Consider the following 111,690-nt stretch of genomic DNA (forward strand, 5'->3'; position numbering starts at 1 on the left):
TTGGAAGCTGTCTCCGTTCCGCTTATTGCTGTAACAACTGTAAAAAATAACCATATTACAACAAGGCCTTCAACAAGCCCCAATATTACCCCGCCTGCTTTATTCGCCTGTTTTATGACAGGCAGCCTGCTTATAATTCCTGTTGCAGCAATAACAATCCTAAGTGCTATAAATACAATCACCATTATCATTATATATATGATTGCCGTCAGGACTATATTTGCAAGCCTTACCGAGATTATCCTTAAAGTAATTTCTTTAACCGATGTTGATGTATAATCAGTTATAACATTTGCCAATTCAGATTCTGGAATTGCTTTAACTGCATCAGTCAGACTCTCTGGAAGATTGATTCTGTTTCCAACCTCACCTATAACTTTATTGACTTCATCTGAATAGCTGCTTATATGATTAATATTTACATCTAATAAATTCCTCTGATTCGCAATAAAATAATCATCAATTTCTTTATTATTTGATAACAACTCATATATGGATTGTGATAAATTTTCATCCAGATTAGTTCCGCTTTTTACCGCTGATGTTGCCAATGGTGCAACAATTACCGCAGCTATTATTGTTATAAGTATTGACGCCAGCGAAAGAACTATTCTTATAACGCCCTTTCTCCATCCCACAACAGCAAATATTCCAAGAATTAATATCACTCCTATTAAAAGCATTTTGTTCCCCCTTATCACTTCAGTTTGATTGTCTGTATATATTTGGAATTCACAAGTGTATAATCTCCTCTGGTTCCCTTTGGCAACACATTAATAACCGGCATGTCAAATTCTATATCTGCCAGCTTTTTGCCTCTCAGATTCATCAGAACAAATGTTGATGCATTATTCATAATTATACTTTTTCCATCAAACTTAATATCTGTATATTGAACTGCAAATGTAGTGTTAAATATTTCTTTTCCAGCTATGTTGTAAACTACAAGTTTATATGGATCTCCCGAATCAGAATTATTCTCAACAACACCTATGTACTGGTCACTATAAAATATTTTTTCTATTTCATTATTAATTTCAATTGTGTGCTCAAGTGACGGATATTCTTTTATCTTATAAATGCTTATTACATTTTCTCCAACAGCAACAGCCATTGTATCATTTATAAATTTCACATCACCAACAATTATATCATCATAATTAAATCCACCGACAACTCGTTCCGTTTCATTTTTTCCAACATCAGAAAAATTGTAAAAAACAACATTTGTTTTTATCTCATCACCACTCACCTTTATAAATGACGCTATAAGCTTCTTGGCATCTGATGAAATACTAATATCTAACGGATAACCATCACCCGACAAAGTTGTCTTCACACTGTATATTTTATCTCCATTTGTATCATACATATTAATGTAATTGGCATGATTATCCTCTAGGACTGTCGCTATTTTACCAGTTGAGGAAACCTCAACCTGCAATATTGGCATAGAAGTATCGGCCTTTCCGACTTGTCCATCCTGATTAAATGAATATGCTGTACTTCCATTAATATCAGCAACAGCTATAGAATTTTCACATATGCTTACTGCCGGGTTCTGCATTGAATATGTCTGGTTCCATATAGCCTTGCCATTTCCCTTATAATATGAAATACCATCATTGCTATACCTTACATATCCATCTGCAAATGAAACATACCTGGAAGATTCTATATCATCCCTGTTAGTTGAATTAACAACTGAATATGATGTATAATCATAATTGTCCATAAATCTCAAAGCAATATATACACCAGCTGCAATTAACGCTATTATAAATACTGTTGCACATATAACCCTTATTTTATGTCTGCGTATCTTTCTTTTTACTGTTTCATCATCAAGAACATCCTCTGATTGTTCTAAAGACGCTGCCGCCTGTGAATTTATGCTGATTACTTTTCTGACCGGCGCATTTCTGTCACCATTAAATCTTGATTTTCCAGATATTATATCTGCCATATTAATCCCCTTTTTATTGCATCCTCTAACATAGCTAATTATACAATATTAGGGAATTTAATCAAGGAAGTTTTATCTGCTGTCCTATGTATAATACATTTTCATCTTTTATATCATTATATGCAGTTACCTCTTTACATTTTGATGTGTCACCATAATACTTTTTACATATTCCCATTATTGTATCCCCAGATTTCACCGTATATATCACAGGCTCCTTAACTGTTGCTGCAACCACCTGCTCCTCCGTCTGTACAACAGTTGTCACATCAAAACTTTCCGTTGCTGTCGCAATTATGCTTGTCCCTTCTGTTTCTGCTTCTGTAGGATATACACCGCCCTCTAATTTATTGACTGGTACAACCGTATCCGCTTTTGTCGAATCATTTCCTGACATCTGTACCATAAGACTGCTTATTGATTTGTCAAACTTTTTCATTTTCTGGTAATTATTCATCAGATTAATTCCAATAACAAGAATGACTACAACCATAAATGTGCTTACACCGTACATAAATCTTGTACTCTTTTTCTGTTCTCTCAGTTCCTCTTTTTCCTTAATTATATTACGTATAGATTTCATTACCTTGTCCGGTCCCTCTTCACTTGAACTCCGTTCTCTTCTCTCTAACATATATTCCTGCATCTCATAATTCCGCTCATAAAAACATACATATCCTTTTTGTTTTTTCAACTCACCATTTTCATAAAGATAAAAATTCTCTTCCTTCTCCACTGTATCAATAAGATAAAATGTTTTCATTGTCCCCGCAAAATTATCCAGATGTATTTTCTTTAATTTAAGCATTCTTTCAGGCGTAACTTCAGGAATAGCTGCAAACCAGCCTACAACTGAAAGATCCGGGAAATATTTTTCAACATCTGTATATATTACATTCCAGACATTTTCATTAAAATACACCCCTTTTTCTTCAACCTCTTTCCCAAGTTTTGCTTTTATTATACCTTTTATAAAAACACATTTTTCTTCTCCATCCACCTGATTGTCCCCAAGAAGAACTCCAGCCTGTATATCCGATGGATTATTGTATGCTATTGAATTTATATATGTAAAAGCATAATCTTCTATATATATTTTCTTATCAGAGTTCACTTCGCCTATCTGTTTAATATTTTTCGGTCTCCTTATGGCCGCACCTCTTGTACCTTTTTTTGACTTATCTGAATTTTCTTCATTACAAATTATTTCTATCATGGTGCCTCCTTTTACTCTTTTCATCAGAATAATATCACTGTAATAAAGAAAAAATTATCAGATTTTGTCAGCGCGAAAAAAATATTAAAAATAATTTTGTAATAATCATTAATTCTACAGCGTACACATTACTAAAGAGCCTGTCTCTGTCAGATAATAATCGGAGGTATATATGCTTTATTACTTTAATTCAACCAATTCTTCTTCTGGAGTAAAAATGGGAAAAATGCTCTGTGATATCGTATCCAAGAATATTCTCCCTAATCAGGAAATCATTATTTTATGTATAGGAAGTGACCGTTCTACCGGTGACAGTCTTGGCCCACTAATTGGTCACCAGTTCAGGGATTATATTTCTCCTGGTATGTATCTCATCGGAGATCTTAACCAGCCTGTTCATGCTGCCAATCTTAATTACTGTCTTAAAACTATAAGCAAAACATTTGATAATCCTTACATAATCGCAATAGATGCTTCTCTTGGCAAAGAAGATCATGTTGGTTATATGACTCTCGCAACTGGTCCTTTAAAGCCCGGACTGGGTGTTAAAAAAAAGTTGCCCGAAGTGGGAGATATTCACATTACAGGAATTGTTAACTCTTCCCGTGATATGGAATTCTCTACACTTCAGACAACCCGCCTGTCAATAATATTTCAGATAGCTGATGCAATTGTGCTTGCATTAAGAACATTTAATGACGATTATTATATACAGCAAGAGCCTGCGCTATCGTATCTGCTGCGCCAGACTTCATAATTGAATTCAATTCCGAAAGCCTGTCAACACTCATAAATTCTTTTCCTAGATACGCTTCATAATTAGATGATATATATATCCTCTGCTTCTTGACCAGATCATCCAGATCATCATATTCATCCTTTTTCTTTTTTAATTCTGCATCCATGCTGGTTATTTTATCGTCATAACGATTGTTTATTTCACTTATAATGTCAGCTTTGGTTGTATTTTCAAATTCCTCCAAAGCTGCATTTTTTTCTTCCTCAATGCCAGAAATTTCATCATGAAGCGCATTAATCTTTGAATCATAAGATTCAAGACCATACATATCCTCATTCCTGTCCTTGCGTATATTTCTCTCAATTTTCTTGATTCTCTTCTTGTTATCGCGTATCTGCATTCTGGTATTCTGAGCTGCAATTATCGTATCCTTATGTTTCAATAGCACACCCTTATATATTCCTTTAACAAGAATCAAACATAAAATTGGCATTAAAATACTATAAAGCAGAAGAATCCAATCTGGAATCACTGGCAGAAAATACAACAATACTGGTATCACCGCAAAAAGAACTAATAATAACGATACATCAATTACATAATCCAAAAATTTTCTGGCGTTAAAAGCCGCGATAAATATCTGACTGTTACACATTTTTGAAATATTCTCATGTATAAAAGCCTCATTTATCTGTTCTGCCAAATCACAATTTTCCGCTCTTAAAGACGCTGTTTCAGAATTAATCCGTTCCTTAACGCCTGCCATCTTAGCCTTATCTCTGGCAGCAGTAACATTTTTTATTTTATCTTTATCAGCATTGATTGATTTATCGTATCCATCACATATTGCGTCTATACTTGCTTTTATTTTAGAATCAGTTTCATTCTGCTTTTCTTTGTTTGTGTTATCTAACTCTCTTGAAATATCTTTTACGCTTTCAGAAAGCTTCTCAAGCCTTTCTTTTTTAGAGTTATGTTCTTTCATATCTCCAATTATCTGTTCCAGCTGTTTCTGATTCCCATTAAGTATATTCTGTTCTGCCATCTGCTCACCAACTTCCGTATACACTAATATTTCATCTTATTATTTGTTATCTCTATAATAATTAATAAGACATCCATCAAGAATTATCTGTCTTTCATCATCTGTAAGCTCATCAAGCTTAAGTTCGAACTCTTTCATATCTTTATTAACAACAAATGCCTTGATTGTAGACACTTTGTTCTTAATCGCATCCTGAATCTCCGGAATAAAGATATAATCTCCATTCTCAAAAGGAAGCTCTCCCTTATCAATTATGAATGGAAGCATACCCCAATTGATAAGATTTGAACGATATCTCTTAGTCGCATACTCATTAGCAATGTTAGCCCATCCGCCAAGTACCTTCTGACATGATGCTGCCTGCTCTCTTGCTGAACCATCGCCCGGCTTAACTGCAAATATAGTGCTTCCAACACCAACATTAGACTTATGAACATCATATGTTTCTTTAATCTTATGCATGATGTCTCTGAGCTCTGGTAAGGCTTCTCCCATGCACTGTCCAGCTTCTCTTGCCTTCTCTGCTTTCTGTACTTCCTTAGCACGTCCTACATATGCAGGATCCTTTCTTGAAAGCGCGAATTCAGCAAGACCAAGAGGATTAGATCTGAATGATGATGTCTCTCCTGATGGAATAAGTTCATCTGTTGTTGTAACCGGATCATGTATCTCAGATACAACCTTAATAATAAGGTTCTCTGGAAGTGCAACCATCTCTGGCCAATCTTTGATATTAGGTCCGAACTGGATTTCCTGTTCTGGATCTGCAACCCCCTTGCTGTCAAATACTCTGTTAGCATAGATTGAGCTGTCAAAATGGTATGCTGGTCCTGTAAACTCTACATCAACATCTGTAGCTGCTGTAAGGTATCCCTTATTAGCTGCTGTTGCTGCAATAGAACGTGCATCCATAAGTGCAACAGATGATATCTGACCATTCTGTAACTTAGAACCCTCTCTGTTAGGGAAGTTTCTTGTTGAATGTCTGATTGAGAATGCATTATTAGCAGGTGTATCTCCTGCACCAAAGCATGGTCCGCAGAATGCAGTCTTAACGATTGCGCCTGTCTCCATAAGATCTGCAAGTCTTCCATTTCTTGCAAGTTCAACATAAATCGGTGTACTTGCAGGATATACGCTAAGCGTAAACTCATCTGCACCAATAGACTTTCCTTTAAGAATGTCTGCAGCTGCACATATGTTTTCAAAACCACCACCGGCACATCCGGCGATAATTCCCTGATCAACATAAAGTCTGCCATTCTTAATCTTATCCGTGAGCTTATATTCAACCTGTCCATCAAGGCTTACAAGAGCCTTCTTCTCTACATCATGGAGAATATCTTCAAGATTAGCATTAAGCTCTTCAATTGTATAAGTATTGCTTGGATGGAATGGCATAGCAATCATTGGCTTGATTGTGCTTAAATCCACATATACAACACCATCGTAATAAGCCACATTTCCAGGATTAAGTTCCTTGTAGCTCTCACTTCTTCCGTGAATATCATAGAATTCCTTAACCTTATCATCTGTTCTCCAGATAGATGAAAGACATGTTGTCTCTGTAGTCATAACATCTACGCCAATTCTAAAATCAGCACTGAGTGATGAAACACCAGGTCCAACGAACTCCATAACTTTATTCTTAACATAACCGTTACCAAATACTGCACCTATAATAGCAAGTGCAACATCCTGAGGACCAACACCCTTTGCTGGTTCTCCTGTCATGTAGATAGCTACTACTCCCGGTCTGTTAATATCATATGTCTTATTAAGAAGCTGCTTAACAAGCTCTGGTCCACCTTCGCCCATAGCCATTGTTCCAAGAGCTCCATAACGTGTATGGCTGTCTGAACCAAGAATCATCTTTCCACCTTCAGCCAGCATTTCTCTTGCAAACTGGTGGATTACAGCCTGATGAGGTGGCACATATATTCCGCCATATTTCTTTGCACATGTAAGACCAAACATATGGTCATCTTCATTAATAGTTCCGCCAACTGCACAGAGACTGTTATGACAGTTAGTAAGTACATAAGGAATTGGGAATTTTTCAAGCCCTGACGCTCTTGCTGTCTGGATAATTCCAACAAATGTAATATCATGAGAAGTCATCTTATCAAACTTAATCTTTAACTTCTCCATGTTTCCAGATGTGTTATGGTTTTCAAGAATTCCATATGCAATAGTATTCTTAGCAGCCTCTTCCTTTGTTACTGAACATCCTGTCTTGGCAGCTACTTCATTCACAGCCGAAGCACTATCCTCAACAATATCGACACCGTTGATAAGATATGCTCCTCCATCACTTAATTTAATCATGCTTTCTCCTCTTTCTATATATCATTACGGTTTCCCGCTTAATATCCGTTATTCATATCCTCATTATATAACATATACAAACATTAAAGATAAGGTGTAACTTTTTCTACTATTGATGCTATGGTGTCATTATCTGCAGTTCCCGGAACCCATCCAACATTAACTGTATCACCTTTAATTCTAGGAATAATATGCATATGGAAATGAAATACTGTCTGCCCTGCTACTTCTCCATTGTTCTGAACAATATTAAGTCCATCAAAATCCAATGCTTTCTTATACGCTTTAGAAATCTTAGCTGCTACTTTAAATACATGTGCGGCAGTGTCATCATCAAGTTCATATATATTGTCAAAATGTTCCTTCGGCAATATAAGTACATGTCCTTTAGCGGCAGGACTTGCATCGAAAATAACTTTTACAATATCATCCTCATAAAGAGCATTTGTTGGAATCTCGCCGTTTGCCAGCTTGCAAAAAATACAATCATCCTTTTTCATACTATTTCCTCACTTTGCGCGAAATTTGTCGAAATACTTTTGTTTACATGTACTTCGAATATGTATATACTTTATTATATACTTTTATATGATAACTTAAAGAGTGTTCGATTACAACCTCATAGCAAAAAACTTATTAAATTAATGTCTGAAAGGATTTCTTATAATATGCTTAATAATGATGAATATAACCAACTATGTAACTTAGTAAAAAATACTCCTGATTTAAAACCTGTTATCGAAAAACTGTCTTTAATCTCTCCTTCAGAATTATCTATTAGTTCCCATAATATCAAAAATCATATTGCGTATCTGAAAACAAGCTTTCAGCTTCTAAAAAAGAAATCCCCCGAAATATCAGATAATATTTATTTCAAACGCATGGAAAAAGTACTATCTGAACTAATATGTCATATGGACCGCACTACTCTATATCGTTACAGCATGAAAGATTTAGATAGATATCCTGTATGCATTAAAGATATACTTTATGAACTTCCTGATATTATTGATGAAAATACAGACAACGACTGTAGCTTTAATTTCTCTCTTGCCGACTTGCCTGATATATCAATCAATCCTGAACATTTCAAAATGATGATGACAGAAATTGTATTAAACGCATGTGAAGCCTCTGATTATTCTGGTGAAATAACGCTCCAGTCCGATATTAATGACAATATAATTCGTATTAATATAGCAAATAACTGCACAACAGAAATTCCCAAAAATATATCCCTTGAACATATCAGCCAGCCTTTTTTCACTACAAAGAAAGGACACTGTGGTGTCGGTCTTGCAATCGTTCATCAGATATGTATGAAATATAACATTTCTGCTTCAATATATAATGCAGACAACCAGATTATATTCAGTATAATTATACCTTTATCAGACAATTAGCCTATTGAATATTCAGATTCAGATCTCGGATTAATTCTGAAATCTGAATATCTCATCTAACATTCTCAAAGTTTTAAGATTACCTCTTGCAGTCATTGCGCCTGTCATAAATGCCCTATGAAAAGTATCTCTGCCTTTCACTACATTGTCAAAGGTTTCTTTTGTCAGCTTACCAATTACATCTGCACCCTTGTTTTCCCCTAATTCAACTTTTATCTGACTTCCATCAACGTATATACTTATTAATTTTTCTTTATCACTTATTGATAACATATATGTACTCTTAAATCCTGCTGCCGGTTTAAAATTATCTTTAAATACATTAATATAATAATCATCTCCGCCATTCTCCTGATCACTAAGCAATTCTTTATATATACTTGCCAGTGATTCAATATCCTGCTTTTGTGTTTTTACAAAATCATCATCAGATGCATACTTTGATAACTGTTCACTTTCTTGTGGAGTAAGTTTAATCGTATCCTTAAGCATATTATTTTTTATTGTCTGACTGCTTGATGGAAGCTGTTTTATTTTCTGTGAAATTGTTCTATATACATTCTCAGCATATTTTTCTATTATGGTATTATATTCAGAATTAAACTCAAAATCAGTTGTATCATCAATATAAGCACTTAATGCCTGACCAATCTTTCCACCAATAATCTCCCATGAATTATTTAATGCCAGAGTAACTTCTCTTTCTCCATATGTCCTAGCCATTACAACTGGAAACATATATATACTTGCTGCCTGAGACTTATCTGAATACAACCAGCATGAATCTAAAAATGTCTGCATATATCCACCCATTCCAACCCATTCAACTGTAGTTGCAAGAATAAGTCCATCTGCCTCAGTAATTGTCTGCGACAATGTTGTTATAGTGTTTTTCATTTCATATAAATTATACCTTGTAACATTAACATTTAACTCTGTAAGTACTTCCTGTATCTTGTTAATCACAAAAACTGTAGGGTCATCAACAAGACCTCTTCCACCATAATATATATTAATATTCATTGCCATAATCCCCATATATGTTTAATTACATTCACTACTTATCTATAGTGATATATCAGTCAGAATATAGCATAAAATCTAGCTTATTTCAACCTTGAAGGCTATCGCCGCCAGTTTAAGTATATCTCCATTACATAATTGTTTTTTCTCATGATTATTAAGCCTTTCTCCATTAATGTATGTTCCATTAGTTGCATTAAGATCCTCTATGCTATATATATCCTCCTGATTGCTCTCATGATATACACAACAGTGCATACGACTTATAACTTGTGCATTCACAACTACATCTGACATTTTTTCAAGACTGCCGATAATATATGGATATTTGTTCATTGCTATTGACCTTATATTATGTTCATCTGATGTATGTATATCTAATTCACCTATCAGATTGTCATCCATAAGATGCAATTTTAATTTTTTCTTTTTTCTCGCTGAACCAATAAAATCTGATAACAGCATTGTTTCATTGCATAAATCATCATACATATCTGATACATTTTTTGTTTTATTAACCAGATTATTATCTTTTACTTCTTCTTTTATTGCGTAAGGGATTTCTTCCTTTTCAACAGACGTTACTGTATCAGCGTATGATTTCTTCTTTTTGAATGTATAAAATAATATTCCAGCGCCTGCGCCAGTACATGCAAAAGAAACCATAGCAGGTATATTTAACGGAATCATATCTGGCAGAAACATATTAATAAGTCCAAAAAACATAATTAACGCTCCTGCTATTGGAATTTGAGATAAAGACTTTTCCTGTCTTTCTTCTTTATCTACAAGAATCTGTTCCGGAAATACTGTTGGAATTTCCCTTTTTATTTCTCTTTTAATTTCTCTTTTTTCTTCACTAATTTCTTGTGATGCTATTTTTTCATCATCCCATTGTTTTTCTGACATTCCAAACATTTTTATTAAATTGAAAGGATCATAGTCACCTACCAATACCTTCTGATATATTTCATACAATTTAACAATACACTGTTTATCCAGACTATGATCAAAATGCTCAAGTATAAACTCAAACAGCATTTTTAAGCTTTCATTAAATGTATAAGAATTAAGATTTGTATGATATACAAAATACAATTTTTTAGTTCCAACATCCATATATATGTATTTAGGTTCAATTTTCACATGATCTATATCCAACATGTAATCATCAGCAATCCTGACTATCTCAGAAATATTTATGCATATTGATTTAACATCATCCATTGTCATTTTTCCATATTCATAGAATTTACTCACCTGCTGTTTCGATGTTATATCATAATATATCCCGTATTTATTATTTACCGAATACATAGACATCTTTAAAAAATGATCTGGCTTATTGCGTCTCAGCATTTTATACTGATAATCCTCATATTCTTTTTCATCCTCTATTACCAGATAATTACTGTTATTCTGATGCTCGTATCTTACATTTATATTATCACTCCCCAAATCTTTCCCTCCTCTAATTAACTGCCTCAATTATTGCCCTCATTATTCTTATACTTTTCTCCGGCTGACTTTTCTTTATTGCCGAATCATCCACTTTCACTTTATAGTTATGTGAAAATATACATCTTTCCTTTAAATATTCTTCTGCAATTTTCTCAAAATCATTTCTTCTGTCACTATTCATTTCACTTAATTCGTTCTCTATTCCAATCTGACTCATAACATTTTCTTTTATAATTTCATCATGAATATTACATGTAAATGATATTATTAAAATAATTATCATTGAAAACACAGGAACTATAACTGCATTTTCAACCGTATAAGAAGCTCTTATCCACACAATATCACCCCCACATAAGAAAAAAGAACAAATGGCAAAAATGCTATACTGTCATTAGTTTTAGCTTTTTTCAACAACAATAATATACCTGCAAATACGCTGACCAGAAACAACGATGTCAGAAGCACTCCTAATGCTATTCTCATACCATCTAAAAAGGCTATCAATCCTATTAAAATCATATCTGCAAGTCCGATCATTTTTCCATATATGCTAATCAGCATAGTTATACCCACAAATACGAAAAAATATATCAGATGAATACCCCCTATCGTCTGCTTCTCTCTTATAAGACATATTACTTTTATGATTATGGAAAATATAGAAAATATAATTAACATCCATAATGGAACTGCTTTTCTCTTTATATCCGTAATCCCCATAATTAACAATCCTGTCATAATAAATATATTAACCATATTCCCCCTCAGCCATTATTTTCAGCGCATTTAATACAACATCTCATTGTTTTTTCTGCAATTTCCCTTTTTATGCTTGTGACATTGCGTTGCAACACTTCACATGTAGAAGTTGTATGGTATCTGCGTCCGTATGGCGTATAATAAATTGTATCTGAATTTCCATCACATTTACTGCATTTATAATACTTTGCACCTGCATCATTTCTTAATTGTGAAACATCATTTATACTGGCAGTTCTTATCTGATGTAGTAAATATGTGCAATCAATATCAGTATGAAATACCTGTCCATTTTCTGTAACATAAACATACATATCCCCCTTATTGTATTCAGATGGCACATATGTGTTTCTGTCTTCCCCAAGCCAGGCATCTGTCAGACAATGTTCCTGAATATATATCCCCTGTTTCCCAAATATGTTAAATGGATTATATATTCTGTATGTAAGTTTTACTTCGATTGTGGAACTATTATCAAGTACTTTTGTTCCGGCAAAAACCCAGCCTGCATTACCACCTGTTATATAATTATCTTTGGCATAACTGCCACCTATTTCATCTATAAAAACAGTCACCAATTCAACATTGGTAATAACTTTTCTGCATATACCTGCATCATCTTCACTTTTCTTTAAACTGTTAAATATATCATTTTTATCTTCATCTGACAGTTCCTGCACCGATTCACTTATATACGCATATCTGTTTATTTTTCTTACTGTGTTATACAATGCATTATTTACCTGTGTTCTTACCATTAGTACATGCAGCATAAATATAACCGCTACTGTTGCATAGACAAATAATGGTATTACTAATGCTGCCTCCACAGTTGTCGACGCAGAAACTTGCCTATTTATGATGTATTTTATTTGGGTGAGTTGTTTAATCTAACCGCATCTCCTTTCCTGATGAGCATTCTTAATAAAAATTTTCTGCGTCAAACTGCTATTTAGAAGCTTTATGCTGCTAAATCTAATTATATATACGAACATTTCATATACTGCTTGTATATTTTCGGACGTTCCTTACATTTAAAAAAAGCTCTTGCCTGCGCCGAAACAATATAATCTTTCATTCTGAAATCTTCGTGTCCCATGCTTATCATTTTCAGTTCCATAGCTCCCATTGTCCTGTAATTCTTATGCTCCGCCTTCTCCATTACCAGCAGCATTCTTATGTATCCTTCATAATCAATACCTGAACCATCTTCATCACTGTCAGTTCCAAAATCCATTGCCAGAAGTTTTTCTAATGAAAGATTCCATGTATTTTTTGTCTTTACAAGTTCTACCTTTTTACCTGAATATAATTTCTGCAAGTCTGTAATTGCCTCTCCATATGCCCATACCGACAACACAAGATACTGTCCCGCCTTTATTATTGCCATATTACCAGTAAACCCTAATGCTCCAGATGCCAACGCATATGCCTGTGCTTTCTTTTCTTGATCCGTTATAAGATATGCCAGATTAATTCCTGTTCTTATCCCTGACAGCTTCAGCATAACCTGTTCCAGATTTTCTTTATCACTATCCCTGCCTTCAAGAATATATTCGAGTGTATAATCAAGACAATCATCCAAACTGTTTTCACTTTCTATGTAATCTGCATAACTATTGAATTTCATCATAAGATATTCATTCATAAGTAAAGCATCTTTCGTTTTATTAAATGCAGAATCTCCATTATCATATTTACCTGTCATAGAAGACGCTAATCCTGTATAGTTAATCTGTTTTTTTGATATCTTATCTGTATTAACAACTAATGCAAGAATACCTTCCGTAATCATTTGTTTTATCTTCTTTAATGCCTTCAGCCCTACTCCATTAGAAGAAAAATCTATTCCTGAATAATTAAATTCCATACCCTTTGCAGACAGACCTGATAACAGCCCCTGACATTTAACAACCTTCTGCCTTACTGATTTGCAATTATTCTGTAGTAACCCAACATCAAGTTCGTCAAGTACAGCACACGCTCCATCCAGAATAACCTGATTTCTCTTTAATGCATTTGTTAATGTGTATGTATCACACATCTTTAATTCTTCAGAACCCCCAGACTGCTTCATATCATTAAGATCCTGCATCATTCCGTTATATATCTCTTCTCCGATTATTTCCCTGCTTTTTTCCAGCTTATTAATGCATTCATATATGTTATCATCCACTCCCGACTTTGCAGATGTATAGCCATCCAACACATTTAATGCCTCTTTTGTTTTATTTCTGCTCGTCTCTAATGAATTTTTTAGTGCCTCGTAATTTCTCTTATAAAGCTGAGCATAAGAATTATTTCCAGATAATTCACTTTCCTCATCTCCCATTTCAAACAAACCATCAGTGTCATCTATCATATCCTGCAGTATCTGTGATACATCTACATATCCTAAAGCACTGCCCCTTACAGGATTATATATTCTAGAATCATTAACCCCTACTGTTGCCATTGTTATTTCACCATTGACCGCCATCTTTGCAAATCCCTCTGTGACAGCTTCTGCATGTTTGTTTTTTATAACCAATCCGGCTTCATTAGTCCTTACCCCATCGACTAACCGGACGAGTTCCAGAATTTTTTCATCTGCATCCGCCATTTTATTCTCACATGCCGAAATATCAGATACTAATTCATTAATTATTTCTGCCTTTTCTACCTGTCTCTGTGTATCCTTTAACATATCAACAACCTCAGAATATATTCCATAATTCATATATGCAGTAATTTCTTTCATTAAATAATCGCCACCATTAGAGGTCATATATCCAAAATCATTAAATTCAACTCCCGTAAGTTCAATGTTTTTGTTCTCTGATTCTATATTCTGTCTTATATAATCTTCCGTATGCCTTTTTATTTTATCTGTCTTTTTCATTACCAGAATATCGTATTCATTAAGCATATCATTATGGTAACATGAAAAAGCCCCTTCTATTGCCAGCATACAGGCTGACTTAATATATGTATTTCTCATGCTGTCTGATACTGACTTTATACATGTCAGTATCAGAGATAACACAATTGTCATGCTTAAAGCTGCCATTATTGTAATCTGGGCTTTTACATCTTTTTTTATCACTGAATCCCCCTATCAGATTTTATTCGCCTGATTAAACATCTTTGCAAGAATAGAATTAACCAGAGCTGTTATCTGACTTTTAAATAAAATAACCAATCCAACTAAAACTATAGTTATAAGTACCACCTCAACAACTCCCATACCATCTTCATCTTTCCAGAATTTTTTTATACCATAATATAATGTCCTCATAATTGTCTCCTTTCTTATTCACCCCGGTATTTACATATTAAATTTCATAACCGCTGGAATCATAATTATTGCCATTACAACTCCAAGCATTAAAAGCATCGGAAATAACAGCTTTGTAGTTGCTTCTTCCCCTTTAATCTTTGCTATATTTTTTCTTTTTTCAAATGATTCGTTAACCTCATGCTCCAGCAACACCCGGAGCTGGCTGGTTCCCTTTTTTATATTGGTCTGTAACAATGACGCCAGCTTCATATATTCTCTTGTATCACATTTTTTACCAAATCTCTCATATGCAGCAGCCTCAGATATTCCAGCCTGCATATTACAATCTGCCTCATACATTTCGTCATAAGCCGGTCTTACCCCAATACTCCCCGATTGTCTTTTCCGGTTATAATCTTCCACTATCTTGTGCCATGCCATTCTTGTAGTCATCCCAGCTCCTAACAACAAAGTAAGTTTAGATACTATTTCCGAATAATCATATATCAGCTCTTTTTTTCTTTTTTTTAACAAATCTTTATTCTTCTTTTTTTCGAGTAATACAATAAGAACTACTGACACCATTCCTAGAACAAGATACAATGAAGGCGGACTGGTACTGCCTGCTGGCTCATAATCAACAGCCTGCCCATCTATATATTCAGGAAGTTCTATATCAGATGCATAAGGACTGCTATCTGCTGCCTTCTTTATGCTTTCCTGGGCACTAACCTTAATCTTTGTCTTGGAGTCATACTCTGGTGCAACAACCTTTACCCCGATATCGTACTCATTTTTATATTCCCCATACCTGGTTATCAGCACAAGCTTAACTTCCTTTTCATCATTTTCGGAAAACCCCTGGTTATTTACCTTTCCATCGTATCCAACAAGCTCATAATCCGTTGAATACCACTCTAGTTCTATAATTCCGTTCTGGGCTGTGTCGCACATATTCAAATCCGAAGTTATGTGTCTGACGCTTTCATTGTTCCCAAGCATATTTATCAGCGTTTCCTGGTACGCTTTTTCAAAATATTCAAAAGCCTCTTCTTCTGATAATTGCCTCGGTTCAACATTAATATCAAGTTGAGCCAGCACCCCACCATCTTTATCAAGCACATTTATCTGTCTTATCTCATCAGCTTCTCCCGGCTGCGGGCGCGTCAATGCTGTTGTCTTTACTTTGTCTCTCTGATTCATAGCTGCACTTGCCCCGGCAAATATAATACTTATTACTATTGCAGCTATTATTTTCTTTTTCATATCTAACTTGTAACTTCTTTTTATTTCAAACTTCAATATTAACAATCCTCTTTGACCATACATTTGAAATAAGATATACCCCAAGACAGCAAGTCATAATAAGTACTCCAGACAAATTACCATACAAAGGCTCCACAAACTCTCTTGCCGTCACTTTAAGATATAAAATTATTAATGCTGGTATTGCACTCATAACTTTCTGCTCCATTCGTTTTCCACTTACAATAGTTTCTACTTCTGTGGCAACTTCTGTTTTTTGCTGAATAATATCCGCAGTATTCCTGATTATGGATATCAGATCACCTCCACTTCGTTTTGCATAACGAAACACCTCTGCAAAATACATGATGTCTTCAATCTTACATTCTTTAGCAAAATCATTAAGAATATCTTCAAGGTTTTCATTCTGATTAATACGGACAACTATATTTTTAAATTTCATTACTATATCCGCTTCCGATCCATAGAGAAGTATTAACTCATCTATAGCTTGTGAAAAAGCATTTTCAATCGAGTATCCAACATTCAGTGCAAATGAAACTGCCATTATTCCATCCTTAAACTGTTTTGTAAGAATACGCTTCTTCTTTGCCTCTGCTATTCTTCGGGATTCCTTAATATGCACAGCAACATACGGTATCAAAAGTACTGACATAAATATATTTTCATAAAAAATATATGCTGCAATTATTATTACTCCTACTCCTTCTGCAATATATTTTATGTCATTCAAGCCTGATTCCGGCGGCTTCAAGCTTTTCTGTCCTTTTAATACAGGCACTCTGCCTGACAAGCCCACCAAGTATCCTTCCATCTTTTGTCTCACCTTTTTCAACATATTTAAATAATGGCGTAAGTTCAATTTCTCCATTTTGGTAATTCCCAACTTCTGCAATCTGTACCACCTTTCTGCTTTTATCTCTCTGTCTTGCAAGATGAACAATAATATCTATTGCCGAAGCTATCTGTGTTCTGATTGCATCAACCGGCATACTCATTCCCATAAGTACCATTGTCTCAAGTCTGGTAAGCATGTCTTTCGGACTATTGCCGTGTCCTGTTGACAAACTTCCATCATGCCCTGTGTTCATTGCCTGCAACATGTCCAAAGCTTCCGCTCCTCTTACCTCACCTACGACAATTCGATCTGGTCTCATTCGAAGGCTTGATTTAATCAAATCTCTTATTGATACAGCATTTTCACCTTCTGCATTAGCCATCCTTGCTTCAAGTCTTACCATATTACTGATATTATGTAACTGAAGTTCTGCGGAATCTTCAATTGTTATAACCCTTTCATCACTTGGTATATAATCTGACAATACATTAAGAAATGTTGTTTTACCACTTCCTGTTCCGCCAGATATAAATATGTTATATCTGCTCTTAACAAGTTTTTCTAAAAAACAAGCTGCTTCCGGTGTTATTGAACCAAGCTCTATTAGCCGTTCTATTGTCAATGGTGTATCATAAAATTTTCTTATTGTTATAACCGGTCCATCAATCGCAACTGGCGGCAATACGATATTTACTCGTGAGCCATCATTTAACCTTGTATCAACAATTGGAGATGCTTCATTAACCATTCTGTTAGACATTGCAGCTATCCTTTGAGCAATATCAGCAAGCTTTTCCTCACTTTCAAACTGCCTGTCCCATTTTTTAATCCGTCCCTGCTTCTCATAAAAAATGCATTCTGTACCATTAACCATGATTTCTGTAATTTCGTCATCATCTAAAAGTTCCTGTAAAATATCCAGTTTTTTAATAGAATTATATAATCTGCTTCTTAATTCCTCCTTTTGCCTTATTGATATTATTTTTTCCCTGCTTTCCTCATATATGCATCTGTCTATGACCTGATATAATTCATCATCTGTAATATCATGCCCCACATCCAGATTCTGGTACACCTTATGACGTATAGTCTGATATAATCCCTCCATTAAATTCCACCTGCATTTATCATCCTCTGCAAATCTTCATAATATTCACTGAACGGTAACTTCCCCCATATGTCTTCTACAGGAATATCAGGCTGTACATTAACACTGACTTTATTTAATTTTTCTGATATGTTATCCATTCCCTGCTCAATCATATATTTTTCAAAGTTCCTGATACGACTGTTTTCTATGCTATTCTCACCGCATGTAATGTAATATTCATCACAGCATTCCAGTACAGCCCATGGCATTCTGATACAATCACCTATATCAATAACAATATATGAATATCCCAGTTCTCTACCAATTGCCTGTATAAATGTTCCTATCTCCTGCGACTTTATATCTGACACATCTTCCGCACAGTCAGCTTCAGGTATATAATCCAGCCTGTCATAATGGCTTATTGAATTAGCTATATTTTTATGAAACTGATTATGATTCTGTCTGAATGTGTATAATGCATCTGATAAATTTTCATTATTATCACATTTTAATATATTAGCCACACACGAAAACGACTCAAAACTGACAAACAATGCAGCCGCTCTTTCTGACAGTATTCTTGCAATAGCAAGCGACAACACAATTCTCTTGCCACTGTTAAAACCATACACTCCTATCACCTTCAGCCTGCCACTCCTTAATGCTTTTTCTTTCTTTTCATATTTCATGACAGACTGTAATATCTGATATGATGGCTGATACTTACATACTCCGACTAAATCCTCTCCTTTTCTGGTATTAATTTCATCTGCATCTTCATCTTCTTCACATAATACAACAGTTTTACTTCCAACCCTGTCCGAATCATACTCATATGCCTCTTCACTTATCATCAGCATATCAGCCTTTTTTTCTTTAAGATACCTGTCCAGATCATTCTCTTTTGTGAATACCTGTGCATTGTACGGAATATCATTATCATCATTAATTACAGACATCAGTCTTTTTGCATAACTTTCGTCCGAATCATATATTACACAGATATTATTTTTCCCCATACATCCACCCCCTTATTGATTTATTCACATCACAACAAATCTGTATCCAAACACAACAACATAAGCCATAAGTATTGCAACTGCATAATGAAATCCATGCATCTGCACATGACTCATTCCTAATTCAACCCTGCCAGTCTTCTTAATACACAACTCAACAACTCCTGTAATACCACCTGTTACAAGAGAAACAATCAACAACTGTGTTATCAGCGTCTTTCCAAGCAATAATCCAAGTACTGCAAAAAGCTTTACATCTCCCGCGCCAACCGCCTTTATAATATAAAAAATCAGCATTTCCGATAATCCCACCAGGGTTCCAGTTATGTGATTTCCTATATGCTCTCCGGAAAAGCCTCTTATAACAAGCATTATTACTCCCGCAATATATCCTGCAATAATCAGCCTGTTGGGTATTCTGAATGCTTTTACATCCTCTGATACTGCCCATACAATTAATATCAGCGCAATTCCTGCTGATATAACATCTGTCACTTATCCACCTCCTCAAAAAAAATGTATAGAATTACCATTTAATGCCTATACTTTTAATACAAGGCATTCAATGCCCCTAATCTCAAATATTAAGGAGTAATTCTATTGAAAATGTTTGGTAAAAAAAAGAATCCTGCTACATATGATGAAAAATATCTGTTACAGGAACTTATGATGACTAAAAAGGCTATGTACACTGCCTATTCTAATCTTGATAATGTTACTGATCCTGACCTGATTGACTGTTACATCTACCAGCTTAACTCGGAACAGAAACGGTATAACTACCTTCTTGCAAAGGCAAAAGAATCCCAGCTTTCTGCATCTGAATTCTGAGTTTCATAAGAATTGTTGTGTTGTACAGATACTATATATTCTATTCAATAAATTGTCAATACCTTTTCTATATTTTTATTTAAAAAATCATATGAATTCTAATTGACATTTTGCAAAAGCTAATATACCATTTATACAAGAAATACTTTTTATGAATAACTCATAATTAATTATTATAGAGGTGATGCACTATGAAATCGAAGAAAACCAATCCTTTTGTGATAACAACTTTAATATTCTTTATGACAACTGTAATGTTCGGTCTTCTGACCACCGGTGTCATTATTAAGTACCGAAAATCAACCGTTGCAACTAATACCGATAAGCTTAGCAATGACGAGATTGAGAAACTAAAGTCAGAAGAGAAAGAGGATCTTCTTTCTGATATGAAGTTAAGATTCACTAACGGTGAAGGTTCTCTTTCTATACTTAAGAGCTATTTCCCTGATAATATAGTCTATGTGAACAATAAGAATCAGTATGTATTTGCGCAGATACTTCCTGAACTTGCGAAGAATAATTATAAGGATGAGAATTTCAAGCAGGATGATAAAGGAATTATCACATACAATGAAGACGGTAAAGTTACAACACATATGGGTGTTGATGCTTCGAAGTTTCAGGGGAATATTGACTTTAAGAAATTAAAAGAACAGGGCGTTGAATTTGCCATGTTAAGATGTGGTTTCAGAAGCTATGGCAATGGAATCCTGAACACTGATTCTTCATTTGATACATTTGCAAAAGACGCAATAAAGAATAATATTAAGATTGGCGCATACTTCTTCTCATCTGCAATTACGAAACAGGAAGCTATAGAAGAGGCTGATTATGTTCTTGATATTATCAAGCCTTACAAGATTACATATCCTGTAGTTATTGACTTTGAGGAGATTTCAGGCGATTCATACAGACAGGAGAATCTGACTACTGAAGAACTTACAGATATCATAATCGCATTCTGCAACAAGATAGAAAAAGCAGGCTATAAGCCAATGATATATTCCAACCTCAAGGGATTCGTTGGAAGACTTGACCTTACCCGCTTAGAAAAATATGAGAAGTGGTTTGCCTACTATTCAGACACACCTTACTTCCCATATGAATTCTCTATATGGCAATACACTGAATCAGCTAAGTTAGACGGTGTCAGTGGTAATACCATAGATCTTAATATTAGTTTTAAAGATTACAATTAATTGTGACTCACATGCTCACTGCGGAATTTCTCAATCATTTCCCTTGTGAGACTGATATGGTCATCAATTACATCTATATCATCTGCCTTGACCCATGTGCCGACCGATAACTCATCTTCTTCAAGAGTTATTGTGTCGTCACCGTCAAGCTCACAGAAGTAACCAAGAAGCTGAGAACCGCTGAGTCCCCAAGGCTGGCTCTTATAATATGTGATATTTTTAACCTTCACACCTACTTCTTCCATAACTTCTCTGCTTACAGTTTCCTCTGTTGTTTCACCAATCTCAGTGAATCCGGCAATAAGCGCATAATTCCTGTAAGTTCTTCCCGCATATTTAGTAAGAAGAATTCTGTCCTTATCTGTAACTGCAACAATAACAGCCGGACATATCTTAGGAAATACCATATTCTTACAGCAGTCACAGCGTAACATTCTCTGCTTGTCATCATGCTTGAGTGGTTTTCCGCATCTTCCACAGAAATGATTATCCCTGTACCAGCCATACAGATGAAATGCAGTAATAGCCGCATAAGCATGCTCTCTTGGCTGTGCCTTACGGAAAGAATCGACTCCTATGAATTCATATCCTCTGACGAAAGAATACATATCCTTGTGTACAGCTGAATCAGCCATCTCTCCCAAGAATGTGCCTCTTTCGAGGCTTCCTGTCTTTCTTGCGAGGAAAAAATGTTCCTCATCAATTGACAACAGATATATGAATTCAAAGTTATCCACAGCTTTGTCTCCGTAAGAGGACTTTATCCCCTGAACGAACTCATCATACTGTGGATATATTAATACATTTTCTTCAGGATTCTGTGAGTTAAAATGTCCTGATGGTCTTGCAAGCAACGAGGAACCCTGAAAATAAAACACAGTGTCCTCATTGCCTGACTTAAGATTCTTATACTGATTGTCCAGATGTTTTGGCCATATATCCTGTATCATATCAGAAGAACACCATCTCTTCCTTAGGTGCACCTGTCTTTTCTACGCTTTCAACGTAAAGAACAGGACCTTTCTTCTTATACGCCATCTGGAATTCATACTTAATAGTAGCTGTAACCCATATCCATTCTCTGTTCTCAAGAGAAGCTATGTTGTTGTAGAAGCTGATATAACCAATAAACTGTGTATCTTCTGCACAGCATGTCATAACCTTTCTTCCCGGAACGAAATTCTTATCCTTAAAGTACTTATTCTTAAGAACCTGTCCCTTGAATCTTACCTTCTTACCTGCGTATACTTCCGGTCTTTCAGACACATCCATATACCAGATACCATAATCTTCGTCATCAACCTGAATAACATCAGCATTGATGTCGTATGGAAGCTGTTCAGATATAGCAACCTGGTCACCCTTCTCGTCCTCGAAGATAATCTGAAGTGCAGGATTTAATGCTCTCATGCTTCTTCTGTAGCTGCCAAGATCCATACCTGACTTGCATCTGTTAAAGATAACCATGTCCGCATATTTAACAGACTCTGCAATAATAGACTTCATGTTAGCCCACTGTAAGCCAAATGAATTAGCATCAACTAAAGTTATAGACTGGTATACCTGCCATCCTCTTGGCTTCTCACTTCCAAGAATAAGTGCTGGATCCCACATTCCGTTATATTCAACAATAACAATCCATGGATCATACTTCTTGTCCAGTTCATTAAGAGTCTTGATATTAAAATCTTCCTTCTCTACAACAACCATATCAACTCCGTTGTCCTTAAGAAGCTTCTCGCTATACTCCTCTTCACCTTCTTCACACACAATAAGAAGTTTATTCTTAGCGTCTGCAAACTGTCCCATTGCTATAGTATCGGAGATAAATCTTGTTTTACCACTGTCAAGCTGACCGTTAATCAAGAAAATCGGAATCTGATATTCCTCATTTGCCATATTTATCCTCATTTCCGCGCATTTGCGCTATCATTTCATTATAAATGCGTTGTAAAAATGTGTTCTTCTATTAAACACTGATTAAACTTCAAAAAGTTCCTTAAGTGCATCTTCCTTAAGTTCAGAACCGATTACACAGATTCTTCCTGTGAAATCAGCACTTCCCTCACGAATCTCATATTCTTCTGGTACAAGGTCGAAATACATCCATGTTCCATCTGTGCAAGGAAGCATACCCTTAGAACGGAGAACCTTACCATAATCTTCACTCTCAGAAAGCTTCTTTAATATGCTGTCAAGCTCTGCCTTCTCATACTTCTTAGGAGTCTCTGTTCCCCAGCTTGTAAATACGTCATCTGCATGGTGATGGTGATGATCATGCTCATGGTCATGATGATGTTCGTGCTCGTGGTCGTGGTCGTGATGATGCTCATGTTCCTCATCATGGTCATGATGATGCTCATGCTCGTGGTCGTGATGATGCTCATGCTCGTCATCATCATCATCATCATGTCCGCCGCAACAGCAGCACTCTCCATCTTCATGATGATGATGGTGGTGGTGCTCCTTCTCATGCTCCTCATAAGCCTTCTGCGCTGCCTCTGCAAGCATGTCTAATTCAAGGTTAGTAACATTCTCCATTGCACCAAGAATCTTAGTTCCGTCAATATCATCCCAAGGAGTTGTGATAATATGTGCATTAGGATTAACACTCTTAATAAGCTCAATAGCTGTCTTTAACTTCTCTTCAGAAACATTCTGTGTTCTGCTTAAAATAACAGTTCCTGCATGCTCAATCTGGTTATTAAAGAATTCACCAAAATTCTTCATATATACCTTAACCTTAGATGCATCTGCAACTGTTGAAGCACTGTTAAGAACGATTTCATTCTCAATGTGAAGGTCTTTAACCGCTTTGATAACATCTGAAAGCTTGCCTACTCCTGAAGGCTCAATAATAATTCTGTCTGGATGATACTTATCAACAACCTCCTTAAGAGAAGTTCCGAAATCACCAACAAGTGAACAGCAGATGCATCCTGAATTCATCTCTCTTATCTCAACACCAGAATCTTTAAGGAATCCTCCATCAATACCGATTTCACCGAACTCATTCTCAATAAGAACTACCTGCTCTCCCTTTAAGGCTTCCTTTAAAAGCTTACTTATAAGAGTTGTTTTACCTGCTCCCAAAAAGCCTGAAATTATATCTACTTTAGTCATCTTAATCAACCTTTCTGCAGTATATGACTGCTCTTTTATCTCATATTTTCAATTATACACTTCTTGTCAATCCCTATTTGAAAAGAAAATGTAAAATTTTATTAAAAATATTTAATCAGACAGAGATTCCCATGCTCTGTCTTAATTCATCTGCCTTCTCGCCAATCTTTCTTAGCCTGTGGTTTACACCCGATTTACCAACCTGAGGGTCTAACAGCTCACCTAATCCCTGAAGACTCATGTCAGGATTCTCGAGTCTTAAAAGAGCAACCTGCATCAGACTGTCACTTAAACTGTCAAGCCCGACAGTATCTCTTATAAGTTCAATATCCTTAATCTGCTTGACCGCCGCTTCAATTGTCTTGTTAAGATTAGCAGTCTCACAGTTTACCTTTCTGTTGACATCATTACTGATTCCCTTAAGAATCATGACATTGTAAAGATTCATCTGTGATACAACCGCTCCCATAAGATTAAGCGTATCAGTAATATTATTGCCTTCTTTCATATACACAACAAAACTGTTTTTTCTTACAATAACCTTGGCATCGAGTCCGAAAAAACGCAGCATATCCATAAGAATATCAGCGTCCTCCTCATATTTGCACACAATCTCATAGTGATAGAACTTGTTGGGGTCACTTATAGAACCTCGTTCCATAAAAGCTCCTCTTATAAATGCTTTCTTACAGCAGTCCATAGCTACAATTCTTGCGTCAACAAACACCGGTTCAATCTGTGTAAACCGGTCGTCGCACCATTTTAATGTCTGCAATATCTTAGCAACATCACTCTGTCTGGTTATCCTTATAATAGTTTCCTTGCCATTCTTAACCATTTCATTCGTATCAGCATCCATCTTAATGCTAAATATTCTCAATAACAGGTCACTGAATTTCTCAACTGACAATTCGTTCTCTGTAACGAATTCCAGACATAATTCTCCATTATCTGTCTCGCTTACATTGCCAGACATTCCCATAAACGCAGCAAATTCCGCAATCTGGCAATGCCTCGCGGAATCTGTTTTCTTAACTAACTCTTCTTTTACTTCTGATGAAAACGACATACTTAACCTTTTCTCTTAGAATCTTTCTCAATATCTCTATGCTCAACCTTGCATCCATACTCAGTCCTGCTTATAAGCTTATAGATTTCATTAGCAAGAGTAACTGAACGATGCTTTCCTCCTGTACAGCCAATTGCAATAACAAGGCTGTTCTTTCCTTCCTTAACATAATTAGGCAGAAGGAACTTCAATAAATCATCTATCTTTTCCAGAAATTCTGTTGTCTCCGGAGCTTTCTTCACATAATCCTGTACAGGCTTATCATTACCGGTAAGGTATTTAAGTTCTTCAATATAATATGGATTAGGCAGAAATCTCACATCAAACACAAGATCTGCGTCTGCAGGTATTCCATATTTGAAACCAAAAGAAAGAACTGTAACAAACAGATTCTTGAAATTCTTATCGTCAAAGAATATGCCCTCAAGCTCTGCCTTAAGTTCCCTTGTAAGCATCTGACTTGTGTCAATGATAACATCTGCTCTTTTCTTTAAGAACTTAAGCTCATCTCTTTCCAGCTTTATTACATTATCTATTCTGTCATGATCGTCCATTGCAAGCGGATGTGTTCTTCGCGTTTCCTTGTATCGTTTTACAAGTACCTCATCACTTGATTCAAGAAACAGAATTGTATAGTTAAAATGCTTATTAATCATATCATCAAGCACTGAATCCAGCTCAGCAAGTGCGTGACCACTTCTTATATCTACACCAATTGCTATGTTGCTATATCCGTCTTCTCCCGCATTGGCAAGCTCTGCAAACTTAGGAATCAGAGAGATTGGCATATTATCGACACAATAATATCCCTCATCTTCTAATACATTAAGTGCTGTAGATTTACCTGCACCTGACATACCTGTAACAATAATCATCTTCATCTTATCATCTTCTCTTTCTTATCTGCCTTTAATTACTGGTCTGTTTAATTATAACAAGCCTTAGAATCCAACCTTTACAACTTCCAGTTCCAGCCCGACACCGAACTTTCCCATAACTTCACTCTTAATATAATCCGTAAGCTCGCATACATCCTTCGCAGTTGCATCGCCCTTATTGACAACGAATCCGGCATGCTTCTCCGATACCTGTGCGCCACCTCTTGCACAACCCTTAAGACCTGCATCCTCAATAAGCTTTGCTGCAAAATATCCTTCCGGTCTTTTAAATGTGCTTCCGGCACTAGGATACTCAAGTGGCTGCTTCTGCCTTCTCTTAGCTGCCAGCTCTGAGATATTATTTCTTATTATATCCGGTTCACCTTTTCTTAATTTCAAAGTTGCTTCAAGAACAATCATATTGCTTTTCGCTACAATACTTGTTCTGTATCCAAGCTCAAGTTCATCTGCTGAAAGCTCCCTGATAACACCTTCATCATCAATAACCTTTGCACTGACAAGAATATCCTTGAACTCCCCGCCATAAGCACCTGCATTCATTCTTACAGCACCACCTATGCAGCCCGGAATACCTGTTGCAAATTCAAATCCAGCAATTCCATTAGCAGCAAGCTGGTTGCCAAGTCTTGTAAGCTTCATACCTGCACTTGCTTTGACAAGCACTTCATCTGAATTATCCTGTGAATCCTGCAGAAACTCATAATCTGAAAAACCATCGCCAAGCTCAACTACAACTCCCCTGAAGCCTTCATCACTCACAAGAATATTACTGCCATTTCCAATAACAATATATTTAATGTCCGATTTTTTCAAAAATGCGATAACATCTGCTATCTGCTTTTCTGCCTGTGGTGTTACATAATAATCTGCAGCACCTCCGATTCTGAATGTAGTATGTGTCTTCATTAGTTCACCTGTTCTTACATTCCCGGCACCAAGCATTGATATTAATGCTTCTGATAACATTTTATTATCCATATAATCTCACTATCCTTAATACTAATTTCCAAGAATAAGCTTTGCTGCTCCATACATTCCTGCATCATTACCAAGAGCAGCCTTAACTATCTTAGTCTGTCTGCTCGCATGGAACACACATTCCTTATAATACTTATCAATAAGATTGATAAAATATTCCCCTGCGGCAGAAACTCCGCCACCAATTACAAATACCTCCGGGTCAACCATTCCCGCTGCACATGCAAGTCCTTTTCCAAGATACCTGCATACATACTCTGTTACCTGTATAGCAAGGGCATCTCCTCCCTTAGCCTCGTCAAATATAACCTTTGCCGATATGTATGGCACACTTCTTAAAGATGAAGGCATGTCACTTTCTGCAAGCATACGGTTAGCCGTTCTTACAATTCCAGTTGCAGAAGCAACCTGCTCAAGACAGCCCTTCTTTCCACAGTTACAGCTCTCAGTCTCACCTTCAACAAGTGGAAGATGACCTATCTCACCTGCTGCACCGTTAAATCCATAAAGAGGCTTTCCATCAATAATAACTCCACCGCCTACACCGGTTCCAATCGTCACCATTACCATGCTGTTATATTCGCTTCCACCGCCTACCCAGAATTCTCCGAGTGCTGCCATATTTGCATCATTACCAATCTTAACAGGAATACCTGTAAGCTCAGACAGTGCATTGGCTGCATTAAATACTCCCCAGCCCAAGTTGATACATTTGTTGACAGTTCCATCCTCAAGACATGCACCAGGAAGTCCCATTCCGATTCCTGCCACATCCTCTGTTGTCATATTCATATCTGCAAGAACGCCCTTGATATACTCACTTATATCAGGCAGAATCAGGCTTCCACCCTCATCCTTTCTTGTAGGAATCTCTTCTTTTCTTAACAGCTCACCTTCTTTAGAAAATGTACCACATTTGCAGGTTGTTCCTCCAACATCAATTCCAAATATAATCTTACTCATCGTCATCTTCCCCTCCTCTCATAAGATTTTCCTGTACTCTTCTGTATAATTCCTTCGCTGCATTATATCCCATCATCTTCTGTCTGTGGTTGACCGCTGCTGACTCAACAATTACAGCAAGATTACGTCCTGGTCTTACCGGTAGCGTATGGCACACAACCTTATTGCCAAGATATTCTATGTATTCTTCCTCAAGTCCAAGTCGGTCATACTCTCTGTCCTTGTTCCAGTCCTCAAGCTTGATAACCATATCTATTTCCTGAGTTTCCTTAACACTTTCAACACCGAAAAGTGTCTTGACATCAATAATACCAATGCCTCTAAGCTCTATAAAATACTTGGTAACTCCCGGTGCGCTTCCAACCAGAGTCTCGTCACTGACCTTTCTGATTTCAACCGCATCGTCAGTTACAAGACGATGTCCTCTCTTTATAAGTTCAAGCGCGGCCTCGCTCTTACCAATACCAGACTCACCTGTGATAAGTACACCTACACCATATACATCAACTAAAACTCCATGGATTACGATACATGGTGCAAGCTGAACCTTCAGCCAGCGTATTACTTCTGCTGTAAATGAAGATGTTGCCTGGTCTGTCATAAGAAGAGGTATCTGATACTTAACCGCAAGTTCAATAATCTTAGGCTCTGGCTTTATACTCCTGCAGAATATAATACATGGAATATTACTTGACAAAAGCTGCATATATCTTTCATATCTCTCCTGCTCAGAAAGACTCGCAAGATAAGCATGCTCCACATTACCAATAATCTGTAATCTGTCATTATCAAACTGGTCATAAAAACCTGTAAGCTGCAAAGCCGGTCTGTTCACATCAGGCAGATTAAGCCAGATTCCTGACACATCTATCTGTGGTGTAAGATTAACAAGATTCATTTTCTGGATAACTTTAGATAACTTTACCCTCTCTTTACCATTATTCATATATTCTCTGCCTCCAAACTCATATTTACGATTTCATATATCCTAAGTTTATCACAGACAAGCTCTAAATGCTATTATAAAAGTATTATCAATGAAAGAATTTGTATATATTCTCTGCCACATTTTCAGTAATACCATCAGCCTTCATAAGCTCATCCACTGATGCCTGCCGTATCTTTTCTATATCAAGAAAATGCTTCATAAGTGCCTTTCTTCTTACAGGGCCGATTCCTTCAATCGAATCAAGTACAGAAGATACCTGTGCCTTATCTCTTAAGCTTCTGTGATAAGTTATTGCAAATCTGTGTGCCTCATCCTGCACCCTTGTAATCAGCTTAAAGCCCTCGCTGTGCTTATCTATCGGTATCTCAATATTGTTATAATACAGACCCCTTGTGCTGTGGGTATCATCTTTTACCATACCACACACAGGAATATTAAGTCCCAGTTCCTTAAGTACATCAAGTGCAATATTCACCTGGCCGCGTCCGCCATCCATCATAATAAGGTCTGGATATCTCGAAAATCCGTGACTATCCTCGAGTCCTTCCCGCTCACGCATACCCCTTGTAAAACGTCTTGTCAGAACCTCACGCATGCTCTTATAATCATCCGGCCCCTTTACTGTTCTTATCCTGAACTTGCGATAATCGTTCTTCTTTGGTTTTCCATCCTCAAAAACGACCATTGAGCCAACACTTTCAACGCCATTTGTATTAGATATATCGTAAGCCTCTGCTCTGTGAAGTGTCCCAAGTCCAAGCCAGCCGGCAATCTCTTTCATAGCTCCTGTTGTCCTGCTCTCCTCACGCTTAATCTTCTCCGCATCCTGTGTAAGAACAAGCTGGGCATTCTTATATGCAAGCTCAACCATCTTTTCCTTGTCGCCCTTCTTAGGTGTGACAATACTTACCTTGCGACTCTTTCTTGCACTAAGCCACTGTGCTATTGTATCCGCATCCTCTATCTCGTACTGCACCATAATAATATTAGGTATAAATGGAGTTCCGCCGTAATACTGTTTCATAAATTCAGAAATTATGTCGCTCTTAGAGTCACCTTCGGCAACCTTCATATGAAAATGATCTCTTCCAAGAAGCTTGCCCTGCCTGATAAAGAACACCTGCACAACTGCGTCCTGACCGTCACTTGCACACGCAATGACATCTCTGTCATTAACATCATCTGCTGTAATCTTCTGCTTCTGTGCAACCTGCTTGACACTCATTAACAAGTCTCTGTATCTTGCAGCTTCCTCGTATTCCATCTTCTCAGACGCTTCCTGCATCTGCGTTGTAAGCCTGTCCATAATCTTCTTGTAATCACCATTTAAGAAAGCTACAACCTCATCAATTCTTCTTCTGTATTCCTCACCGCTTACATATCCCTGACATGGTGCATCACACTGTCCGATATGATAATTAAGACACGGCCTGTCCCTGCCCTCATCTTTAGGCAGATTTCTGTTACAGGTTCTTACCTTATACAGCTTGCATAGAAGTTCAATAGTGTCCTTGACTGCTGCCGCAGAAGTGTAAGGACCGAAATACTTACCTGCTCCATGCTTCATCTTTCTTGCAAAAAGTACCCTTGGATACTCTTCACCAACGGTAATCTTAATAAAAGGATAACTCTTGTCATCCTTTAGCATGGTATTGTACTTAGGCCTGTGCTCCTTGATAAGATTGCACTCCAAAACAAGCGCCTCAAGTTCAGAATCTGTGATAATATACTCAAAGTACTGAATATGTGACACCATCTGCACAATCTTGGCAGACTTATTCCTGTTGCTCTGGAAATACTGTCTTACACGATTCTTTAAAACCTTCGCCTTACCTATATATATTATGTTGTCCCACTTATCATGCATAATATAAACTCCCGGTTTTGCCGGGAGTTTCTTAAGCTCTTCTTCTAAATTAAACATACTATAAGCTTCTTCAATCCTCTGGCTTTCTTAAGTGCGTATCTTCGCACCTGTCTTATAGTATTTATTATCCCAGTTATGTCAGCTTTGTCAACACATTTTACATTACCAAATCTGACCGCAAGGATTGTCTGCACTGCTTTCTCAAGTCCAATTCCCTGTAATTCTTTTTCAGATGCAACAATACCATATATATAATCCTGATAATCCATATCCTCATCTCTTCTGAAACCAGAGAAAGCAAGCAGTTTCTCAAGATATTCATACATTTTAATCAGTTTTTCACTATCAGCCGCATCACCGTCTAAAAGTCTCTGCCTTGAAACTATCCTGCTGACACATATTATAATTAATATAATAACTGCACACATAACAACAGCTATTATTATAAATGCTGCATACATTGTGCCGTTTTGTGAAAATTTCATTGAAATATTCTTTTTATCCGTTGTACTTTCCTGGATATTTCCATCAATTGATGAATCCACTGTTTCGCGCTCTGTCTCTGTGATATCAGTTTCTGTCTGTTTCTCTGATTCATTCACTCCACTATTCGTTGAAGGCTCTTTAACTATATCCTCTTCTCCATATCCCGGAGTCGGATCAACTACAGCCCAGCCATATCCATCAATATACACCTCTACCCATGCATGTGCTGAATTATCTGACACTTCAAATGTCTGATATTTTTCTTCATCAGTACTATCAAGTAGTCTTGTATCAACAACATATCCTGCACAATACCTTGTCGGAATTCCGGCACTTCTTAAAATAATTGCAGCTGATGTTGCAAAGTATGTACAGTACCCCTTCTTACTCTCTTTAAGAAAATAATCAACGACACTTCTTCCCTCCGGAACTTTCCCCGGCTTCATGGTATATTTGTAATTTTTTCTGAGATAACCGACAACATAATTAATATAATCAATCTTATCAGTCATGTCAGAAAGCTCTATCTTCCCAAATAAATCCTCTACAACCATTCTGTCCTCAGCCGGCACATCAAGATAGGACTGTTTCACAAAATTGTCATACGATTGAAATACAGCATTTGTCCTATACTTTTTCATCAGTTCTCCCATTTCCTGATATGCTGACAGATTACCATTTTTTATATAAAACTTATACGGACCATCAAATTGCGGATGTGCTCCATAATTATCTGTAAAAGATGGTGAATACATTTTAAATCTTCTGGCTAACTGCTGCTCATCTTCATCCAGAGAAATGCTTTTCTGTTTTATAAGTGCATTGGCAAATTCAAGTGTTGCTGATTCATAAGAATATTCTCTTTCTCTTGTATCCAGCCATCTTGTCCAGTTATTATCTTCATAATCCCTCGCCTTAAACAGACTTATATATTGTATGTTTCCATTGGCAATAGTAGTATACTTTCCAACAACTTTATCATTATAATATAATTCATCAACCTGACCGACTTTGCCTGTTCCTACTCCTACAGAAGCCTCCTGCCTCTGCGTCTCATCATCATCCGTACCTGAATTTCCATCAAGATCTATTCCCAGTATGTTATATGCCATATCATTTACCATGACTCTTGTTTCTTCAAAAAAAGCAATTCTTTTATAATTCGTCTGCGGATAAGCAAAAATCAAAACAAATGCAGCAATAAATGATAATATAATCATAAATCTGGCATTATTATTTCGTTTTGTTTTTTTTCCAAGTGCCATTGAATCAAATATAAACAACACACATGCTATTACACTTATTAAATCCGGTACTAAAGCTGCTGCAATAAATATACCTGGCAATGGCAGTATTATAATAAGCGCAAACAGCATATTAGGGCGTATATTCACTTCCCACGCTGCTAAGACAGCCATTATCATAGTTACCAATATTACTGCCGCTGCTATCCCACCGTTTCCAACTACACTATACTCATACTCTGGATCTGATGACATGCTCTGCATAAACAGATTAACTATATTTTCAAATCCATCTGTTATATTACTTAAATTAACAACAGAATATAACGCTATTACACCAACACTTCCGCATATTTTAATAATCCGGCTATGCTTGCCATAATATGAAAACAATATAGTATACAGCACAGAAAAAAGGGCTGACATTACAACAATAAGTCCCAGCCCTGCATATTTATCTGTAACATTAATCAGGACAGAAGCTGTTCCTCTTGTTCCAAGATATGTCACAATTATGCGTAATATTAAATTATTCCGGTCTATATTCCATGCTTTTTTTCATCTATATCCTCTGCAGTTATTCGTTTTCCTTGTATGTAATAATTATTGGTTCTGATGAAAGTTCAATTCCATCAAGATCATATAATTTCTGACATGCTTTATATGCCGCACTGACACTGCATTTTAGATTCATAATGCCCATAAGTGCTTTCATACAGGTTTCATTGTCATAAAAATTATACCTTACAATATTCCCGGCAGAATTATCCCAGCCAACATACTCACATATTATTCCCTGTTCAAGATAAGCAATCCCCTGTGAATACGCATCCTGATATATCCGGCTCATGACACTTAGTCTTTTGTCTTTACCTGTCTCTAATGTATCAACAACCAAAAATACAGTTTTATAAATATTATTATCATATTCCTTTATAATAAAGTCATCCTCAGCCAATATACTGCTCTTTTTCCAATGAATATAACGCGGGCTGTCTCCTTCCCTGTACTCCCTGAGTTCAGAAACTTCATCACCCGCAGATTTCAAATACAGCACTGCATCATCCATATCTTCGCTATATCCACCATCAGTCTGTATAATATCTGCCTGTGCATATTCCGGCACAATATAAACCTTGCTTAAACCTGTATATTTTTTCCGCTTATGAAACAATCCCAGATAATCACACATATCAATAGACTCAACCCACAAATATATATAGCCACAATAATCCACTGGAATATCTATTACTCCGGCTGACTTTCCCAGACCTGATTTTATATCAACTGTATAACTAAATTCATCACCTGTGTGATAGTACTTATATTTCACATGAATCTGTCCATTTACAAATGCAAGATTATACTTATTCTTTTTAATCAGCATCAGATGTACCTTACTGCCTTTTAGCACAACATTATTCTTAATCTGCATGCTTATTCCCATTCCCAATGCAGAAATAAAATATACAAACCATGAACATGCAGGAATCACCAGCATTAACACAAGCATTATAAAAATCTGATATTCAACATAAAATATATTAACACCCAATACTATCAGAAGACAGAAAATGTATAATATCCTTCTTCTTTTCATATAATTATTATCCTTTATTTCTCCTGCATCTTTGGTACAGGTATCATTCTTAATATATCTGTTATTTCTTTCTTGGCTGCTTCATTACCTGCTGCCCCGGCAACATTAGTAATAAGTCTGTGCGCAAGTGTCTCAACGGCTATATTCTTAATATCTGATGGCAGAACATATTCATTACCTCTTAGAAATGCCTCTGCTTTAGCCATAGAAATAATCGAAATGCTTCCTCTTGGCGATACACCCTGTATTATATTTTCTCTATGCCTTGTCTTGTCTACAATATTAGCAACATATTCATAAATTGAATCATCTACATATATGTCAGATACTGCTTCCTTAATTGCCTGAATATCGCCATTATCAAGTACACACTCTGACAATATCTTTCTTTTATCATTCTCAGACCTGCTTTTCATAATTGTAATTTCATCCTCAACTGAAGGATATCCCATAGAAAGTTTTACCATGAATCTGTCCATCTGCGATTCCGGCAATTTCTGTGTACCTATTGAACCTATCGGATTCTGTGTTGCAATAACCATAAACGGTTCCGGAAGATCATATGTTTCGCCATCAACCGTCACCCTGTACTCCTCCATTATCTGTAACAATGCAGATTGTGTCTTTGGTGATGTTCTGTTTATTTCATCAGCAAGAAGCAGGTTGCACATAGCTGCCCCCTGCTTGAATTCAAATTTTCCTGTCTGTCTGTTATACATTGAAAATCCTGTTATATCTGATGGCATTACATCCGGTGTAAACTGTACTCTGTTGCATTTAAGTCCTAATGCATTAGCAAATGCATGTGCCATTGTTGTTTTTCCAACTCCGGGAATATCATCTAACAGAACATGTCCTCCCACAATTATTGCCATATACACCTTGCATATGACATCATCTTTTCCTATAACTGATTTCCTTACTTCTCTTAAAACAGCTTTAGATTTCTTTAAGTAATAATTATTGTCGTTCATGTAATCCCCCAAAAGCTTATTTTATTCCTGTATTATGCCTGCGTAACCGTATTTACCATCATCAATATAAACGATAATATTATCTCCTGATAATTCACATCTCACAGTAACTTCATCTTTCCAGACCACATCAGTTGCATTAATATATTCTATAAGACTCTGATGTATTAATTCAGCAGCAATTTCATCTGCTCCTTCAACTAATTTCCCATCCTTTTTTATCTGATATGGAATATTAATCTTAAATGTCATTCCATTATCACATAAAACATTATCAACTCTTTCCTGATAAGAATATGGATCTGAATAGTTTCCATAATAGCTGCTCGTAACTCTGGAGATATTAATCCCTGCTATATCGCCATATATAATCTGCGAAGTGGTATCAGCCTCATTACCTGCATCAGAACTGCCTGCTTCTCTTGTATATACAGCATCCGGACCATCTGCACTTCCTGTAGCCAGAGGTATCTGGCTTTTTGTTCCTGATGTTTTTTTATTGACAACACTGTAATTCTTAACTGCAACAACAAATATCACAATTGCCGCAGCCGTAACTACAAACTGTATCACACGCATAACCGGAATTTTTTCTCTTACTGGCTTTAATTCTACTATTTTATTATCTGTATGTATAGTCTTATCCTGTGAATCATTAAACAAATCTGACTTATCCAAAATAATGTCTATCTGGTTTCTAATCTTTTCCCTATCTGGATATTTTACTTTACTCAAGATAATCCCACTCCTTTCTGACTCGTTTAAGCATTGAATAATATCTGCTCTTTACCGTACTAAGTTCAACCCCCTGACTGGCACTGATTTCCCCAAAAGTATATCCCTCGTACACTTTCAGTCTGAATGTCTCCCATTCACAATTCTTATGATGACCATACATTTTTTCCATCTCTTCATATGAAAGCTTATCAAGCACACTCGTCTCCGTACCTGCTCTTTCATCTGCTGTTTCTGGTAAAGTATCATCCATAATCTGGGTAACAATACTCTCATGATACTGCCTGCTCCTGAAATAATCTGTGACCTTGTTGTCAGCAATTCTTGTAAGCCATGTCTTAAATGAAGCTTTTGCATCATTAAAGGACCCCAACCCTCTTAATGCCGCAATAAATGTTTCCTGCGTGATATCCATCCCCGTCTCTTCATCTTTAACCTTAATATAAATGTGCTTATATACACATTTGTAATAACGGCTTACAAGTTCATCTGCCGCTTTTCTGTCATTATTATCAAGGATTCTTTTTATCAGTTCGACATCCTGACCTTTAGACAGCAAACCCATCTACTCACCCCCGGTTACTATGTATTACAGACTAAAAACAATTATCTTTTGTTCTTTCATTGATATATACGGAACAACTTTTAAAAAGGTTTAAAAAATTTAAAAAAATCCTTTATGCATAAAAATTTCTTACACATAAAGGATTATAACATACAAATATTACATTCAGCTTACAATTTAAGCCATTCCATTAACAGTCTTATATTTATAAAGCATTTCTGCATGATTCTGCTCCTCAATCTGGATATCAGCAAGAATCTTTCTGATGGCTGTATCAGCAAAATTAAACACATTCGTATTATACTCTCCCGATACAAGTTTTTCAGAGCCAATACTGTCTGTTGCTAAAAATGCGTCGCTTTCCTTATCATCTGACTTACTCATCACATCATATGTTGCCTCAGGCTCATACTCTTTTCCCTCACAGTCGTTGCAGTCACATTCAGGAACTTTTCCCTCAAGAATCTGTCCTAATGTGTCATAGTGCTTCTGCTCATTCCTCTCTAATGTAGAGAACAGCTCCTTTAACACAGGATCTTTAGCATCCTGTCCATACTTCTTGTACTTCTTGATACAGGTCTGCTCCTGAGTCTGTAAATCCTTAATCGTAGTCTTTTCTTTTTCATTCAATGCCATAATAAAAAGCCTCCTGATAATTAATACAACCGTATTATTACCAGAAGGCTTAACATTTATTCTTATATGTAATTATTAGAAGTCAACTTCTGTATCATAGTAGCAGCATGTAAGAAGCTTCTCCATCTCTTCCTGACTTGGCTGACGTGGATTAGAACCTGTACATGCATCAAGGATAGCATTGGCTGCGATGTCGTGTAACTTAGCCTTGAATTCTTCCTCTGATACAAATCCTGTCTCTGCTGGGAGACCACCCTCACCATAATTCTTGATGCAGTGAGGAATATTAAGTTCATCATTCATCTTTCTTAACATAGCGATAAGATTGTCAATCTTCTCATCCTGTGTATTGCCACCAAGATGTAAGAAATCAGCGATAAATGCATATCTCTTAGCTGCTGTCTCATCCTTGGCATTGAACTTGATAACCTTAGGAAGATACATAGCATTAGCTGCACCATGGATAATATGTCCACCTTTAAATGCTGCACCTGTCTTATGTGCCATTGAATGAACGATACCAAGTAATGCATTAGAGAATGCCATACCTGCAAGACATTGTGCGTTGTGCATTGAATCTCTTGCTGCCATATCTCCGTTGTATGATTTAACGAGATTAGCCTGAATCATCTCCATAGCATGAAGTGCCAGTGGATCTGTGTAATCACAGTTAGCAGTTGATACATAAGCCTCAATTGCATGTGTCATGGCGTCCATACCTGTATGTGCTACAAGCTTAACCGGCATAGTCTCTGCAAGCTCAGGATCAACAATAGCAACATCAGGAGTAATCTCGAAATCTGCTATAGGATACTTAATACCTTTCTCATAATCTGTAATAATAGAGAATGCTGTTACCTCTGTAGCTGTTCCTGATGTAGATGAAACTGCACAGAAATGAGCTTTCTTACGAAGCTTAGGAAGACCGAATACCTTGCACATATCTTCAAATGTTGTATCAGGATATTCATACTTAATCCACATTGCCTTAGCAGCATCAATAGGAGAACCTCCGCCGATAGCAACAATCCAGTCTGGCTCAAACTCTGTCATAACAGCAGCGCCCTTCATAACAGTCTCAACTGATGGATCAGACTCGATACCCTCGAAAAGCTTAACTTCCATTCCTGCTTCCTTGAGGTAATCCTCTGCTTTCTGAAGGAAACCGTTACGCTTCATAGATCCGCCACCAACGCAGATGATAGCTTTCTTTCCTTCAAGTGTCTTGAGGGCTTCCAAAGAACCCTTTCCATGATACAAATCTCTTGGTAAAGTAAATCGAACCATAATAAAACCTCCGTACATAAATATTTGATTGTTAAATTATAAACAAACCCTATGCTTTTATTATATGCTTGCCCGTATAATAATTCAAGTAAATTTTATTATAATTTTTTGTAAATATTCCATGAACAATTATATTTTTATTTCACGCTTTCCATCATGTTTATCAGTTCTTTTATCTGCTCATCAGATATTTGGGCATGACCTTTACAATTATATGTTGATTTATCAGATTCAGCCTCAAACAAATACAGTCTATTCTCGTTATATGAAATCTTGATTTTTATCTTATTATTAAAATCTACCACAATATCATAAGATTCTGCTGTATCAACAACAGGCACTGAATTCTGGTAAATGTTACTGACATACTCTGCTATTTTATGAATATTCTGCTTATCATCAATTGAATATGTTTTGTCATCATAGTCAACATTAATCGTCTTACAATACAGCTCAAATCTCGATATACCAACTTTAGGTTTATCCGAATTCAATTTTATAATTATGGCAGCTATTGCTGATATAAACAATATCAGACAAAATATAATTTTTATTATAATTCTTTTTTGCATATGTACCCCCTAAATATATACGAAAAGCATTTCTAAAAGTTTTCATTTACAACTACAAGTTTCTCTTAAACAACATATAACTATCTGCTATTCCAGTCTGAATCCTATAATAACAAGTCTCCTCTTTTCCATCATTATATATAACTTTTGCCTCTATAAGTATGGCATTAAGCATATCATTTCTTTCCCTAAGTACCGTATCTGATGATTGTTTATTCATATACCATGAATATGTACTTGTTGGAAATTCCATATACAATATTAAATCCAGTTCTTCCTGCTCTGCTCCCGATATCTTTTTACTTTGCGTTTTAATAACTTTTTTATCAAGGAATTCCTTAAGCTGCATATCTCTCTTTTCAAACTGTTTAAATCTCATACATTCCCCTCACATAATAATACATAATATAGCAGTATTAATAACTATAATCAGAGGTATTCCTTTCCCTGAATTCTTTTTAAAAATGTGCCTTGAAGCGAATACTGTTTCAAGTCCGACTGCTACTGCGAATAGTATCTCCTCTGCCATGAGAACAAGCATGTACTGGCTTATCGTTATATTCCTGAATACCTTTGCTGTATTCATATATGTAAGGCTTATAAGCGGTGCATTAATATATGGCATACCATATGCCTTATACATTATTATCATTTCGATTATATACAGTAAAAATGCACTTGCCCCCACCAATATGCAGACAGCAGCAGCCTTAACTGTATGTTCCCATCTTCTTCCTCTCTTAGACGAGCCAATAAGCATATTCATTCCGTTCTTATATTCCACTGAGCTTTCAGTCTCTGCAATAAGAACAACTCCAAATCCGAGTATAATATATATAAGCAGTTTTCTCGTTGCTCCTTTACTGCCAAATATCTGGTCGTATCCCCGTTGTGACATAACAAACGCATCTATTCCGTACTGCTCTTTTATCTGTGAAACATATTCTATCTGCTGCATATATTCGCTCATGTTATCAAGCAGTCTCGCAGCATCCATTAGGTTGTACACATATCTGCTTACATCATCCTCACTAAGTTCCCCCCGCTCATACTGTTCTCTTGCAGCATCCAGCTTTGCCTGTGCCTCATAAACATCATTTTGTCTCTGATCTATAAGACTGGTAAATCCACTGTAATCCCTGCCACCATACTGCTGATAATATTCATCACGCTTCTTTTCATCTTCAGAATATGCTATTTTCTGGTTATTACATATAAATATTGTTATAAACACAACAACACATATTACAATCCAGCCTCTTGCTGTTATTAAAAATTTGTACATTTCTTTCCAGAAATGCGGAAGTCTGGACAAAATCCTTTGAACTCCATGTCCGATTTTTTCAATCATTTTTCCTATAAAGCCAGCACTTCTTCCCGGACGGATAACCTTTCCAAGTAACGCAAGAAATATTGCTGATATTACAGCTATAATAATACACACCATGCACAGCACATTTACCATGCTCACAGGAACACCTGCTATCATGATATTATCATACTTCCTGAGTATATTGCTTACATCCATCACATTTATTATATTAATCTTCTTGAAAATTCTTAATCTGCCCTGCATTGATATATTCTGGTATGCAAATGCTTCCGCTCCGGCAATTATACCCACCAGCACAATTGAACTGATTCTTTTCCTGCATAATGCAAATACGAGTGATATAACAAGCACTATTGCAATAACTATCAAAGATATAATCATATATCTTATAAAAAGATATGTCATTACGCTTATCGGATAAGTGAAATTATTATACCCTGTCAGACACTGTACAGGTGCGATAAGGAAATCCCAGCCACCATACACCACAAGCATAGAGACAAGACCGCATAACTGCATAATCAGTGATACAAATAAAGCACCCAATCCGACTGCAGCAGTGTCCTTAACTGCAAGTCTTATTCTTCCATTGACAGCAGTATAGATAATCTGCCACATTCCATTATCCCTGTATTCATAAATGTTATAAATAATATATATCATCAACGCAAGAACGATATAGATAGAAATATCATTCTTCAGAAACTGTTCAACTGCCCTGCTGTTTAATTCCCTAACCTGTACATTTTCAATCCTTTTATAATCATTTTCCGTTTTATTGATATTAGCTATTGATTCTGATGTACCGAACACACTGAATTTTTTCATATTCGAGGCATTTGTAATAACTGCTTTGACACTTTCTGTATATCCATCAATATAATCAGACTTTTCCTTGTATTCCTTTGCAAGTCTCTTAAATATTCTTCTTTCATCCTGTGCCAGTTCGTCAGCATGCTCCTGTATCTGTTCATCTGTATGCCCATTAATCAGCCAGTTGTACTCTCTTACTTTAATCTTATAATTATCTATTCCACAGTCTGAAAAGTCCCCTGCAAAAACAGCCACGACACATATACATGCCGCAGCCAGAATTAGCAATATTGTTTTTCTATTAAGCAGTCTCCCCAGTTCCTTCATCTACCTAAGCTCCTTAATATCCCCTTTTTCAATGTTGCTCTTATCAATATATACAATTCTATTATTCACAGATGAGAACATAAACATCTTCCTGCTGTCCCCGTGCATAATTGAAAATATCTTTTCCTCGTCTGGAATCGTTCTCTTTGCTATAAGCTTTCCATCTAAGCCTAACTGATATATCGTATAATCAAGTGAACTGCTCTGTTTGTTAAAATACATTGCCATACTCTTATATCCTTCATCATCCATCCAGATATAATTTCCGTCAAATGTTATATAAAAATATCCTGTATCATTATCGCTTTTATATATGCTTTCTGACTTGCCGCTGCCAAGATCATATTCATATATCGTTCCATCTCCAAGCCCGCTGTAATACAGCTTGTTATTATCTGCATCTATACAGTAACTATACACATTCTTGTCAAGCAGACATTCAGTATTTTCCCCTGTAATTCTGAATATTCCTTTTCCTTCCAACGAATATAATCCCTTATCATCTTTTGAAACAGATGTCTTTAAAAAAAATGTGTCACTGCCATATGTTTTAAGCGAATTAATTCCTATACCATATCCCGTTTCTTCGTATATTTTATCGCTCGAACCCGTATCAAGATTAAATCTGTACAGCCTTACTGTTACATTACCTTCTATATCTCCCGTTATCTCTTGAGATACATATGCATATCCATCATTGAAGCACATTGACACACTATCCTGTCCACTCAGGACGCATATGCTTCCAAGGTCTGTTCTCTGTGTTCCGTCAGCACTTATCTGTACAAGATTTCCCTTGGAACTTATCATATATATGTACGAATTATAGTAATACAACTCACTTTTAAACTCACTTCCTGAAATATATGCCATGCACTCTTCTCCATCATGCCCACATTGTGGTTTATTACATAACACAATGCTTTCCTCTGACTTATCATCATAAAACATAAGATTATCATCTGATGCGCTGCATTTATCAAGATAATAATATCCTGTATCACATCTTGCCACCATATGCATGCTTTCAGAAAAATATGACTGCGTATTATCAAGCTTATCACTTCCTACTGTTATCGTATTCCCTGTTTTCCCCTTACATGACACAAGCAAAACTGACATTATAACAATTAATCCTGCTGCTATTCTTCTCATTGTAATCCCCCTTAAAGTTACTACATCTATAGTTAGTTTAATTAACTATAGATATTATGTCAAGCGTAAACAACCAAACCGGACACTATTAATCATGGTCTTGGAACACGAAGCATTAAAAGAATTGTTGACAGTTACGATGGCATCATGCAATAGTTTTGGCATATTCTGCAATATATGGCATATTCGGTAATATACGTCACATTTGTATCGGGTAGTTTTGGCACATTCGGTAATATATGGCACATTCTGCACTTGACAACATAAAAAAATCAGGGATTCCAGTTATATTTAATAACCGAAATCCCTGATTTTTTATATTAATTTTCTTATTATTCTATCATCTTAGAAAAGACTCTTAACAGTGTTAACTACATTCTCTACAGTGAATCCGAAATGCTCGAATAACTGGTTAGCCGGACCTGAAGCTCCGAATGTCTTCATGCAGATTACCTTTCCGTCAAGACCTACATATCTGTACCATCCAAAGTCTGAAAGTGCTTCAACTGCAACTCTCTTTCTTACACTCTTAGGAAGTACTGATTCCTTGTATTCATCTGACTGCTTCTCGAATACGTCCATAGATGGCATACTTACTACTCTTACATCTATTCCTGCATTCTTAAGCTCTGCCTTTGCAGATACAGCTAAGTTCACTTCTGAACCACTTGCAATGATGATTCCATCTGGAGTCTCTTTATCTGAATCCTCAAGAATATATGCACCCTTGAGTGCTTCCTTAGATGAACCTGCCATCTGTGGAAGATTCTGTCTTGTAAGAACTAATGCTGTTGGCTCATCCTTAGACTCAATAGCATATTCCCATGCAAGTGCTGTCTCTGTTCTGTCACATGGTCTGAATACTGTGAAGTCAGGCATTGAACGGAATGCTGCAAGCTGCTCGATTGGCTCATGTGTAGGTCCGTCCTCACCAACTCCGATACTGTCATGTGTGAATACATATACAACTGGTAACTTCATAAGTGATGTAAGTCTTGCCATTGGCTTTGTGTAATCACTGAATACGAAGAATGTTGCAACGAATGGTCTTAATCCACCATGAAGTGCAAGTCCATTACCAATTGCTGCCATAGCCTGTTCTCTTACACCAAAGTGAAGGTTAGTTCCTGCATAATTCTCCTTAGAGAAATCTCCTGCATCCTTCATGTTAGTCTTATTAGATGGTGCTAAATCTGCTGAACCACCAATAAGGTTAGGCATGAGATTCTTAATCATGTTAAGAATTGTTCCACTTGAACTTCTTGTTGCTTCTGCCTTCTCTGGCTTCGCAAGGTATTCCTCAGAATTGAATAAATCGGACATATCACATCCATTGTAATATTTATCCCAGAGTTCCTTCATCTCAGGGAACTTCTCACAGTATTCAGCAAAGAGCTTATTCCATTCTTTCTCTGGCTCAGCCATTCTTGCTGCTATCTCTTTATAATGGTCATATACTTCCTGTGGTACTTCAAAATCACCCTTGCATGGCCAGTTAAGATTTTCCTTAAGTGCTGCAACATTATCAATACCAAGAGGCTCACCGTGTGCGCTTGCCTTACCCTGCTTTGCAGGACAACCGTATCCGATAAGTGTATTAACCTTGATAAGTGAAGGTCTTTCCTTATCAGCCTTAGCTTCTTCAATAGCCTTGCCTATAGCTTCGATATCATTGCCATCAGCAACCTCGATTGTCTGGAAGCCAAATGCTTCAAATCTCTTCATTACATTTTCTGTAAATGCAATATCTGTGCTTCCTTCGATTGATATATTGTTAGAATCATAGAATACAATAAGCTTTGAAAGACCTAATGTTCCTGCAAGTGAGAAACACTCTGATGAAATACCTTCCATCATACAGCCGTCTCCACCAAGTACATATGTGTAATGGTCTACTACATTGTATCCATCCTTATTAAATACTGATGCAAGATGTGCTTCTGCCATAGCCATACCTACTGCCATAGCCATACCCTGTCCAAGAGGTCCAGTTGTTGCTTCAACACCAACTGTATGACCATACTCTGGATGTCCTGGTGTCTTTGAGCCCATCTGTCTGAAATTCTTTACATCATCTAAAGAAAGATTGCCAATTCCAAGTAAATGGAACAATGAGTAAAGAAGCATTGAACCATGTCCGCCAGAAAGAACGAATCTGTCTCTATTCTCCCACTTAGGATCAGCAGGATTGTAATTCATATGGTTAGTCCATAATTCATAAGCTGTTGGTGCAGTTCCAAGTGGAAGTCCAGGATGTCCTGAATTCGCCTTCTGAATTGCATCTGCTGACAATACTCTGATTGCATTAATTGACATTTCATCGATATTAGTCATAGTTTCCTCCCTGTGTAAGCACATTTGTGCATATAGTTTTATCTGTCTTTAAAGTCTGCCTCTGTCAAGAATATAACATCACCATTCTCGCTTCTCTTCTTCTTAAGTCCGCCAAAGAATCTTCTTGATGCTCTTCTTTCAGAATTGACAATTGCCTGATTGATAATTTCCTTGATATCATCAAGTTTAATATTATCATTCACGTTATGGAGTTTGTCAATCTTAAGATACAGTTCTAGTAATGCATCATCATCAACCTCATACTGTCTCTTTCTTGCAAATCTCTTCGCCATCTCAACAAGTTCATTGACTGTATACTGCTTAAGAATAATTCTGTGATTAAATGTGTTAGTTAATTCAGGATTGAAGTTAATAAGTACATTCATATCTGTATCTGAATCTTCGAATATAACTATCATTCTGTCAGTATCCTGCTCAAGACAGTTAAGAAGCTCGTTAATTCTCTTAGGCTGAATTGTTCCTGCGCCTTCTACAATAAGTGCAGTACCTTTAAGTCTTCCCATAGCCTTTGCAATTCCGCGCTGGTTTATACTCTCTCCTGATGTCTTTGCAATCTTTTTCTGTTTATCAGGATATAATGTATTGATTGCTCTAATAATTGTTCTTGCCAGATCTGTCTTATCTGAACTTGAATTACCAGAAATGAGAATATTGCCCACTTTAGATGTATTAATCTGCATCTCATCATCGATTGTATCGAATAAATCAACAAGCTGCTCCTCAAGTCCCGGCATATCCCTGTACTTTCTGAATATCTTGGCAAGCTCTCCTGTAAGCTTCTTATCTTTTTCTTCTTCGACTTCATCGTTGTCTGTATTATATTCTTCCATACTCTCCGGCTGTCTGTTCTGTCTAGTAAATGGAACTGTTTCTTCTGGCTCAACGCCCGCAGCTGCCTCTTGCTGGGCAACAGCCTCATCACCTTCTTCTTTATTATTATCATCATTCATAATTGAATTGATATCTGATATCATAGATTCTGAAACTGTTGGAATCTGTGCTGTAACTAAAGGAATTTCTTCACTTGGTTCCTCTGCATTAACTGGTGCCTTCTTAGTTACTGCTGCCGCAGCCTTTGCCGCTTCCTGCTCTAATCTTGCAGCAGCCTTACCTGTTCTGATAGCTAAATCCATTCTTGCTGAATCAACCGCCATCTGTGCAAGAGCAACCTGTTTTGCTTCCTCTTTGTCAATCTCTTTGCCTGCTACCAGAGCTTCTGCTTTTTTACGTTCAACCATTTTCTCATAGGCAGCGCTTTTTTCTTCTTTTTCGTCAAGATACCTCTCAAGCTCCGACTTAGAAAATTCTCTCGTATCCTGCTTACCGTATTTCTCTTCCCTGACAGACTGCATCCATTCTGTTATATCCATCTGGCCTTCAATCTGGTCATCATCTGATGTCTCTGTTCCTTCAGTTTCATCAACTGTATCAGTGTTCACAGATACTGCCATAGCATTTTCCTTAACAGGCTCTTTCTCTTCCTGCTTTTCATCCTGATGCTTTGAAGCTGGTACAAATGTCTTAACATCCTCATCTTCTTCGTCAGCTCTAAACAAATCACTCATATTAGCTGCAAGCTCTTCCTGAAGATTTCTTGTATCATAAAGGCTGTAATCCGGAACCGGAACATTAATATCAATATTCTTTGCCTTTTCATTAATACGAGCCTCTGTCTCTCTTCTCTGCTCTGCCTCATCTTCTTTATTAATCTTATCATAATTATTATCAAGCTTCTGCTTTGCATTTGCGATAAGCTCTTTTAATGAAAGATTTGCCTTATTAATTTCATTAGAAAATGCTTTTTCTCCAGCTTCACTTAAGGCTTCTGCAACCTCCGGCTTCTCAACCTGTGGAGTCTCAATCTTTCTTACACTGGCCTCCTGCTCCGACAGCTGACTTTTACTGTTATCACTGTTCTTGCTCAGTGCTTTCATAATAAACTCTTTAATATCATTATTCTGGTCATTCTGGACAAGATCCATTGAAAGAGGACCTTCCTCCTGCTGCCTGTCGTACTCTGGAACATTAAGATGTACTTCCTTAGGTGTCTGTGCTGCCTTCTTAGGTAATTCAGATATCTTCTCATCTTCTTCCCTGAAAACATCCTCAACATCATCTCTCTTAAGATCTATTAACTCTTTCTGTTTAGCAAAAAGCTCTTCCTTAGCAGCCTCGATGTCATCCTTTCTCTTCTTCACATCCTCTAAGATACCCTTCTGTGTCTTCGTAAGCGTAACACCCAGCTGCTCCTTTAACTGTACTGCCTTTTCAACATATCTTCCATCCTGAAACCACAGAACAATATTATCACAAGTCTTGACACACTCTTCTTTTCTTCCCGTCTTATAATAAAGAGTTGCAAGCTCATACATGTATTTCTCATCAATCTCATGATCCCTGTAGTCCTCTAAGATTCCTACTAGTTCATTATCAGATGCATTCTGCGCTTTCTTCAAATCATATAAAAGAATGAATCTGCTCACATCATGCTGTGATGTTCTGCTATATTCTTCATAAAGTTCATTGGCATTTTCAAAATCTCCAACTTTAATAAAGAATTCTGTAAGCTTATAAACAAGCTTTCTTCCTCCAAGATTTCTATTATAAGCAAGAATTGCCATATCTCTTGCTTCTTCATAATCACCAACTGCTTCCTGCACATTAATTGCGGTAGCAAGTGACTGCCAGTCCTTTACCTTTGACCAGTTAAGCTCTTTTGCAATAGCTGCAGCCTCGGCATAATCCTTCTTGGCAGCCAGTTTCTTAATCTGGTCTATCTTAATTCCTAATTCATATTTATTCATGGTTATATATTCCTCATTCCTGTGCTTACTGAATGTTAAAATTGATTCAATTGTCGCATTTTACAACTCATTAAAGTTTAGCACAGCCTAAGTTTGTTGTAAACCGAGTTCACAGAATTGTTACAAATATGTTACAAAAAATCAAATGTTGCCTGTTCGTAATCCATTCTCGTGTATTCCAATTCTGATTCCTTCGTGCTGCTGTAATAATCAACAACCACAGTCTGCTGCCTTGAATCAACCAGCTTCTGGCCAAGTATGTAATTAACATCGAATCTTCCTGTAATAGCAGGAGTTGCACCTCTTGCAGGAACAATAAGCTGGACATGGTTAGTTGCAAGCAGCTTGAATATTGGCTCCCATATGTATATATCCTTTGCCGCACCGAATGGGTTATCTATGAATATTGTCTTACCCTCAACACCTTCATTACCTGAAGAATTCATATTAGATATGTAGTTGATAATCGCAATAAGGAACTGGATATATATACCCTGTGACTGTCCTGTTGAGCCAACCGCTTCCTCATATCTTAAATAACGGCTCTGATCCTTGATTCTCTCTCTCTTATACAGATTAATTCTGATTGAATTCATATCTGTGACAATAACTGAGAAAAGTCTCTTCCATGACAGTCTGTTTCTTATATACTTGAGTCTTTCCGCAGGCTCTTTAAAACTTTCCGCCATAAAAACAGTTTCATCAATATATTCAGACATCTTTTCCTTATATAATTCTTCCTTTATATAAGGAATCTGCAGACTGATTATTGCAATCTGTTCTCCGTCAAGATTGATATTAGACAACTGTGGCAGACGGTCAAGCTCAGTCTTAATGTTACTGCATGTCTGGATACAACGATTTTCGAAGTTATCCTTAATCATCTGCATATCCTCTATACCCTTGGCAATGCGGTCTTTTTCTAACTGTATAAATGTGTTCGTCTCATTTAACGATTCAATCATACTTCTGGTCTTAACCACATTTTCAGGAACATTAAGCGATATCCTTACTTCATCTGCAAGCTCGACTGCATTAAATCCGTTAAGCAGGTCAATAAGTTTAGATTTATTCTTATTAAATTCATCAACCTTCTTATACTCTAATCTGGTAATTGAAGCATATTCTTTATGAACAGCCTCATATTCTGTAAGATTAGCTGTAATTCCCTGTGCATCCTCCGGACGGAATTCTTCTGGAACATGCATGCCCGCATCTGACACAATTCTTTCAAGGTCTTTTCTGCATACAAGTATGTCTTTTAATGAATCAGACATCTGTCTGCGTGTCTTTTCCTGAACCTTGGTGTTATCCTCTAACTTCTTAATAAGTACCTTGTGCTGTGTAATGAATCCATCCGGGTCATCGCATGGGAATTCATTAAAGCTTCCATAATTATTCTCAATCTGGTTAATACCATGCGCGATACTTCCCTCAAGTCTGTTAAGAAGTGCTTCCTGTGACTCAAGTTCTTCCCTTACAGCATCACTGCTCTTCACAAGATTATTAAGAGCATCCTTGGCATTCCTTAACTGCTGTGAACCTGCTGCCATAATCTCACCGGCTTCATACTTTGCCTTAATATCGTCAAATGTATAACCTCTGTACTCTATTGCATCACGACATTTGTTCATAGATGCAGACAGATGGTTCATCAGCGCCTGCTTATCTGCAAAGTCACTGTTCTTCTGTGAAAGTGCTGTCTTTAATCCGGTGAATCTGCTCTCAATTTCATCCTTATCAAGACGGTATGTATCATCATCGATTTCTATCGAAACATTTTCATCATAATAAGGTGCATACTGCTCCTCCCATGACTTAATGATTTCCTCATATTCCTTTCTTGTACTGTCCTCAAAATCTCTTGCAGTATCATACTCAGAATTAGCAGAAGCTGCTGCCTCCTCGCACTCATATATGCGGTTTCTTGCAGCTTCACTGTCTGCCTTAAGTGACTTTAACTTCTCATACTTCTTGTCTATAGAAGAATTCATATCAATAATCTGTGAAAGAATCCTGCATGAATTTTCTTTTTCTTCAATGTAAGCCCTTGTCTGTGAAAGCTGACCTGCAAGCTGTTCCTTTGCAACATTTAATGCACTTCTCTTCTTCTCAGCCTCAATAATTGCAGCCTCGCTGTCAGCAATCTTTAATCTGATTGCTTCTGCCTCGGACGCATCCACCTTTCCAGACGCAGCATTATATACAAGTGCAAATGTATAATCATTCCACACAAGCCCCATTCTGTCGGCCAGCTTTCCTGCCTGCGCCTTATGCGAATCAAGCTCCTCCTGTGCAAGCTTAATCTGTGTCTCAAGCTTTGCCTCATCACGAAGGAATGACATATCCTTTAATGCGAATACAATCAGGTCTTTGTTAATCTCTAACTTAGTATCAATAAGCACCTGCTCGCTTATAACAGGATAAGCAGCCGCACCCTTGCCGAAATCCTTAAGCATCTCATCTGCTTTGATTCTCTCGAAATCGTTCTTTATTATAAATGCGTACTCAACGAAAGGCGTTCTCTTTAATACATCTCTTTTCTGTCCTGCATTCAGGGCTGCGAACCACTCATGACCCTCAACAACATCTGAACCATACTGGCTCTCAAGGTATTCCTTAAGCCTGTCTCTTTCAGGACTCTTACAGATATATGTTCCCTTTCTTGCATTGTCAATAAAGCTATCAAGTTCCTGGGCTGCCTTACACTCTTCTGTATATTCACTGCGCATCTTCTGGTAAGTCTCAAGAATAACCGAAAGCATTGCCTCGTCATTATCTGCACTATATATTTCACGGATTTTGCCCATGCGCTCGTTATCAGCATTTCCAGCCTCATCAGCCTTTTCTAGCTTTTCTGACTGCTCTGTGAATATATCAATAAGTGCTTTATTGGCAGATATTGTCTCATTAAGTGACATTAACTGCTGCTGCACATCATTGAATTTTTCGGACATTCTTGTCTCTTCATTCTTTAACAGTTCTTTATCGCTGAATGACTTGTCATATTCTTCAGACGCATTTTCACATACGACAGTTCCTGCATCTGATAAAGCTGCTCCAAGCTGTGTCTGTAATTCCTGTATCTCATTCTCAAGATTATCCGAAAGACTGCCAAGACCTGCCGCCTCTTTGTCAGCATTTCTAAGGTTATCCTTAGCCTCTGATAATCTGACTTCAAGCGCCTTAACACGGTTAGCTGCTATATCAAGCTTTTCCTTAAGTCTTTTGGTCTCTGTCTCATAGAATTTTCTGTAACCTGCAACAAGTATCTTTAACTCTGCTGTTATATCCGTATCTTCTCTTAATCTGTTATCTATCGCAATCTGAAGTCCTTTATAAGACTTCTCGTACTCTGCATAATCTTTATAATCACCCGCAGACTCCATCAAAGAAAGCTTTCCTCTTGCCTCTTCAATTGCAGTATTCTTAAGTTCAAGTGCCTTTCTTGTCTCATTAACAAGGCTCTCAACTCCTGCCATCGAATTCTTTTCAGACATAACCTCTGCAACTGCTATAGCTTCCTTCTCTTGGGCAAGCTCATCATACATCTTAGTGATAAGATCGTCCTGACTCTTAAGTTCCTTATCCTTCTTATCACTTTCCCGCATAGCAACAAGAAGCAGGTCATAAAGCTGCTTCTCTATCTCTTCTTTTCTGTTGTAAAATGCTTCATATGTCGACAGATATTCTTTAAAACTGTCGATAGCTGCAATCTGGCTGTCGTATGCTCCAAGCTGTGAGTGTTTCTTTGAAAGCTCCACTAACTTGTCCTTAATATCCATAAGAGTCTTAGCCATCATGCCCTCATCATTATCAACTGACAGCTTGTTATTGAAGGATTTCTGGATAATCTCCTCTATAAGCAGATCCTCAACAACCTTACGGCTTGTCTTATAATTTGACTCGAAATATGTTCTTACATGTCCCTCTGTCTTGTTAATTCCACGCACAATTTCCCATGCACTCTCATATATTCCGTAGTTACTTATAAAGCTCTGGTAATCACCTTTTCTGTCAAATATCTTAACAACATATTTGTACCCGCCCTTCTCAAGGTCACGAAGATAAGCCTTAAGTCCGTTATATGTAATTCTCTCTCCATTACTTACAAGTGGAAGATTCTTAATATCGTTATCGCCAAACTCCCTGTAGAATATGCAGTAATTAAAGTATTCAACACTTGCTGTCGGTGCAGCTGTCTGTTCCTGTCCATCCTGATTCTCATCGTCTGTGCCTCTTCCCTTTCTTGCACAGAAACCAGTTGTCATGAACCTGAAACCATCCTTCTGATAACATGGATCTAACTTCCACTCAACCAAAGAATGAATACATGTATTACCGCTTCCCTGTCTGAAAAGCTTCTCAATAGGCTGCTTGTCATCAAGTGTGCAGTTAGGAAGCATATTCTGCATAAGAAGCAGCATAAGCAGACTCTTACCACCGCCATTGGCAAGGTCATATATAGTATTCTGGCAGTTGAAGCGCATCACGAAATCGTCGTACACCTGTGTACCGAAATTATATTTAACATTATTAACTCTGATTCTGTTAATCTGTGGCATCGCGTCCTCCATTCATAAGTTCGGCAAATCGTCCTCTGTAATCATCAAAATAATTCTCTATAAGACTTCTGAATCTGTCTGTCGGATAATATCTGTCCTGACTCTCAACTAAAAGTTCCTGCGCAACGCAGAAATTAAGCACAAGCTTTACCATACCCGACTTGGAATTTCTTGCTGCTCTCGCTCCTGTCTGATCCTCTACTGTTGTCACCGGAAGCTCGTCCCATGTAAGTGCTATCTGCTTAAAGCTGTTCTCCTCAACCTCATCAAGCACAAGCCCTGCGCTCTTATCGACAATACCACCTGTTGTCTTATCAACATTTTTAATGATGTCCTCAAGTCTTATGAACTCAGCATAAGTTGAACTCATTGTATCTGAATAAAACTCTGTTATTATGTTGTAGATTATGAAATACGCAAGATATAATTCTTTGTTAACTCTTAATCCAAGTACATTTCTTAATTCCTCATTAGAATATCCAAACACCCTGTTATTATCACCTGCACTCACATACAGACCATTGTTATATTCATATATGTTAAGATTAAGTTTCTTAAGTGACATATGAACGATGTCATACACTTCTGCATTATTATTGTATTCCTGATAAAGAGCTGCATTCTCGCCCCTCTCAGACACATTTTCCCCTGTGATAAGCTTGGAAACTATGTCCAGCGCCTTATCTAGATTTCTATTCTCCATGTGCTTCCTTTCGTACCAATTCAACATCTGCCATCATACAGTTATCCGACAATATAACCTGCCCGCCAAGCCCTTTTCTTATTGCAAATGTAAAGCTTTCTGTATCTTTAAAACCTTCCCCTAAGTATGCATCAAGAAATGTATCTTCTCCCGCATCACCGCCAAGCTGGTACTCATCCTTCTGGCACAGATTAACAAAGAAAGAGAAGAAATCTGCATTTCTTAAAATCTGCTCACCATACGCCCTCTTCATTGCATCTGCAAACTGACCGAGTGTTATAATGTCCGATTTTTTCAAACACACAATGAGATTTTTCATAAGGAATACATAATTATCCTTAATTCTCTTTTCTTCAATCTCATCTTCGAATTCAATATCTTCCGGTCTTTCATTGCTTATAAGCTCTTTCTCCTCATATCTTGGAGGCTTCACCATAAGCGCATCATCAATGCTTATCAGGTCAAATGTCTTTCTTATGTTCGGCTTTAGAAGCGGACTTAACATTGTGACTAATATATCTGCATTGTCCCTCTTAATCATATCTGAAAGTGCCGATGTGAAATCCATATGGCTTCTTAATCTGCCAAGCTTGGCGCGTCTTACTGCGTCATCGGTCATCTTCTGCATTTCTGTACAATCCTTTAACAGCTCGCTGTGCCTGTTCATTGCCTGCTTAAGCTGAGTCTCAAGACTGTATATTTCGTTCATCGTCCTGTAATAGCCTTCGCCTGTGCTGCCCGATGCATTAAGCTTCTCGATTGATTTTGCAATAAGGTCACGGTTCTTCTTAAAAAGCTTTTCTTCATCATCAAACCATTTCATTCCTGTCTTGACGAATTCCTCATAAGCCTCTATTCCTGCAAATACATCGCCCGACAATATTGTCAGCACTTCATTCTTCTTTAACTTAAGGCGGTTGACCTCTTCGTTAATTCTTTCAACCACTTCAACTCCGCCACGGAAGTTCTGTGAATTAATCATTTTTTCAAGAAGAAGCTGGGATACGCTTATCCTGCTCTCGTCCTTGATTTCCTTGGTATCAAGATAGAATTCAATAGCATCAGGGCTTATCGAATACCACACGGTATTGTCTCTTATTGAACTCTCGATTATCTTCATCCTTGAAACTCTCTTTTTCCTGTCCACCGGATCAAAATACGAGAATTCAAATGGCCTGCCATCATTCTTTATCTTGTCAAATATATAATCAGCAATCTCCTTGCTGTCCTGTTCATTCAAATCAAGCCCGAAATCTCTCTTAAGTATCAGCCTTAAGAAATCGAGATATTCGGGATATGTAACATCCTTTTCCTTAAAATTATTCTCCTCTATAAAGAAACGGAGAACCGCCATAACTATATAGCCCATATCAAGGATTTCGTATTTGCCATCCTTGAAATTAGAAAATGATGTGTCTATCAGTCTGAAGAAAGGATAATATTTCTTCAGATTAAGCATTCGTTCACGGTGATCCGATATGATATCACCTGTCATATTCTCTGCCATAGTATTCTTCATTTCTGCGCACGCATTTTACACATATTGTCTTAACGCCCGGTGCGCCAGGGCATTAAGCTTAAAGCTTGGTTCTTCACCAAATTTAAAGCTCGGTTCTTCCGTCTAATGCTCTTAAAAGTGTAACCTCATCGATATATTCAAGATCGCCGCCGACAGGAACTCCGCTTGCAATTCTTGTCACCTTAATTCCTGTTGGCTTTATCATTTTGCTTATGTACATTGCTGTTGTCTCACCCTCCAGATTGGAATTAGTTGCGATAATAACCTCGTCAACATCTCCCTGAAGCCTTACCATAAGCTCCTTTAATCTGATATCAGCCGGTCCGATTCCAAGCATCGGGCTTATTGCTCCATGAAGAACATGATATACGCCCTCGTACTTTCCTGTCTTTTCATATGCCGCCATATCTCTTGTATGTTCAACTACCATAATTGTCTTATGGTCTCTTTTCTGGTCGCGGCATATCGGACACAGTTCTTCATCTGTAAGTGTAAAACACTCCTTACAGTAGTGAATATGCTGCTTTGCATCAATCATTGTGTCTGCAAGGCTCTTAACCTCAGACTCAGGCATGTTTATAATGTGAAATGCCAGGCGCTGGGCACTCTTCGCCCCAACCCCTGGTAATCTCGACAATTCTTCAATTAATCTGTTAATATGACCACTGTAGATGTCCATTAGAATAAGCCTCCGCCTAATCCTCCAAGTCCTCCAGTAATCTTAGCCATCTGTGCCTGTGACTCTTCTTCGCATTTTCTTAAAGCTTCATTAGTAGCTGCTACGATTAAGTCCTCAAGCATCTCTACATCATCTGGATCAACTGCTTCAGGGTCAATCTTAACCTTAGATACTTCTCTCTTACCTGTAACAGTTACCTCAACTACTCCGCCGCCTGCTGTCGCACTGAATTCCTTATTCTCAAGCTCTGCCTGCTGCTCCTCCATCTGACGCTGCATTCTCTGTGCCTGCTTCATCAGATTATTCATATTACCAGGCATTCCTCCTGGAAAACCACCTCTTTTAGCCATTATATAAGTTCCTCCTTATCATCTACTTCTATATCTATGCCTACGAGTTCCTTAAGATCCACGAATCTGCTGTGGAAATCTTCATCATCGTTAAGCTTAGTCACTTTAATTGAAACCCTTACTCCTGTTCTCTCCTCAATTACATTCTCTATGCTTTCCATAACTTCCTGTCTGCTGAGTGAATTATAGGCACTAAGTGATTCTACCATAATTTCAAGACTAATTCCATCTTCTGCTAATGTAACATGTGCAGCCTGTAAAAATGTCTGATTAACAGGGTCATCTATCGTTGCTATGATATCCTTCCAGCCTGCCGCTATTGCCTTAACATCTTCTGGAACTGCATCATATACACGCTTAACTACAGGCTTCTTTGAGGTCTGCTGCTGTACTGCTGCCTGACTGCCCGCAGCGCCACCAGCCATACCTGCTGTGCTTACAAGTTTACCGCTTTTAATATCATCAAGTACTTTCTGTAACTGCCCTTCAAGCATTGTCACACGGCTTACAACATCGCCGATATCCTGACTGTTATCCATTGCCGGACGCATCAGCTTTATAAATGTTATCTCTGTCTTAACTCTTTTCTGTGTAGAAAACTTCAGGTCATTCGATAATTCTGACAACACTCTTATATAATACATAAGTGTATCTATATCTACATTCTGTGCATCTTTCTTCAGGTCTTCAAGATTATCTGCTGATACTTCTATTACGTCCTCAATTCTTTCTGCATCTTTGGTTGTCTTAATAAGAAGCAGATTTCTAAGATACCATATAAAGTCTGTAACAAATTGTGAAAGGTCTCTTCCCTGCATTATCAGGTCTTCCATAAGTGACATGCACACAGCAACATCTCCTGACAGGATTGTTGAAAGCATTTTACTAAATACCGCCGTGTCAACTGCCCCAAGAACATCTAATACATTTTCATACTTAAGGTCTTTCCCCAGATAGAATGCCAGACACTGGTCTAACAGACTTAACGCATCTCGCATAGAACCATCTGCAGCTTTGGCAACATATTTTATTGCCTTATCCTCTACATTCAGTCCCTCCGCCTTCATAAGTTCTGACAGCCTGCCTGCAATTGTCTCTATTGTTATCCTGTGGAAGTCATATCTCTGACATCTTGAAAGGATTGTAATAGGAATCTTCGCCACTTCTGTAGTAGCCAGTATAAATATTACATATGCCGGAGGTTCTTCCAATGTCTTTAACAATGCATTGAACGCTCCTATTGAAAGCATATGAACCTCATCAATTATATAGACTTTGAATCTTCCTTCTGTCGGTGAGTACTGTACTTCTTCTCTTATCTGTCTTATATTATCGACACCATTGTTAGATGCCGCATCTATCTCTATTACATTCATGCTTGTTCCAGCCGCAATCGCCTTGCATGTCGGGCACTCTCCACAAGGGTTGCCGTCAACCGGATGCTCACAATTAACTGCCTTCGCAAATATCTTGGCAACTGATGTCTTACCAGTTCCTCTTGTTCCGCAGAACAGATATGCATGGCCTATTCTGTCTGCATTAATCTGATTTCGCAGAGTTGTTACTATTGTATCCTGTCCTTTTACATCATTGAAATTGTCTGGACGCCATTTTCTGTATAAAGCCTGATATGACATGGTTACCTCCCTCTGCGCTGTCTTTACTTTCGCAGCCCTTAACCTCATGCGTAAAACCATCCGCCTCCGGCGTCTGCCGCTGCTTCGCAGCTTATGTTTTACTTATGTCGGTTAAGTTCCTGCTTCGCAGGATAATTTAGGAATATCATACAGTTTCTTACATGCAAGCATGACGAATCTGCCTGACATTCCTAAATTAGCTGCGACGAGTAACATTTTAATAACAAAAGCCGTGCGTCCGGCTTCGAACTGATATCCACAGACGTTACCGATGCAGTTAGCTCGATCCAGGCACCCTTTCAACACCCGGAAGATTCCACTTAATGCTGCTTCATTCCTGACCTGACATGGTTCGTGGATTTCCGTCGTGAAAGACCCAAATGTCAACACCACTTACACCGGGCTGCTCCATAAATATCAGCCCTCTGCCGAACATCACCCCTGCTATAGCGGATTGCAGGTTCAAGGTGCCGCTACTACCCCGGCTGCACGGTATTTCAATTATACTTGTTACATATGCCTGTTGTCAAGGTGTGAAGCACTTCCCAATTTCACTTCCCAATTGTTGTTTGTGGAGTCTTTGGACTTTCTCTTGCCTTCACACTGCTTTAACGTCCAATTTCGCGTGCCGACTTCCCGGGATTGGACTTCCACACGGCTTACCACTGCTTCAACGTCCAATCCGTCATGCTTTGGCGCTCTTTTTGGACTTTCTCTGTGACTCACACTGCTTTAACGTCCAATTTCGCGTGCCGACTTCCCGGGATTGGACTTCCACACGGCTTACCACTGCTTCAACATCCAATCCGTCATGCTTTGGCGCTCTTTTTGGACTTCCTCTGTGACTCTCTCTGCTCTAATGTCCAATTTCGCGTACCGGCTTCCCGGGATTGGACTTCTACACAGCTTACCATCGGTTCTTACTCAGATATATCATACCTCGGCAGCTCAACTATCACCGCCTCATGATGAACAGCCGGAAGGAATTTCTCCATCACTTCCTTAGTCTTTAATTTAAGACTTGATGTATTAATGCAAGGATGACATCCGAGAGATTCACCCTCAAGCACTTCCTTATCCATCAGTAACTGCACATGGTTATCCGTATCATTCATAAGTCCCATTATGGATACTGAACCCGGTGTTATATCTAGGAATTCCTCCATATATGATTCATCTGCAAATGAAAGTCTCGCTGAATTAATCTGCTTACTCAGATCCTTTGTCTTAAATGGCTTGTCACCCGGCATCATAAGCATATAAAAATTCGTCTTCTGTCTGTTACATAAGAAAAGATTCTTACATATAAGTGTGTCCAGAATCTTATCTATGTCATTACACACTTCCATTGTTGTAGCAGGCTCATGGTCTGTTCTGTAATATTCCATTCCAAGCTTATCCAACAAATCATATACTCTGATTTCTTTTTCTAGTCTTCCTGTTTCATCGGCAGGTCTTCCTTTAATAAGTTCCATGATATTTCTCCCTGACAATCTGATATTCCAATATTCTACTCAAAATAATACAGATATACATCCTCAAGGTCAATATTATCTCCAACTTTTACTGCTTCTTCTGGCAGCTCATCACCTACAACTCTTAACGCAAGACCGTTCTTTCTCTGTCTGATATTGCCAATCTTGTATTCCTTCTGCAGCTCGCCGACCTCATCAAGCGTACATGTTATCTCACCAACTTTTCCAGCCATGCTTTCAATAAGCTCAACAGGTGTTCCTGTCGCAATTATTTCTCCGCTCTTTAGAAGAAGTACTTTATCAGCAATACATTCAATATCACTTACAACATGAGTTGCAAAAAGAATTATCTTGTCCTTAGACAGCTCTGCAATATAGTTTCTTATTGAGATTCTCTCTTTAGGGTCAAGTCCTGCTGTCGGCTCATCAAGTATAAGAATCTTAGGATTACCAAGAAGTGCCTGTGCAAGCAGCACTCTCTGCTTCATTCCTCCTGAAAATCCTCCAATTTTCTTATATGCAACCTTAGTAAGATTAACTACCTCTAGCAGCTCGTCTATCTGCTGGTTGACAGTCTTAACAACCTCATTGCCATTGTCATCAGTCGTCTTAATCTTCTTAACTCCCTTAATCTCTGCCATATATTTAAGAAATGCTTTAGGCGAAAAATCCTCATAAAATCCCTGCTGCTGCGGCATGTAGCCAACCAATCCCCTGAACTGTTTGCCAAGCTTTAATATATCTTCCTCTGCACTATCCTCGCCAAAAAGAATACTTCCACCATTCATCTTATCTCTCGATACATTATCAGTGATAAGATTAATCATAGTACTCTTGCCGGCTCCATTAGCACCAAGAATACCATATACTCCTGGTGTAAATGTATAATTAATCCCCTTCAGTGCCTGAACTGTACCATAAGTTTTCTTTAAATTCCTTACCTCTAATTTCATACCCTGTACCTTCTCTTTCCTAATGATTTTCCGAACTACATCATAACCAGCATAATAATAAGCTCAGCCACTAACTCTGTCACATAACGCATAGTCATGAATTATCCTACCGATGCATGAAGTATAAGACTTTTGATAGCTCCGATACTGCCTACTGATATAATCATTATACTACTAATCTGTGCCAGTGCAATCATAATTCTGCGCACGTTCCCTCCTTTTATTATTAATACGAAAAATGTTCCAGATAAGTTGACGCATTTTCACAAAAAAGTTAAAATTTTTATAATATTTTGTGGAGGATAATTTAGTGGATAATACTCAGGTGGATTTTGAAAAAGATGATTACAGATATATGAAACAGGCAATCACACAGGCTAAGAAGGCTTATAAACTCAATGAAGTGCCTATCGGCTGTGTGATTGTGTATGAAGGAAAGGTTATAGGAAGAGGCTACAACCGCCGTAACACTGATAAAACCTCTCTCGGCCATGCCGAGATTACTGCAATTAAGAAAGCCAGCCGCTACATGAACGACTGGCGGCTTGAGAACTGCACTTTATATGTTACGCTTGAACCTTGTCAGATGTGTGCAGGTGCTATTGTTCAGGCAAGAATTCCAAGAGTTGTTATCGGTTCCATGAATCCCAAAGCAGGATGTGCCGGTTCTATACTTAATATACTGCAGATTCCGACATTTAATCACCAGTGCGAAATTACTAAAGGTGTATGTGAAGAAGAATGTTCAGAAATGCTCACAACATTTTTCAAGGAACTGCGTAAAAGCAAGAAAAAGAATACTACTGTCACTACTGATGGAGAATGATTATGAAATTTGAATACGATTTTGAAGGCATGAAGCTTAAAGTACTTGATGAAACATTTGCAGGAAAAGTACTTGAATTCTACAGCCGTAACCGTGAAGAATTCGACAGATACGAAGCTGCCAAGCCCGATAATTTCTATACAACAGAATATATTACAGCCACACTTAAAGCCGAATATGCTGCTTTGCTAAAGGGTGAATTCGGCAGATTTTTTCTTTTCTCTGACGACATGCCAGGTGAAATTCTCGGCTCTGTATCTTTTTTTGGTGTTACAAGCATTAACCGTTCTTGCCGCATAGGATATAAGATTGATAAGAATTACCGCCAGTTAGGACTTGGAAGCCTTATGGTTAAACATATGCTTGAGATTCTTACACACGAAAAGGAGATGCACAGGATTGAAGCTTACATTCACCCTCAAAACATCTCCTCTATTAATCTTGTCAAATCTCTTGGCTTTATATCCGAAGGAACCGCCTACTCCTATGTAAAGCTTAACGGCTCATGGCAGGATCATTTAAGATTCGTCTATATTTCCTGATACCAGTATCCAAAATATGGATTGGCATAGTCACTCCTGTGACTCTTCTTAAAATTATTAAAGCCAAACATTGAAGCCATGTAACGTTCACGGTTGCAGTACATTCCCGGAACGCCAACGAAATATTTAGTATTATCAAGGTTATCGCGCACTCTTCCAAAAAGTATGTGCCTGAAATTATAATAACCATGCAGCAGGAAGCTGTTTCCCGTGATATCAATTTCATTCTGGTTAAGACACTTTAACTTCTCTGGCGACACTTCTATACAATCATAGAAGTAATCATCGTCAAATGCATCTATATAATCAGCCCGCACAAAAAGCTTTTCAAAAGGATCCGTCTGCGTTGCATTAGCTCTGTGTGCTTTTTGCTGCAAATGTTGTGTTTCCGCAGGTATTTTAGCTGCTGCTCCGGCAGCCTTTATATCTTCTGTGGCTGTGTCACTTACGCTTTCCGCAGTCACGCCTGTCTGCGGTCTGTATGCTTCGGCCTGCTTTGACTGAACTGCCTGCGGTCTGCCCGCTGACACAGCAGGTTCTGCCTGAGCCATCTGCGATTCTAATGTCTGCGATTCTGACAACTCTGGTCTGACCGGTTCTGACCTTAACGATTCTGCCAGAACAGACTCTGACATTTGCTGCCCCCGCTCTTTCTCCTCACTCTGTCTCATACGCTCTTTTATAACAATTCCGGCCTCAGCCTGCTTCTTTGCGTCCATTCCTGAGAACACAAGCATATCAGGAGTTACATCTTCATCTTTCCACATTGAAAGCATGCAGTCATATCTTGCGTCCTCCATTGCAACCGCAAGTCCGCATATATCCCTGAAGCTGTAGCCTGTGTCATTTATATTATCAGGGTTAAATACGCCACTGTATTCCATCTGTCCCATTTTTACAAGACATTCCCCTAACTTTATAAGCCTGTAGCCGCTGTCAGTAACCATCATATATATTCCAAACATTTCCGGACTGTCTGTTTTAACGCCTCTTAAACTGATGCTTAACTTGAACTGCCCCTGATGAACTAATGCCTTTGCAAAGCCTGCATTTCTGCCCTTTACTCCCTCCGGATATGAATATATGTATGAAACAAGACGCTGATAATCCACAATAAACCTCCGCCATAATTAATTCTCTTATGCACCTTATGCCATGCATTAAGAAAATATTCCATCAGGGAGGTTTTATCTTAATCTACCACCATATTCTTTCCGTTATTTTTTCCGTAATAAAGCCTGTCATCTGCACTCTTTATCCATTCTTCTATATCACCATCGGCATTTCTCTGCGCCACTCCTATTGTTAGTGATATATTTATCTTCTGCTGTTTATAAATACATTCAGAGTTTTCTATTTCTCTCCTCAATTTTTCTAATACTTCATGTGTGCTGTCGTGTGTTCCATTATGTATAAGAAATTCTTCTCCGCCCCACCTTGAAATCACACAGTTACTGCATATATTTTTCATCTTCTGTGCAATGAAATTTAACACATAATCACCACAGTTATGTCCATATGTATCATTTATTTTCTTGAAATCATCTACATCTGCCATTGCAAGCCAGCCTTCATCGTCCGCATCATATTCTTCAAGATAATTAATCATATATCTTCTGCTGTAAAGGTCTGTCAGAAGATCAATGTTGGCAATTGAATTAAGCTTCTTCTCAGACTCAATAACAAGATCGACTATCACCTTAGTATAATATATTAAAAATGCTGATACACTTATTGCATTACATGCAAGCATCACAGATATAATTGTTTTATTAATTTCATACAATGGTCCGTTAATTATAGCTATTGCTGATGATATTATACTTACAGCAACTATTGCTATCGACACAGCCAGTGGATTCGGGTCTTTTGTATCGGTCTTGGTTGATATGTATTGTGAATAAAATATTATAGGTATTAATGACATGCTATACAGATGAAATCCACATTTATACCCAAGACATATTGTTGCAATAGCCATATAAATTATAATTGTTGCATACACACACCACATATATGCACACACTTTCTGCCTTTTTAACAGCATAAAATATAACACATAACCAATCAGTGCTATTACACTGTAATAAATCATTGGTGTTATATTAAAATATACAAATAATGTCAGCATAAATGCAACAAATAAAAACAACGATATGTTAACAACCACGCATAGTTTAACAACCTGCTCCAGATTAAATTCTTTTTTATTAATGCTCATGATATCTCCTGATAATATGTTCTCGATTGTAAGTAGTACTATAGTATCATACAAAAGTTACTTTTGCACTACATTTTTATTGCAGCTTGACATTTTTTATTAAGTTTCATAACATTATTCTTATAGATTGGAGGCAATATGAGCGATAATAAATATAATAATGTTATGCACCTTGGCAACCCAACTAACACGATTGCCGTGCTTAACAGATATGGTTTTGATTTCAAGAAAAAGTTCGGGCAGAACTTTCTTATAGATGAAAATGTTGTTGAGAAAATCGTCCGTGAAGCAGGCGTTACCAAAGATGATTTTGTTGTTGAAGTTGGTCCGGGAATCGGAACAATGACCCAGATTCTTTGTGAGAATGCCAGAGAAGTTGTTGCCGTTGAGATTGATAAGAAGCTTATTCCTATTCTTACAGAAGATACTCTTTCTTATTATGACAATGTGACAGTAATCAATGAAGATATCTTAAAGCTTGATATTAAGAAGCTTGCTGATGAGAAGAATGAAGGCAGACCAATCAAGGTTGTTGCCAACCTTCCATACTATATAACAACACCTATTATTATGGGACTTTTTGAGAGCCATGTACCATTAGACAGTATAACTATCATGGTTCAGAAAGAGGTAGCTGACCGCATGCAATGTGGTCCTGGAACTAAAGATTATGGCGCACTTTCACTTGCTGTACAGTTCTACGCCAAGCCTAAGGTTGTGCTTAATGTGCCTGCTAGCTGCTTCATGCCTCGTCCTAATGTTGATTCAGCGGTTATCCGTCTTGAGCGCTTCAAAACCCCACCTGTTGATGTTAAGAATGAACATCTTATGTTCAAGATAATAAGAGCATCATTTAACCAGCGCCGAAAGACTATGCTTAACAGTGTCGGCAATTCCGGCATCGGCATCACGAAAGAAGCTCTTACCAACGCATTAGAAACTATGGGACTTCCGCTTACTATCCGCGGCGAAGCCCTTACACTTGAGCAGTTTGCACAATTAAGCAATCTGCTGTGCTAAATAACATGATACCTATAAGTAGTCGCATTTTCACTGCTTTAGTAGGTTTTTTTGCAGCAAAATTCACGTAAATCAGGTTACTTCCAGACTAAAGACCTATACAACAACAAAAAAACTGCTATTTAGTAGGTGTTTTCATGGCTTTATCAATAAAAACCACGTTAAAAGACCTACTAAATAGCAGTTTTATTATAATTTATATGTTTCAGCCCAGTTTACACAAGAAAAGGGCTGTCCTGCCGGCAAAGTCCTCGAAACCTTACTCCCCAAAAAGCAGCCTTCTCGCATTCTGGTTAGTAACATCAATAACCTCCTGCGTATCAAGCCCTTTAATCTGCGCCAGCTTTTCTGCAACATATTTTATATTGCGGCTGTCGTTTCTTTTACCTCGGTTAGGCTCAGGTGCCATATATGGACTGTCTGTCTCAAGAACAATTCTATCCATCGGTATATACGCGGCTGCTTCCACAAGCTTCTTAGCATTCTTAAATGTAAGAACACCGCCGATTCCTATAGAGAAGCCCATATTAAGAAAGTCTCTTGCTGCTTCCTTACTGTATGAATAACAGTGGATTATTCCGCCTGTATCCTGTCCGTGATTACTCTTTAATATGTCGATTGTATCCTGACATGCATCTCTTGAATGAATCATTACCGGCATGTGTGTACGGTACGCTATATTCATCTGTGCTGCAAACCATTCACGCTGCTGCTTCTTCTCAGCCGCCGCCATATCTGCATCATCTGACACATAGTAGTAATCAAGTCCGATTTCTCCAAGCGCAACAATCTTTCTTGCCTTAGATTCACCAAGCATGTTTTCCAGCCATTCAATGTCCGATTCTTTCAATCTGACAATATCCTCCGGGTGGAAACCAATCGCTGCATATACCTTTTCATATTGTGCAGCAAGTGCAAGGGAAGCCTCACAGCCCTGACGGCTTGCACCTACATTAACAATGTAATCAAGCTCCCCTGTATCACTAAGCATGCTGCTTATAAGTTCATCTCTGTCCTCATCAAATCTTTCATCATCATAATGAGCATGAGTTTCAAATATCTTCATATCTATCAGCCAATCTCTGCACCTTCAATAATATCTTTCTCAAGTGTAAGAACTGATAAGTTATCCTTATCATCCCATGCTGAGATAATCATTCCCTGTGACTCAATACCACAGATCTTTCTTGGTTTTAAATTAGTACATACAACTAACTTCTTACCAATAAGCTCCTCTGGCTTATAGTACTTCTGGATACCTGATACGATAGTTCTCTTCTCATCACCAATCTGAAGCTCGAACTTAAGAAGCTTTGTCTTCTTAACAGCTTCACATGTAAGAACCTTGGCAACTCTGAACTGAACCTTTTCAAAATCATCAAATGTAATCTCAGGCTTAACTTCAACCTGTGGATATTCTGTAACACCATTAGCCTTCTTCTGAGCTTCCTGAATAGCATCAACCTTTTCCTTAAGGTCCTTCTCAAAGTCAAGTCTTGCGAAAAGAATCTCTGGTGTCTCAGTAACCTTAAGTCCTGTTTCTCTTAAGCCAAATGTAGCAAGGTCATCAAAATCTCTTACTCCTGCCTCTGGATTAGCTGGGTAAAGCTGTGCAAGAATCTTATCTGTAGTCTCTGGCATGAAAGACTTAAGAAGATTAGCACCGATTGTAATACTCTCAACAAGGTTATAGAGCACTTCTGCTAATCTGTCCTGCTGTGCCTCATCCTTTGCAAGAGCCCAAGGCATTGTCTCGTCAATATATTTGTTACATCTCTTAAAGAGTGTGAATACTTCTGTGATAGCATCTGCTACATGAAGTGTAGCCATCTTTGCCTGAACCTTATCTCTTGTTGCTGTTACAACAGCCTTAAGGTCACCGTCAATTGCAGCATCCTCTACGCCAGTCTTATTAACAACTCCACCAAAGTACTTGTTAGACATTGCAATTGTTCTGTTTACAAGGTTACCAAGTGTGTTGGCAAGGTCTGAGTTCATACGCTCAACCATAAGCTCCCATGAAATAACACCATCATTCTCAAATGGCATCTCGTGAAGAACAAAGTAACGTACAGCATCAACGCCGAAAAGGTCTACAAGATCATCTGCATAGATAACATTTCCCTTAGACTTACTCATCTTACCATCATTCTGTAATAACCAAGGATGTCCAAACACCTGCTTAGGAAGTGGCTCACCAAGTGCCATAAGGAATATTGGCCAGTAAATTGTATGGAATCTGATGATATCCTTACCGATAAGGTGAAGGTCTGCTGGCCAGAACTTCTTGTACTGCTCTGAAGAATTGCCATCAGCATCATATCCGATACCTGTGATATAGTTAGTAAGGGCATCAAGCCATACATAAACTACATGCTTGTCATCAAAGTCAACTGGAATACCCCATTTGAAAGATGTTCTTGATACACATAAATCCTGAAGTCCAGGAAGAAGGAAGTTGTTCATCATCTCATTCTTTCTTGAAACAGGCTGGATGAATTCCGGATGTGTATTGATATGCTCAATAAGCTTGTTGGCATATTTGCTCATCTTGAAGAAATAAGCTTCTTCCTTAGCTGGCTTAACTTCACGTCCACAATCAGGACACTTTCCATCAACAAGCTGGCTCTCTGTCCAGAAAGACTCACATGGAGTACAGTACATGCCTTCATATGAACCCTTATAAATGTCTCCCTGATCATAAAGTTTCTTAAAAATCTTCTGAACCTGCTTCTCATGGTAATCATCTGTTGTTCTGATGAACTTATCATATGAAGTATTCATAAGATCCCATATTCTCTTAATCTCTGTTGAAACATTATCAACGAATTCCTTAGGTGTAATTCCAGCTTCTTCAGCCTTAAGCTCAATCTTCTGACCATGCTCGTCAGTTCCTGTCTGGAAAAATACATCATAGCCTTCCTGTCTTCTGAATCTTGCAATACTGTCTGCAAGAACGATTTCATAAGTATTACCGATATGTGGCTTGCCTGATGTATAGGCAATAGCTGTTGTCATATAAAATGGACCTTTACTCTGTGGCATATCATTTCCTCCATAATCTATTATTTTAATTCATCGCTATAACGCAAATGTAGTGTGAATCATTTATCCGTAAACTTTATCATAGAAAAATTTACAATAAGTGTCAAGTCTGTATTAAGTATGATACAATATGTGAATAATAAATCAATATTTCTTATAATATTAATTAAGACAGAAATGAGGATTAGTATGCGTAATAAACAACTTTGCTTTTTACATCAATTTCTTAACAAGGCTGTGAGCCTGCTGATAGTTTTTATAATGGTAATTACCCTGTCTGGCTGCAGCCTGCCCTGGAATCAGAAGCAGATATCAGAAACTACTATATCTGCCACAGAGGATAACGCTGATTTCACGGATTATGTAAACAACCTGTTTGCTGACCTGTTAAGTGCCGACATGGTATCTTTGCATGCCTATGTCGAACACCCCAAGGATTTCGGAATTAACGATTATGAGATTACTCTTGGCCGCTACGACCTTGACAATCCCGATGACTCCTCAGATTACACCGACATAATATCAACGCTTAAATCATTTGACAGAAGCACACTTTCAGCAAAACAACAGATAACGCTTGACGAGCTTCTTATGTACATGGAAAATGCGCTGGAGTACAGTGATTTGTACATGTTTAACACACAGCTTCAGACAACTACAGGTATTCATGTCCAGCTGCCGCTGCTTTTTGCTGAATACACATTTGAAGAAAAGAAGGATATTGACGAATATATTGAGCTTCTATGTGATGTTGATGGATACTTTGAAAATATGGCTGCATTTGAGAAGCTTCGTGCTGATAACGGATATTTTATGGAAGATACCCTTGCCGATGAGGTAATTGAAAGCTGTAACTCATTTATTGAGACTGCCGGTTTAGAAGATGGTGCAATGATATCAACCTTTGACGAAAAGCTTGCTTCTGTTGACGGACTTTCTTCACAGGATATTGCAGATTATAAAGCTAAAAATGTGTCCGCAGTCAATGAACATGTAATCCCAGGATACCAGTCCCTTGTAAATGCACTTACTTCATTAAAAGGCTCTAACAGATATTCAGGCGGTTTATGCAATTATCCTGAGGGTTCTCGGTATTTTGAATATATACTCTCTTCAACACTTGGCTGGAGCAAATCTGTTGACGAATACGATAAGCTGGTTGATTCTTATATCAAGAAATATATGCTTAAAATGCAGTCGCTTGCGCTTAAAGACTCCTCTATTCTTGATAAATTTGACACATTTTCATTCAATATGACAGACCCGGTTGGTATTCTTACCGACCTTAAGAAAAGAATAACCGATGATTTTCCTGAGATTCCAGATGTGAATTATAATATCAAATATGTGTCAAAGGCGCTTGAGGACTACACCAGTCCGGCTATGTACTTTATTCCGCAGCTTGATAACCTTGATATCAATTCAATATACATCAATTCTTCTGGCACTTCTGCGAGTGAATTATATCCTACACTTGCACATGAAGGGTATCCGGGACACATGTACCAGACACAGTATTTTGCCGCAACCAATCCTGACTGGATAAGATACATTCTTGCACCAGGCGGATATGTTGAAGGCTGGGCATCATATGTTGAAGTTCTTTCTTATAATTATGCACAGACCGGCAACGATGCACTTAACAAAATGTATGCTGCTAATTATGCCACCGTCCTGTGCCTTTATGCAAAAGGGGATATTGGCGTTAATTACTATGGATGGAGTGAAGATGATGTTTACCGATTCATCAGCCAGTATGGTTTTGATGATAAATCAGTCGCTCACGAAATGTATTACGCATTTGTCTCTGACCCGGGCAATTATTGCAAATATGTTCTTGGAATGTTAGGATTTGAGCAGTTAAAGACTAAGGCACAAAGTGAACTTTCTGATAAATTCAATCTTAAAAATTTCCATCAGTATATACTCGACATGGGTCCTGTGCAGTTTGATATATTATTTAACAACCTTGATGCATGGATTAAAAAAGAAAAATAACATTAAAAATGGGATGTTACCTTAACACAATAGTCTGGTAACATCCCTTATTAATTGATTATTATATGCTTCCACCCGGATAATAGCCGCCTGAACCATAGCCACAGCACATAGGCATACATATATTTGAACACAGGCAGAGTGCAACCCACGGAGCACAGCCTGTACAATATGTTGTAGATGACGGTCCCTGATACTGTGTCCTTCTTCCTGCATACCAGCTTCCACCGCTTGCAATACGCTGATACAGCAACTGATACTGCATATTGTCAGGATCAGAATCCAAAGCACGCTTGGCATCTTCCAAAGCTGTAGCTTCTTCCCCTTTTCCAAGATGTGCCAACGCACTGTAGTAGTACCATCTTCCATCACGGTCAGTTATGTTGTTAAGCACATTAATAGCTTCATCATAACTAGAGTTATTAATATAATTAGCTGCTGCCCTCAGATGCACTGTTGTAGGATCATTGCCATTGAGATTATCACTGCCATATCCATTGCCACCATAGCTTCCTGTATATCCACCAAATCCAAATGGACCAAATCCCCAGAAGCTTCCGAAATCTCCATATCCGCCCTGTGACTGGTTCTGATAATCACCATCATAACCATAATGATCTGAACGGCCTGTACCATAACGCGTCTGGCTGTATGACTGACTACTGTATCCGCCCTCACGCTCACGCATTATCTGATTATAAGCCTGCTGTACAAGCTTAAACATCTCTTCTGCCTGATCCTTATTAGGATTATTAATGTTAGCATCAGGATGATACTTTCGGCTCAGTGTTCTGTATGCTTTTTTCACTTCATCATCGGAAGCATCTCTTGATACTCCCAACACTTTATATGGATCTGTCATTATGTTCCTCCAACTGCTTACCGGCAGTATTATTTTTCTTCCTTCTGGCGGCGTAGAACTTTGTCCATACACCTGAATATATGATATTTCTTAACAGTTCTGCATTAGCAAGAATCGGCAGTCTCTCAAAAGCCCTTGCACATCCTGCCATATACGCTTTAAGTATGTTTTCTGCAAATGTATCAAAATCCTCTACATCATTATGATACTTAAATACATTATAATTGTTCTTTTTCTCGTCTTTTTCCAAATCATCATATGCATCTAACAGATATATAAATCTGCCAAGATTATTGCCAAGCACCCTTAACTCATCACTCCACTCATCATTTTTCATGGCAGCAACTTCACCTAACAGTATACCAAACTGCTCTGCCGGCTTGTCAATATTCGTTTCCTGTGCTTTTTCATATTCTGACAACTTAGAAAGGCTTTTCCTTATAATCTCTGCCTTATGCGGATATTTCTTCTCAAGCTTTTTAATATCTTTTTTCAATACTCCGGCATAAGTTCTTTTCAAGACCTTTTTCTCATCGTACCAGTCGTCCATACATTTGTAATATGTCAGAAGGACATTCATGTCCGCAACATAATCTGAAACAACGTTACGCCTCACAGGATGCTTTCTTAATGGATGTGTGACGCAACGTTCCTCAGAGTATATAGTTTCCGGTTCATACAACCCTGTAAGAAGTATAACCAGAAATGTCATATCATAGCTTAAGGAAATCTGCCCCTTCAATCCATGCGCTTCTGCCAGCGAATCGCACAGACCACAATAGTATGAGCGGTATTTATCAAATTCTCTGAATTTAAGTTCTGGCTGATCAACAACTATATACCCATACATACTAAACTCATACCTCCATTTTCGCTTATCATATAACATTGAAAATATTCAGTCAATCAGCCTTTCAAAGATTAATAAATTATTAATACTATTTTTAGATATTATTCTTGTCATCAAAATCAGTTCCCCACAAAAGGAAACTTGTATAATCATCTAGCGAATTGACTGGACGCATTACATCACTCTCGTCAAGATTGCTGGCAAATTCATTCTCACCGTCATCATAACCTTTATCGCCCTGCCCATTATCGTATCCGTTTCTGTACTCATCTTTTTCATGATTATAGTCAAATGCTGGAAACATTATGCCACCTCCTTTCGAAGGTAGTATGTTAAGTTTCACCTGGTTTTATCCGATATAATATTTAGCTGATAAATGTGTATTCAATCACACTTGATATATAAGGAGGAAACTTATGCGGATTACATCACAGATGCTGGCAGCTAACCAGCTTAAAGCAGGCATTGAGCCTTCATCAAAGACTTTGCTTGATTACATTCAGAATGATGACAATGACAGCCTTACAAGCCTGCTTTCCAAAAAAACTGATACTTCAACATCTTCACTTACTAAGAAATTACAGAAAGACGCTTACAAGAATATTAAAGATGATGCTGATTCTGTTACAGAGAATGCAGCTAAATTCACAGATGAGAAATCTACTCTTTTTGCTGATGCAGAAAGGACCGGTGATTATTCTGCAATATATGCGGATATCAAATCTGTAGTTGATTCTTATAATAAGCTCTACAACACCCTTGGTAAAACATCAAGTTCTATCAATACTATGTGTTCTAACCTTTTAAAGGAAGCAGTTAAAGAGAACTCTGAAACATTATCTGCAGTAGGAATTGCGCTTAAAGACGATGGTTCTCTTTCAATTGATGAAAATAAACTTAAAGCAGCTGATACAGATACTTTAAAGAAAGCATTTGGAACATCATCAGAATTTGCAAAGAGGCTTGGAATTATTGGCTCTAATGTATCATCACTTGCAAAGGCTAACATTAATTATGTTACTAACTCATATACATCATCAGGTGCCGCCTCTAACTCATCAGATGATTTATATTCACTTATGACAAGTAAGTTTAATTCTCGCGGTTAGAATTTCTGATAACGGATATGCATATATGATGTCCGATTTATTCAATATTGTATATTTTAAAAACCTCTCCATACCAGCATTTATAATGTCGGTATGGGGAGGTTTTAATATATAATAGTTATATATTTATTTTTTGTTAATTCTACCTGATATCTAACTCTGGTGGAACATCCAGCTCGTGTGGAACTGGCGCACCGTTCTTCTTTCTCTGTCGTACACACTCGGTCAGCAGGTACTCTATCTGTCCATTAACAGACCTGAAATCGTCCTCTGCCCACGCTGCAATGGCATCATAGAGTTTAGCTGATAACCGGAGAGGAACCTGTTTCTTACCTGAATCTGCCATTAGTAAAGACTTCCTGAATTAACTACTGGCTGGGCATCTTTGTTTCCACAAAGGACGACTAAAAGGTTGGATACCATAGCTGCTTTTCTCTCTTCATCAAGCTCTATAACCTGTTTTTCTGATAATCTCTCAAGCGCCATCTCTACCATTCCTACAGCACCATCAACTATCATCTTTCTTGCATCTACTATTGCTGATGCCTGCTGTCTCTGAAGCATTACTGCTGCTATCTCAGGTGCATACGCAAGATATGTAATTCGTGCTTCTATTATCTCAAGTCCGGCATCTGCTACTTTGCCCTGGATTTCTTTTCTTATTCTTTCTGCTACAACTTCACTTGAACCACGAAGGCTTCCCTCATCTGCAATTCCATCTCCCGTTGTATCTACATTTTCTGCAACATCATATGGATACATGCGGACAATATTACGGAGTGCGCTGTCACACTGTAATGAAAGATATTCCTTATAATTATCTACATTAAACACTGCCTTAGCTGTATCTGTCACTTTCCACATAACCGCAATACCAATCTCAACAGGATTACCAAGGCAATCATTAATCTTCTGTCTACTGTTGCTCAGTGTCATTATCTTAAGTGAAATCTTCTTATTAGCTGACTGTGAATTATTTCCTGCTGCAATTGCCATTCCTGCAACACCTGCCATGCTAGCCAGATCAAGCTTATTTCCATCTCCTGTCACATCACCGCTCTGATTAAGCTTAGTTGACGCTGCCGGGTTAACAGCCACACAAAAAGGATTCACAAAGTAAAATCCCGCTTCTTTAATAGTTCCAACATACTTGCCAAAAAGTGTAAGCACAAGTGCTTCCTGTGGCTTTAATACCTTAAGACCGATAAAGAATATCCAGCCTATTGCTGCGTATACACCGCCTGCAACGATAAGTACTATCCATCCTGCTTTAGTCTCTGCCTGTTCAACCATAACCGAACCGACAATAATTGCTGCTATAGCTGCTGCGTAAAATAATATAAACAGTGTAACCATTGCAAGACCATTCTTGCTTTTCTTCAAAACCTTTTCTTCCATATAAAAATACCTCCTAGACACTCTGATTATTCATCTTGTTATCGATTATTCTTTTAAAGGTGTCTTTGTTGATATTTGTATGATATCATTTTGATATCATCTTGTCAAGATATTAACATTTAGAAAGGAGGTGATAGGTGTGACTTGTTGTTATTCTTTCTGATAAAAAGACAAAAAAATAACTGCCCCAGCCTGGACAGTTTGGGCAGTTATTTTTTAACTCTCTAATCTACAAAGGCTATCCGTCTATCGGTAAGTTCCTTTGTATTATCATAATACTCTATTCATATATTTATGTCAAACATTTGTCTTAACATAAAAATAAAAGCCTTACAACCTAGGATTCCCTAAATCATAAGACCTTCCAGTGCACCGCCAGGGGTTCGAACCCTGGACACCCTGATTAAGAGTCAGGTGCTCTACCAACTGAGCTAGCGGTGCGTAACTTATTTTGTTCTGTGCTTTTGTGTTGTCTCAAGCACAAGTGATATTCTATAGCATGGTTTAATAAAATGCAAGCACTTTTTTGTATTTATTTAAGAACAATTTATCTTTTTTTATAATTTTCTTGTTTTTTCATCATTTTACCATGTTTTTTATATTGATATGTGCCTTTATACCCCTTATAATTCTATTATATTCCCAATTTCAAGAGAAAATATTTATATTTAATATACATTTATTAAGAAAAGAGAGTTGATATGAAGTTAAAAAAATTCGAACAACAGCCAAAACACGTTGACAATATTCCAATTGAGGCTATTAATCTTGATTCTGAACATGAACAGCCGCCAAAACCTGACAAAGCTGTTGGCAAGAATGTATTCCAGCCTAACAGCAAATACTTTACAATTGTTATATATGGTCTGCTTTTTGTGCTAGGTGCAATTCTTATATATAAGTTCATTGGTAACTGGCCTGCAACCGTCAAGTCATTGGGCAATATATTCCATATACTGTCACCATTTCTTATTGGTGCCATGATTGCGCTTGTTCTTTATCCGTTTATCAAGACCCTTTATAACAGGTTCTTCATGGGGGTATGCCATATCAAGTCCAGGAAAGCCGCCAAAATGCTTTCAATTCTTGTTGCTTACCTGATAGCAGTTGGCGCATTTGCAATATTAATAGGCTTTGTTGTGCCTCAGATATACAAAAGTATTACAGAGATTGCCAATCAGGCTCCTGTATGGTACGAGAATATCCGCAACTGGTTTACTGAGTTTGAAGATAAGCACGCCAATTCTTCTATTGATTACAATTTCATTAATCAGAAGATTGAAGATGCTCTTCCTAAACTTGTTGACTACATGACTGATGCACTTACCAATATGGTTCCTTACATTCTTAATACATCCATGGCCATTCTTTCGGGTGTGTTAAACCTTGTTATTGCAATTATCGTGTCCATCTACATGATTTCTGATAATAAGAATATCTTTTATCATTTTAAGAGATTTTTATATGCCGTGCTTCCTAAGAAAACAGCAGACAATACACGCATCATCTGTAAGAATTGTGCAAGCATTTTTATTAATTATATTATCGGCAAATCATTTGACTCAATTATTGTCATGATTATCTGCTTTATTATCATGCTGATTCTCAAGCTGCCTTATGCAGTGCTTATAAGTGTGATTGTCGGAATAACTAACATGATTCCGTATTTCGGACCATATATCGGTGGCGTGATTGGCGGTGTGATTATTGTTATCGCAAGCCCTATCAAACTTATCATATTTGTAATCATGATTGTCTGCATCCAGCAGGTTGACGGTCTGCTTATCGGTCCTCGTATCATCGGCAGCACTACAGGTCTTAAGCCTGTATGGGTTGTGTTCTCAATAACCGTAGGTGGTGCGTTGTTTGGCGTAATCGGAATGTTCCTCGGAGTTCCTGTATTTGCCGTATTAAGCTACCTGTTAAACATCACAGTGCAGCATTTTCTGGACAAAAGAAAAGTCACCGTGCAGCCTTATGACTCGCCCGATGACCTCTAGATTATTTCTTGGTATTAAGGATTCTCACGACATCGTCGAGGGAATTCTTAAACCTTACCACTCTGTAATTCGCACCTTTATGCACATACATCACTTCTGATACTTTCCTTGCAAATGCTTTATTCTTCACAACATTTCTCCCAAAGCCTTTATATAGTATATGCATTTATTATTAATGATTTCTTACCGCAACAAGTTTACATATAGGATTGCCCATCTGTGAAAATCTTGTCTCATACTCTGTCATTACATTACCCTCGTTAAGTACAGAGTCATTATGTAAGTCAAATGTTACAACAGGAAGCTCCCAGCCTGCCTCTTTAATCTCTTCTAATGAAAAATCAAATAAATCTTTATTATCTGTTTTGAATTCCACCTGTCCGTCCGGCTTTAATATAACATCATATCTCGCCATGAACTGTCTTGAGGTAAGTCTTCTCTTCGCATGTCTGTCTTTTGGCCATGGATCTGAAAAATTAAGGTATATCCTGTCTACCTCTCCCTCTCCAAACACCTCACATATAGCCTCTGCATCCATTCTGATGAATCTTAAATTAGGAAGCTGAAGTTCGTCCTGTTTCTCTACAGCTCTTAAAAGCACGCTTGAATACTTTTCAATACCCACATAATTAATATCAGGATTATTCGCTGCCAGTGTTGTTATAAATGTGCCTTTACCCATACCAATCTCAATACGGATTGGATTATCGTTACCGAAAACCTGTGACCATGTGCCTTTCATCCCCTCTGGCTCTGTAAACACATATTCATTCTCTATCATTACTTCCCTTGCTCCGGGTACATTTCTAAGTCTCATACGTTACTCCTATCTTTTATTTACTCAATCTCCCTGAAAGCATATGCCGCACACAGACATAGCCGAAATCTGAGTTTTCTATATATTATTTACCATAAATATCACTTTTTGCCAAGCAGGGTTTACTTATGGACAATCCTAAGCTAAAATATAATGGTATATTATATTAATCGGAGGAATTATCCATATAATGAAAAAACATTTTCTTAAAGGATTACTTATAAAGATAACCAGCGCAGTATCTGCCACGGTATTAGCATGTTCTGTATTTACCACAGATGCACACGCTGCCGCATATAACATAAACTATTCTGAAACAGGCACTGCTAATACTGAAGTTTCATGGCCTGATGCCCCGGAAGTTAATTCCAGCAGTTGTATTCTTGTTGATGCTGACACAGGCTCTATTCTATTCGAAAGAAACTCACATGAAAAATGTTATCCTGCCAGCACAACCAAAATTCTTACCGGTCTTCTTACCATTGAGAACTGCAATATGGATGATGTAGTAACATTTTCACAGGCCGCAGCCACTTCCATCAATATATATGAGGATGCTAATTTAGGTTGTAAGGTTGGAGAACAGTTTACTGTAAACCAGCTTCTCCATGGACTATTATTATACTCTGCCAATGAAATGGCCTATGCTCTCGGTGAGCATGTAGCCGGCTCCATAGACGCATTTGTTGATATGATGAATGCCAAGGCAAAAGAACTTGGTGCTTTGAATACACATTTTGCCAATGCAAGCGGATTATATAATACCAACCACTACACAACAGCATATGATATGGCAATGATTGCAAGAGGCTGTTATAATAATGCTTCTTTCGTAAGCATTGATTCTACTGCTGACGCATATGTAATTCCTGCAACTAACATGTCTGCACAGCGTACAATCAGACACAGACATAAGATGTTGAAAGGCCGTTCTTACTATTATGAATACTGTAAGGGTGGAAAGACAGGATATACTGATGAATCCCAGAACACACTTGTAACATTTGCAGAAAAAGATGGCATGCGTCTCATATGTGTTGTATTTAAGGAAGCAACAGATGATTTAAGATATACTGATACAAAAACGCTTTTTGACTGGGGCTTCTCTAATTTTCAGAAATCAACAACTACAGGAAGTCAGCTCGGAGCTATGTTTTCCAATGATAATTATTATAATTCAGCTGTTTTCTCGACACTTTCACTAAACTTCGGACTGAATGCTTCATTTATCACAATACCTAATAAAAGTTCATTATCAAATGTAACTATGACGGTTGATGATAATTATGACATGACCAATGAAAATGGTGTTATGACAACACATCTTAAGTTCCTGTACAATGATAATACTGTAGGCACAACTACACTTAATATATCTGCTGCCGGCACGGACACCGGAAGCCTGCTTCCTTATGTCAGTACAGATGTTTCTTCATCATATAAGCCTAAGACATGCATTAAAATCAATATCTGGGTAGTTGTTGGCATCGGTGCTGTTATATTATTCATTATTTATATAATTGAAGAACGTGCCAGAAGAAAACGTCAGAGAAGACATTACAACAGAAGAAGACGCAGATTATAACAAACAGAGGATTCGGAGCTATACCCTGAATCCTCTGTTTTCTATATTATCTGTCTGTGTCTCATTACTGATTCCGCCCCTAGAATATGTAAGACCTGAATATACTGTCTGTGTATTCTTCATCAGTGGTTCTGATGTATCCTGTTTACTGACTTCATAGAAAGATTCCCTTAAATTCTTCAGCAATCCCCTGACGCGTTTTAATTCTGCTTTGTTAAGATTTACTGATACAGATATAAGAGTTCTTTTTATATGATTATATATCACAAAAAGATTAGCAGACACTTCATATTGCATATCCAATCCACTTATCAGCTGGTCAATAACCTTACCAGACATATATATGTTATCCCTTATCTGCACTTCTTCATCCGATTCGCATGCATCTTCAAGATACCGGTCTGCTAAATCATACAGAATTACAACAAGCTGTGATGCAGTGGCTTGCGTAATCCTATATTGAAATGTTTTTATCAATTCCTTAGTCATACATTTCCTTTCCAATACGACTACTACAGCATTATTACTACATTTACTGTAATAACTGCAATACCTGTGAAGGTCTTTCATTAGCCTGTGCAAGTATTGATGTTGCAGCCTGTGTAAGAACCGTTTCTGATGTATATGTTGTCATTTCCTCTGCCATATCAGTATCTATCATAGTTGATAAAGACTTGGTGAGATTCTCGTTAGAAACATCAAGGTTATTAGTTGTATGATCAAATCTGTTCTCATATGCACCAAGCTTCGAACGTATTTCATTAGTCCTGGTAATAGCCTGGTCTACAGTTGATATAGCCTGTGATGCTGTATAATGAGTCATAACATTAAGATTATCTGTTCCTAATGTATATGTTGTAATTGCCGGTATATCAATAACAATAACCTGATCCTGATTAGCTCCTACATGTATGCTCATTGTACCAACATCTGTAACTTCCTGATTGATCGTTTTTGCTGTTCCTGCACCAGCAACAGACGAACCATTATTGTTGCTGTCATCAAAAATAGTTCCCACTGTATTCCCCGGAACATCCAAAGAAAAATTCTTATTATTAACATCTGTTACTGTTATAACAGTTCCTTTTGTAGAAACAATTGCTGAATTGGCAAATCCTACTCTGTCTCCATTATTATCAGTAGCAATCTCTGCCTTAACATCACTTCCTTCTACGAGAATTCCATCCTTTGCAGCAGCCTGTGGTATTCCAAGCATATTTGCAAGACTTGCATTATCACATGTTATATTCATTCTCTGGTCACTTCCGTACTGATTAGTCATAATAACAAGTGTCGAACCCGCATAACTGGCTGTTGGCTCATAGCCTGCATATTCTGTTCCATTAGCTGCTGTATCATTATTAAGGCTTGCTGTTGCAAATGCAGAGCCACCTGTAATATTAACACCATCAATTATTTTTCCCATTACTACATCCAGAGTATCCCCCTCTGTAATGTTAATACTGTAACCGTTAATCTTTATTACACCTGCCTCATCAGCTGCAATAGGAGTTGTAGCTGACATGCTGATAGTACCTGTACCTACTGCGATAGCCTGTCTGGCATCCTCTGTAACTGTAATTCCATATATGCCTGCTGTATAATTATCAGATACTGAAAGCTGATTAACTCCCTGCAGGTCTGAATATACTCTTCTTGAAAGATTACCGTTAATAAGAGACTGTGTATTAAATTCTGTCTGTTCTGATATTCTGTCTATCTCTTTATTAATCTGGTTTATCTCTTTCTGGATAGCTTCTCTTTCATCATCTGAATTAACATCATTAGCTGCCTGTACACTAAGCTCCTTTAATCTTGTAAGCATACTCTGGATTTCATTGATTGCACCTTCTGCTGTACTTATAACAGAAACTCCATCCTTAGCATTATTCCCAGCCTGATCAAGACCTTTTATCTGAGCTCTCATTTTCTCAGATATTGCACAGCCTGCGGCATCATCCTTAGAACCGTTTATCTTGTATCCTGATGATAATCTCTGTATTGATGTTGACAGATTATTCTGTGATTTCTGTAATGCATTATTGGCAACAATCGCTGCCACATTAGTTCCTATTCTCATATCTTAACCTTTCTGTCTGTCTAATTTACCTGTTCATGCTCTATATATCGGATTTTCTGTGCAAATCTTTAGCCTGCAAGCTGTTTTACAATCTGTGCTGCAATTTCATACAGCTTATCTGTTGCCACACTATCCGCCGCTGCCTCATAAGTCACATATGGCACATCTGACGATTTTGTAGTGTTTACAGACACATTTGTAAAGCCAAATACTTCTTTTAAGGATTCTTCCATATCATCAAGAAGCTGGATTCCTTCATCTGAAACTGCTGTGTCACTGACAATGTACATACCAAGACTTTCTCTGTCAGCCTTAGCCTCAACAGAAACTTTTCCTAATACGCTGCTTAGCATGTTTACAGATATACGACCTTTATTGTCGTCATCCTGAACCAATGTAAGCTTCAGCATGCCTGTACTTCCTGAGTCTGTTATATATGGTATTCTGTAATCATGCCTTAATGCCAGATTCTTAATATATCCGATTGTTCTGTCTTTAAGTCTTAAATCCAGAAATCCCTCGTAATTGACATCTATCTGTGTATCAAGGTCTCCTGCTTTGGAAAGAACCTCCTGAAGTTCTTCCTCTGTCTCATCTTTCATTTCTTCATACATAAGTGACAGTTTTTCTTTATGTCCGATTTTTTCAATCGAATCCCTTGCATAATCACGTGTTGTCTTAACACCTCTGATATCCGGGAACTGTCCGGATTCTAAAAATGCTTTCACAGCCTGTATGTTACCACTGTTTATTTCTGTATCTGCATTTCTTATCTGCCTCAATATATCAGCTCCTGCCTGCACTGCTGCCTGCTGTTCCTTAAGATATTCCTCATAATATTGTTCCTCGGCTGCCGCATCGAAGTTATCCTCTAACTGTTCAATAAACATTTCAACTGACTGCTCTCCGATTCCGGATGAGTTATCCACATTCTTTAATGTATTCGGGGTAACTAATCCACCATTTGCCATAAATAATGCACTGTAATAGTTAGCAATTCCGCTTACCTCTGCCATTCCTGTATTCTCATCAATAACAGCGTCCATGTCATAATGCTTTCTTGAATTATATGCAGTCATAAGATTATTCATAGTGACCTCAGCTCCCTGCTTAATCAGCGCACCTGCTGCCACTCCGGCATCTCTGGTGAATATATTCATCATCTGGTATATTCCTATAAACTGCTTTCTCTGCTCTTTAGTAATACCATTGGTACGGTCAAGCTTATAAAGAAACTTTGAAAACTTCTCCTCATTATCTTTAGATGCTTTATCATTAGCCTCTGTAAGATATTCGTTTACTTCCTCAATTGAAGCATTCATTGGATTTACTCCGTCTTTTATCATATTAAGAACTGTCTCTGGTTTCATATTCTTAATAAGATTATTAATCATTGCATTAACAGATTTGACTGTCTCTACATTTTCCTTTGTCATATCCATGTTATTAGCAGCCAGTATCTTTATTGCTTCCTTGTCCTCATCAGTTCCCTCAAGTCCAAGCTCCTTAATAATATCATCCGCACTTCCCTGTACTGCCTTCTTTAATGAATCACCCAAATCGCCTCTTATCTGAGTTCCGACTGCCTCATAAGTTTCATTCATCTTGTCAAACATACTGGCAAATACACGCGCAGGATTTCTTACTATCTCATTCAATGTCTTTCTTGCTTCAAGAACATCTGTATATGCAATCTGCGCTTCTTCATACATTCCATCCGCCTGTTCATATTCCATAAGCATTAAATTAAGCTCATCTATCGGAGTTGTAAGAATAGAAATGTTATTCTTGACTAGATATACAGACGCATTCGCACTCATAAGAACTCTTGCTGTTACAAGCGTGTCATACGCCTTATCTGCTGCCTGCTGTACATCAGATGCCTGATTTCTAACTTCACTATTTCCTGTGCTTACTGATGCTGCACTGTATTCAATTCTGAAGCTTCTTGCATCCATCTCCAGCTTAAGGCTTGCTATTGTAAATGTTTCTCCTTTTGATACCACATTTGCAACATCTGAATACTCTGCCCTGTTAATAGTATCAAGAGCTGTCCTTATATCATCAATTGGCGAACCTGTAACGAGCGTATTCTCTGCCTTGCCTCCAAGCTTCATGTTATCAAGTATCTTATTAAGCATTTCATCAGGGTCAGCCTGAATCTTTTCAATATCTATCGCATCAAGCTGTGCCTTATATTCAAGATTTTCTTTAGTAACAGGAATCTGTGCATCAATAAATGCTCTTGCATCCGCAAGTGTATTATCATTAACCTCAAGTCCTGACGAAGCAATTATCTTCTCAATTCCCGGCCTTAACGCTTCAAAATCAGCGTCAGATATTGCATTTACACACCTTCCTATTGTAACGCCATCTGCACTGATACTTGATGAGGTTGCCGCCTGTGCCTGATATATTCCAGCAATTGAAGGCTCAATGCCATTAGCAACCATGTAATTCTTTGTGTTCTCTGATAATGGCTTTAACTCTTTACTCTTTTCAAGTGTGCTTTTAACCTCAGCAACACTTTCATCATTGACAGCTATATCTGCTCCCTGCATACGGCTCTCGACACTTGCCGCTGTTGCTGCACTTCCAGTCACACTCTCAATCTTATCCTTAGAAACTGCTGTTCCATAATTAACATAATCATCAGAGTGCATCGCAAGTTCAATCTTAATTTTCTCAATAATATTAACCATATCATCTGGTGTAGCATCTGTAAGATTAAAGCCGTCCTCATCTAGCTTTACCGCATCAGCACCTGATAACTTCATCATCAATGCCTTAAGGCTTATCTTTGCACTGGAAGCACTCGCCATAATCTGGCTCTTTACATCATCTGCCTCCTTAAGAAGTCCCTCATATGTATTGTCAGTTGCAGCTGTCACACTGCCAGAGATTACCACTCCTGCAAATGAGCCTGCCACACCTTCACTTTTAACCGCCTTATTTTCTTTATAATTAATAGATGTTCCCTGTGCCGCAACATCTTTATTAAAATTCGCGCCTGAAACTGTATATGTCATATTCTGCTGCCTTTCTTATTTACTGTCTGAAACAATCACTCATTGTCATATAATAAATATTTCGGCAGATATGGTGGGATAATTGAGAGATATATTATAGCAAATAAAAAGGAAGCTAATTCAGAATTAATAAAAATCCAAACCAGCTCCCTTTCTCTATATTATTCTCCTATATCTTCGTAGCATGAACCTTAGAAACATCACCGTTAAACTCATACACAGCTATTCCATACTTATGTAAGTCAATAAGCAATGACTGCGGATATCCATCACAATCTCCCTTAACGGCTGTAAGAGTCTTCTTCTGGTCAGCTTCATTATCTCCAAGAACCAGCTTATACTTAGTCTTGAACGGAACTCCTATTCTGAAGCTGTCTCTTTCAACTGGTGTAAAATTAAGTACAAAGAGAAGATTCTTCTTTCCATCCGGACTGATTCTCATAAACGATAAAACGCTATTATCTTTATCATTGGCATTAATCCATCTGAATCCTTCACTGCTGTAATCAGTAGCATACAGACATGGATAATTCTTATTAAGCTTCAGACACTTCTTCGTAAAATCCTTAAGTTCTGTATGACTTTCATCCTCTAACAGATACCAGTCAAGAGCACGCTTCTCACTCCACTCATTCCACTGACCAAATTCCTGTCCCATGAATAAAAGCTTCTTGCCAGGATGTCCACACATATATGCATATGCCAGCTTAAGATTCTTGAACTTGTCCTCCCTGTCACCAGGCATTTTACCAAGCATAGAACACTTAAGATGTACAACCTCATCATGTGAAAGCACAAGAATGAAATTCTCGCTGTAAGCATACATCAATGAAAATGTCATCTTGCTATGATTAAACTTTCTGAAATATGGATCGAGTTTCATATATTCAAGGAAATCATGCATCCAGCCCATATTCCACTTAAATGTAAAGCCAAGACATTCCCCATTGTCAGGATCACCACTTACCATAGGCCATGCTGTTGACTCCTCAGCTATAGTTATTGCCTGTGGGAATCTCTTCTTTAACATGCTGTTAAAATGCTTTAAAAAGCTGATTGCTTCGAGATTACCGTTGTCACCATATTTGTTAGGAACCCAGTTTCCTTCTGTCCTTCCGTAATCCAAATACAGCATTGAAGCAACAGCATCAACTCTTAAACCATCAATATGGAACTTGTCCACCCAGAACATTCCATTAGCAATAAGGAAGTTAGACACTTCATTCTTGGAATAATCAAATACCTTCGTTCCCCAGTCAGGATGCTCTCCCTTTCTAGGGTCTGCATACTCATATACACAGCTTCCATCGAAATTAGCAAGTCCATGTGCATCCTTTGGAAAATGTGCCGGTACCCAGTCAAGAATTACACCAATTCCTTTTTCATGCATATAATCTACAAAATACATGAAATCCTTAGGTGTTCCATATCTTGCTGTAGGTGCATAATAACCAGTTACCTGATATCCCCATGAGCCATCATATGGATACTCTGCAATTCCCATAAGTTCAATATGTGTGTATCCCATATCTGAAACATATTTTGCAAGCTCAGGTGCCAATTCTCTATATGTATAAAATCCGTCCTCTGTTCCATCATCTTTCTTCTTCCATGAGCCAAGATGACATTCATATATAGAAAGAGGAGCTTTAAGATGATTCTCCGTCTTCTTCTTCTCAACCCATTCAGAATCTTTCCATTCATAACCTGAAAGATCAGCAACTATTGATGCTGTCTCTGGTCTTAACTGTGCCTGATTAGCATATGGATCTGCCTTGTAAAGTGCCTCTCCACTCTGTGAAATAATAAGGTACTTATACATATCCCCTGCTTTAGCTCCCGGTATGAACAAATCATATATTCCACCATCTGAAATCTTCTTCATATCATAACCATATGCATTCCAGTTATTAAACTCACCTATAACATAGACTTCTCTTGCAGCAGGTGCCCACACAGCAAAATACACACCTTCTTTTCCGTCTTTTACTCCAACATGCGCACCCATTTTGTTATATATCTCATAATGAGTTCCCTGTCCAAAAAGATATGCATCCAGTTCTGTGATTGCCAGCTGCTCGTATTTTTGCATATTCTTCATAAAATCCTCCATTATATTATTATTATCCTACACGATACTCATGGGTCCCCTCAGATTATCCCACTAATTAATAGTATATTACCACATTAGCAAATTAATTACTACATTTCATATGCAAAAAAAATGTTCATTTCACATATATTATGTTATACTGTAAATCGCATTGAAATAAATGCTTTATATAAGTTAGAAAGATGAAAAGGAGTATTAAATTCTTATGATATACTATATTGTTAACGAAAGTTTCACCAACATCATAGCATTTGTAAGCATTTTATTTGCCTTCGCATTTACAATAGCTGCAATTGCTCTTGGCAAGAATCTTCTTCCAAGAGATGCCGGAAGAGCTTATGCCATTAACGGAAGTAAATCAGTTGGAAAGCCAAGAGGTGCCGGCATGATTTTCATTCTTACATTCACAGTCACATGTGCATTATTCGTAAACTTAAGCGCCGAGCTTATCATTTATCTTATACTTGTGCTTGCCGCAATGCTCAGCGGATACCTTGATGACAGTGCTTCATCACCATGGGGTAATTTAAAGAAAGGTCTTATTGACCTTGCAATATCAGTTATGGCAGCTGTCACTTACCTGCATTACAACCCTAACACATTTGACCTTGCATTCTTTGGAAAGACAGTAACTCTTAATCCAATCATATATGCAATACTTATTATTATACTTATATGGGTAAGTATCAATGTTACTAACTGTTCAGATGGTGTTGACGGCTTATGCGGTACACTCTCTGTTGTAACACTTGCCTCAGTGTATGTACTTTTTAAGTCATTTAATATTGAATCAGCTTACAGACACACCGTTCTTATTATGATTGTGTGTATCCTCGGCTACCTGTGGTTCAACGCATCACCAAGCAAGTTGCTTATGGGTGACGCCGGTTCGAGAGCAATAGGAATATTTATAGCATTTACATTCCTCAAGCTCCATGCACCGCTGCTTTATATTCCAATGGCACTTGTAATTATTCTCGATGGCGGACTTGGTCTTATCAAGGTTTCTTTCATGAGATTTCTTCACATCAACTTAATGAAGAACCTTCGTACACCAATCCACGACCATATGAGAAAGAATAAAGACTGGTCAGATACGCAGGTTGTTTTCAGATTCACAATTATCCAGGTGATTCTTGGTCTTGCAGTAATATATGGATTAATGTTCTGATATTAAATATATTAAAATGGCATGTCAGTTGGATTTCTGACATGCCATTATTTCTGTTCTGAGAGTTTCTCAGCCTGACGCCGCCTGCGTCTGTGTTCCCTCTCTTTTATCTGCTTTTCATATATCTTAAGTGCGCCCTTTTCATCCGTGTGCTTCATAATTCTGACTGCATAATATCTGCCTTCTTCGGTCTGTTTAACTCTGAAACGCCCCTTTATAAGCCCATGTTCATCACACGTAAACAAGCCGTAATAGCATTTCGAATTAGTAGCAAACCACTTAACCGTTCTTGTCATAGTCCTGCCACATAAAAAACATTTGCAGGAACGTACAGTTCTGTCGCTTGCAGCCTTGTCCCTTGTAGCAAATCCCTTTGAAATATACTTCTCATAAGTTCCAAAGTTAAGATATACCTCGTCCTTTCTTGACTCTGGAATTGTAAATGTGTCTATACTGCAGAACTTCTTAACTCTGTCGAAATCCAGCTTCTTCATTATCTTAGCTGTGTACCTTGCATCACTCATTGCTGAATGATAATGCTCATCACCCTTGATTCCCTGCTCATCGATTGCAGATTTAAGATTCATGCGTGTCTTGCCATCTGAAAAATTAATACTGTAAAGTTTCTGAAGATCAAGATACAGAAGCGGCTTTGGAAAATTCTCCGGAACATCATAGAACTTCATATTCCTTCTTAATTCAGTAATATCCATGCTTCCCCATGTAACAAATGTATAATCATCACCGCACCATTCAAGAAATTCAGTTACACCCGATACGAAATCCGTTCCGTTAGCAAGGTCATTTTCTGTTATTCCTAGTATCTTCCTGACTGTATTCTGCAGCTTTGTATACACCTGTGGCTTAATGGTACACTGCCACTCATCTACAATATCAAGCTTCTCATTAACCTTCGCCGCGCCTATCTGTATAATCTCAAAAGGAAAATGATCCTCAGAAAATTGTTTTCCCTTGGCACTCTGATTCCACTCAAGATCCATAACAATATAATTCATAAACATTTTCCTCTGTTACTTATTCTAATCTCGTGATATCTACATATAAAAGCAAACATATTATAGCGTGTATGCGGGCGTATGTCGATAATAATTTATAAGATATTAATTTTTGAGTTATTAATCACATTTTCATTTCTTTTTTTCGCTGATACATCTCCTCATCTGCACGCTCTCGGACTCTTTCCAGTTCCATATCATCAACTGTAAAAACAGCATAACCACAGGCAATTCCCACTTCTGTTGGAATAATTCTCTTATTGTTCAAAACATCTACATCATGATAAAGCTTTCTTATTACACGCTCTATGTCTACACTCTTTCCCTTTGGTATTATACAACAAAACTCATCGCCGCCAATGCGGTAACACTTACCATAACGCTCAAATATATAGTAATATATAATCCTACCAATAAAATAACTACGCTTATAATAAATGCTGGCATAGCTTTTCGAAGCAATCTCATATATATATCATTGCCTCCACCGATATAGAATTCCTGTTTCTGGCCTTCAACCTCCTTATAACAAGGTGAAATCTCTATTTGAAGTCTGTCCACATCAGATGGAAGCTTTACAAAATTCCATGTCCATCCCGGGGTATTTCCCCATATACTTCGTTTATTACTAAGTCTGTAAATTTCTTCTCCTTGTGCATATACATTTATTCTCTGATGTGAAGAATAAAATACTATTGAACCTATATCCTGTCCATATGATTGTAAATTAAAATCATATTGTGTTTTTCCATCCTCTGTTATACTTACTGCTTCTGGAATGCAAGTTGTCAAAGTTTTTTCAGAAACTGCATCACTAAATGTGAAAACACTACATAAAAACATCATAATAATCGCAGCTATTACTGTGCCAATTAATATCCCCTGTTCCCTTTTCATGTTATACCCCTTACCCTATATCTCCATCTTTTTAATTTTATCATGTACAATGATTTTTTTCCATATATTGATTTCTTTAAGCAATAATTCTTTATAATACACTGTAATCACACACTAAAATATGTAATATAAAAAAGCAGCAACAATTCTCATCGCCACTGCTTGTCACTTCTTAATATAAATGTTCCCACCCAGAGTCGAACTGGGGATTGAGACTTAGGAGGTCCCCGTTATATCCACTTAACTATGAGAACAACTTGGCTAAACACCAAAAGAGATTTTATCACAAAACATCAGCAAGGTCAATGATACCCTGAGATTAAAAAGAAGCTGCCACCTGGCGATTACAATCGCCGAGTGGCAGCTTCCATAAACACATTTATCGGATTAGTTTAATTATTGCAACTTGAACTTATCAATAGCTTCCTTAAGAGCCTCTGCGATATTATCAAGTTCAACTGTAAATTCATTAAGGTCGTGCATTGTCTGCTCAACATCAACGGCTGATGCTGTAACCTCTTCAGAAGCTGCTGCGGTCTCAGTTGCTACTGCTGCAACATCTTCCATCTTGCTTACAACATTACTTCTATTAGTATCCATAGCTTCATTGAGCTGTGTAATGTTATCAAGACCTTCCTTAAGTCCGTTAACTGAATCAGAAATTGTATTAAACAGTTCCTTAGCATCCTTAATAGAAACATTCTGTTCCTCTATAATACCAACTGACTCATCCATTGTCTGCTCAACCTGCTGTGACTTAATAGTAATCTCATTAACAATCTCCTTAATCTCATCTGTTGACTGCTGTGACTGTTCAGCAAGCTTTCTTATCTCATCAGCAACGACTGCGAATCCTTTACCGCTCTCTCCTGCTCTTGCTGCCTCGATAGAAGCATTAAGTGATAACAGGTTAGTCTGCTCTGTAATTTCTGTAATGGCATCTGATATGAAATTAATCTTCTCTATACTGCTTACCATCTCAGATACAACTGCTTTAGAAATCTTAGAGTTATCAATTGAACGCTGTCCCTTAGTAATAAGTTCATCAACAATTGTAAGTCCCTTATTACTTAACTTCTGTGTTTCAACAGACATATCACTGATATCAGTTACATAAGCCTTAGTTTCCTTTAATCTGTCTGCAAGATTTTCTACTTCCTGTGTTGCTGTCTGTGTACTGTCTGCCTGACCTGATGCACCAACTGCAACACTCTGTATAGCCTCTGAAACCTGACCTACTGTCTCTGTAGTAGACTTAGATACTCCTGCAATCTTAGCAGATGCATCTACTATAACTCCACTCTTTTCCTCAACACCCTTAATAAGAACTGCCATGTTCTCAACCATGTTGTTAAAGTTATTCTCAAGGTCTCCAAACTCATTCTTCTTCTTTACATCAATTCTATCTGTTAAATCACCACCCGCAACATCCTTCATATGTCCAGAAACCTTCTTAATCTCCTTAGTCATAGAAGCTGTAACTGCAAGTGCAATACCAATTCCAATAACAAATGCGATAATACTGAATATAACAGTATTGCTAATCATCTTATTAGTTGTAGCAGATGTTTCTTTAGAACTGATAAAACCAACAAGTGTCCATCCTGTAACAGCATCCTTAGATGTTACTACATGTACCTTTTCACCATTAATGTTTTCATCAAATGAAAATGCTTTATCATAATCATTCTCTGTAAGACCTTTAACTGTACTCCAGCAATTCAGTCCTGATACTGAATCTGTTACATACTTGTTATTATCATTATTAACAAGTATATTACCATCTTCATCTGCAAGGACAACAAATCCTGTATTAAGAAGTCCGATACCCTGTACAAAATCTGTAATCTCAGAAAAATCAATATGCATACCCACAATACCATAATTCGTTCCGTCTGAATGCTTAATTTCCTGTGAAACAGTAATTATTGTCTTATCAAAATCCTTGCTGTAATATGGCTTTGAAAAATAAGCATAAATGCTGTTTCTTGCCTTAAGACCTTTACAATCTGTGTACCATACTTCCTTAGTTCTGTCTACACCTTTCTCAAGGCCACCCTTACTAAGTGTTTTTCCGGTCTCAGGGTTATATTCTCCCCAACCTGTAATCTCAAGATTAGTATTAGTAGCAAAGAAAGCTCTTTCTGCACCATTAGTAACCTTTACTGATGCAATAAGAGAATCTCTTACTGCCTTAACATTATCATCTAAAGTTCCCTGATCCTCAAGATGCTTTACTTCATTCTTTCTTGTAAGCAGGTCTACCGGCTGCGACAGAGTCTTAAGATATGTAGTAAACTGATTCTGTGCTTCATTCAAAGTCTGCTCACTTGTTACCTTCATGTTATTTTCCATTGAAGACGAAGTTGTTGTAATTGAACTTACCATAAGCATTACAATAGGAATTGTAATGGCAACAACGAAAAATAAAACAAGCTGAAAGCCTAATTTTCTGAAAAACTTCATAGCTTTCCCTCCTCGTTTATAATTAATAATATTTAGTTGACATTTCCGATTTCTTACATGCCTTGTATTATAATACCACATTTGTAAAAAAATGTAAATTTCTATATTAAATACAATTTATTATGAAAGCATATATTTAACAACAATATCAGTCAGTAAATCTTACATTTCCCTGAAGCCATATCTGTCCTTTGAATCTGCGGCCTACGGCTGGTTCTCCAAGCAGATGTTCCTTATTAACTGCTGTAGTTATAATAAGACTGTTACATTCAAGAACCATAATATATATCTTCTCACCAGTGTATATATTCTCCTCTTCACGCAGTTCAAGAATCTCTCCTATGACGGAATACTGGTCACATTCTACACCGCATGGCATAAATGTTGAGTCTACTATAGTAAATATATCTTCCTTCATGACACGGTTAGAAAGTTCATTGTATGTATCAATATCTTCAATTGTAAGGCTCTCAATTGCATCCTCATCTCCATTCTTTGCAGCCTGAATTAGATTCTTTCTTGCAATTTCATCCTGTCTGCTTTTCTTAGAATTTCTTTCTTTTCTCACTGGAAGCATAATAATTCCACCAAGAGAAAGCCCTGTAAGTGCAACCTTTTTGTTCTTAATCGGAACCTTTGTTATATCATTCTTAATATCAGGATCAAAATCAGGTATCTTAAAATCTTTTCCACTATATAGATACTCAAGATAATCCATAACATTCTGAAGATAGAATATAAGCGTAACTCCTGTCTTTAATTCATCACATATTACTGCATATGACTCCTTATCAAGATGTCTTTCAATTGTCATTTCCTCATTTTCACTTAAATTCTTTCCCACTACAAATGGAAAATAATACTCATATTTAAAAGTATTCTTTTCATATCTTCCATACACATACAAACCCGTTGAATTGCTAAGGCGCAAGATAATAACGCCACGATCTAATTTCTCGTGGCGTATCACAAATCCTTCTTTTATACTTTCTTTAATTCCTGTTTTAATAAATTTTTCTTCAGCCCTGGATGTCATATTATTAAATCCAAGCGCTCTTATATATAAATTCATATATTACTCCGATACTCTATTCTGTATCAACTATAAATATAGTAAGTTTCTTTAATAAATTATGCTCTACATTATCTGTATAAGGTGTTCCATCAGCATGCTGAGTCATTCTTATAACCGGTCTGTCAGCAGCTTCCTTATTCTGCCTGATAACAATACCTTTACCGCCATCACTTGTATAAACAGTACATCCAACAGGATATGCTGCCACAGAATCCAGAAACTTCGCTGCGATTGTAGAATCATACTTAATTCCCGCATGAACCTTTATGTACTCAATTGCTTCATAAATCTTCATTCTTTCACTTCCGATACCACTTATCATGCTATCGAAATCATCACAGATAGAAACAAGCTTAACTTCCGGCTTAAGTCTTTCTCCTTTATGCTGGAATGGATATCCTGAACCATCTATTCTTTCATGATGAAAAAGGACTATTTCCTTAGCCACATCCGGAAGCCATGCTTCATCCTGTAATGAGCTATAGCCAAATATTGTATGCTTCTTATACTCAACAACATCCTTAGGTGTCATATTTTCTTCATTAACATTAACATAAGGAACATTGATATATCTTAACCCAATATCATGAAGTATTGCACCCATTGATACATTATGAACCTGCTTGTCACTCATCTTAAGCCTTAGTGCCATAATTGTAGATAATGCACATACATTTATACAATGAGTGTACATATCCGTGCTTACATTCCTGATTTCTGTTATATTATTAACCACTTCCGGCTCAGCAAGCACAGAATCCAGTATTCTCTGTGCTTCCTCAACAATGACCTTTAGTTCTTCGTTATGTTTATAAATGTGTTTTTCTAGTATTCTCTTAACTACCTGCCTTGAATTCTTTGCAGTTTCTTCCAGCTTATATGGATATTCCTCTTCTACATTACCGGACGATGTGTTTTCTGTTAAAATTCCTTCTTGTTCATCCTTTATATATACAGTTCTTGTTCCAAGATTCCTGATTCTGCTAATAAGTTCTGTTGTCATAGGAACATCAGCATGAATAAGTACCGCGTCAGCCTGCGATAATATAGGAAGGGCTAATATATCATTTTCTCTAAGATTATCAACACTTACCTGCTTCATAATGCGCTCCATTCTTAATTAAACATTATTCAACCCCTGTTACTATAGGTAAAAGATAGCATATTTTAATTAATATTACAATGAATATTGACTTATAATTATATTAGTGTTATATTGACATTGTTAAATTATTATCAATCAATATTACACGAATCAATTTATGGAGGAAATGTTATGTCAAAGAATTTAACTGAGAATTACCCAATTGTTGACACAGTCGAAGCTCTTGAAGAAAGACTTGCAGGTGTACGTGAGGCACAGCGCATCTTTGCAACCTATACACAGGAGCAGGTAGATAAGATATTTACTGCTGCTGCACTTGCTGCCAATAAAGCAAGAATCCCTCTTGCAAAGCTTGCAGTTGAAGAAACTGGTATGGGAATTGTAGAAGATAAGGTTATCAAGAATCATTATGCTTCAGAATACATTTATAATGCTTACAGAAATACTAAGACATGTGGTGTTATTGAAGAGGATAAGGCATATGGAATTAAAAAAGTTGCTGAACCTATTGGCGTTGTTGCAGCCGTAATCCCTACAACTAATCCAACTTCAACAGCTATTTTCAAAACTCTTATTTCACTTAAGACTAGAAATGGTATTATCATAAGCCCACATCCACGAGCTAAGAAATCAACAATTGCAGCGGCTAAGATTGTTCTTGAAGCTGCTGTTGCAGCAGGTGCCCCAGCGGGAATCATTGGCTGGATAGATGTTCCTTCACTTGAACTTACAGATACACTTATGAAGGAAGCTGACATTATCCTGGCTACCGGAGGACCTGGAATGGTTAAGGCTGCTTACTCTTCTGGAAAGCCTGCACTTGGTGTAGGTGCCGGTAATACTCCTGCTATCATTGATGAATCAGCAGATGTAATACTTGCTGTTAACTCAATTATTCATTCTAAGACATTTGACAATGGTATGATATGTGCTTCTGAACAGTCTGTAATTGTTGACAAGAAGGTTTACAAGGCTGTTAAAGAAGAATTTGCATACAGAGGCTGTTACTTCCTTAATAAGAGCGAGACAGAAAAGGTAAGAAAGACCATTATTATCAATGGTGCCCTTAATGCAAAGATTGTTGGTCAGAAGGCTCACACTATCGCTGCTTTAGCAGGTGTTACTGTTCCTGAAGAAACTAAGATTCTTATCGGTGAGGTAACATCTGTAGACCTTTCAGAAGAATTTGCACATGAAAAGTTATCACCTGTTCTTGCAATGTATAAGGCAGAGGATTTTGAAGATGCTCTTTCAAAAGCTGAACACCTTATTGCTGATGGTGGATTTGGTCATACATCTTCTCTTTATATTAATGTTGAAACACAGGCAGACAAGATTGCTGAATTCTCTGAAAGAATGAAGACATGCCGCTGCCTTATCAATACACCTTCATCTCACGGTGGAATCGGTGACCTCTACAACTTTAAGATGGCTCCTTCTCTTACACTTGGATGCGGCTCATGGGGCGGCAACTCAGTATCTGAGAACGTTGGAGTAAAACATCTGCTTAATGTAAAGACTGTCGCTGAGAGGAGAGAGAATATGCTTTGGTTTAGAGCACCTGAGAAGGTTTACTTTAAGAAGGGCTGCTTACCTGTTGCCCTTGATGAACTTGGAACTGTAATGGGTAAGAAGAAAGCATTTATCGTTACTGACCAGTTCCTTTATAAGAATGGTTATACCAAATGTGTCACAGATAAGTTAGATTCTTTAGGAATTATGCATACTACTTTCTATAATGTAGCACCAGATCCAACACTTGCATGCGCTAAAGAAGGCACCGCAGCCATGAGACTTTTTGAACCTGATGTAATCATTGCAATCGGTGGTGGTTCTGCAATGGATGCTGCCAAGATTATGTGGGTTATGTATGAACATCCTGAGGCAGACTTCCTTGATATGGCTATGCGTTTCATGGATATCAGAAAGAGAATATACACATTCCCTAAGATGGGCGAGAAAGCTTACTTTGTCGCTATCTCAACATCTTCTGGAACAGGTTCAGAGGTAACTCCTTTTGCAGTTATTACTGATGAAACAACCGGTCAGAAATATCCACTTGCTGACTATGAATTACTTCCTAAGATGGCTATTATCGATGCTGACATGCATATGAATCAGCCTAAGGGACTTACAGCAGCTTCTGGTATTGATGCACTTACACATGCACTTGAAGCATACGCTTCCATTATGGCAACAGAATATACAGATGGTCTTGCATTACAGGCTATGAAGAATATATTTGAATATCTTCCAGCAGCTTATGAATTAGGTGCACATGATGCAGTTGCAAGAGAAAAGATGGCAACAGCTTCTACTATGGCTGGTATGGCTTTTGCTAATGCTTTCCTTGGAGTGTGCCACTCACTTGCACATAAACTTGGTGCATATCACCACCTTCCACACGGAATTGCTAATGCCCTTCTTATCACTGATGTAATGAGATTCAATGCTGCAGAGGTTCCAACAAAAATGGGAACATTCTCACAGTATCAGTATCCACATTGCAAAGCACGTTATGTTGAGTGTGCTGACTTCCTCGGAATTCAGGGTAAAGATGATGATGAGAAATTTGAAAACCTCATCAAGGCTATTGAAGAATTAAAGGCAAAGGTAGGAATTAAGAAAACTATTGCAGATTATGGTGTTAAAGAGGAAGACTTCCTTGCAACTCTTGATGAGATGACAGAAGCCGCATTTGATGACCAGTGTACTGGTGCTAACCCAAGATATCCTCTTATGAGTGAAATGAAAGCCATGTACTTAAAGGCTTACTATGGTAAATAATCATCATTATTATTTTAAGAAAGGAAGACATGTCGTATGAAAAAATATTTAGCAAAATCCAAGTTAAAATCAGTATATGTAGAGAACAACAAAGCGATTAAGGTCTTTGATAAGAACTACAACAAGTCAGATGTATTATATGAAGCTCTTAATACTGCAAGAGTTGAGGATGCAGGTGTTAATATTCCAAAACTCTTAGAGGTTGCTGTTACTGACGGTAAATGGTCTATCACAAGTGAATATGTTGAAGGTCCTACTCTTACACAGTTAATTGAAAAATACCCTGACAAGGCAGATGATTATATTAAGAAAATGGTTGAATACCAGATATCTTTCCAGAAGAAGTCTAACCCACTTCTTCTGGTATTAAAGGATAAGATGAACCGCCAGATTAACTCAATTGAACAACTTGATAACAGTGTTAAGTATGAACTTCTTACAAGACTCAATTCCATGAAGAATCATACTAAGCTTTGTCACGGAGACTATTGTCCTGACAATATTATTGTATCTGCAGATGCCAAGGGTAATATCGAAGAAATTACAGCAGTTGACTGGGTACATGCAACACAGGGTAATGCATCTGCCGATATTGCGAATACATTTTTACTTCTTAAATTACAGTTTGGTGACAAGAGTGATATTCCTGAAAAATACATAAGTACTTTCTGTGAATTGACTAATACAAAACGTTCATATGTTAATGAATGGCTTCCATTAGTTGCTGCAGCAAGACTTACTAAGAATAAAGAAGAAGAAAAAGAACTTCTTGAGCAGTGGATAAATGTTGTAGATTTCCAGTAGAGTTTTCAACAGTTTTTAACTTAATTCCCCACAGTTTTCACACAGTTATCCACAAAATTTGTGGATAATATAAAATAAATGTGGATAAAGCATATTCATTTAATATGTTTTATCCACATTTTTTATAATATTATATAATATTCCTATTACTTAACTGGAACTAATTCTGTCTTTCCACCCATGTACATACGGAGTGCTTCTGGAATAAGTACTCTTCCATCTGCCTGAAGGTTGTTCTCAAGAAATGCAATAAGCATTCTTGGAGGTGCAACACATGTGTTGTTAAGAGTATGTGCAAAGTACTTATTCTTGTCCTTACCCTGAACTCTTATCTTAAGTCTTCTAGCCTGAGCATCTCCTAAGTTAGAGCATGAACCAACCTCGAAGTACTTCTTCTGTCTTGGTGACCATGCTTCAACATCGATTGATTTAACCTTAAGATCAGCTAAATCTCCTGAACAGCACTCAAGTGTTCTTACCGGAATATCCATTGTTCTGAAGAAATCTACTGTATTCTTCCATAATTTATCAAACCACATTTTGCTTTCTTCTGGCTTGCAGACAACAATCATTTCCTGTTTCTCGAACTGATGGATTCTATATACACCTCTTTCCTCGATACCGTGAGCACCCTTCTCTTTTCTGAAACATGGAGAATAGCTTGTAAGTGTCTTAGGAAGCTCTTCCTCTGGTGTAATTGTGTCAATAAACTTACCAATCATTGAATGTTCACTTGTTCCGATAAGATAAAGATCTTCACCTTCTATCTTATACATCATGGCATCCATTTCATCAAAGCTCATAACACCAGTAACTACATTACTTCTTATCATATAAGGAGGAATACAATATGTGAATCCTCTGTCAATCATGAAATCTCTTGCATATGAAATAATTGCTGAATGAAGTCTTGCAATATCACCCATAAGGTAATAAAAACCGTTACCAGCAACCTTACCAGCTGCATCCATATCAATTCCGTTGAATCTTTCCATAATATCTGTATGATATGGAACCTCAAAATCAGGAACTACAGGCTCACCAAACTTCTCGATTTCAACATTCTCACTGTCATCTTTACCAATTGGCACACTAGGATCAATGATGTTAGGAATAGTCATCATTATCTTAGTTATTTTCTCATTAAGTTCCTTCTCATCAGCTTCTAATTCAGCAAGCTTTGCAGCATCTGCACTTACCTGTGCCTTAACTGCCTCAGCCTCTTCCTTCTTGCCCTGTGCCATAAGAGCACCTATCTGCTTAGAAAGCTTATTTCTGTTTGCTCTTAATTCATCAGCTTCTGTCTGTGTTGCACGAGCCTTAGCATCAAGCTCAATAACTTCATCTACAAGTGGAAGCTTTCTGTCCTGAAATTTATTCTTAATATTCTGTTTAACAATATCCGGGTTTTCTCTGACAAATTTTAAATCTAACATTACTCCTCATTTCCGTGTCCTATAATTGACACTATTTTATCAAATTTACCAAATGCTATTATGCACCTTTTTTAGTATATTTTCAATTACATTTTATCTTTCTGTACTAAATCATTAACTTCTTTGCTTAATTCTTCGTCTCCCATACGACCTGCCAGTGCCTGATTAACAGCTTTCTCTTCTTCTTTTCCAAGCTCAATATAAGACTTTCCATTAACTATTTCCTTAATATAAGCAAAACAGCCATCATTGCTGTGCATTACATTTACAACATATCCATTGTCTTTCTTATCAAGCATACATAGCGCAAAGCTTAATTTTCCACCCATTTCATGGAATGCATCATACTTATTAACACCAACCTTCTGGAATGTAAGCTGCATCTTTTCATATATATCCTTAATTGCTTCTGTATTAGCCTCACTTGTCTTCTGAAGATTGATAATGTCATCGGTATATTTTCTTACCATTTTCTCCATGCTCTTTCCATCAGAGCCTTCCATCATCATCTCGTATTTTTTCATCATGGATACTGACTTACATATCGCAACAATTGCAAGTACTATAGCAACAACAGTAAGTACCAGAAGTCCTATAACTACATACAGTGTATCCACTTTAAACAAACCAAATACATCTAACATTTTTTTGTAACCTCGTATTTCACAATATTTATTTGATTAATCCTTTAATTTTATTATTCATTAACTTTCTTTAACAGATCGTATATTCTTTCCAGTTCTGCCTGTGAATAATACTGTATTTCTATTTTTCCTTTGTTATTATTTTTGTTCTTAATAACAACCTGTGTTCCCATAATTTTCTTTAACTTTTCTTCGAAATCTCTATAAACAAAATCATTTTCTGGTTTTTTCTTTTCCACAGTTTTATCTAATTTATCAATATTCTTAACAAGCTTTTCAACATCTCTTACACTTAGTTTTTCATCAAATATTTTCAATGCAACCATGTACTGTTTTTCTTTATCTTCAATACCTATTATTGCTCGTGCATGACCGCTGCTTAATTTTCCTTCAATCACCATTTCCTGTACTCTGTCATCAAGTTTTAACAATCTTAATGAATTAGTAATTGCTGTTCTTGACTTAGCTACTTTTTCTGCAACTTCATCCTGCTTCAATCTGTAATCTTTAATGAGCTGTCTGTATGCAAGTGCTTCTTCAATTGGATTCAGGTCTTCTCTCTGAATATTCTCTATAAGAGCTATTTCCATTACTTCCTGCGATGAATAATCTTTTATTATAACTGGAACTTCCTTTACCCCAGCCAGTCTTGCTGCCCTGAATCTTCTTTCACCCGCTATAATCTGATAATTCTTATCCATCTTTTGTACAAGAAGTGGTTGCAAGACACCATACTGCTTTATTGATTCCGAAAGCTCTATAAGAGCATCTTCATCAAATGCTTTTCTTGGCTGATTCTTATTAGGCTCAATCTGTGAAATCTTTAATTTAGTTTCTGTTGGCACGGGAACTTCCTTAACTACTTCCTTTACAACCTCTTTAACTACTACTTTATCCTCATTACCATCATCTTCTGGAATTAAAGCTGCTATTCCCTTTCCTAAACCTCTTGATTTTGATATTTTACTGGTTTTCTTTTCTGTTACCATGCTATCCTCCACTATTATTATTCTTCTCTTCCCATAACTTCTTCAGCTAATAATCTGTAACTTTCTGCTCCTGTTGATTTAGTATCATACAGATTAATTGGTAAACCATGACTTGGTGCTTCAGCTAATCGTATATTTCTTGGTATTATTGTTTTATAAATATTCTGCTTAAGATTATCTTTTACATTTTCTACAACCTGTAATGACAGATTTGTTCTTGAATCATACATTGTAAATACAACACCTTCGAGTTCTAGTTCTGGATTTAATTTCTTTTTAACAAGATTAATTGTATGTATAAGCTGTGTTAATCCTTCCAATGCATAATATTCACACTGAATTGGCACAAGAACCGTATCTGCTGCTGTCATTGCATTAACTGTAAGCATACTGAGTGATGGTGGACAATCAAGTATTATATATTCATATTTTTCTCTTATTTCTGATATACTTTCTTTTAAAGTATATTCACGATTTTCAACATCTATTAAATCAATCTCTGCACCTGCAAGATTCACATTAGATGGTAAAATATCAAGATTTTCAATAACATCTTCTACTATTGCTTCTTTAATATCACATTCTCTTAATATAACTTCATAAACTGTTTTTTCTATTTCTGTCTTAGATAATCCAAATCCACTTGTTGTATTACCCTGCGGATCAATATCTATAACAAGAACTTTTTGTCCAGCTTCAGCCAGACATGCTGAAAGGTTAATTGCTGTTGTAGTTTTACCTACTCCACCTTTTTGATTTGCAATTGCTATTATTCTTCCCACATTACCCTCTTCTTTCACAAAGACAAATGTTTCATGTGAAACATTTATTTATATTATTTTAGTGCTTGTTAATTACTTTTTTATTATAACACACATTTTTAAGTTATGTTAAAAAATTTGAATTTTTTTAATGTTTCATGTGAAACATTATAGATACGATTTAAAATAAAAAAGAGTATAAACTCATCAATTTATACTCTTAATAATTCATTTATTTTATACTTATTATATTATTTTTAATTGCAAATACTGCAGCTTGCGTTCTATCAGATACTCCAATTTTTTTGAAAATATTTGAAACATGATTTTTTACTGTTCTTTCACTTATGTTAAGTGTTGATGCAATTTCTTTATTAAATGCTCCAGATGCAATCATTTTTAAAACCTCCAGTTCTCTTCTTGTTAGCTCTGATACTTTATCCTTTAATACATCTCTCTCTGCAAGACTAGCATTAAGAAGTGGCATAAGACTGGGTTCAATATATGTTTCTCCAGCATAAACAGAAAATATAGCTTTCTTTAATGTATCAAAATTAGAGTCCTTTAGGATATATCCATCACAACCGATATCGATTGCTTTTATTAAATATTCAATTTCATTATGTATTGTCAACACTATAATTTTACATAACATTTTTTGTTGTTTCATTATACTAAGAACCTGAAGTCCATCAAGATTAGGCATATTCAAATCAAGTAAAACAATATTAGGTTTCGTCTTGTTAGTAATATTAAGACACTCATAACCATCTCCTGCCTCGCCAACAACCTTAATCTCAGAATCTATTTCCAATAATTGTTTTAATCCTTCTCTGACCATCTTATGGTCATCGGCCAGTAAAACATTAATTGCCATTGTTAAGTCCTCCTCACCACACTGGAATATTAATTAAAAACTGTGAGCCATTATTATTAGAATATTGTATTGTTCCTTTTAACAATGAAACTCTTTCTTTTAACATAGCCATTCCAAATCCAGAATGTTTATCCCTGTCATATAGTATATTTTCAAAATCAAAGCCACATCCATCATCTTTAAAATTTACTATGATGCAATTGTTTTTCATATCTAATTCTACATTAACATATATATTGGTACATCCTGAATACTTAATTGCATTACTGTTTAACTCATTAATAATTCTAAGTATTGAAATTGTAATTGTTGAATTAATAGTAATATCATCATTATAATTTATAGAATAATCATATATTACATTATCACTTTCTCGGTCAAATTTATCTAACATGTGTGTTAATGCATTTTTAAAGCCTAAATCATCTATACTCATCGGCCGCAGCTGATATATAATATTTCTCAATTCATTTATTGAATCTTTTATTAAATTAATAGAGTTGTTAATTTCTAATTTTCCTCTATTAATATCTTTATCAGCTATTTGATATATAAATTCCTGTTTATGTATTAATGCTGTTAAATTTTGAACAACACTATCATGTATATCTCTTGATATTCTTTGTCTGTCCATTTCAATAATATCAATTAATTTAACAGAATCATTCTGATTTATGTTTAATGTTTCATGTGAAACATTATCTGATACATCTTCCTGTAAAATGTTGTTTAACATTTCAATTTTTTCTGTTACTATTTGTTTTTCTGTAGATAAATCTGATATAAGTTGTAATAAATCAGTTTTCCTGTTTTGAAATGTTTTAATTGTTACATTTGAATTTTCTTTTAAAGAAGTAACTGAATGAAATACATCTTCGGTCCAGTCTTTTTCTTTATTAAATTTTTTAATATTATTATCTATTGTCTTCAATTCAATATTATATGACCGAATTTTACTTTCAATATCATTTAACTTATCTTTTAATAATTTATATTCACTATCAACATATTTTTTACACGAATCAGACATTTTTACCCCATCAATATTTATATACTAGTTTTATATAATAATCATTATACATATAGATATTATTATATAAAACTATGACTAATTAAAACTATTACTTAAAATAATACTCTATTATTTTCAAGAAATAAAGTACTTTTTTACTATTATTTTTTGAAAATAATAAAATTCCCCCAAAAAGTACTAATATTAACTTTAAAAATTAGCATTGCCACACATTAAATAATGACATATAATTATTATAAATATAAGTATGCGAAATTCTTTCAATAAGGAAACGGAGGAATACTATGAATAAATGGCAGAAAATAGGACTGGCAGTAGGTATGGGAGCTGCTGTTGTTACTACAACACATCTGATTAACAGTATAATATTTAAATCATCTACTGCTAATAATTATACCGGTAAAAGAATAAGAAGCAATTATCAGTGGAAGTTCGGCAATATTGCATATGTAACTGCTGGCTCAGGATCTCCACTTTTACTTATACATGACCTTAATTCTTACAGTTCAAGTTATGAATGGGAACAGACTATTAATAGTTTTGCTAAGAATCACAAGGTTTACGCTATTGATTTATTGGGCTGTGGACATTCTGATAAACCTAATCTTACTTATACAACATTTATGTATACACAGCTTATCAATGATTTCGTACTCAATGTTATCCGTTCCAAGACGGATGTTGTTGCTACTGCAGCTTCAACACCAATTGTGATAATGGCTGCATTTAATAATCATGCACTGTTTAATAAGATTATTCTTGTTTCTCCTTTATCAGTTGAAGATGCTCTTAAAGGACCTGATAACTTAAGCGGAATAAGAAGACACATTTTAAATGTTCCAGTTATTGGAACTACTGTATACAACATTCTGTTCAACAGACCATCTCTTAGAAAGCTTCTTTCAAGAACTTTCATGGATGGAAAAATTCCTGCTGATTATATCAACGCATGCCATGAGAATGCACATCTTGGTGATACTTCAGCCAAATATCTTTTTATCAGCACTGAATGTAACTTTACTACTGTTACTATCTCAAAAGCACTTGCTGAGCTTGATAACTGCATATACATGATTAATGGTATGCACAATAATAATGATGTTATTGATGAGTATATACATATTAATCCAGCAATTGAAAATGTTATGATTCAGGATGCGAAGAAGCTTCCACAGGTTGAACAGCCGGCTGAATTCGTAAGACAGGCTGAGATATTCCTTAATTAGTTATCCATTATCAGATATTTTTATGCTATCATGATAATCAACAGTTAATAAAAAATAAACCCATATTATCCACAATATGATGATTTACTAATCATTTTATGTGAATAATATGGGTTTTCTTTATACTATAATGTGTATACAGGCTGCTTACGCAACCGGCTCTTTAGAAGGAAGTCCCGCTTTTCTTGGAAATTTTCCAGATGTAGGCTTAACCTTCTTGATATATACTAAAGAACGGTCAATATCAGTACCCGGAAGCTGAAATTTCTTCACTTCTTCTATTGTTCCACCAAGAACACTTACTGCTTTCTTAGCATTTACCAATTCTTCATCAATATCTCCTGACTTATATGCCACGAAATATCCACCAACCTTTACGAATGGAAGGTTATATTCCACAAGAGTTGCTAAGTTAGCAACAGCTCGTGAGACACTTACATCGAAATGTTCTCTTAAGTCTTTATTTCTTCCACCATCCTCTGCTCTTGAATGAACCGTTTCTATTCCTGTGAGTCCAAGATCTTCTATTACCTGATTAAGAAACTTTACTCTTTTATTAAGGGAATCAAGCAGAACTACATTAAGCTGTGGATATGCTATCTTTAACGGAAGTCCCGGAAAACCAGCACCTGTTCCAACATCAATAAGAGAAATCTCTTTCTTTCCATGTCCGATTTTTTCAATATCTAACACAAGACTGTCAACATAATGTTTCAAAAGAACTTCATCATAATCTGTAATTCCGGTAAGATTCATAAAGCTGTTCCATTCAACCAGCAGCTTATAATACATATCAAACTGCTCGTACTGTCTGTCTGTAAGCTCAACACCTATAGAATTCAGATTATTCTTAAATGTTTCATTTATCATACATTTCTCCTTATCAATGATTAATACTTTCTTCTAAGAGACTCCAGGTAAACAAGAAGCACTGATATATCAGCAGGCGAAACACCCGATATTCTTGAAGCCTGTCCAATTGAACGAGGTCTGAATTTATCAAGCTTCTGCATAGCCTCTTTTCTTAATCCGCTTATTCCTAAGTAATCAAGGCTGTCTGGTATAAGCTTATTTTCAAGTTTTTTAAAATGCTCAACCTGTCTTAACTGTCTGTCTATATATCCCTCGTATTTCAGATTAATATTAACCTGCTCACATACATCCCAAGGCAGCTCTGGTCTGTGCTTATCAATTGGAGCAAGAACATCATATGAAAGCTCCGGTCTTCTTATAAGTTCTGCAAGTGTAGCACCTGTTGTAAGCTCTGTACTTCCGTTATCTGTAAGTACCTTCTGTACTTCGCTTCCAGTTCCTATATTAACTGACTTAACACGCTCAATTTCTTCATCTATAAGCTGAATCTTGCGGGTAAGACGGTTCATTCTTTCTTCGCTTATAAGTCCGACTCTGTAACCATATTTAGTAAGTCTTATATCTGCATTATCCTGTCTTAATATAAGTCTGTACTCTGCACGGCTTGTCATCATTCTGTAAGGCTCTGCTGTCTCCTTAGTTACAAGGTCATCTATAAGAACACCTATATAACTTTCTGAACGGTCAAGTATAAGTGGTTCTTCCTTCTTAACGAAAAGTGCCGCATTGATACCAGCAATAATTCCCTGTGCAGCGGCTTCCTCATATCCTGAGCTTCCGTTAAACTGTCCACCAGCAAATAATCCTTCAATCTTCTTGAATTCAAGAGAAGACTTTAACTGAACAGCGTTAATACAGTCATACTCAATAGCATAAGCATTTCTTACGATTCGGACATTTTCAAGACCAGGAACTGTTCTATACATTGCATACTGCACATCCTCAGGCATTGAGCTGCTCATTCCACCAAGATACATTTCATTAGTATACAAGCCCTCTGGCTCAATGAATACCTGATGCCTGTCTTTGTCTGCAAATCTTACAACCTTATCCTCAATTGATGGACAATATCTTGGGCCTGTTCCGTGGATATCTCCTGAATAAAGAGGTGAACGGTCAAGATTATCCATAATAATCTTGTGTGTCTCTTCATTAGTATATGTAAGCCAGCAGCTTACCTGATCTTTCTGTATGCTCTCAGGGTCTGTTTCAAATGAAAATGGCACAACTCTCTTATCACCGAACTGCTCTGTCATCTTAGAAAAATCCACTGACCTTTTATCAACTCTGGCAGGTGTACCCGTCTTGAATCTTCTCACTTCAATTCCATTATCAATAAGTGACTGTGTAAGATGATTGGCAGCCTGTAATCCATTAGGACCTGTATGATAGCTTACATCACCATATATACATCTTGCCTTAAGATATACTCCTGTACATAAAACAACTGCCTTAGCTATGTATTCCGCACCAGAAACAGTCTTTACACCGCCAATTTTTCCATCATTAACTATAATCTCTGAAACCTCTGCCTGTCTTATATGCAGATGTTCAGTATTCTCAAGAACATTTCTCATTCTTCTGCTATAATCAGACTTGTCAGCCTGTGCGCGGAGCGAATGAACCGCAGGGCCTTTTGATGCATTTAACATCTTTGACTGTATAAATGTAGCATCAATGTTCTTTCCCATCTCTCCACCAAGAGCATCTATTTCTCTTACAAGATGTCCCTTAGAACTTCCTCCTATATTAGGATTACAAGGCATCATTGCTATACTTTCAACGCTTACTGTAAATATAATTGTTTCAAGTCCCATTCTTGCAGCAGCAAGGGCAGCCTCACAACCTGCGTGACCAGCACCTACTACAACTACATCATATTCTTCTCTAATATTAGGCATATTACTTCTCCTTATCAACCTGCATTACTTACCCATACAGAACTTTGAGAAAATTCTGTTGGCGAGGTCATCTTCAATCTCCTCTCCTATTATAAGACCAAGATTCTCATATGCAGCCATTAAATCAATAGTAAGGAAATCTTCACTTACCATGTTATCAATTCCATCAAGTACAAGCTTTAAGCTGTTCTCAGCCTTCTTTAAAAGTTCTTTATGTCTTGTACTTGTAATATATACATCTTCATTAAACTTAACTTCACCGTTAAAGAACATATTCTTAACAGTTTCCTCAAGTTCTTCAATTCCTGTCTCCTGCTTTGCAGATATAGTAACTGTCTCACAATTGATTATTTTCTTAATATCTTCTGCTGTTGTAACCTGTGCAAGATCAGCTTTATTAAGTATTACAAGAACCTTCTTATCCTTGATAAGTTCCATAATCTCGTAGTCATTATCATCAAGTGACCTTGAAGAATCAACCACATATATTACAAGGTCTGCAACTTCTGCAAGCTTCTTAGCCTTATTAACACCAATGCTTTCAACAACATCATCAGTTTTTCTGATTCCTGCAGTATCAATAAGATTAAGAGTAACTCCCGACAGATTAATCATTTCCTCAAGAGTATCTCTTGTAGTTCCTTCTATATCAGTAACTATTGCTCTCTCTTCTCTTGCAAGTACATTAAGCAGGCTTGACTTTCCTGCATTAGTTTTCCCCAAAATGACGGTACGCACGCCATCATGCATAATTCTGCCATTGTCGCATGTTTTTAACAAGTTATCCACATTATTAAGACAGTTTTCCACATCATTTTTAAGGTTATTTACATTAGCATCTATATCAAAATGTTCAGGATCATCAAGTGCAGCTTCAATAAATGCAACATTATTTAATATAATCTCTCTTATGTTCTTAATCTTTTCAGATAACTTACCATCTAACTGATTAACAGATGATTTCAATGCGTAGTCATTCTTTGCATTAATAATATCAATAACAGCCTCCGCCTGTGACAGGTCAATTCTTCCATTAAGAAATGCCCTCTTTGTAAATTCACCAGGCTCTGCAAGCCTTGCTCCAGCGTTAAGTACCGCCTCCAGCACCTTCTTAGTAACAAGAATACCTCCATGACAGTCAATCTCAACAATATTCTCTTTTGTATATGTGTTAGGAGATTTCATTACAATCACAAGTGCTTCATCAATTTCATTCCCGTTATCACATATATTTCCAAAATGTACTGTATGACTCTGCACATTTGCAAGCTTAATATTCTTTTTTGACTTAAAAACTTTATCTCCAATAATTATTGCATCAGGACCGCTTATTCTTACAATACTAATTCCACCGCTTGACACTGTACTTGTAGATATAGCTGCTATTGTATCCTCCATTTCCATCCTCCATATAAAAAATGCTGTGATAATAATACCACAGCATTTAATAAAATCATATATCTAATTATCTGTTATATCTGTTATTATTCTCTCTTTCAAGATAAACAACAACATGTCTGAAAGGTTCTTCACCCTCACTTCTTGTAGAAACAAACTTATCTGCCTGAAGTGCTGAATGGATAATTCTTCTTTCATATGGGTTCATAGGCTCAAGTGAAACAGGTCTTCTGCTTCTCTTAACCTTGTATGCAATGTTCTTAGCAAGAGACTCAAGAGTTTCTTTTCTTCTCTTTCTATAGTTCTCTGTATCTAATTTAACTCTTACATACTTCTCACTGTTCTTGTTAATTACAAGACTTGTAAGATACTGGATAGAATCAAGTGTCTGTCCTCTCTTACCGATAAGAACACCCATGTTATCTCCAGAAAGATCTACATTAACGCTATTTTCTTCATCGTCAAATGTAATATCAGCCTTAACTTCCATGCTCATAGCACCAAACATATTATTAAGGAATGTCTGTATATCCTTCTTAATAACTTCCTTCTGTTCTGCTGTAAATGGCTCTTCCTTAGGCTGTGGCTGTGCTTCAACCTTAGGTGCTTCCTTAACTTCTGCATTCTTGTGATTATCAGCAGGCTTGTGTTCCTTTTTGAACTCTTTCTTAGGTTCAGACTTAAATTCCTTCTTAGGTTCTGCTTTCTTGAAATCATCTGCCTTCTTTTCGAATTTTTTTTCTGCATGAACAGGTGCTTCTGACTTTTTAGGAGTCTCAACAGAATTAACTTCTGGTTCTTCCTGTTTTTCTCTTGCCTTAATCTTAGCAGGCTTAGAATTAAATATTCCTAAAAATCCTGAATTTCCTTTTTCTATAATCTCATAATCAAGCTTATCACTTGGTATACCAAGCTTAGTGCAGGCATTAGTTATAGCTTCTTCAACAGATTTTCCTGTAACTTCAATATATTCCATTACTTAACCCTCTCTATTTTCTTTTATCGTTGACCTCATTGTATCTTGATACCATACCAACCTTATCAGCAAGACTTCCCGGCTTAACTGCCTTACCATTTGCTGCTGCAGATTCCCTTAATTCCTGAATTTTCTTATCATTAGCTTCCTTTTTCTCCTGAAGCTTCTTAGCTCTTTCAGAATTAGCAGAATTCTTATTATTATTTACATTCTTGGTAGTTACAGAAGCTCCCTTGACGATAGTTTCTGCTGGAAGTCCCTTCTTGGCTCTCTTCTTATTACGTTTTTCAACATTCTTTTCTACAATCTTATCTGTTCCAATCTTATCGTAATATCTGTTAATAAAGATAGTCTGGATTGTCTGTATAACAGCAGTCGCAATCCAGTAAACACCAAGACCTGAAGGAAGGCTTATTGCAAGAAATGCTGACATAATCGGCATGAAATAAGTCATCATCTTCATAGATGCTGCTGCTGGATTATCACTGTCAGGCTGCTCCATGCCAGCCTGTGAAACCTTAACAGATATAAACTGTGTAACGCCTGCAAGAATTGGAATTAATATAGCTATATGAAGACCAAAACCTGGATTCTGAGACATGTTAACGCCTAAGAAAGTGTTCATATGGTTAATCTTATCAAGATTCTGTGTAATCATATCAGAAAATGCTGGAAATGCTTCTTTTAACTTAGTCCACTGGTCTGCAGTGAATGAATTAAGTGTTGTTACAGCTGTGCTTGTATTGCTCCAGTCAACAGTCTTTCCGTATATCTCATTAAGAGTATCAGCATATCCTGAAACAGATGAGATACCATCAACACCATTAACTCCAAGTATATTAAGGAAAAGTACCTTAATCTGTGAAATATAAAGAGGTATCTGCTGGAATACTCTGTAAAGTGCAAAAAGAATAGGCATCTGGATAAGAAGCTGAACACAGCTTCCCCACTGTGAAACACCATATTTTTCATAAACAGCCTTAGTTTCTGCCTGCATCTTCTGCATAGCAACAGTATCACTGTTCTTTCCCTTATACTTCTCCTGAATAGCCTTTATTTCCGGGTTCATAACTGACTGTAACTTAGTCATTTTCTGCTGCTTAATCTGTAATGGAAGCATTAACATTTTAACGAGCAGAGTAAAAATAATGATTGCTATTGCAATATTACCAATTCCCATTGCATTAAGACCCTTGAAAAGGATGTCTAAAATGTAACCGAGTAACTGTGCAATTGGCTTAATAATACTCAAATTGTCACCTCCGCATAATATAGCACTATCCATATATTCAGTTGTTTATTGCTTTTTTCTTTTCCCATATCTGCCTACTGGCACAGGATCAAAGCCATAAGCGTTCTTATTAAATGGATTGCACCTTAATATTCTTTTAAGTGCCAACCACCCACCTAAGAAAACTCCATACATTTCAATAGCTTCAATCGCGTATTGCGAACATGTTGGAATAAAGCTGCAGTATTTTCCTCCCTTATAAGGAGATATTGCGAGCTGATATAATCTTATCATCTTAAGAACTATGAACTTGCCCGCATTCTTTAACTTAATCTTTATATCCTTCATATTAACCGCCTGTTTAATCCTGCTTATAAAGCTTATGAAGTTTCAATAAATGAATCATTGATTCCTTAGTTTCGAAAAAACCCTTATCTTTCAAACTGGCTCTGGCTACGACAACATAATCATATCCATCGGGTATACAGTCTGTACTAAGGCGGAATGCCTCTCGTATCAGTCTTGCCAGTCTGTGTCGGACAATACTATTCCCGACCTTCTTACTCACAGATACACCTAATCGTTTAGTATCCGTTCCATTCTCAGAAATATACATAATAAGATTCTTATTAGCAAAAGACTTCTTATTATTGTACACCTTTTTAAATTCCTGATTACTTCTTAATGTTTCAAAATCCTTATATTTCATATCATTCACCATTCTCATTATTAAAATGTAACTTTAATTAAATATTATTATAATCTGAAAAAAGCAGATGAGAAACTCCCATCTGCCAACAAAATCAAGAAAATATTAATTAAGCTGAAAGTTTCTTTCTACCCTTAGCTCTTCTTGCTGATAAAACTTTTCTTCCACCTGCAGTACTCATTCTTGATCTGAATCCATGAACCTTAGATCTCTGTCTGTTCTTTGGCTGAAATGTCATCTTCATAGTCTATGCACCTCCTTCATTACCATTATAGTTTATTATGGTAAGAATATTTTCATATAAAAAATTTCAAAACACAGAACTGATTATATTGTGTAAACATTATAAAGTCAAGAAAAACTTGATATTTACTGTATTTATTTTTAAATATACTAATTATATATAAATAACTTTCAACAGGTTATTAACATAGCTCAAAACTGCATTATTAGGACATTTTCATTAAATATTGTTCAGTATACATTACAGTTATCCACATTTTGTTAATAACTTGTGGATAACTGTTTAAAAAAATGTTATTATTTATTATATTTTTTAAAAAAGTCCCTATTTTCGACATTTTTCGAGTTAATAATGTTTTCCACATAATATATCCATAATTATTTTTCCAGAAAATTATCCACCATTGTAAATTTGCCCATTTTATTGAAATAATTTTATAAATGATATATTATATAAGGGAATGTTTTTAAATGAACAGAAACGCAAATAAGAAGCCAGAAAGGCATAGATTTA

At 36.9% G+C, this 111,690-nt stretch carries 98 protein-coding genes, 1 tRNA gene, 1 other RNA gene and 1 pseudogene (1 of these 101 only partly in view); 16 read left to right on the plus strand and 85 right to left on the minus strand.

Annotated elements, in window-relative coordinates:
* The 3 genes from EUBELI_RS09470 to EUBELI_RS09480 all read right to left on the minus strand — a co-directional run.
* Nucleotides 1-683 carry the 5' portion of a CvpA family protein gene (locus EUBELI_RS09470; protein ID WP_041688308.1) on the minus strand. 91 nt of this gene lie to the left of the window's left edge, so only the first 683 of its 774 coding nucleotides appear in the window; it begins with the start codon at nucleotides 681-683; its stop codon lies beyond the left edge, outside the window.
* 14 nt (nucleotides 684-697) lie between these two features.
* Nucleotides 698-1,966, minus strand: coding sequence for a DUF5711 family protein (locus tag EUBELI_RS09475; RefSeq protein ID WP_012740186.1), 1,269 nt, complete (start codon nucleotides 1,964-1,966; stop codon nucleotides 698-700).
* 61 nt (nucleotides 1,967-2,027) lie between these two features.
* Nucleotides 2,028-3,182: a LysM peptidoglycan-binding domain-containing protein gene (locus EUBELI_RS09480; protein ID WP_041688312.1), complete on the minus strand. Its 1,155-nt coding sequence runs from the start codon at nucleotides 3,180-3,182 to the stop codon at nucleotides 2,028-2,030.
* 172 nt (nucleotides 3,183-3,354) lie between these two features.
* Between EUBELI_RS09480 and yyaC the strand changes: the two genes are divergently transcribed.
* Nucleotides 3,355-3,939 carry a spore protease YyaC gene (gene yyaC, locus EUBELI_RS09485; protein WP_049777966.1) on the plus strand — a complete coding sequence of 195 codons (585 nt, stop codon included), beginning with the start codon at nucleotides 3,355-3,357 and terminating at the stop codon, nucleotides 3,937-3,939.
* Here yyaC and EUBELI_RS09490 read toward each other — a convergent pair.
* The 3 genes from EUBELI_RS09490 to EUBELI_RS09500 all read right to left on the minus strand — a co-directional run bounded on the left by EUBELI_RS09490 (nucleotide 3,875) and on the right by EUBELI_RS09500 (nucleotide 7,794).
* Nucleotides 3,875-4,966, minus strand: coding sequence for a hypothetical protein (locus tag EUBELI_RS09490; RefSeq protein ID WP_148231349.1), 1,092 nt, complete (start codon nucleotides 4,964-4,966; stop codon nucleotides 3,875-3,877). The two genes, yyaC and EUBELI_RS09490, sit on opposite strands and share 65 nt — an antisense overlap.
* A gap of 39 nt (nucleotides 4,967-5,005) precedes the next feature.
* Entirely contained in the window at nucleotides 5,006-7,294 is a 2,289-nt protein-coding gene (locus EUBELI_RS09495; protein WP_012740189.1) for a hydratase, read from the minus strand.
* An 83-nt stretch (nucleotides 7,295-7,377) separates the two neighbouring features.
* Complete coding sequence (locus EUBELI_RS09500) at nucleotides 7,378-7,794, minus strand: HIT family protein (protein WP_012740190.1); 417 nt, start codon at nucleotides 7,792-7,794, stop codon at nucleotides 7,378-7,380.
* Between the two features lie 168 nt (nucleotides 7,795-7,962).
* Here EUBELI_RS09500 and EUBELI_RS14570 point away from each other — a divergent pair, with 168 nt between their 5' ends.
* Nucleotides 7,963-8,697, plus strand: coding sequence for a GHKL domain-containing protein (locus EUBELI_RS14570; protein WP_207643830.1), 735 nt, complete (start codon nucleotides 7,963-7,965; stop codon nucleotides 8,695-8,697).
* Between the two features lie 30 nt (nucleotides 8,698-8,727).
* On the opposite strand, the gene EUBELI_RS09510 is transcribed toward EUBELI_RS14570, so the two are convergent.
* From EUBELI_RS09510 to EUBELI_RS13730, 12 genes are all read right to left on the minus strand, one after another.
* The gene (locus EUBELI_RS09510; protein WP_041688316.1) at nucleotides 8,728-9,720 is read right to left on the minus strand and encodes a hypothetical protein; all 993 of its coding nucleotides are present in this window, start codon (nucleotides 9,718-9,720) and stop codon (nucleotides 8,728-8,730) included.
* Between the two features lie 78 nt (nucleotides 9,721-9,798).
* Nucleotides 9,799-11,178 carry a DUF6382 domain-containing protein gene (locus tag EUBELI_RS09515; protein ID WP_041688318.1) on the minus strand — a complete coding sequence of 460 codons (1,380 nt, stop codon included), beginning with the start codon at nucleotides 11,176-11,178 and terminating at the stop codon, nucleotides 9,799-9,801.
* A gap of 13 nt (nucleotides 11,179-11,191) precedes the next feature.
* Entirely contained in the window at nucleotides 11,192-11,521 is a 330-nt protein-coding gene (locus EUBELI_RS09520; protein WP_012740194.1) for a hypothetical protein, read from the minus strand.
* A complete protein-coding gene (locus EUBELI_RS09525) occupies nucleotides 11,512-11,940 on the minus strand; it encodes a hypothetical protein (RefSeq protein ID WP_012740195.1) in 429 nt (142 codons plus the stop codon). Before EUBELI_RS09525 ends, EUBELI_RS09520 begins: the two co-directional genes overlap by 10 nt.
* A gap of 8 nt (nucleotides 11,941-11,948) precedes the next feature.
* Complete coding sequence (locus tag EUBELI_RS09530; protein ID WP_012740196.1) at nucleotides 11,949-12,773, minus strand: TadE family protein; 825 nt, start codon at nucleotides 12,771-12,773, stop codon at nucleotides 11,949-11,951.
* 149 nt (nucleotides 12,774-12,922) lie between these two features.
* The gene (locus tag EUBELI_RS13725) at nucleotides 12,923-15,028 is read right to left on the minus strand and encodes a DUF5702 domain-containing protein (protein ID WP_012740197.1); all 2,106 of its coding nucleotides are present in this window, start codon (nucleotides 15,026-15,028) and stop codon (nucleotides 12,923-12,925) included.
* Nucleotides 15,029-15,040: 12 nt separating this feature from the next.
* On the minus strand, nucleotides 15,041-15,220 hold the full coding sequence (locus tag EUBELI_RS09540; RefSeq protein ID WP_012740198.1) for a Flp1 family type IVb pilin: 180 nt from the start codon (nucleotides 15,218-15,220) through the stop codon (nucleotides 15,041-15,043).
* Between the two features lie 30 nt (nucleotides 15,221-15,250).
* On the minus strand, nucleotides 15,251-16,504 hold the full coding sequence (locus EUBELI_RS09545) for a hypothetical protein (protein ID WP_012740199.1): 1,254 nt from the start codon (nucleotides 16,502-16,504) through the stop codon (nucleotides 15,251-15,253).
* Nucleotides 16,494-17,201: a type II secretion system F family protein gene (locus EUBELI_RS09550; protein ID WP_012740200.1), complete on the minus strand. Its 708-nt coding sequence runs from the start codon at nucleotides 17,199-17,201 to the stop codon at nucleotides 16,494-16,496. The genes EUBELI_RS09545 and EUBELI_RS09550 overlap by 11 nt, the downstream gene beginning before the upstream one ends.
* Complete coding sequence (locus tag EUBELI_RS09555; protein ID WP_012740201.1) at nucleotides 17,194-18,414, minus strand: CpaF family protein; 1,221 nt, start codon at nucleotides 18,412-18,414, stop codon at nucleotides 17,194-17,196. The genes EUBELI_RS09550 and EUBELI_RS09555 overlap by 8 nt, the downstream gene beginning before the upstream one ends.
* Complete coding sequence (locus EUBELI_RS09560; RefSeq protein WP_012740202.1) at nucleotides 18,414-19,418, minus strand: P-loop NTPase family protein; 1,005 nt, start codon at nucleotides 19,416-19,418, stop codon at nucleotides 18,414-18,416. Before EUBELI_RS09560 ends, EUBELI_RS09555 begins: the two co-directional genes overlap by 1 nt.
* 24 nt (nucleotides 19,419-19,442) lie before the next feature.
* Nucleotides 19,443-19,913, minus strand: a complete 471-nt coding sequence (locus tag EUBELI_RS13730; protein WP_012740203.1) for an A24 family peptidase — start codon at nucleotides 19,911-19,913, stop codon at nucleotides 19,443-19,445.
* 111 nt (nucleotides 19,914-20,024) lie between these two features.
* On the opposite strand from EUBELI_RS13730, the gene EUBELI_RS09570 reads away from it, so the two are divergent.
* Both EUBELI_RS09570 and EUBELI_RS09575 read left to right on the plus strand, forming a co-directional pair.
* The gene (locus EUBELI_RS09570) at nucleotides 20,025-20,249 is read left to right on the plus strand and encodes a YaaL family protein (RefSeq protein WP_012740204.1); all 225 of its coding nucleotides are present in this window, start codon (nucleotides 20,025-20,027) and stop codon (nucleotides 20,247-20,249) included.
* 191 nt (nucleotides 20,250-20,440) lie between these two features.
* Nucleotides 20,441-21,448, plus strand: a complete 1,008-nt coding sequence (locus EUBELI_RS09575; RefSeq protein ID WP_012740205.1) for a glycoside hydrolase family 25 protein — start codon at nucleotides 20,441-20,443, stop codon at nucleotides 21,446-21,448.
* On the opposite strand, the gene nudC is transcribed toward EUBELI_RS09575, so the two are convergent.
* From nudC to EUBELI_RS09675, 20 genes are all read right to left on the minus strand, one after another.
* Complete coding sequence (nudC, locus tag EUBELI_RS09580; protein WP_012740206.1) at nucleotides 21,445-22,398, minus strand: NAD(+) diphosphatase; 954 nt, start codon at nucleotides 22,396-22,398, stop codon at nucleotides 21,445-21,447. The two genes, EUBELI_RS09575 and nudC, sit on opposite strands and share 4 nt — an antisense overlap.
* 1 nt (nucleotide 22,399) lies before the next feature.
* On the minus strand, nucleotides 22,400-23,347 hold the full coding sequence (locus tag EUBELI_RS09585; RefSeq protein ID WP_012740207.1) for a TIGR03943 family putative permease subunit: 948 nt from the start codon (nucleotides 23,345-23,347) through the stop codon (nucleotides 22,400-22,402).
* Nucleotides 23,348-23,428: 81 nt separating this feature from the next.
* The gene (locus EUBELI_RS09590) at nucleotides 23,429-24,571 is read right to left on the minus strand and encodes a GTP-binding protein (RefSeq protein WP_012740208.1); all 1,143 of its coding nucleotides are present in this window, start codon (nucleotides 24,569-24,571) and stop codon (nucleotides 23,429-23,431) included.
* A 115-nt stretch (nucleotides 24,572-24,686) separates the two neighbouring features.
* On the minus strand, nucleotides 24,687-25,640 hold the full coding sequence (gene whiA / locus EUBELI_RS09595) for a DNA-binding protein WhiA (protein ID WP_012740209.1): 954 nt from the start codon (nucleotides 25,638-25,640) through the stop codon (nucleotides 24,687-24,689).
* Between the two features lie 2 nt (nucleotides 25,641-25,642).
* Nucleotides 25,643-26,521 (minus strand): RNase adapter RapZ, encoded by an 879-nt coding sequence (gene rapZ / locus EUBELI_RS09600; RefSeq protein ID WP_012740210.1) that lies wholly within the window; start codon nucleotides 26,519-26,521, stop codon nucleotides 25,643-25,645.
* A gap of 60 nt (nucleotides 26,522-26,581) precedes the next feature.
* A complete protein-coding gene (murB, locus tag EUBELI_RS09605; protein ID WP_012740211.1) occupies nucleotides 26,582-27,517 on the minus strand; it encodes a UDP-N-acetylmuramate dehydrogenase in 936 nt (311 codons plus the stop codon).
* Between the two features lie 21 nt (nucleotides 27,518-27,538).
* Nucleotides 27,539-28,480 (minus strand): ROK family glucokinase, encoded by a 942-nt coding sequence (locus EUBELI_RS09610; RefSeq protein WP_012740212.1) that lies wholly within the window; start codon nucleotides 28,478-28,480, stop codon nucleotides 27,539-27,541.
* Entirely contained in the window at nucleotides 28,473-29,426 is a 954-nt protein-coding gene (gene hprK / locus EUBELI_RS09615; RefSeq protein WP_012740213.1) for an HPr(Ser) kinase/phosphatase, read from the minus strand. Before hprK ends, EUBELI_RS09610 begins: the two co-directional genes overlap by 8 nt.
* Nucleotides 29,427-29,514: 88 nt before the next feature.
* A complete protein-coding gene (uvrC, locus tag EUBELI_RS09620; RefSeq protein WP_012740214.1) occupies nucleotides 29,515-31,353 on the minus strand; it encodes an excinuclease ABC subunit UvrC in 1,839 nt (612 codons plus the stop codon).
* Entirely contained in the window at nucleotides 31,341-33,536 is a 2,196-nt protein-coding gene (locus EUBELI_RS09625; RefSeq protein ID WP_012740215.1) for a transglutaminase-like domain-containing protein, read from the minus strand. Before EUBELI_RS09625 ends, uvrC begins: the two co-directional genes overlap by 13 nt.
* Before the next feature lie 67 nt (nucleotides 33,537-33,603).
* Nucleotides 33,604-34,626 (minus strand): DUF58 domain-containing protein, encoded by a 1,023-nt coding sequence (locus tag EUBELI_RS09630; protein ID WP_012740216.1) that lies wholly within the window; start codon nucleotides 34,624-34,626, stop codon nucleotides 33,604-33,606.
* 14 nt (nucleotides 34,627-34,640) lie between these two features.
* Nucleotides 34,641-35,600 carry an AAA family ATPase gene (locus EUBELI_RS09635; protein WP_012740217.1) on the minus strand — a complete coding sequence of 320 codons (960 nt, stop codon included), beginning with the start codon at nucleotides 35,598-35,600 and terminating at the stop codon, nucleotides 34,641-34,643.
* Nucleotides 35,601-35,621: 21 nt separating this feature from the next.
* The gene (locus EUBELI_RS09640; RefSeq protein WP_012740218.1) at nucleotides 35,622-36,335 is read right to left on the minus strand and encodes a hypothetical protein; all 714 of its coding nucleotides are present in this window, start codon (nucleotides 36,333-36,335) and stop codon (nucleotides 35,622-35,624) included.
* On the minus strand, nucleotides 36,328-36,900 hold the full coding sequence (locus EUBELI_RS09645) for an RNA polymerase sigma factor (RefSeq protein ID WP_012740219.1): 573 nt from the start codon (nucleotides 36,898-36,900) through the stop codon (nucleotides 36,328-36,330). The genes EUBELI_RS09640 and EUBELI_RS09645 overlap by 8 nt, the downstream gene beginning before the upstream one ends.
* A 177-nt stretch (nucleotides 36,901-37,077) precedes the next feature.
* Nucleotides 37,078-37,536 carry a ferritin-like domain-containing protein gene (locus EUBELI_RS09650; RefSeq protein ID WP_012740220.1) on the minus strand — a complete coding sequence of 153 codons (459 nt, stop codon included), beginning with the start codon at nucleotides 37,534-37,536 and terminating at the stop codon, nucleotides 37,078-37,080.
* A gap of 75 nt (nucleotides 37,537-37,611) precedes the next feature.
* Nucleotides 37,612-38,823 carry an iron-containing alcohol dehydrogenase gene (locus EUBELI_RS09655; RefSeq protein WP_022097613.1) on the minus strand — a complete coding sequence of 404 codons (1,212 nt, stop codon included), beginning with the start codon at nucleotides 38,821-38,823 and terminating at the stop codon, nucleotides 37,612-37,614.
* A 137-nt stretch (nucleotides 38,824-38,960) separates the two neighbouring features.
* Nucleotides 38,961-39,395, minus strand: a complete 435-nt coding sequence (locus EUBELI_RS09660; protein WP_012740222.1) for a hypothetical protein — start codon at nucleotides 39,393-39,395, stop codon at nucleotides 38,961-38,963.
* Between the two features lie 52 nt (nucleotides 39,396-39,447).
* Complete coding sequence (locus tag EUBELI_RS09665; protein WP_012740223.1) at nucleotides 39,448-39,774, minus strand: hypothetical protein; 327 nt, start codon at nucleotides 39,772-39,774, stop codon at nucleotides 39,448-39,450.
* Between the two features lie 9 nt (nucleotides 39,775-39,783).
* On the minus strand, nucleotides 39,784-41,868 hold the full coding sequence (locus EUBELI_RS09670) for a hypothetical protein (protein WP_012740224.1): 2,085 nt from the start codon (nucleotides 41,866-41,868) through the stop codon (nucleotides 39,784-39,786).
* Nucleotides 41,869-43,023 carry a hypothetical protein gene (locus EUBELI_RS09675; protein WP_012740225.1) on the minus strand — a complete coding sequence of 385 codons (1,155 nt, stop codon included), beginning with the start codon at nucleotides 43,021-43,023 and terminating at the stop codon, nucleotides 41,869-41,871.
* A gap of 81 nt (nucleotides 43,024-43,104) precedes the next feature.
* On the opposite strand from EUBELI_RS09675, the pseudogene EUBELI_RS14985 reads away from it, so the two are divergent.
* A pseudogene (locus EUBELI_RS14985) lies at nucleotides 43,105-43,179 on the plus strand (hypothetical protein); the annotation flags it as partial.
* 189 nt (nucleotides 43,180-43,368) lie between these two features.
* On the opposite strand, the gene tkt reads toward EUBELI_RS14985, so the two are convergent.
* The 11 genes from tkt to EUBELI_RS09725 all read right to left on the minus strand — a co-directional run bounded on the left by tkt (nucleotide 43,369) and on the right by EUBELI_RS09725 (nucleotide 60,063).
* Nucleotides 43,369-45,357, minus strand: coding sequence for a transketolase (gene tkt, locus EUBELI_RS09680; RefSeq protein WP_012740226.1), 1,989 nt, complete (start codon nucleotides 45,355-45,357; stop codon nucleotides 43,369-43,371).
* Nucleotides 45,358-45,395: 38 nt separating this feature from the next.
* Nucleotides 45,396-48,182: a hypothetical protein gene (locus tag EUBELI_RS09685; RefSeq protein WP_012740227.1), complete on the minus strand. Its 2,787-nt coding sequence runs from the start codon at nucleotides 48,180-48,182 to the stop codon at nucleotides 45,396-45,398.
* Between the two features lie 131 nt (nucleotides 48,183-48,313).
* Nucleotides 48,314-52,747 carry a coiled-coil domain-containing protein gene (locus tag EUBELI_RS09690; RefSeq protein WP_012740228.1) on the minus strand — a complete coding sequence of 1,478 codons (4,434 nt, stop codon included), beginning with the start codon at nucleotides 52,745-52,747 and terminating at the stop codon, nucleotides 48,314-48,316.
* The gene (locus tag EUBELI_RS09695; protein ID WP_012740229.1) at nucleotides 52,734-53,450 is read right to left on the minus strand and encodes a DUF6063 family protein; all 717 of its coding nucleotides are present in this window, start codon (nucleotides 53,448-53,450) and stop codon (nucleotides 52,734-52,736) included. Before EUBELI_RS09695 ends, EUBELI_RS09690 begins: the two co-directional genes overlap by 14 nt.
* Nucleotides 53,440-54,957 (minus strand): hypothetical protein, encoded by a 1,518-nt coding sequence (locus EUBELI_RS09700; protein ID WP_148231352.1) that lies wholly within the window; start codon nucleotides 54,955-54,957, stop codon nucleotides 53,440-53,442. The genes EUBELI_RS09695 and EUBELI_RS09700 overlap by 11 nt, the downstream gene beginning before the upstream one ends.
* Before the next feature lie 94 nt (nucleotides 54,958-55,051).
* Nucleotides 55,052-55,648, minus strand: a complete 597-nt coding sequence (gene recR, locus EUBELI_RS09705) for a recombination mediator RecR (RefSeq protein WP_012740231.1) — start codon at nucleotides 55,646-55,648, stop codon at nucleotides 55,052-55,054.
* Nucleotides 55,648-55,998 carry a YbaB/EbfC family nucleoid-associated protein gene (locus EUBELI_RS09710; protein WP_012740232.1) on the minus strand — a complete coding sequence of 117 codons (351 nt, stop codon included), beginning with the start codon at nucleotides 55,996-55,998 and terminating at the stop codon, nucleotides 55,648-55,650. Before EUBELI_RS09710 ends, recR begins: the two co-directional genes overlap by 1 nt.
* On the minus strand, nucleotides 55,998-57,635 hold the full coding sequence (gene dnaX / locus EUBELI_RS09715) for a DNA polymerase III subunit gamma/tau (RefSeq protein WP_041688320.1): 1,638 nt from the start codon (nucleotides 57,633-57,635) through the stop codon (nucleotides 55,998-56,000). The genes EUBELI_RS09710 and dnaX overlap by 1 nt, the downstream gene beginning before the upstream one ends.
* 230 nt (nucleotides 57,636-57,865) lie before the next feature.
* Nucleotides 57,866-58,128, minus strand: an RNA gene (gene ffs, locus EUBELI_RS13975) — signal recognition particle sRNA large type.
* 427 nt (nucleotides 58,129-58,555) lie between these two features.
* Complete coding sequence (locus tag EUBELI_RS09720) at nucleotides 58,556-59,110, minus strand: prolyl-tRNA synthetase associated domain-containing protein (protein WP_012740235.1); 555 nt, start codon at nucleotides 59,108-59,110, stop codon at nucleotides 58,556-58,558.
* A gap of 35 nt (nucleotides 59,111-59,145) precedes the next feature.
* Nucleotides 59,146-60,063 (minus strand): ABC transporter ATP-binding protein, encoded by a 918-nt coding sequence (locus EUBELI_RS09725; RefSeq protein WP_012740236.1) that lies wholly within the window; start codon nucleotides 60,061-60,063, stop codon nucleotides 59,146-59,148.
* A 310-nt stretch (nucleotides 60,064-60,373) separates the two neighbouring features.
* Between EUBELI_RS09725 and tadA the strand changes: the two genes are divergently transcribed.
* Complete coding sequence (gene tadA, locus EUBELI_RS09730; protein ID WP_278245934.1) at nucleotides 60,374-60,889, plus strand: tRNA adenosine(34) deaminase TadA; 516 nt, start codon at nucleotides 60,374-60,376, stop codon at nucleotides 60,887-60,889.
* A gap of 2 nt (nucleotides 60,890-60,891) precedes the next feature.
* Nucleotides 60,892-61,431 carry a GNAT family N-acetyltransferase gene (locus tag EUBELI_RS09735; RefSeq protein ID WP_041688322.1) on the plus strand — a complete coding sequence of 180 codons (540 nt, stop codon included), beginning with the start codon at nucleotides 60,892-60,894 and terminating at the stop codon, nucleotides 61,429-61,431.
* Here the strand turns inward: EUBELI_RS09735 and EUBELI_RS09740 are convergent.
* Entirely contained in the window at nucleotides 61,419-62,543 is a 1,125-nt protein-coding gene (locus EUBELI_RS09740) for a DUF6128 domain-containing protein (protein WP_012740239.1), read from the minus strand. The genes EUBELI_RS09735 and EUBELI_RS09740 overlap by 13 nt on opposite strands.
* 80 nt (nucleotides 62,544-62,623) lie before the next feature.
* The gene (locus EUBELI_RS09745) at nucleotides 62,624-63,652 is read right to left on the minus strand and encodes a GGDEF domain-containing protein (RefSeq protein WP_012740240.1); all 1,029 of its coding nucleotides are present in this window, start codon (nucleotides 63,650-63,652) and stop codon (nucleotides 62,624-62,626) included.
* 138 nt (nucleotides 63,653-63,790) lie between these two features.
* Here EUBELI_RS09745 and rsmA point away from each other — a divergent pair, with 138 nt between their 5' ends.
* Nucleotides 63,791-64,672: a 16S rRNA (adenine(1518)-N(6)/adenine(1519)-N(6))-dimethyltransferase RsmA gene (rsmA, locus tag EUBELI_RS09750; protein WP_012740241.1), complete on the plus strand. Its 882-nt coding sequence runs from the start codon at nucleotides 63,791-63,793 to the stop codon at nucleotides 64,670-64,672.
* A gap of 259 nt (nucleotides 64,673-64,931) precedes the next feature.
* On the opposite strand, the gene EUBELI_RS09755 is transcribed toward rsmA, so the two are convergent.
* Both EUBELI_RS09755 and metG read right to left on the minus strand, forming a co-directional pair.
* Nucleotides 64,932-65,738, minus strand: a complete 807-nt coding sequence (locus EUBELI_RS09755) for a TatD family hydrolase (RefSeq protein ID WP_012740242.1) — start codon at nucleotides 65,736-65,738, stop codon at nucleotides 64,932-64,934.
* Nucleotides 65,739-65,743: 5 nt separating this feature from the next.
* Nucleotides 65,744-67,717 carry a methionine--tRNA ligase gene (metG, locus tag EUBELI_RS09760; RefSeq protein ID WP_012740243.1) on the minus strand — a complete coding sequence of 658 codons (1,974 nt, stop codon included), beginning with the start codon at nucleotides 67,715-67,717 and terminating at the stop codon, nucleotides 65,744-65,746.
* A gap of 189 nt (nucleotides 67,718-67,906) precedes the next feature.
* On the opposite strand from metG, the gene EUBELI_RS09765 reads away from it, so the two are divergent.
* Nucleotides 67,907-69,715 carry a DUF885 domain-containing protein gene (locus EUBELI_RS09765; RefSeq protein WP_049777967.1) on the plus strand — a complete coding sequence of 603 codons (1,809 nt, stop codon included), beginning with the start codon at nucleotides 67,907-67,909 and terminating at the stop codon, nucleotides 69,713-69,715.
* Between the two features lie 61 nt (nucleotides 69,716-69,776).
* Here the strand turns inward: EUBELI_RS09765 and EUBELI_RS09770 are convergent, their stop codons facing one another.
* The 3 genes from EUBELI_RS09770 to EUBELI_RS09780 form a co-directional block, all read right to left on the minus strand.
* Nucleotides 69,777-70,577 carry a DnaJ domain-containing protein gene (locus tag EUBELI_RS09770; protein ID WP_012740245.1) on the minus strand — a complete coding sequence of 267 codons (801 nt, stop codon included), beginning with the start codon at nucleotides 70,575-70,577 and terminating at the stop codon, nucleotides 69,777-69,779.
* Complete coding sequence (locus tag EUBELI_RS09775; protein WP_041688324.1) at nucleotides 70,561-71,427, minus strand: DUF5685 family protein; 867 nt, start codon at nucleotides 71,425-71,427, stop codon at nucleotides 70,561-70,563. The genes EUBELI_RS09770 and EUBELI_RS09775 overlap by 17 nt, the downstream gene beginning before the upstream one ends.
* Before the next feature lie 94 nt (nucleotides 71,428-71,521).
* A complete protein-coding gene (locus EUBELI_RS09780) occupies nucleotides 71,522-71,731 on the minus strand; it encodes a hypothetical protein (RefSeq protein WP_041688326.1) in 210 nt (69 codons plus the stop codon).
* Between the two features lie 112 nt (nucleotides 71,732-71,843).
* Here EUBELI_RS09780 and fliD point away from each other — a divergent pair, with 112 nt between their 5' ends.
* On the plus strand, nucleotides 71,844-72,536 hold the full coding sequence (gene fliD / locus EUBELI_RS09785) for a flagellar filament capping protein FliD (protein ID WP_041688328.1): 693 nt from the start codon (nucleotides 71,844-71,846) through the stop codon (nucleotides 72,534-72,536).
* Between the two features lie 142 nt (nucleotides 72,537-72,678).
* Here fliD and EUBELI_RS09790 read toward each other — a convergent pair whose 3' ends face one another.
* From EUBELI_RS09790 to EUBELI_RS09800, 3 genes are all read right to left on the minus strand, one after another.
* A complete protein-coding gene (locus EUBELI_RS09790) occupies nucleotides 72,679-72,882 on the minus strand; it encodes a PTS ascorbate transporter subunit IIC (RefSeq protein WP_012740249.1) in 204 nt (67 codons plus the stop codon).
* Nucleotides 72,882-73,934, minus strand: a complete 1,053-nt coding sequence (locus EUBELI_RS09795) for an SPFH domain-containing protein (protein ID WP_012740250.1) — start codon at nucleotides 73,932-73,934, stop codon at nucleotides 72,882-72,884. Before EUBELI_RS09795 ends, EUBELI_RS09790 begins: the two co-directional genes overlap by 1 nt.
* A gap of 368 nt (nucleotides 73,935-74,302) precedes the next feature.
* Nucleotides 74,303-74,375, minus strand: a tRNA-Lys gene (locus tag EUBELI_RS09800).
* Nucleotides 74,376-74,635: 260 nt separating this feature from the next.
* On the opposite strand from EUBELI_RS09800, the gene EUBELI_RS09805 reads away from it, so the two are divergent.
* Nucleotides 74,636-75,934 carry an AI-2E family transporter gene (locus tag EUBELI_RS09805; protein WP_012740251.1) on the plus strand — a complete coding sequence of 433 codons (1,299 nt, stop codon included), beginning with the start codon at nucleotides 74,636-74,638 and terminating at the stop codon, nucleotides 75,932-75,934.
* A 1-nt stretch (nucleotide 75,935) separates the two neighbouring features.
* Here the strand turns inward: EUBELI_RS09805 and EUBELI_RS14810 are convergent, their stop codons facing one another.
* Together EUBELI_RS14810 and trmB are read right to left on the minus strand one after the other, a co-directional pair.
* Complete coding sequence (locus tag EUBELI_RS14810; protein ID WP_265416935.1) at nucleotides 75,936-76,064, minus strand: hypothetical protein; 129 nt, start codon at nucleotides 76,062-76,064, stop codon at nucleotides 75,936-75,938.
* Nucleotides 76,065-76,106: 42 nt separating this feature from the next.
* Nucleotides 76,107-76,751, minus strand: a complete 645-nt coding sequence (gene trmB / locus EUBELI_RS09810) for a tRNA (guanosine(46)-N7)-methyltransferase TrmB (protein WP_012740253.1) — start codon at nucleotides 76,749-76,751, stop codon at nucleotides 76,107-76,109.
* A 190-nt stretch (nucleotides 76,752-76,941) separates the two neighbouring features.
* Between trmB and EUBELI_RS09815 the strand changes: the two genes are divergently transcribed.
* A complete protein-coding gene (locus EUBELI_RS09815; protein WP_012740254.1) occupies nucleotides 76,942-78,336 on the plus strand; it encodes a D-alanyl-D-alanine carboxypeptidase family protein in 1,395 nt (464 codons plus the stop codon).
* Nucleotides 78,337-78,354: 18 nt separating this feature from the next.
* Here EUBELI_RS09815 and EUBELI_RS09820 read toward each other — a convergent pair whose 3' ends face one another.
* The 4 genes from EUBELI_RS09820 to glgB all read right to left on the minus strand — a co-directional run bounded on the left by EUBELI_RS09820 (nucleotide 78,355) and on the right by glgB (nucleotide 85,546).
* Entirely contained in the window at nucleotides 78,355-78,825 is a 471-nt protein-coding gene (locus EUBELI_RS09820) for a flagellar export chaperone FliS (RefSeq protein ID WP_012740255.1), read from the minus strand.
* Between the two features lie 43 nt (nucleotides 78,826-78,868).
* Nucleotides 78,869-80,416 carry a flagellin N-terminal helical domain-containing protein gene (locus EUBELI_RS09825; protein ID WP_012740256.1) on the minus strand — a complete coding sequence of 516 codons (1,548 nt, stop codon included), beginning with the start codon at nucleotides 80,414-80,416 and terminating at the stop codon, nucleotides 78,869-78,871.
* Nucleotides 80,417-80,484: 68 nt separating this feature from the next.
* On the minus strand, nucleotides 80,485-83,445 hold the full coding sequence (locus tag EUBELI_RS09830) for a DUF6240 domain-containing protein (RefSeq protein WP_012740257.1): 2,961 nt from the start codon (nucleotides 83,443-83,445) through the stop codon (nucleotides 80,485-80,487).
* Between the two features lie 169 nt (nucleotides 83,446-83,614).
* Nucleotides 83,615-85,546 (minus strand): 1,4-alpha-glucan branching protein GlgB, encoded by a 1,932-nt coding sequence (gene glgB, locus EUBELI_RS09835; RefSeq protein WP_049777968.1) that lies wholly within the window; start codon nucleotides 85,544-85,546, stop codon nucleotides 83,615-83,617.
* Between the two features lie 217 nt (nucleotides 85,547-85,763).
* Here glgB and EUBELI_RS09840 point away from each other — a divergent pair, with 217 nt between their 5' ends.
* Nucleotides 85,764-86,729: an MraY family glycosyltransferase gene (locus EUBELI_RS09840; RefSeq protein ID WP_012740259.1), complete on the plus strand. Its 966-nt coding sequence runs from the start codon at nucleotides 85,764-85,766 to the stop codon at nucleotides 86,727-86,729.
* A 47-nt stretch (nucleotides 86,730-86,776) separates the two neighbouring features.
* Here the strand turns inward: EUBELI_RS09840 and EUBELI_RS09845 are convergent, their stop codons facing one another.
* From EUBELI_RS09845 to EUBELI_RS13735, 6 genes are all read right to left on the minus strand, one after another.
* Nucleotides 86,777-87,745 carry a 3'-5' exonuclease gene (locus EUBELI_RS09845; RefSeq protein ID WP_041688330.1) on the minus strand — a complete coding sequence of 323 codons (969 nt, stop codon included), beginning with the start codon at nucleotides 87,743-87,745 and terminating at the stop codon, nucleotides 86,777-86,779.
* Nucleotides 87,746-87,869: 124 nt separating this feature from the next.
* Entirely contained in the window at nucleotides 87,870-88,184 is a 315-nt protein-coding gene (locus EUBELI_RS14685; RefSeq protein ID WP_330360206.1) for a diguanylate cyclase domain-containing protein, read from the minus strand.
* Nucleotides 88,079-88,642: a hypothetical protein gene (locus EUBELI_RS14690; protein ID WP_012740262.1), complete on the minus strand. Its 564-nt coding sequence runs from the start codon at nucleotides 88,640-88,642 to the stop codon at nucleotides 88,079-88,081. Before EUBELI_RS14690 ends, EUBELI_RS14685 begins: the two co-directional genes overlap by 106 nt.
* Nucleotides 88,643-89,038: 396 nt before the next feature.
* Nucleotides 89,039-91,108: a methyl-accepting chemotaxis protein gene (locus tag EUBELI_RS09855; protein ID WP_041688332.1), complete on the minus strand. Its 2,070-nt coding sequence runs from the start codon at nucleotides 91,106-91,108 to the stop codon at nucleotides 89,039-89,041.
* 148 nt (nucleotides 91,109-91,256) lie between these two features.
* Nucleotides 91,257-92,180 (minus strand): DUF3881 family protein, encoded by a 924-nt coding sequence (locus EUBELI_RS09860; protein WP_012740264.1) that lies wholly within the window; start codon nucleotides 92,178-92,180, stop codon nucleotides 91,257-91,259.
* A gap of 16 nt (nucleotides 92,181-92,196) precedes the next feature.
* Nucleotides 92,197-93,285 (minus strand): HD-GYP domain-containing protein, encoded by a 1,089-nt coding sequence (locus EUBELI_RS13735; protein ID WP_165437547.1) that lies wholly within the window; start codon nucleotides 93,283-93,285, stop codon nucleotides 92,197-92,199.
* A gap of 174 nt (nucleotides 93,286-93,459) precedes the next feature.
* Here EUBELI_RS13735 and adhE point away from each other — a divergent pair, with 174 nt between their 5' ends.
* Nucleotides 93,460-96,075, plus strand: a complete 2,616-nt coding sequence (adhE, locus tag EUBELI_RS09870) for a bifunctional acetaldehyde-CoA/alcohol dehydrogenase (protein ID WP_012740266.1) — start codon at nucleotides 93,460-93,462, stop codon at nucleotides 96,073-96,075.
* Nucleotides 96,076-96,111: 36 nt separating this feature from the next.
* Nucleotides 96,112-96,879, plus strand: a complete 768-nt coding sequence (locus EUBELI_RS09875) for a phosphotransferase (RefSeq protein ID WP_012740267.1) — start codon at nucleotides 96,112-96,114, stop codon at nucleotides 96,877-96,879.
* Nucleotides 96,880-97,025: 146 nt separating this feature from the next.
* Here EUBELI_RS09875 and serS read toward each other — a convergent pair whose 3' ends face one another.
* From serS to EUBELI_RS13740, 6 genes are all read right to left on the minus strand, one after another.
* A complete protein-coding gene (gene serS / locus EUBELI_RS09880) occupies nucleotides 97,026-98,315 on the minus strand; it encodes a serine--tRNA ligase (RefSeq protein WP_012740268.1) in 1,290 nt (429 codons plus the stop codon).
* A gap of 86 nt (nucleotides 98,316-98,401) precedes the next feature.
* Nucleotides 98,402-98,959: a DUF4446 family protein gene (locus EUBELI_RS09885; RefSeq protein ID WP_012740269.1), complete on the minus strand. Its 558-nt coding sequence runs from the start codon at nucleotides 98,957-98,959 to the stop codon at nucleotides 98,402-98,404.
* 53 nt (nucleotides 98,960-99,012) lie between these two features.
* Nucleotides 99,013-99,948, minus strand: coding sequence for a ParB/RepB/Spo0J family partition protein (locus EUBELI_RS09890; protein WP_012740270.1), 936 nt, complete (start codon nucleotides 99,946-99,948; stop codon nucleotides 99,013-99,015).
* Nucleotides 99,949-99,965: 17 nt separating this feature from the next.
* A complete protein-coding gene (locus EUBELI_RS09895; protein WP_041688334.1) occupies nucleotides 99,966-100,730 on the minus strand; it encodes a ParA family protein in 765 nt (254 codons plus the stop codon).
* A gap of 211 nt (nucleotides 100,731-100,941) precedes the next feature.
* Complete coding sequence (locus EUBELI_RS09900) at nucleotides 100,942-101,586, minus strand: response regulator (RefSeq protein ID WP_012740272.1); 645 nt, start codon at nucleotides 101,584-101,586, stop codon at nucleotides 100,942-100,944.
* A gap of 13 nt (nucleotides 101,587-101,599) precedes the next feature.
* A complete protein-coding gene (locus EUBELI_RS13740; protein ID WP_012740273.1) occupies nucleotides 101,600-102,616 on the minus strand; it encodes a sensor histidine kinase in 1,017 nt (338 codons plus the stop codon).
* 287 nt (nucleotides 102,617-102,903) lie between these two features.
* Between EUBELI_RS13740 and EUBELI_RS09910 the strand changes: the two genes are divergently transcribed.
* Entirely contained in the window at nucleotides 102,904-103,845 is a 942-nt protein-coding gene (locus tag EUBELI_RS09910) for an alpha/beta fold hydrolase (protein ID WP_012740274.1), read from the plus strand.
* A 147-nt stretch (nucleotides 103,846-103,992) separates the two neighbouring features.
* Here EUBELI_RS09910 and rsmG read toward each other — a convergent pair whose 3' ends face one another.
* From rsmG to rpmH, 8 genes are all read right to left on the minus strand, one after another.
* On the minus strand, nucleotides 103,993-104,715 hold the full coding sequence (gene rsmG / locus EUBELI_RS09915) for a 16S rRNA (guanine(527)-N(7))-methyltransferase RsmG (RefSeq protein WP_012740275.1): 723 nt from the start codon (nucleotides 104,713-104,715) through the stop codon (nucleotides 103,993-103,995).
* A gap of 20 nt (nucleotides 104,716-104,735) precedes the next feature.
* On the minus strand, nucleotides 104,736-106,619 hold the full coding sequence (gene mnmG, locus EUBELI_RS09920) for a tRNA uridine-5-carboxymethylaminomethyl(34) synthesis enzyme MnmG (protein WP_012740276.1): 1,884 nt from the start codon (nucleotides 106,617-106,619) through the stop codon (nucleotides 104,736-104,738).
* A 24-nt stretch (nucleotides 106,620-106,643) separates the two neighbouring features.
* Nucleotides 106,644-108,023, minus strand: coding sequence for a tRNA uridine-5-carboxymethylaminomethyl(34) synthesis GTPase MnmE (gene mnmE, locus EUBELI_RS09925; protein WP_012740277.1), 1,380 nt, complete (start codon nucleotides 108,021-108,023; stop codon nucleotides 106,644-106,646).
* Nucleotides 108,024-108,084: 61 nt separating this feature from the next.
* Nucleotides 108,085-108,993, minus strand: a complete 909-nt coding sequence (gene jag, locus EUBELI_RS09930) for an RNA-binding cell elongation regulator Jag/EloR (protein ID WP_012740278.1) — start codon at nucleotides 108,991-108,993, stop codon at nucleotides 108,085-108,087.
* A gap of 13 nt (nucleotides 108,994-109,006) precedes the next feature.
* Nucleotides 109,007-110,245: a YidC/Oxa1 family membrane protein insertase gene (locus EUBELI_RS09935; RefSeq protein ID WP_165437548.1), complete on the minus strand. Its 1,239-nt coding sequence runs from the start codon at nucleotides 110,243-110,245 to the stop codon at nucleotides 109,007-109,009.
* 45 nt (nucleotides 110,246-110,290) lie between these two features.
* Nucleotides 110,291-110,572: a membrane protein insertion efficiency factor YidD gene (gene yidD / locus EUBELI_RS09940; RefSeq protein WP_012740280.1), complete on the minus strand. Its 282-nt coding sequence runs from the start codon at nucleotides 110,570-110,572 to the stop codon at nucleotides 110,291-110,293.
* Between the two features lie 13 nt (nucleotides 110,573-110,585).
* Nucleotides 110,586-110,933: a ribonuclease P protein component gene (rnpA, locus tag EUBELI_RS09945; protein ID WP_041688336.1), complete on the minus strand. Its 348-nt coding sequence runs from the start codon at nucleotides 110,931-110,933 to the stop codon at nucleotides 110,586-110,588.
* A 109-nt stretch (nucleotides 110,934-111,042) separates the two neighbouring features.
* Nucleotides 111,043-111,177, minus strand: coding sequence for a 50S ribosomal protein L34 (gene rpmH / locus EUBELI_RS09950; RefSeq protein WP_012740282.1), 135 nt, complete (start codon nucleotides 111,175-111,177; stop codon nucleotides 111,043-111,045).
* Nucleotides 111,178-111,690 lie beyond the last annotated feature (513 nt).

Origin of the sequence: [Eubacterium] eligens ATCC 27750, from assembly GCF_000146185.1 — a bacterium.
Classification (GTDB): Bacteria; Bacillota; Clostridia; order Lachnospirales; family Lachnospiraceae; genus Lachnospira; species Lachnospira eligens.

Coding starts and splice junctions, on each gene's coding strand:
- EUBELI_RS09890 (WP_012740270.1), bottom strand. CDS start 99,948: ATGGTAACAGAAAAGAAAACCAGTAAAATATCAAAATCAAGAGGTTTA.
- adhE (WP_012740266.1), top strand. CDS start 93,460: ATGTCAAAGAATTTAACTGAGAATTACCCAATTGTTGACACAGTCGAA.
- EUBELI_RS09820 (WP_012740255.1), bottom strand. CDS start 78,825: ATGACTAAGGAATTGATAAAAACATTTCAATATAGGATTACGCAAGCC.
- mnmG (WP_012740276.1), bottom strand. CDS start 106,619: ATGCCTAATATTAGAGAAGAATATGATGTAGTTGTAGTAGGTGCTGGT.
- hprK (WP_012740213.1), bottom strand. CDS start 29,426: ATGAATAATGGTAAAGAGAGGGTAAAGTTATCTAAAGTTATCCAGAAA.
- EUBELI_RS09645 (WP_012740219.1), bottom strand. CDS start 36,900: ATGGGTTTGCTGTCTAAAGGTCAGGATGTCGAACTGATAAAAAGAATC.
- EUBELI_RS09540 (WP_012740198.1), bottom strand. CDS start 15,220: ATGAGGACATTATATTATGGTATAAAAAAATTCTGGAAAGATGAAGAT.
- EUBELI_RS09710 (WP_012740232.1), bottom strand. CDS start 55,998: ATGGCTAAAAGAGGTGGTTTTCCAGGAGGAATGCCTGGTAATATGAAT.
- jag (WP_012740278.1), bottom strand. CDS start 108,993: ATGGAATATATTGAAGTTACAGGAAAATCTGTTGAAGAAGCTATAACT.
- EUBELI_RS14690 (WP_012740262.1), bottom strand. CDS start 88,642: ATGAAAAGGGAACAGGGGATATTAATTGGCACAGTAATAGCTGCGATT.
- EUBELI_RS09660 (WP_012740222.1), bottom strand. CDS start 39,395: ATGCAAAAAAGAATTATAATAAAAATTATATTTTGTCTGATATTGTTT.
- EUBELI_RS09885 (WP_012740269.1), bottom strand. CDS start 98,959: ATGTTAGATGTATTTGGTTTGTTTAAAGTGGATACACTGTATGTAGTT.
- EUBELI_RS09725 (WP_012740236.1), bottom strand. CDS start 60,063: ATGAAATTAGAGGTAAGGAATTTAAAGAAAACTTATGGTACAGTTCAG.
- EUBELI_RS09560 (WP_012740202.1), bottom strand. CDS start 19,418: ATGGGGAAAAATAATATCTGTGTAATATATGATTCGGACGAAAGTTAT.
- EUBELI_RS09805 (WP_012740251.1), top strand. CDS start 74,636: ATGAAGTTAAAAAAATTCGAACAACAGCCAAAACACGTTGACAATATT.
- rpmH (WP_012740282.1), bottom strand. CDS start 111,177: ATGAAGATGACATTTCAGCCAAAGAACAGACAGAGATCTAAGGTTCAT.
- mnmE (WP_012740277.1), bottom strand. CDS start 108,023: ATGGAAATGGAGGATACAATAGCAGCTATATCTACAAGTACAGTGTCA.
- EUBELI_RS09700 (WP_148231352.1), bottom strand. CDS start 54,957: ATGGCAGAGAATATGACAGGTGATATCATATCGGATCACCGTGAACGA.
- EUBELI_RS09670 (WP_012740224.1), bottom strand. CDS start 41,868: ATGAAGGAACTGGGGAGACTGCTTAATAGAAAAACAATATTGCTAATT.
- EUBELI_RS09610 (WP_012740212.1), bottom strand. CDS start 28,480: ATGAGTAAGATTATATTTGGAATTGATGTTGGAGGAACAACCTGCAAA.
- EUBELI_RS09790 (WP_012740249.1), bottom strand. CDS start 72,882: ATGGCAGATTCAGGTAAGAAACAGGTTCCTCTCCGGTTATCAGCTAAA.
- EUBELI_RS09490 (WP_148231349.1), bottom strand. CDS start 4,966: ATGGCAGAACAGAATATACTTAATGGGAATCAGAAACAGCTGGAACAG.
- EUBELI_RS09500 (WP_012740190.1), bottom strand. CDS start 7,794: ATGAAAAAGGATGATTGTATTTTTTGCAAGCTGGCAAACGGCGAGATT.
- EUBELI_RS09900 (WP_012740272.1), bottom strand. CDS start 101,586: ATGGCAATTAATGTTTTACTGGCCGATGACCATAAGATGGTCAGAGAA.
- EUBELI_RS09770 (WP_012740245.1), bottom strand. CDS start 70,577: ATGACAGATCCATATAAAGTGTTGGGAGTATCAAGAGATGCTTCCGAT.
- EUBELI_RS09695 (WP_012740229.1), bottom strand. CDS start 53,450: ATGGAGAATAGAAATCTAGATAAGGCGCTGGACATAGTTTCCAAGCTT.
- EUBELI_RS09630 (WP_012740216.1), bottom strand. CDS start 34,626: ATGAAAAGAAGAAGGATATTATACATTTTCTGTCTTCTGATAGTATTG.
- tkt (WP_012740226.1), bottom strand. CDS start 45,357: ATGACTAATATCGATGAAATGTCAATTAATGCAATCAGAGTATTGTCA.
- EUBELI_RS09690 (WP_012740228.1), bottom strand. CDS start 52,747: ATGCCACAGATTAACAGAATCAGAGTTAATAATGTTAAATATAATTTC.
- EUBELI_RS09735 (WP_041688322.1), top strand. CDS start 60,892: ATGAAATTTGAATACGATTTTGAAGGCATGAAGCTTAAAGTACTTGAT.
- EUBELI_RS09855 (WP_041688332.1), bottom strand. CDS start 91,108: ATGAAGTTTTTCAGAAAATTAGGCTTTCAGCTTGTTTTATTTTTCGTT.
- EUBELI_RS09575 (WP_012740205.1), top strand. CDS start 20,441: ATGAAATCGAAGAAAACCAATCCTTTTGTGATAACAACTTTAATATTC.
- EUBELI_RS09910 (WP_012740274.1), top strand. CDS start 102,904: ATGAATAAATGGCAGAAAATAGGACTGGCAGTAGGTATGGGAGCTGCT.
- EUBELI_RS09780 (WP_041688326.1), bottom strand. CDS start 71,731: ATGTTTCCAGCATTTGACTATAATCATGAAAAAGATGAGTACAGAAAC.
- EUBELI_RS09830 (WP_012740257.1), bottom strand. CDS start 83,445: ATGACATATACAGTTTCAGGCGCGAATTTTAATAAAGATGTTGCGGCA.
- EUBELI_RS09875 (WP_012740267.1), top strand. CDS start 96,112: ATGAAAAAATATTTAGCAAAATCCAAGTTAAAATCAGTATATGTAGAG.
- EUBELI_RS09650 (WP_012740220.1), bottom strand. CDS start 37,536: ATGGCATTGAATGAAAAAGAAAAGACTACGATTAAGGATTTACAGACT.
- EUBELI_RS09510 (WP_041688316.1), bottom strand. CDS start 9,720: ATGAATATTAATATATATTATGGTGGAAGAGGTCTTGTTGATGACCCT.
- EUBELI_RS09585 (WP_012740207.1), bottom strand. CDS start 23,347: ATGGCAAATGAGGAATATCAGATTCCGATTTTCTTGATTAACGGTCAG.
- rnpA (WP_041688336.1), bottom strand. CDS start 110,933: ATGAAATATAAGGATTTTGAAACATTAAGAAGTAATCAGGAATTTAAA.
- EUBELI_RS09840 (WP_012740259.1), top strand. CDS start 85,764: ATGATATACTATATTGTTAACGAAAGTTTCACCAACATCATAGCATTT.
- EUBELI_RS09745 (WP_012740240.1), bottom strand. CDS start 63,652: ATGAGCATTAATAAAAAAGAATTTAATCTGGAGCAGGTTGTTAAACTA.
- murB (WP_012740211.1), bottom strand. CDS start 27,517: ATGGATAATAAAATGTTATCAGAAGCATTAATATCAATGCTTGGTGCC.
- whiA (WP_012740209.1), bottom strand. CDS start 25,640: ATGTCGTTTTCATCAGAAGTAAAAGAAGAGTTAGTTAAGAAAACAGAT.
- EUBELI_RS09825 (WP_012740256.1), bottom strand. CDS start 80,416: ATGAGAATAGGAACTAATGTGGCAGCGATTGTTGCCAATAATGCATTA.
- EUBELI_RS09655 (WP_022097613.1), bottom strand. CDS start 38,823: ATGGTTCGATTTACTTTACCAAGAGATTTGTATCATGGAAAGGGTTCT.
- EUBELI_RS09555 (WP_012740201.1), bottom strand. CDS start 18,414: ATGGAGGGATTATATCAGACTATACGTCATAAGGTGTACCAGAATCTG.
- EUBELI_RS09860 (WP_012740264.1), bottom strand. CDS start 92,180: ATGAATTTATATATAAGAGCGCTTGGATTTAATAATATGACATCCAGG.
- fliD (WP_041688328.1), top strand. CDS start 71,844: ATGCGGATTACATCACAGATGCTGGCAGCTAACCAGCTTAAAGCAGGC.
- EUBELI_RS09525 (WP_012740195.1), bottom strand. CDS start 11,940: ATGGTTAATATATTTATTATGACAGGATTGTTAATTATGGGGATTACG.
- dnaX (WP_041688320.1), bottom strand. CDS start 57,635: ATGTCATATCAGGCTTTATACAGAAAATGGCGTCCAGACAATTTCAAT.
- recR (WP_012740231.1), bottom strand. CDS start 55,648: ATGGACATCTACAGTGGTCATATTAACAGATTAATTGAAGAATTGTCG.
- EUBELI_RS09495 (WP_012740189.1), bottom strand. CDS start 7,294: ATGATTAAATTAAGTGATGGAGGAGCATATCTTATCAACGGTGTCGAT.
- EUBELI_RS09675 (WP_012740225.1), bottom strand. CDS start 43,023: ATGAGAAGAATAGCAGCAGGATTAATTGTTATAATGTCAGTTTTGCTT.
- EUBELI_RS09475 (WP_012740186.1), bottom strand. CDS start 1,966: ATGGCAGATATAATATCTGGAAAATCAAGATTTAATGGTGACAGAAAT.
- EUBELI_RS09590 (WP_012740208.1), bottom strand. CDS start 24,571: ATGACTAAAGTAGATATAATTTCAGGCTTTTTGGGAGCAGGTAAAACA.
- EUBELI_RS09765 (WP_049777967.1), top strand. CDS start 67,907: ATGCGTAATAAACAACTTTGCTTTTTACATCAATTTCTTAACAAGGCT.
- EUBELI_RS09720 (WP_012740235.1), bottom strand. CDS start 59,110: ATGGAACTTATTAAAGGAAGACCTGCCGATGAAACAGGAAGACTAGAA.
- EUBELI_RS09815 (WP_012740254.1), top strand. CDS start 76,942: ATGAAAAAACATTTTCTTAAAGGATTACTTATAAAGATAACCAGCGCA.
- EUBELI_RS09755 (WP_012740242.1), bottom strand. CDS start 65,738: ATGAAGATATTTGAAACTCATGCTCATTATGATGATGAAAGATTTGAT.
- EUBELI_RS09665 (WP_012740223.1), bottom strand. CDS start 39,774: ATGAGATTTAAACAGTTTGAAAAGAGAGATATGCAGCTTAAGGAATTC.
- EUBELI_RS13740 (WP_012740273.1), bottom strand. CDS start 102,616: ATGTCTGATTCGTGTAAAAAATATGTTGATAGTGAATATAAATTATTA.
- yyaC (WP_049777966.1), top strand. CDS start 3,355: ATGCTTTATTACTTTAATTCAACCAATTCTTCTTCTGGAGTAAAAATG.
- trmB (WP_012740253.1), bottom strand. CDS start 76,751: ATGAGACTTAGAAATGTACCCGGAGCAAGGGAAGTAATGATAGAGAAT.
- rapZ (WP_012740210.1), bottom strand. CDS start 26,521: ATGAAGATGATTATTGTTACAGGTATGTCAGGTGCAGGTAAATCTACA.
- EUBELI_RS09795 (WP_012740250.1), bottom strand. CDS start 73,934: ATGGAAGAAAAGGTTTTGAAGAAAAGCAAGAATGGTCTTGCAATGGTT.
- EUBELI_RS13735 (WP_165437547.1), bottom strand. CDS start 93,285: ATGAAGCAGGTAAGTGTTGATAATCTTAGAGAAAATGATATATTAGCC.
- EUBELI_RS09480 (WP_041688312.1), bottom strand. CDS start 3,182: ATGATAGAAATAATTTGTAATGAAGAAAATTCAGATAAGTCAAAAAAA.
- rsmG (WP_012740275.1), bottom strand. CDS start 104,715: ATGATAAATGAAACATTTAAGAATAATCTGAATTCTATAGGTGTTGAG.
- EUBELI_RS09775 (WP_041688324.1), bottom strand. CDS start 71,427: ATGTATGGGTATATAGTTGTTGATCAGCCAGAACTTAAATTCAGAGAA.
- uvrC (WP_012740214.1), bottom strand. CDS start 31,353: ATGTTTAATTTAGAAGAAGAGCTTAAGAAACTCCCGGCAAAACCGGGA.
- yidD (WP_012740280.1), bottom strand. CDS start 110,572: ATGAAGGATATAAAGATTAAGTTAAAGAATGCGGGCAAGTTCATAGTT.
- nudC (WP_012740206.1), bottom strand. CDS start 22,398: ATGATACAGGATATATGGCCAAAACATCTGGACAATCAGTATAAGAAT.
- EUBELI_RS09635 (WP_012740217.1), bottom strand. CDS start 35,600: ATGAACGACAATAATTATTACTTAAAGAAATCTAAAGCTGTTTTAAGA.
- EUBELI_RS09570 (WP_012740204.1), top strand. CDS start 20,025: ATGTTTGGTAAAAAAAAGAATCCTGCTACATATGATGAAAAATATCTG.
- rsmA (WP_012740241.1), top strand. CDS start 63,791: ATGAGCGATAATAAATATAATAATGTTATGCACCTTGGCAACCCAACT.
- metG (WP_012740243.1), bottom strand. CDS start 67,717: ATGCCACAGAGTAAAGGTCCATTTTATATGACAACAGCTATTGCCTAT.
- glgB (WP_049777968.1), bottom strand. CDS start 85,546: ATGAAGAATATGCAAAAATACGAGCAGCTGGCAATCACAGAACTGGAT.
- EUBELI_RS09685 (WP_012740227.1), bottom strand. CDS start 48,182: ATGAATAAATATGAATTAGGAATTAAGATAGACCAGATTAAGAAACTG.
- serS (WP_012740268.1), bottom strand. CDS start 98,315: ATGTTAGATTTAAAATTTGTCAGAGAAAACCCGGATATTGTTAAACAG.
- EUBELI_RS09845 (WP_041688330.1), bottom strand. CDS start 87,745: ATGAATTATATTGTTATGGATCTTGAGTGGAATCAGAGTGCCAAGGGA.
- EUBELI_RS14570 (WP_207643830.1), top strand. CDS start 7,963: ATGCTTAATAATGATGAATATAACCAACTATGTAACTTAGTAAAAAAT.